Here is a 113796-nt window from a genome sequence, read left to right as displayed (position 1 = left end):
ACAGCTTCGTTGGCGCCGCCGTGAGCCGGGCCCCAGAGTGCGGCGATACCTGCAGCGATACAGGCGAACGGGTTGGCACCCGAGGAGCCTGCCAGGCGCACGGTGGAAGTCGAGGCGTTCTGTTCGTGGTCGGCGTGGAGGATAAAGATCCGGTCCATTGCCTTGGCCAGCGTCGGGCTGATCGGTTTGATCTCGCACGGCGTGTTGAACATCATGTGCAGGAAGTTTTCCGCGTACGACAGGTCGTTGCGCGGGTACATCATGGGCTGGCCCATGGAGTACTTGTACACCATCGCTGCCAGGGTCGGCATCTTGGCGACCAGGCGCACCGCAGAGATTTCGCGGTGTTGCGGGTTATTGATGTCCAGCGAGTCATGGTAGAACGCCGACAGGGCGCCAACCACGCCGCACATGACGGCCATTGGGTGAGCGTCGCGGCGGAAGCCGTTGAAGAAGGACTTCAACTGCTCGTGCACCATGGTGTGATTTTTTACCGTGCTGACGAACTGGGCCTTCTGCTCGGCATTCGGCAGTTCGCCGTTGAGCAGCAGGTAGCAGGTCTCGAGGTAATCGGATTTTTCAGCGAGCTGTTCGATCGGATAGCCGCGGTGCAGCAGGATACCCTTGTCGCCGTCGATATAAGTGATCTTCGACTCGCACGATGCGGTCGCCATGAAACCAGGGTCGAAAGTGAAGTGACCCGTGGCCCCCAACCCTCTAACGTCGATAACATCGGGACCAACGGTGCCGGTTAAAATGGGCAGCTCGACGGGGGCTGCGCCCTCGATGACCAACTGCGCTTTTTTGTCAGCCATGTGGCCTCCTATTAATGCTTGAAATCATCAGACAGACCCCCCACGCAGGGCCCGCACCACTATAGTGAGATAAATTCGAATGTCAATTTGCCTAAAGCACGGTTGTAAAGGGCTTTGGGCGTGGTTTTTCCTCGAAATTGCCGTCCGTTTACGCCTTTTATGCGCTAAAGGCAATGCGCTATTTGGGCTAGGGGCTTGCGTTGTCATTAGTAGCCTAACTGTCTATAATCGGCCCCCGACCGCCAGGGGCTTGCAAGCCCGTGTTGCTGGGGTCGTCACTCCCTGGGTGGTGGGTACCTGACCAGTACACTTACCAACAACTTTGCCCTGCTTGCTAGGGGCTCTTCAGTGTGAAAAAAGCCGTGAAAAGCCAACGACCTGTAAACCTAGACCTAAGGACCATCAAACTCCCCATTACCGGCGTTACGTCATTTCTTCATCGTGTTTCCGGCATCATCCTCTTCCTGGGCCTTGGCATCATGCTTTATGCATTGGGCAAATCCCTGGGTTCGGAGGAAGGTTTCGCCGAGGTGAAGGCATGCTTGACCAGTCCGCTGGCCAAATTCGTGGCATGGGGCCTCCTGTCCGCCTTGCTGTATCACTTGGTAGCCGGTGTGCGCCACTTGATCATGGACATGGGCATCGGTGAGACGCTGGAAGGCGGAAGACTGGGCTCGAAAATTATCATCGCCGTCTCTGTGGTGGTGATCGTGCTGGCAGGAGTTTGGATATGGTAACTAATGTCACGAACCTCTCGCGTTCGGGCCTCTATGACTGGATGGCGCAGCGCGTTTCTGCGGTCGTTCTCGCGGCTTATTTCATTTTCCTGATCGGATACCTGGTCGCGCACCCGGGCATCGAGTTTGCCCAGTGGCACGCTCTGTTCTCCAACAACGCGATGCGTATTTTCAGTCTGCTGGCACTGGTTGCCCTGGGCGCTCACGCCTGGGTCGGCATGTGGACCATTGCTACCGACTACCTGACGCCGATGGCGCTGGGCAAGTCGGCGACTGCCGTACGTTTCCTGTTCCAGGCGGTATGTGGTGTCGCGATGTTCGCGTACTTCGTCTGGGGTGTGCAGATTCTCTGGGGTATCTGATTCATGGCTAACATTCCTACGATTTCATTCGACGCCATCATTGTTGGTGGTGGCGGTGCCGGTATGCGCGCTGCGCTGCAGCTGGCTCAGGGCGGTCACAAGACTGCCGTGATCACCAAGGTCTTCCCGACCCGTTCGCACACCGTGTCGGCCCAGGGTGGCATCACCTGCGCCATCGCTTCGGCTGACCCGAACGATGATTGGCGCTGGCACATGTACGATACCGTCAAGGGTTCCGACTACATCGGTGACCAGGACGCTATCGAATACATGTGTCAGGAAGGTCCTGCTGCGGTCTTTGAACTGGACCACATGGGCCTGCCGTTCTCGCGTACCGAAACCGGCCGTATCTACCAGCGTCCATTCGGTGGCCAGTCCAAGGACTTCGGTAAAGGTGGCCAGGCCGCCCGTACCTGTGCTGCATCCGACCGTACCGGTCACGCGCTGCTGCACACCCTGTACCAGGGCAACCTGAAAGCAGGCACCACGTTCCTGAACGAGTACTACGCGGTTGACCTGGTGAAGAACCAGGAAGGCGCATTCGTTGGTGTGATCGCAATCTGCATCGAAACCGGCGAAACCCTGTACATCAAAGCCAAGGCCACCGTATTGGCCACTGGCGGTGCAGGCCGTATCTACTCCTCCACCACCAACGCCCTGATCAACACCGGTGACGGTATCGGCATGGCCCTGCGTGCAGGCGTTCCGGTCCAGGACATCGAGATGTGGCAGTTCCACCCGACCGGCATCGCCGGCGCTGGTGTACTGGTTACTGAAGGTTGCCGTGGTGAAGGCGGTTACCTGATCAACAAGCACGGTGAGCGTTTCATGGAGCGCTATGCGCCTAACGCCAAAGACCTTGCCGGTCGTGACGTTGTGGCCCGTTCCATGGTTAAAGAGATCATCGCCGGCAACGGCTGTGGCCCCAACGGCGACCACGTGATGCTCAAGCTTGACCACCTGGGTGAAGAAGTCCTGCACAGCCGTCTGCCAGGCATCTGTGAGCTGTCGAAGACCTTCGCTCACGTTGACCCTGTTGTCGCACCGGTTCCGGTTGTTCCAACCTGCCACTACATGATGGGCGGCGTTGCCACCAACATTCATGGTCAGGCAATGACTCAGGACGCCGATGGCGTCGACCAGATCATCCCAGGCCTGTTTGCTGTGGGTGAAGTGGCGTGCGTATCGGTTCACGGTGCCAACCGCCTGGGTGGTAACTCGCTGCTCGACCTGGTGGTCTTCGGTCGTGCTGCTGGCCTGCACCTGGAAAAAGCGCTGACCGACGGTATCGAATACCTCGACGCCAGCGACACCGACATCGATGTTGCCCTGAGCCGTCTGAACAAGCTCAACGAGCGCAACACCGGCGAAGACGTGGCTACCCTGCGTCGCGAGCTGCAAAGCTGCATGCAGAACTACTTCGGTGTATTCCGTACTGGCGAATACATGCAGAAGGGTATCGAGCAACTGGCTCAGCTGCGCGAGCGTATTGCCAACGTCAAGATCAACGACAAGTCCCAGGCCTTCAACACCGCGCGTATCGAAGCGCTGGAACTGCAGAACCTGCTGGAAGTCGCTGAGGCGACGGCAATTGCCGCAGAAGTACGTAAAGAGTCGCGCGGTGCTCACGCCCGTGAAGACTTCGAAGACCGTGACGACGAAAACTGGCTGTGCCACACCCTGTACTTCCCGGGCGAAAAGCGCGTTGCCAAGCGCGCCGTCAACTTCGCGCCGAAAACCGTACCGGCGTTCGAGCCAAAAGTCCGGACTTACTAAGGGGTGGTCGCTATGTTGCAAGTCGAAGTCTATCGTTACAACCCCGATACCGACTCTGCGCCGAAGATGCAGACGTTTCAGGTCGATACCGGTGGCAAAGACCTGATGGTGCTGGATGTATTGGCACTGATCAAAGAACAGGATGAAGGTTTCTCGTATCGTCGTTCTTGCCGCGAAGGTGTTTGCGGTTCCGATGGTATGAATATCAACGGTAAGAACGGCCTGGCCTGTATCACGCCGCTGTCGGCTGTGGTCAAGCGTAACAAGCTGGTCGTCCGCCCGTTGCCAGGACTGCCGGTCATTCGTGACCTGGTCGTCGATATGAGCATCTTCTACAAGCAGTACGAGAAGGTGAAGCCATTCCTGCAGAACGATACGCCGGCTCCGGCCATCGAGCGTCTGCAGTCGCCGCAAGAGCGTGAAAAGCTGGACGGTCTGTACGAGTGCATCCTGTGCGCTTGCTGCTCGACTTCCTGCCCATCGTTCTGGTGGAACCCTGACAAGTTCCTCGGTCCAGCTGCACTGCTGCAGGCCTATCGTTTCCTGGCCGACAGCCGTGACACCAAGACTCAGGAGCGTCTGGCTTCGCTGGATGACCCGTTCAGCGTATTCCGTTGCCGCGGGATCATGAACTGCGTAAACGTTTGCCCTAAAGGTCTGAACCCGACCAAGGCAATCGGTCACGTACGTAACATGTTGCTGCAAAGCGGTACCTGATTTTAAAAGTGTTGTACCCGTAGCACGCCAAGGTGCGGGCCTTTGCCCGCACCAAGGTGAAACCCGAGCGAAGGCTCAAAAAGCCTGAGCTTTACCTATGAAGATATGAGACCAGCAGGGGCTTCCGGGCTGGTACCCGGAAAATCTGTGGGATCCTTGGTGGCTTGGTTCGGTCGCTGCATTAGGACTTTTCCAGGCTTGCTGTGGCTCTCGCCGATCCGTCCCCTAACCGAGGGTGACCAAGCATGCAAGAAAGCGTGATGCAGCGCATGTGGGAAAGCGCCCACCTTTCAGGTGGTAACGCTGCATATGTGGAAGAGCTCTACGAGCTCTACCTGCACGACCCTAACGCTGTGCCAGAAGAGTGGCGCACTTACTTCCAGAAGTTGCCCGCCGAAGGCAGCACCGCTACAGATGTATCGCACTCGACAATCCGCGACCATTTCGTACTGCTGGCAAAGAACCAGCGCCGCGCCCAGCCGGTTTCCGCCGGGAGCGTGAGCAGTGAACACGAGAAGAAGCAGGTTGAAGTACTGCGACTGATCCAAGCCTACCGTATGCGTGGCCACCAAGCCGCTAAGCTCGACCCTCTGGGGTTGTGGCAACGCCCTGCGCCAGTAGACTTGTCGATCAATCACTACGGCTTGACCAATGCCGATCTTGATACGACCTTCCGTGCCGGCGACCTGTTCATCGGCAAAGAGGAAGCGAGCCTACGCGAAATCCTCGACGCTTTGCAGCAGACATATTGCCGCACCATTGGCGCCGAATTTACCCACATCGTCGACTCCGAGCAGCGCAGCTGGTTCCAGCAGCGTCTGGAGAGCGTTCGTGGGCGCCCGGCGTTCTCTGCGGATGTCCAGAGCCACCTGCTCGAGCGTGTGACTGCAGCAGAAGGTCTGGAGAAGTACCTGGGCACCAAGTACCCGGGCACCAAGCGTTTCGGTCTGGAAGGCGGCGAGAGCCTGATTCCGATGCTCGACGAGCTGATTCAGCGCTCCGGTTCCTACGGTACCAAGGAAGTTGTAATCGGTATGGCCCACCGTGGCCGTCTGAACGTGCTGGTCAACACCTTTGGCAAGAACCCGCGCGACCTGTTCGACGAGTTCGAAGGCAAGAAGAAGGTCGAACTGGGTTCCGGTGACGTTAAATACCACCAGGGCTTCTCGTCCAACGTGATGACCGCTGGCGGTGAAGTTCACCTGGCCATGGCGTTCAACCCGTCCCACCTGGAAATCGTTTCGCCTGTGGTTGAAGGTTCGGTACGCGCCCGTCAGGACCGCCGTAACGACAGCGTGGGCGATAAGGTTCTGCCAGTCTCGCTGCACGGTGACGCGGCATTCGCCGGCCAGGGCGTGGTCATGGAAACCTTCCAGATGTCGCAGACCCGTGGTTTCAAGACCGGCGGTACTGTGCATATCGTGATCAACAACCAGGTTGGTTTCACCATCAGCAATCCGCTGGACTCGCGGTCTACCGAGTACGCTACAGACGTCGCCAAGATGATTCAGGCGCCGATCCTGCACGTAAACGGCGATGATCCGGAAGCGGTGTTGTTCGTGACTCAGCTGGCTGTCGACTACCGCATGCAGTTCAAGCGTGACGTGGTTATCGACCTGGTCTGCTACCGTCGTCGCGGTCACAACGAAGCTGACGAGCCAAACGGCACTCAGCCGCTGATGTACCAGCAGATCGCCAAGCAGCGCACCACTCGCGAACTGTACGCCGAAAGCCTGATCCAGGCAGGTCGCCTCGATGTCGAGCGCGTCCAGGCCAAGGTTGATGAGTACCGCAATGCGCTGGACAACGGCCTGCACGTAGTGAAGAGCCTGGTCAAGGAGCCGAACAAAGAGCTGTTCGTCGACTGGCGTCCGTATCTGGGTCACGCCTGGACCGCGCGTCACGACACCCGCTTCGATCTGAAAACCCTGCAAGAGCTGTCGGCCAAGTTGCTGGAGCTGCCAGAAGGCTTCGTGGTTCAGCGCCAGGTGTCGAAGATCTACGAAGACCGCCAGAAGATGCAGGCCGGTGGCTTGCCGATCAACTGGGGCTATGCCGAAACCATGGCGTACGCCACTCTGGCCTTCGAAGGTCACCCGATTCGTATGACGGGTCAGGATATCGGTCGTGGCACGTTCTCGCACCGCCATGCGGTATTGCATAACCAGAAAGACGCCAGCACCTACATTCCGCTGCAGAACCTCTATAAAGGTCAGCCACGTTTCGATTTGTACGATTCGTTCCTGTCCGAGGAAGCGGTCCTGGCATTCGAGTACGGTTACTCGACCACCCAGCCAAACGCACTGGTTATCTGGGAAGCGCAGTTCGGCGACTTCGCCAACGGTGCCCAGGTGGTTGTCGACCAGTTCATCACCAGCGGCGAGCACAAGTGGGGCCGTCTGTGCGGTCTGACCATGTTGCTGCCGCACGGTTATGAAGGGCAGGGGCCTGAGCACTCCTCGGCGCGTCTGGAGCGTTACCTGCAACTGTGCGCCGAGCACAACGTTCAGGTTTGCGTACCGACCACGCCGGCTCAGATCTACCACCTGCTGCGTCGTCAAGTCATTCGTCCGCTGCGTAAGCCGCTGATCGTACTGACGCCTAAGTCGCTGCTGCGCCATAAGCTGGCCATCTCGACCCTGGAAGATCTGGCCGAAGGCTCGTTCCAGACAGTGATCCCGGAAATCGATAGCCTCGATCCGAAAAAGGTCACTCGCCTGGTCCTGTGCAGCGGCAAGGTCTACTACGATCTGCTGGAAAAACGCCGTGCCGAAGGCCGCGAAGACATCGCCATCGTGCGTATCGAGCAGTTGTATCCGTTCCCTGAAGACGACTTGGTCGAAATCCTTGCGCCGTACACCAATCTCCAAGATGTGGTGTGGTGTCAGGAAGAGCCGATGAACCAGGGCGCCTGGTACAGCAGTCAGCACCACATGCGTCGTATCCTGACCCGCCACAATAAAGAGCTGGTCCTGGAATACGCTGGTCGTGATGCTTCGGCAGCACCTGCTTGTGGTTACGCTTCGATGCACGCTGAGCAGCAGGAAAAACTGCTGCAAGATGCCTTCACTGTTTAATGCCATCGCGCACTAGAAACCGAATTTAAGGAACCACTGATAATGGCTATCGAGATCAAAGCCCCTACTTTCCCGGAATCGGTTGCCGATGGCACCGTTGCCACCTGGCACAAACAACCGGGCGAAGCGGTCAAGCGTGACGAACTGATCGTCGACATCGAGACTGACAAGGTTGTCCTGGAAGTACTGGCTACCGCCGACGGCGTACTGGGCGCTATCGTCAAGGGCGAGGGCGAAACCGTCCTGTCCGACGAAGTCCTCGGTTCGATCGAAGAAGGTGGTGTTGCTGCCGCTGCACCTGCTGCTGCCGCCGCTCCTGCTGCCGCTGCTGCACCTGTCGCCGCCGCTGGCGACGAAGACGCCATCGGCGCTCCAGCTGCTCGCAAGCTGGCCGAAGAGAACGGCATTGCCTTGAACAGCATTAAGGGCACCGGTAAAGACGGTCGCATCACCAAGGAAGACGTTGTAGCTGCTATCGAAGCGAAGAAATCCGCTCCGGCTGCCGCTCCAGCTGCCAAGCCTGCCGCTGCTGCCGCTGCGCCAGTGGTTGCTACTGGCGATCGCACTGAGAAGCGTGTACCGATGACTCGCGTACGTGCCACCGTGGCCAAGCGTCTGGTCGAAGCACAGTCGAACATGGCGATGCTGACCACCTTCAACGAAGTCGACATGACCGAAGTCATGGCCCTGCGTTCGAAGTACAAGGACCTGTTCGAGAAGACCCACAACGGCGTACGCCTGGGCTTCATGTCGTTCTTTGTCAAGGCCGCTACCGAAGCGCTGAAACGCTTCCCAGCGGTCAATGCTTCGATCGACGGTTCCGACATCGTTTACCACGGTTATGCGGATATCGGCGTTGCCGTATCCAGCGACCGTGGCCTGGTGGTACCGGTTCTGCGTAACGCCGAGCTGATGAGCCTGGCTGAAATCGAGAACGGCATCGCCACCTTCGGCAAGAAGGCACGTGACGGTAAGCTGTCGATCGACGAAATGACCGGCGGTACGTTCACCATCACCAACGGTGGTACCTTCGGTTCGATGATGTCGACCCCGATCGTCAACCCGCCGCAGGCTGCAATTCTGGGCATGCACAACATCATCCAGCGTCCTATGGCCATCAACGGTCAGGTCGTGATTCGTCCGATGATGTACCTGGCACTGTCCTACGATCACCGCCTGATCGATGGTAAAGAAGCCGTGACCTTCCTGGTGACCATCAAGAACCTGCTGGAAGACCCAGCTCGTCTGCTGCTGGACATCTGATAAACAGCTGCAAGCTGCAAGCCGCCACACGCTTCACCTAGAAGCGGTGCGTCTTGTAGCTTGCAGCTTGTCGCTTGAAGCTAAAAGGAATCTTTTATGACCCAGAAATTCGACGTGGTAGTGATTGGCGCAGGTCCTGGCGGCTACGTAGCTGCTATCAAGGCTGCGCAGCTCGGTCTGAGCACTGCCTGTATCGAGAAGTACACTGACGGCGAGGGCAAACTGGCTCTCGGCGGTACCTGCCTGAACGTGGGTTGCATTCCGTCCAAGGCGCTGCTGGACAGCTCCTGGAAGTACAAGGAAGCCAAAGAAAGCTTCAACGTCCACGGTATCTCCACCGGCGAAGTCAAAATGGACGTCGCGGCGATGGTTGGCCGCAAGGCTGGCATCGTCAAGAACCTGACCGGCGGTGTTGCCACCCTGTTCAAGGCCAACGGCGTTACTTCGATCCAGGGCCACGGTAAGCTGCTGGCTGGCAAGAAAGTCGAAGTCACCAAGGCCGATGGCACCACTGAAATCATTGAAGCCGAGAACGTGATCCTGGCGTCCGGTTCGCGTCCGATCGACATTCCACCGGCTCCGGTCGACCAGAACGTCATCGTTGACTCCACTGGTGCCCTGGAATTCCAGAGCGTACCTAAGCGTCTGGGCGTTATCGGCGCTGGTGTTATCGGTCTGGAACTGGGTTCGGTCTGGGCTCGCCTGGGTGCAGAAGTCACTGTCCTGGAAGCCCTGGACACCTTCCTGATGGCCGCTGACGCCGCCGTCTCCAAGGAAGCCCTGAAGACCCTGACCAAACAAGGTCTGGACATCAAGCTGGGCGCTCGCGTCACCGGTTCCAAGGTCAACGGCGCTGAAGTCGAAGTGACCTACACCGATGCCAATGGCGAACAGAAGATCACCTTCGACAAGCTCATCGTTGCCGTCGGTCGTCGTCCGGTGACCACTGATCTGCTGGCTGCCGACAGCGGTGTGACCATCGACGAGCGTGGCTTCATCTTCGTCGACGATCATTGCGCCACCAGCGTACCGGGCGTCTACGCCATTGGTGACGTGGTGCGTGGCATGATGCTGGCTCACAAAGCCTCGGAAGAGGGCATTATGGTTGTCGAGCGCATCAAGGGCCACAAAGCTCAGATGAACTACGACCTGATCCCATCGGTTATCTACACTCACCCGGAAATCGCGTGGGTCGGTAAAACCGAACAAACCTTGAAGGCTGAAGGCGTTGAGGTTAACGTGGGCACCTTCCCGTTCGCGGCCAGCGGCCGTGCGATGGCTGCCAACGACACCGGTGGTTTCGTCAAAGTCATCGCCGATGCCAAGACCGACCGCGTTCTGGGTGTACACGTGATTGGCCCATCGGCTGCAGAACTGGTGCAGCAGGGTGCAATCGCAATGGAATTCGGCACCAGCGCCGAGGACATCGGCATGATGGTTTTCTCCCATCCGACCCTGTCCGAAGCGCTGCATGAAGCCGCGCTGGCTGTGAATGGCGGTGCTATTCACGTTGCCAACCGTAAGAAGCGTTAAACAATAAGAAACCACGGCGGGTGGCCCGTCGTGAGTCTTGCGTGCATGACTCACCGCGGAAAGTCCGCCGGACTCGAACTCCCGGAGCATACCGGGGGCATGTGGTCACAGGTGGCGCGGCACTCCAAAAGAGCGCAGCGCCGAAGCGCAGTACCTAACGAAGACGGTAAAAAGCATGAATCTTCACGAGTATCAGGGTAAGCAGCTGTTCGCTGAATACGGCCTGCCAGTTTCCAAGGGTTTCGCAGTTGACACCCCAGAAGCTGCCGCAGAAGCCTGCGACAAGATCGGTGGCACCGAGTGGGTTGTAAAAGCCCAGGTTCACGCCGGTGGTCGCGGTAAAGCGGGCGGCGTCAAGCTGGTTCGCAGCAAAGAAGACGCCAAGGCGTTCGCTGCGCAGTGGTTGGGCAAGCGTCTGGTGACCTACCAGACTGATGCCAACGGTCAGCCAGTGACCAAGATCCTGGTTGAATCCTGCACTGACATCGCCAAAGAGCTGTACCTGGGCGCTGTAGTCGACCGTTCGAGCCGTCGTATCGTGTTCATGGCCTCCACCGAAGGTGGCGTGGACATCGAGAAAGTCGCTCACGACACTCCTGAGAAGATCATCAAGGCTACTATCGATCCGCTGGTTGGCGCTCAGCCATTCCAAGGTCGTGAACTGGCGTTCCAGCTGGGTCTGGAAGGCAAGCAAGTTGCACAGTTCGCCAAGATTTTCGTCGGCCTGGCCAAGCTGTTCAAAGAACACGACCTGGCCCTGCTGGAAGTCAACCCGCTGGTCATCAAGGCCGACGGCGACCTGCACTGCCTCGATGCGAAAATCAACATCGACGCTAACGCCATGTACCGTCAGCCTAAGCTGAAAACCTTCCACGACCCGTCGCAAGACGACCCTCGTGAAGCCCACGCTGCCAGCTTCGAGCTGAACTACGTGGCCCTGGAAGGCAACATCGGCTGCATGGTCAACGGTGCAGGCCTGGCCATGGGTACCATGGACATCGTCAACCTGCACGGCGGCAAGCCAGCCAACTTCCTCGACGTAGGTGGTGGTGCTACCAAAGAGCGCGTTACCGAAGCCTTCAAGATCATTCTGTCCGACAGCAATGTCGCGGCCGTTCTGGTCAACATCTTCGGCGGCATCGTTCGCTGCGACATGATTGCCGAAGGCATCATCGGCGCGGTGAAAGAAGTCGGCGTTAAGGTACCGGTTGTTGTTCGCCTGGAAGGTAACAACGCTGAACTGGGTGCTAAAGTACTGGCAGAAAGCGGTTTGAACATCATTGCTGCAACCAGCCTGACCGACGCTGCTCAACAAGTTGTCAAAGCTGCGGAGGGCAAGTAATGAGCGTCCTGATCAATAAAGACACCAAAGTCATCTGCCAGGGCTTCACCGGCTCGCAAGGTACTTTCCACTCCGAACAAGCCATCGCCTACGGCACCAAGATGGTTGGCGGCGTGACCCCAGGCAAAGGCGGCACCACTCACCTGGGCCTGCCAGTGTTCAACACCGTTAAGGAAGCTGTTGCAGCTACCGGTGCTGACGCTTCGGTTATCTACGTTCCGGCTCCGTTCTGCAAAGACTCGATCCTGGAAGCGGCTTTCGGCGGCATCAAGCTGATCGTTTGCATTACCGAAGGCATTCCTACCCTGGACATGCTCGATGCCAAGGTCAAGTGCGACGAGCTGGGTGTTACCCTGATCGGCCCTAACTGCCCAGGCGTTATCACCCCGGGCGAGTGCAAGATCGGCATCATGCCAGGTCACATCCACTTGCCAGGCAAGGTCGGTATCGTTTCGCGTTCCGGCACCCTGACCTACGAAGCGGTCAAGCAGACCACCGACGCCGGTTTCGGTCAGTCGACCTGCGTTGGTATCGGTGGCGACCCGATCCCAGGCTCGAACTTCATCGACATCCTGAAGCTGTTCCAGGAAGACCCGAAGACCGAAGCGATCGTGATGATCGGTGAGATCGGCGGTTCGGCTGAAGAAGAAGCGGCTGCCTACATCAAGGCTAACGTGACCAAGCCTGTGGTTTCCTACATCGCTGGTGTTACCGCTCCTGCGGGCAAGCGTATGGGTCACGCCGGTGCAATCATCTCCGGCGGCAAAGGCACTGCAGACGAGAAATTCGCTGCGCTGCAGGACGCTGGTGTGAAAACCGTGCGTTCGCTGGCAGACATCGGCAAGGCCCTGGCCGAGCTGACTGGCTGGGAAGTGAAGAAGTAAGCTTCGGCTAAACCTTCGCGCCAGACACAAAGGCCACCTTCGGGTGGCCTTTGTGCGTTCTGGCTGACGCATCTCGCAATCCAGTCGCTACCGTTCCACTGGTTGTACCAGGTAGTACCTTTTTTGCTGTCGCTTAAGCGACAAACACATGCGCCCATCGGACACCTCGTCACCCAGCGGTGCGCAGTCGGTGCAACTTGGTTACACTGTCCTCACTTTCGTGTCGGTACCCCAAAAGGGTACGGGCATGCTTTAAAGGGCTTGTCTCATCCGGACGGGCTACATTTTCCCTCACCCCAGGGGAAATCCCTCTCTAAATCCCGATTTCAGAAGTGTGGTATTTCCTTAATGAAAGTGTTGAAAGGCCAGGACATCCTGGCACTTGGTTTTATGACGTTCGCGTTGTTCGTCGGTGCGGGCAATATCATCTTCCCGCCAATCGTCGGCCTGCAGTCCGGTCCGCATGTGTGGATGGCGGCGTTGGGCTTTCTGATTACTGCAGTCGGCCTGCCGGTAATCACTGTTATCGCCCTGGCCAAGGTCGGCGGCGGTATGGACGCGCTGAGCAGCCCGATCGGTAAAGTGGCTGGCGGCTTGCTCGCGGCCGTCTGCTACCTGTCAGTTGGCCCTCTGTTCGCCACCCCACGTACTGCAACGGTATCCTTCGAGGTGGGTGTAGCGCCGCTGACTGGCGAAAGCCCAACAGCGCTGTTCATTTACAGCCTGGTGTACTTCGTGGTGGTGCTGGCGGTGTCCATGTACCCTGGCAAGCTGCTCGACACCGTGGGCCGCTTCCTGGCGCCATTGAAGATCATCGCCCTGGCAGCGCTGGGCATTGCCGCGTTCATGCTGCCCGCCGGCACCAGCGGTGACGCAGAGCCCGCTTATCAGGCATCGGCATTCTCTCAGGGCTTTATCAATGGTTACCTGACCATGGATACCTTGGGTGCACTGGTGTTCGGTATCGTGATCGTCAATGCCATTCGTTCGCGTGGGGTCGAGTCGCCAAGGCTGATCACCCGCTACGCCATCATTGCTGGCCTGATCGCTGGTGTCGGCCTGGCGCTGGTGTACATCAGCCTGTTCCGCCTAGGCGCGAGCAGCCATGAAATCGCCGCTGGGGCGACCAATGGCGCCGCAGTCCTGCATGCTTATGTACAGCACACGTTCGGCTCTCTGGGCAGCGGCTTCCTGGCCGTACTGATCGCCTTGGCGTGCCTGGTTACTGCCGTGGGACTGACCTGTGCCTGTGCTGAGTATTTCAGCCAGGTGCTGCCGTTGTCCTACCGCACCCTGGTGGTGATCCTCTGCGGTTTCTCGCTGCTGATCTCCAACCTGGGCCTGACCAAGCTGATCATGTTCTCGATCCCGGTACTGACGGCTATCTACCCGCCGTGCATCGTGGTCGTCGGCTTGAGTTTCTGCAAAGACTTGTGGAACTCCCAGGTGCGTATCCTGGCGCCAGTGATGCTGGTGTCGCTGCTGTTTGGCATGGTTGACGCCATCAAGGGCACCACCCTGGCAAGTTACCTGCCGGATGTCATGGCACACCTGCCGCTGAGCGAGCAAGGCCTGGCCTGGCTGGTACCGTCGGTAGTGACCCTGGCGCTGGCCGTGGTTTGTGACCGTATGCTGGGCAAGCCGCGCGAAGCGATGGCCTGAGAGTTGGCCTAAGGCCTGACGTCGGCCACAAGCCATAGTGCGTTGGGCAAGGCAAGTTCCGAGCCCCGTATCTGAAAGGATGCGGGGCTTTTTCGTTTCTTCAGTTAGGACGTGTCTTTTTCTTCGGCTAAGCGTCGAAAACCGGTCAATACACTTTACTGTGCACGAAACTCTTTACCGGGACCTTGCATGAGCTTTATTCAAAGCAATCTGAATCACCTGCTGGCGGCCTGCTGGTTTGTTGTCTGCTGGGGCGGCTATTCCCGTTATGCCACCTGGAAGGGGCGTGACACCGCCTGCCTGGCCAGTGTGCTGCACCTGTATCGTGAAGACTGGATGCGTCGGATGCTGATGCGTGACAACCGAATTGCCGATGCCAGCGTGATCGCCAACCTTGAACGTAACGCCTCATTCTTTGCTTCCAGTACGCTGATCATTCTGGCGGGTATTCTTACTGTGCTGGGGGCATCGGATCGCGCTGTTTCGCTGCTGGCGGATCTGCCGCTGGTTCAGCAGGCCACCCAGGGCATGTCGGAGATCAAATTGCTGTGCCTGGCCACAGTATTCGTCTATGCCTTTTTCACTTTCAGCTGGTGTATGCGTCAGTACAACTTTGCAGCGGTACTGGTGGGTTCGGCGCCGATGGTCGGTGAACGTCATGTCAGCGAGCTGGAGCGCAAGGCCTTTGCCCAACGTGCGGCACGGGTCATTTCCATGGCCGCCAACCAGTTCAACTTTGGCTTGCGTTCTTATTACTTTGGCATGGCCATGCTCAGTTGGTTTATCAGCCCTTGGTTGTTCATGCTGATGAGTGCGGGTGTGGTACTGGTGCTGTACCGGCGTGAGTTTCATTCCGATGTGCTGGATGTGATGGTATATACCCCGACCGAGGTGCCAGCGGCGGAAGCGAGCAAAGAGCCAAGCATTAACTGAATGTGTTAAACGGCTTTAGTGCAGACATAAAAAAACCCGACAATAGTCGGGTTTTTTATGCCAGTGTGCTTGCTTATTTAGCAGGCTCAGCTGGAGCGGTTTCTGGTGCTGGGGTAGCTGGAGCTGCTTCTTCAGCGGCTTTCTGCTGTGCTTCAGCACTGTCTTTGGCAGCTTCAGCGTTTTCTTTTGCGGCCTCGTTCACTTTATCCTGAGCTTCGTCCATCTTCTGCTGGGCGTTCTCGGTGTGTTGCGCTGCATCCTGAGCTTTGTCTTCGCTGGCTTTATCGCAAGCAGCGAGACCCAGGGCGGCGGCCAGCATTACGGCAAAAGCAAAAGGTTTACGCATGGGGTGTTTCTCCTTGTGGGAATAAGTTACTTGTTCCTTTGAGCTCAAGTAACGGGCAGAAGTTCCGCATACATTACAGATATATAACTGTAGGATCTACATAGACTTTTTTCTAGCCGTGTGCATTGATCGAATAACCACAAGGGCCTTAGTGATATGAGTGAGACGCCATTGATGGCCATGGCTGGGCGCTTTCTTTCTGCGCTGCGTCATTGTCAGCTACTAGAGATGCGTGTGCAGCAGGCTGATGCTCAGGGAATGACCTTGGTCCTGCCGTATTCGCAGAAAATTATCGGTAACCCGCAGACAGGTGCCATACACGGTGGCGCACTGACCACATTAATGGACACTACCTGTGGTATGGCCACGCTGTGCGCACTGGCAGAGTTCGAGGTCTGTCCGACGCTTGATCTGCGTATCGACTACATGCACTCCGCCAAAGCCGGGCTGGACATCTATGGCCACGCCTTCTGCTACCGGGTTACTCGCGATGTGATCTTCACCCGCGGCATGGCCTATCAGGATGATCCCGAGCAGCCTATTGCCCAGGTGGTGGGTACCTTCATGCGCTTGGGTAAAGGTGTGAAGGGCGGTCTGAACTTTGCCAATGCGTTAAAGGGGCCTGGCCGATGATTCCTCCAGAAGTACATCAGCAACTACGTCAGGCGCATGCGCAAGGCAACTACCAGCCGCTATTGGCGCTGATTCCGTATGCGGGATTGATTGGCATCCAGTGCACCCGCGAGGGCGATGATCTGCTGTTTTGCTTGCCGGCCAATAAAGACAATATTGGTAACCCTTTACTGCCAGCCATACATGGCGGGGTGATCGCCGGCTTCATGGAATTGTCCGCGGCGCTGTACCTGATGATTTTCAGTGAGAGCGCGACAATTCCGAAAATCATCGATTTTTCAATCGACTACCTGCGTGCCGGACATTTTCGCGATACCTACGCCCGCTGCCAGCTCTGGCGCCAGGGACGGCGGGTGACCAACGTGGCTATCACCGCCTGGCAAGGCAGCCAGGAAGAGCCGATTGCTACAGCCCGAGCACATTTCAAGATCGAAGAATTGCGCGCGCCCTTGAAATAGCCTCTGCCGCCCCCATCTGCATGACATCCCGCCGTGAAAGCAGGTCAGGGCCGTGGTGCCCGCCTGCCAAGCGACAACTGCCATCAGATTGGAGTGTTGAAGACCATGAGTGTGGAAACTCAAAAAGAAACCCTGGGCTTCCAGACCGAGGTAAAGCAGCTGCTGCACCTCATGATCCATTCCCTGTACTCGAACAAGGAGATTTTCCTTCGCGAGCTGATTTCCAACGCCTCTGACGCCGTCGACAAGCTGCGCTTCGAAGCCCTGGCCAAGCCCGAGCTGCTCGAGGGCGGGGCCGAGCTGAAGATCCGCGTCAGCTTCGACAAGGACGCCAACACCGTCACCCTCGAAGACAACGGCATCGGTATGAGCCGTGAGGATGTGATCACTCACCTGGGTACCATCGCCAAGTCCGGCACTGCCGACTTTATGAAGAACCTCAGCGGCGATCAGAAAAAAGACTCGCACTTGATCGGTCAATTCGGCGTGGGCTTCTATTCTGCCTTCATCGTTGCTGACAAGGTCGACGTATTCAGTCGTCGCGCTGGCGCACCGGTCGGCGAAGGTGTGCATTGGTCGTCCAAGGGTGAGGGCGAATTCGAAGTCGCCACCATCGACAAGGCCGAGCGCGGTACCCGTATCGTTCTGCACCTGAAAAAGGGTGAAGAAGAGTTCGCCGACGGCTGGCGCCTGCGCAACATCATCAAGAAGTACTCCGATCACATCGCTCTGCCAATCGAGCTGCCAAAACAGGTCGAAGCCGCTGAAGGCGAAGATAAGCCAGCCGAAGAGTGGGAAACGGTCAACCGTGCCAGTGCCCTGTGGACCCGTCCGCGTACCGAAATCAAGGACGAGGAATACCAGGAGTTCTACAAGCACATCGGTCACGATTTCGAGAACCCGCTGGCCTGGAGCCACAACAAGGTCGAAGGCAAGCTTGAGTACAACTCGCTGCTCTACGTACCTGCACGTGCACCGTTCGACCTGTACCAGCGTGAGGCGCCTCGCGGCCTGAAGTTGTACGTACAGCGCGTGTTCGTCATGGACCAAGCTGAGTCGTTTCTGCCACTGTACCTGCGATTCATCAAAGGCGTAGTCGACTCCAACGACCTGTCGCTGAACGTTTCGCGAGAAATTCTGCAGAAAGACCCGATCATCGACTCTATGAAGTCGGCGTTGACCAAGCGCGTTTTGGACATGCTCGAGAAGCTGGCCAAGAACGAGCCTGAGCAGTACAAGGGCTTCTGGAAGAACTTCGGTCAGGTGATGAAAGAAGGTCCGGCCGAAGACTTCGCCAACAAAGAGAAGATCGCCGGTCTGCTGCGCTTCGCCTCCACCAGTGCCGACGACGGTGAGCAGAGCGTGTCGCTGGCCGACTACCTGGCCCGTGCCAAGGAAGGTCAGGACAAGATCTACTTCCTCACCGGCGAGTCCTACGCACAGGTCAAGAACAGCCCGCACCTGGAAGTCTTCCGCAAAAAAGGCATCGAAGTACTGCTGCTGACCGACCGTATCGATGAGTGGCTGATGAGCTACCTGAGCGATTTCGACGGCAAGAGCTTTGTCGACGTCGCCCGCGGTGACTTGGACTTGGGCAAGCTGGACTCCGAAGAGGATAAGAAAGCCCAGGAAGAAGTCGCCAAGGAAAAAGAAGGCCTGGTTGAGCGCCTCAAGGCCGCCTTGGGTGAAAACGTCAGCGAAGTGCGTGTTTCGCACCGCCTGACCGATTCGCCAGCGATCCTGGCCATTGGTGAGCAGGACCTGGGTCTGCAAATGCGCCAGATCCTCGAAGCCAGCGGGCAGAAGGTGCCGGACTCCAAGCCGATCTTTGAATTCAACCCGGGCCATCCGCTGATCGAGAAGCTGGATAACGAGCAGAGCGAAGACCGTTTCGCTGACTTCTCGCATATCCTCTTCGATCAAGCCGCGCTGGCGGCGGGTGACAGCTTGAAGGACCCGGCGGCTTACGTTCGTCGCCTGAACAAGCTGCTAGTCGAATTGTCGGCTTAAGTAGAGTCAGGAAAGCCCGCTTCGGCGGGCTTTTTTCATGGTGCAAGGAGAGGACTGCATGAGCAAAGTCACAATCGAGTCGCTGGTCTATCATGTTGCCGGCAAAGCCTATGAGAGTCGTTTGGTCTATACCCAGGGCGCCTTGGGGCAGCCTGGATTGCTGATGGCGCCTAACTGGATGGGAATTGGTGAGGGGGCCGAGCGTATTGCAAAGGAGGTTGCCGCCCAAGGCTATGTCGTACTGATTGCCGATATTTATGGCCAGACCGTTCGCCCCTCCAATATGGATGAAGCGGCGGCAGCAATGATGCCCCTCAAAGAGGACCGCGTAGAGCTGCGCAAGCGCATGAAAGAAGCGTTGAACCAATTGCTCGGGCAGTCCAGGGGGGTGCTGGAGCCGGGCAAATTGGGTGCTTTCGGTTTCTGCTTCGGCGGTTGCTGCGCACTGGAACTGGCACGTGAGGATGAGCGGCTGCAGGCCGCCGTGTCTTTCCACGGGACGTTGGACTCACCGATGCCGGCGCAGGCCGGTAAGGTCAAGGCCTCGATGCTGGTGTTGCATGGTGCAGCCGACCCATTGGTGCCCAAGGAGCAGCTGCCGGCATTTGAAGCAGAAATGGATGCAGCCAAGGTCGATTGGCAAGTGATCAGCTATGGCGGTGCGGTGCATTCTTTCACTGATACCGCAGCCAATGTCCCTGGCAAGATGAAGTATGACGCGCGTACTTCCAAGCGAGCCTTCCGAGCGATGTTCAACTTACTCGATGAAGTGTTCAAAGCTTGAGAATAGGTGGGCTGCCTAGCAGCCCATCGTCGGCAATGCCGCCCCCACTGGAAGCGAGGCAGGACCTGTAGGCGCTGGCGTTGCCAGCGCTCGAAAAAGTTTCAAGGCAACTCGATCCGCTCAATTTCCCCTGGCACCGTCGGCCAATCACCCGCCGCCCAGCGTGCCCGCGCCTGATCGATCAGTACCGGATCACTGGCAACGAAATTCCAGTTCATCCGCCGCGGCCCGTCCAGTGGCGCTCCGCCGAACAGCACCAGTCGGCACTCGCGGTCAGCAAACAAACTCATTTCCTCGCCTTCGGGCAGCACGACCAGGCTATGCGGCTCGACCGCTTGATCGTTCAGGCTCACTTCACCCTCCAGCACATACAGTGCCCGCTCGGGGTGCTCGTTGGGGAGGATTAGCGTAGTCGCCGCCTGCATCTGCACCAAGGCATAGAGTGTTGGTGACAACACCGGCACCGGCGACCGCAGGCAAAAGCCATCACCGGCAATCATGCGGATGCTCACCCCCAAGCTATCGCTGACTGGCAAGCTGGCAGCCGGGTGATGACTGTAGTAACTGTCACCTTGTTCGGCGTCTTTGGGTGACGCCAGCCATACCTGTAAACCATGCAGGCGCGAGCCCTTGACGAGTAAATCCTCTGGGGTCCTTTCGACATGGGCAACCCCACGGCCAGCGGTCATCCAACTGACCTCTCCAGCTTTGACGCGCTGATCGGAGCCAAGGCTGTCTTTATGAAGCAGCTCGCCTTCGAACAGGTAGGTGAGGGTGGACAGGCCGATATGCGGGTGCTGGCGGATATTCACGCCTTTGCCAGCGACGTAGTCGGTTTCGAGCATGTGATCGAAGAACACGAAGGGGCCGACACTGCGACATTGTGCCGAAGGCAGCGGGCGCAGGATCGGTTGGCCCTCGACGGATTCTGCGCGAGGGCGGATGACCAGGGGATTGCTCACGGTGGGCTCCAGGCCGGGGATGATGGCTTTGAGCATAACCTGTTACAGATAAGGGCTGAACTGCGTTGCGCCCTGATCGGTCTACCCTGACTGAATCGCCAGAAAGGAACGCACAATGTTTGCCAGAAGTCTGGGCTGGATCCTCTTGCTGGGCTTGGCCCTGCCAAGCGTACAAGCACGGGAGTACCGCTACAGCGATGCTCATTTGCACTATGTGGATTTCTTTCAGGAGAGCGAGGGCATGGACGCGCTGCTCAAGGCGATGGACCAGGCACGTATCGATCAGTCGATGATCTCGGGTGTGGCGGTGGCGAAAAAATGGCATGAAGACGAACCCAAGCGTCCACGCTACTACGCTGGTGACGATGCGGATGCCTATTGGTACAGCGCCACCGATATCTATATCGCCGCAGCGCTGGAAAAACTTGAACCCAAACAGCGCCGCCGTTTTCACCCGTTTCTGACCGGCTTCAATCCGGTAGACAAAAATGCGGTGGCCCATATCGAGCGGATGCTCGAGCTCAATCCGGGGTTATGGCAGGGAATTGGTGAGGTCTTCACCCGCCATGACGACTTGACCGCACTGACCAGTGGCGACATCCCGCGCGCCAACAACGAGGCGATGACGCGTATTTACCACTTGGCGGCCGAGCAGGACTTGCCGGTGCTGATCCATTCCAACATTACCTCCAAGCGTGAGCGCAATCCACTGTATCTGGGGGAAATTGAAGAGCCGTTGCGCAACCATCCGCACACTCGTTTCATCTGGGCGCATGCCGGAACCAGCGTGGAAATTCATCGGCATCAGACGCAGCTGGATTTTCTGCTGCCGACGCTGTCTCGGATGCTTGAGGCGTACCCCAATCTGTACATCGACTTGTCCTGGAGCGTCTTGCAGCCTTACCTGCTGGACGAGCGCGGTGAGCCCAGGAGTGAGTGGGTCGAACTGGTCAAACGCTTCCCAGAGCGCTTTATGCTCGGTTCTGACGTGGTCGGACGCTTCGGTAGCCTGGGAGAACAACTGCACAGCTTCGATCCGTTCCTCGATGCCTTGCCAGCGGATGTGGCACAGAAGGTTGCCCAGGATAACTTTCTCGCGGTGCTGCCCAAGCAACGTTAAGCAGTTCTCCAGTTGTCATCAGCCTGTCATGCCAGCGTCATAGCCTGCCGCCATCAATCCAGATGGAGTGCACCATGTTTTTCAGTCGTTTCAGCGCTGTGTGCGGGCTTGTGCTGGTCAGTGGCCTGGCCAGTGCCGAGGTTCAGGTCACAGGACCGATCGAGTACGGGTTGTTTGAAACCCGCCACCAGAACTTCCAGCCTGGCGAGCGGGTGCTGACCCAGAGCAATCAGAGCATCCAGCACACCGACGAGATTCCGGCGCGCCTGGGCAGCAAGTTTGGCATGCGTTACCGACTGGAGGGCAAGGTTGCCGAAGACACGCCACTGACCCTGTTGTACCTCACCCCAGGGGTGCGCACGCCCGACGGCAAGCGCCACGATAAGTTTGAAGTGGTGCAGAAACTGGTGCCGGGCGCGGCACAGGATGTCATGGCCTTTGAGTTCACCGAAAATCATGAAGTGGTGCCAGGCCAATGGCATTTCATGGTTTTCCAGGGTGATCGCCTGTTGGCGGAGCAGCGCTTTACCGTGCGCTGACTCAGTACGTGCCTGCTGCCGATGGGGGCAGGCGTTTTGATATCACGCTTTCATCTAACGCATTTTTTCCGCGAGCCGATATCTTCTAGGAGAAGGGACTGCTGCATCGTTGTGCAGCGCTTTTGGAAGGAGCCGGAAGATGAGCTTGAGAAATATCAATATCGCCCCGAGGGCGGCGTTGGGTTTTGGCCTGGTGGCGTTGCTGGTGTTTGCCCTGGGTGTGTTTGCGCTGATGCAGATGACCAGCATGCGCCAACAGTCCGAGCAGGTCGACAGTAACTGGTTGCCCAGTGTCGTTGCGGTGGGGCAGATGACCCAGGACACCATGCGTATTCGCGCCTTGACCCTGCGCATGCTGATCAATCGCGACCCGCAATCGCTGCAGCAGAACAAAGCGCGCATCGAAGAGATAAAGGTCGGGCTGGGCAAGGCGCAGCAACAGTACCAGGCACTGATTGTCCTGCCTGAAGAGCAGGCGCTGTTCGATCGCTACTTGAAGATTGAACAGCAGTACCTGGGGTTGCAGGCCCAGGTTAGCCAACTGTCGCAGCAGGACCAGGTCGAGGCGGCAGTTGCCGTGGTCAATGGTGAGATGAACCAATTGGCCGACCAGCTTGCCGCCACCCTAAACGAGTTGATCGCGCTTAATAACCACCACGCCAACAACGCTACCGATCTTGCCGAAGCGGTGTATCAACGCGCCCGGGTCTGGGTGGTGTGTCTGTTGCTGGCCGCCCTGGTGATGACGGTGATTCTGGCGCTGACCCTGACCCGCAGTATCGTCCGCCCCTTGGCCCAGTCGCTGCAGGTAGCCGAAGTGGTGGCCACCGGCGACCTGACCCCGCAGATTGCGGTGCAGGGCAAGGATGAGCCGGCACGCCTGCTGGCGGCCCTCAAGCAGATGCAGCAGAGCCTGCGCGAGACGATCGGGCGGATTTCTGATTCGTCGAATCAGCTGGCCTCGGCCTCCGAGGAGCTCAGCGCAGTGACTGAAGATGCTACGCGTGGTCTGATGCAGCAAAGCCAGGAGATCGAGCAGGCGGCAACTGCGGTCAATCAGATGACCACCGCAGTGGAGGAGGTGGCGAGCAATGCGGTGGCCACTTCCGAAGCGTCCCGTGAATCAGACCGGATTGCCCGTCAGGGCCGTGAACAGGTGCGCTTGACCGTGGTCTCGATTGAGTCACTGGCGGCCGGGGTGGCGTCCAATGCTGAGGAAGTCGGGCAATTGGCGCAACAGGTGCATGGCATTACCAAAGTACTGGATGTGATCGGCTCGATTGCCGAGCAGACCAACCTGCTGGCCCTCAATGCTGCGATTGAAGCGGCCAGGGCAGGAGATGCCGGACGCGGCTTTGCTGTCGTCGCCGATGAGGTGCGGGCGCTGGCGCATCGCACCCAGCAGTCGACGCGGGAAATCGAGCAGATGATCAATGCCATCCAGCAGGGTACCGATCGGGCAGTGGAGGGTATGCAACAGAGCAACGAACGTGCCCGCAGTACCCTGGATGGGGCGCATGCGGCGGGGGCAGCGCTGGAGGAAATTGCCACGGCTATCAGCCTGATCAATGAACGCAATCTGGTGATTGCCAGTGCGTCCGAGCAGCAGGCGCAGGTGGCGCGAGAAGTGGACCGTAACCTGACCAATATTCGTGACCTGGCACTGCAGACATCGGCGGGGGCCAACCAGACCAATGCCGCGAGTCAAGCGTTGTCGCAGTTGGCGATTGACCTGAATGGCCTGGTAGGCAGGTTCTCGGTGTAGCTGTGTGGCCTGCTGTAGTCGCAGCCTGACGGCAGGTACACACAAAAACGCCCCGAACCAGTCGGGGCGTTTTCGCTGTAAGAGACTAGCCCTTACTTGCCTTCCCAGCGCTTGAGCACCAGGGTGGCGTTGGTGCCACCGAAACCGAAGCTGTTGCTCATCACGGTGTCGATCTTGGCGTTTTCCTGGGTCTTGGTCAGGATTGGCATATCGGCAACGGCGGGGTCCAGCTCGTCGATGTTGGCGGAGCCGGCAATGAAGTTGCCTTCCATCATCAGCATGCAGTAGATCGCTTCGTGAACGCCGGCAGCGCCCAACGAGTGACCGGACAGGCTCTTGGTCGAGCTGATGGCTGGCGCCTTGTCACCGAACACTTCACGAACGCCCTTGATTTCGGCAACGTCGCCCACTGGGGTCGAGGTGCCGTGGGTGTTCAGGTAGTCGATCGGTGCGTCAACGGTAGACATGGCCATCTGCATGCAGCGGATGGCGCCTTCGCCGCTTGGCGCGACCATATCGTAGCCATCGGAAGTAGCACCGTAGCCAACGATCTCGGCGTAGATTTTCGCGCCACGGGCCAGAGCGTGTTCCAGCTCTTCCACCACGACCATGCCGCCGCCACCGGCGATGACAAAGCCATCGCGGTCGTTGTCGTAAGCACGGGAGGCTTGTTCCGGGGTGTCGTTACGCTTGCTGGACAGGGCGCCCATGGCGTCGAACAGGAACGACTGGCTCCAATGTTCTTCTTCACCACCACCGGCGAAGACGATGTCCTGTTTGCCCATCTGGATCTGTTCCATCGCGGTACCGATGCAGTGTGCACTGGTGGCGCACGCCGAGGCGATGGAGTAGTTCAGGCCCTTGATCTTGAATGGCGTGGCCAGGCACGCCGAGACGGTGCTGCTCATGGTCCGGGTGACGCGATACGGACCTACGCGCTTGACGCCTTTTTCGCGCAGGATGTCCAGCGCTTCCATCTGGTTCAGGGTCGACGCGCCACCGCTGCCTGCAATCAGGCCGGTACGCGGGTTGGACACCTGTTCTTCGGTCAGGCCCGAGTCCTTGATCGCGTCGGCCATTGCCAGGTAGGCGTAGGCGGCAGCGTGGCCAACGAAACGGAAGACCTTGCGGTCGATCAGTTCTTCGAGGTTGAGGTCAATGGAGCCGGAAACCTGGCTACGCAGACCCATTTCGGCATATTCCGGGTTGAATCGGATGCCAGGGCGGCTTGCACGCAGGTTGGCGGAGACGGTCTCTTTGTCATTGCCCAGGCACGATACGATGCCCAGACCAGTGATAACGACGCGGCGCATGCGGATAACCCTTAGAAGTTGTCAGTGGAGGTGAATACGCCGACGCGAAGGCCTTCGGCGGTGTAGATCTCGCGACCGTCGACACTGACCGAGCCATCGGCGATGGCCATGTTCAGCTTGCCCTTCAGGACGCGCTTGATGTGAATGTTGTACGTGACTTTCTTGGCGGTTGGCAGGACTTGGCCGAAGAATTTCACTTCGCCCGAACCCAAGGCACGTCCACGGCCTGGGAGGCCTTGCCAGCCGAGGAAGAAGCCGACCAGTTGCCACATGGCGTCCAGGCCCAGGCAGCCCGGCATCACCGGATCACCTTCGAAGTGGCAGGCGAAGAACCACAGGTCCGGAGTGATATCCAGCTCGGCGACCAATTCACCTTTGCCGTACTTGCCACCCTCTTCGCTGATATGGGTGATGCGATCCACCATCAGCATGTTCGGGGCGGGCAGTTGCGCGTTACCTGGGCCGAACAGCTCACCGCGACTGCAGCGCAGCAGGTCTTCCCGAGTAAAGGCGTTTTGTTTGGTCATGCGAGCTCCTCAATAGTCCCCGTGCGGCAGGGGGCAAATCTTCCCGGCCGACCCAAAACGCGTGTGCTTGGGGCGGCAGCCTACACATAGACTATTGCGTTGTAGTGAAAGTCACAGCGCACGGGGCAAAGAAGTACACTTGTGCACTGAAATTTTATTTTCAGGCCTTTTAAGGGGCCTGTCCAGTTCCTAAGACTGCCGCAATTTCACATTAATCGCCAGTCGCAGCTGACTGACCGGGTAGCCAACGCTGCAGAATTTGCTGCAGGTCAGTGCGTTTGAACGGCTTGGCCAGGTAATCATTCATTCCAGCATTGAGGCAACGCTCGCGATCACCCTGCAATGCATTGGCGGTCAAGGCGATGATCGGCATGGCGGCAGCCTGTGGGAGCTGGCGGATGCGTCGGGTGGCTTCATAGCCATCGATGATCGGCAGGCGGCAGTCCATCAGGGTGACAGCAAAGCGCTGGCGGGCGACCTGGGCCACCGCCTGGGCGCCGTCCACGGCAATATGCACCTCGAATCCGAGGCTGCGCAGCATGGCTTCGATCACAGTCTGGTTCACCGGATTGTCTTCGACCAGCAAGATTCGTCGGCCTTGACCTTCTTCCTCCGGCGCGTTGTGCTGACTTGGCAGGCGGGGAACTTGCTGGAGCGAGAGCGCCAACGGCATCTCCAGGGTAAAGGTTGAGCCCTGGCCTTCGCGGCTTTCTCCGCGCAAGGTGCCGCCCATGCGCTCGGCTAGGGTGCGGGCGATCGACAGGCCCAGTCCGGTGCCGCCATAGCGGCGGGAAATCGAGCTGTCGGCCTGCTGGAAGGCGACGAACATGGTTTCCAGGCGCTCATTGTCGATGCCGATACCGGTGTCGTGCACTGCACAGGCGAACCAGATCAATTGACGGTCGAGGACTTGCCAGCGCGGCGCCACGCGCACACTGCCATGTTCGGTGAACTTCAGCGCATTTCCCACCAGATTGAGTAGCACCTGGCGGATCCGTGTCGGGTCGCCAGTGACCTGTAGTTGCTCCATGCCGGGTGGCAGCTGCAGTTGTAGGCTCAGGCCGCGCTGGGCGGCAAGGTGATGGAAGGACTGCACACAGCTGCCAATCAACTCGCCGAGGTTGAAATCAATATGTTCCAGTTCCAGGTGGGTGCGCTCGATTCGCGAGAAATCGAGAATATCGTTGATCACCTTGAGAAGATGACCGGTCGACTCACTGGCCACTGCGGTGTATTCGGTCTGTTCTTCGCTCAGGGTGGTGGTTTCGAGTAACTGCAGCATGCCCAGAACGCCGTTCATCGGTGTGCGCAGTTCGTGGCTCATCATTGCCAGGAAATCGGATTTGGCTCGGTTCGCCTGTTCAGCTTCTTCACGGGCCTGGATTAGCTGCGACATTGCTTGCTGCTGCTCATGACTGGCCTGAGCCAGGGCGCGGGCGAGGTTATTGATGTGCCGGGCCAGGTGGCCCAACTCACTGTCGTCGACTACCGGCAAGGGGGCATTGAAGTCGCCTTGCTGGATGGCTTTGACGGCATAGCCCATGTCACTGATCGGCTTGGCCAGGCTCCGGGCTAGACGGCGGGCCAGGAGAAAGGTGAAGAGCAGGGCGAACAAGGCGAGGATTCCGGCCTTGATCACGATTTCTTTCTGGCGCTCGCTGAACGCATCATTGGACATGCCGACGATAACCCGCCCCAGATAATCATCCCCGATGTTCTTCAGCGGTTGTTTGCCGTTGTGCAGAAAGTCGTTGTCCAGGCGGATTTGCTGCAGGCGGATGGGGGCCTGGAACACTTCGACCTGTTGCGCGCGGTTTTCATGTTCATCCGGCTGCTCGACGTACACCAGAATATGGTTGCTGCTGTCCTGAACTTCGAGAAAACGTACATGAGGAATACTCAAGGTCGCGCGCATCAGGCTTTCCAGGACTTCATCGTTACCGGCGATCACCCCATACTCAGAGGCGGGAGCCAGCTGATTGGCGATCAGTTGTCCCGTGTGATTGAGCTCTTGGCGCAAGTCCTGGATGCGTACAAAGGTAAAGAAGCTGATCAGCAGCAATGTCAGCAACAGCGCCGGACCCAGGCTGATGATTTGGGTGCGGGTATGGATGTCCCAGCTCAGACGACGCCTCATGGTCTGTGTTCTCCTTCGGCCAGCGTCAGGGCGGCGCGTTTGACGTCGATGGTTTCGATGCCCAGGGCACGGGCGACCTGCTGATTGCCGACGACCCTGAAATGTTCAGGGTACAGCGCGCGTGGCCACTTGCTCGGCGATTGGTCGAGCAAGCGGTCAAGCACCGCCAGCCAATCGTCCTGATTGCTCAAGGTACTGGCCAGAGCGCCAGCGCGAACAAAGCCGGCGTTGGGGCCAATCAAGGCTTTTTGCCGCCCGTAGCTGCTGAGCAGCAGGTTTTTTGCGGTCTTGGAGTTGTACAGCTGGGGGTCGTCGATGCCCAGCAGTACATCGCTGCTTTGCAGCAGGGTTTGCAAGGGGTGACTGTCGCGTAGGTCTGGCCAGGCTTCGGCAATGATCTCAAGGCCCATGGGCTTGGCCGCGCGGCGCAGTTCTTCGACCAGAAAATAACTGTGTTCGGCGTAGAGCACCCCAACCCGGCGGGCCTCGGGTAGCAGATAGCGAGTCAGGCGTAACTGACGGTCCGCAGGTGGATCGCTCCACAACAGGCTCAAATAAGCCGGGCGTAATTGCCCCAGGCGTTGTTCGGCTTGTACACGGCTGACGCGCAAGGCCAGCGCCGCAGGCCCCGCGGTTTCACTCAAGCGCCATTCCAGGCTGGCGCTGTCGAGCAGGATCAGGCGAATGGCCGGGTTGAGCCGCGAGGGGCGCTCCAATTCGGTCACTGGTATGAAGTGAACGGTGTCGCCAGGACGGCGTTCACGCAGGGCTTGGGCGAACTGCTCGACACCGGGACTGTCCTGGCTGCCAGTGAGCAGGATTTCACTGGCCGAAAGCATGCTCAATGGCCACAGGCATATCAGTAGCAGCCAGCGTCGTAACAGGCGCATCAGAATTCCAGCTCCGCACTGAAGTACAGAACCTGGCGACTGTCATAGCGATTGTCGGGGAACGTGGTTGGCTCGTCGTCCAGGCGCTGCTGAACGGTGCCCGCCAATTCAAGCTGTGTGCGATCCCAGTGCAGGCGCTTGGCCACGCGCAGGTCGAGGCGTTCGAAGCGGTACTGGTTCAGTTCATCGTCGCCATAGTAGAACAGGGCGCTGGACCAGCCTTGGCCCCAATCACGCAACCAGCCGGCTGAGCCACTGTTGTGAGCACTCAAGCGCCGATCAGCGGGGTTGCTGGCCCAGGCATCGACGTGGGCGTAGGTCAGGCGCAGGCGATCGGCGGAGCTCAAGCGCCAGTCCAGCTGCGTTTCAGTACCGCTGAAGCGCGCTTTGTTGCTGTTGCTGGCGATGTATTGGTTGTTGCGCAGCGGTTCGCTGATCATGCCGGTGATTTCGTCGTAGAACAGCTTGAGGTCAACGCTTACGTCGGCGTCGGCGAAGTAACCGTTATAGCCCAGTTCCCGCGAACGCATCCGCTCCTGTTCCAGGTCACCTGGCCCACGGGTCTTGACGAAGTACTGGGCACTGCTCTGGCCGAACGCCCCTGGGGTCAGGTTGTTGACCCGATAGCTCCAGTTGACGTTGTTCTCGAACATGTCCGGCGAACGCACTGCTTCGGAATACACCGCACGCAAACCGTGGCGAGGGGTAATCAGGTAGTTCACCGCCAGGCGTGGGGTAAGCGAACTGCCCGAGAGTCGGGCATCTTCGTACATCGCCCCGCCCTGGATAATCCAGTGCTCGGTGGCCCGCCACTCCAGGTGGCCGAACAGGCGCCAGGTGCTGTCGTTAAGGCTGCCATTGAAGAATGTCTGTGAATCGGCGCGGTCGTAACGGTAGTTGGCGCCCGTGACCAGGCGCAGGCTGTCGGACAGGCTTAAGGTGTCCTGCAGCTCCAGGTCGTAACGCGTTTCCCGGGTGCTTTGGTCGATATCGCCGCAGACCTGGTTAGAACCACCGTTGCTCCATTGTTGCTGCACCTGGCGGCCCAATGTCTGCTCTTGAGCTGTGCCAGTGGGCAGTGGCGAGAGAATATTGCGTGCCACTTGCTCGGCGTAGTTGGGGTTGAGCTGCCACAGACGGGTCAGTTCCGGGCTGAACGACAGCGCCGCATCGCAGGCGCGCCACACCTGCTGGCGATCCCAGTGCTGGGCCGAGCCTTGCAGGTAAAGACTGTGGTTGGGGCTCAGGTCGATGTTCCAGCGCAGTGAGCCGGCATAGTCCTTGGCCTTGGCGTCGGAATTGTCGCCATTGGCAGTGACACCAGAGAACACCGGTTTGTAGGTGTAGGGGCGCTGGTCACTGCCTTCTTTGGCGGCAAACTGCCAATCCAGGCTCTGGTTGCTCGCCAGGGTGTGATTGACGCTCAGGTTCACGCGGGTGAGCCGCCGACTGTCGCGGTAGTCCTGGCCTGTGCGGGTTTCATCGAAACCGTCATCCTGCATGCCGGAAAGCGACAGGCGTAGGTCGCCGCCCTCCCAACCACTGCCTTGGCTGGCGTACCAATCTTTGATGCCGCGTTGCCCGCGGGTGACTTTCAGGCGCGTGCCATGGCTGTCGGCCGGCTTGCGCGTGAGAATGTTGATCACCGCCATCAGCGCATTGGCGCCATAGCTGACGGTGTTGGGGCCGCGAAACACCTCGATGCGCTCGATGTCTTCCATGGCCAGCGGGATGTCGCTCCAATCCACCGTGGCCAGGCCTGCGCGGTACACCGAGCGCCCGTCGATCAGCACCTGCATGCGTCGGGCATCATTGACGTTGCTGCCGTGGTAATTGACCGTGGGCTGGTTGCCGGCGCCATAGCCGATCATCATCCCGGGCACCAGGCGCAGCAACTCGGGAATGTCGCGGGCACCGCTGGCGCGAATCAGTTCGCTGTCGAGCACGGTCATGCTCCCAGGCACTGCTGCTGGAGACTGTTTGAGCCGAGTGGCGGTAAGGACCTGAGGCAGCGACTGGCTGTCGACGAACAAGTCATCAGCCGTGGCGTGGCCACCCAGAAACGCAGTCATCAAGAGCAAAGGTCGGGAAGTAGGAGGGCCAAATGACACGGCGCGGCCTTGGTAGCGGGTTAAAACCGCGCATGGTAACTGAGTGGCCAGCATTTTTCAGTGTTGGGCAAGGCAATCCCTGGATCAATTCGCTGATCTGGCGCTGGCTCTGCCACCGGTGCTCCGTATAATGCGAGAGTCGCCACTTAAATTGGTTTTAACGGATTGGATATGACTGAACAGCAACCTGTTGCAGTTCTCGGAGGCGGGAGTTTCGGCACCGCCGTGGCGAACCTGCTGGCGGAAAACGGCATCAGCGTACGGCAATGGATGCGCGATCCCGAGCAGGCCGAAGCCATGCGCAACAACCGGGAAAACCCGCGTTACCTCAAAGGTGTGAAGATCCACCCGGGTGTTGAACCGGTCAATGACCTGTTGGCCACCCTTGAGGTCTGCGAGCTGATCTTCGTCGCCCTGCCTTCCAGTGCCTTGCGCAGTGTGCTGGCGCCGCATGCACAATTGCTGCGCGGCAAGATGCTGGTCAGCCTGACCAAGGGCATCGAGGCGCAAAGCTTCAAGTTGATGAGCCAGATCCTTGAAGAAATCGCCCCGCAGGCGCGCATTGGTGTGCTTTCCGGGCCGAACCTGGCCCGTGAAGTGGCTGAGCATGCGCTGACTGCCACGGTGGTTGCCAGTGAAGATGAAGCGCTGTGTCAGCGGGTACAAGAAGTCCTGCACGGGCGCACCTTCCGCGTCTACGCTAGCAGCGACCGTTTCGGTGTCGAGCTGGGCGGGGCGTTGAAAAACGTTTACGCGATCATTGCCGGTATGGCCGTGGCCCTGGGCATGGGTGAGAACACCAAGAGCATGCTGATTACCCGGGCACTGGCGGAGATGACCCGCTTTGCCGTGAGTCAGGGAGCTAACCCGATGACCTTTCTCGGCCTGGCTGGGGTCGGCGACCTGATCGTCACCTGTTCCTCGCCCAAGAGCCGCAATTATCAGGTCGGTCACGCCCTGGGGCAGGGCCTGAGCCTGGAGGAGGCAGTCAACCGCTTGGGCGAGGTGGCCGAAGGCGTCAATACGCTTAAAGTGCTCAAGGTCAAGGCTCAGGAAGTCCAGGTTTACATGCCGCTGGTCGCGGGTTTGCATGCCATTCTTTTCGAAGGCCGCACCTTGAACCAGGTAATTGAGCTGCTGATGCGCGCCGAGCCAAAAACCGATGTCGATTTCATCTCTACCAGCGGCTTCAACTGAGTACAGGAGCAAGACATGAATCAATCCCCGAACCAGGCGCAACGTGAGTCGATTATCTTGCGTGTGTTGTGGATGCTGATATTCCTGGTGGTCTGGCAACTGGCTGAGCTGCTGCTTGCTGGCTTGGTGCTGGTGCAACTGATCTACCGCCTCATCTATGGTGCGCCGAGTGCCAGCCTGATGAACTTCGGCGACAGCCTGAGCCAGTTCCTGGCCCAGATTGGACGCTTTGGCTGCTTTCACAGCGACCAGAAACCCTGGCCGTTCGCCGATTGGCCAACACCTCGCAGCCCAGAAGGCGAAGCGGCCCATAGCGTGCCAGCAGCGCCGCATCCGGTGCGTGACGAGGAGCCCAAGCTGTGAAGCTCTGGGTCTTGCGTCACGGCGAAGCCGAGCAACGTGCCCGTACCGACGCTGAGCGCGAATTGACACCTCGCGGGCGTGAGCAGGTGGTGCGCAGCGCGGCGCGGCTGCTCGGTACACCGCCGCAGGTAATCCTCGCCAGCCCGTATGTGCGTGCTCAGCAGACCGCAGGGCTTGTGCACGAAGCGTTAGGGTTCGACCGACCGGTACAGACCGTCGCCTGGTTGACGCCGGACACCGATCCCCAGAAAGTCATAGCCGAGCTGGATACGCTTGGCCTAGAGCACGTGCTGCTGGTCAGTCATCAGCCGCTGGTGGGCAACCTGGTCGGCCTGTTGCAACATGGTCACTTACGCCAGCCGGAAGCGATGACGACTGCCAGCCTGGTCGAACTCGAAGGGGACTGGCCGCTGGCCGGCTTGATGACCTTGCGCAGCCTCTCCCATCCCTGAACCAGTGGTGCTCTGAATAGGCCACTGATCGACCCGATATTTTTATTAGTTGTTGATCCCTGGCCGGCTTGTTAGCGTTCGCGACAGTCGTGGGCAAGGTGGCCCTGGGGATCCGGCAATGAGCAGTAGATATCCGCAATTGGCCTATTCGGCCGAGCTGAAACAAACCCTGGATAAAGTCCAGAACGACCAGGCGTTGGGGTTTGCCGAGTACCGTCTGCTGCAAGATAGCGCTGACGCCAAGCTTGACTACCTGCTGCGTAAGTACCAAGGTCAGTACGAGCTTCAGCAACTGCGCCAGGCGGGCATACGTATGGCTCACTTGCTGCAAAGCAGTTGCCTGGCATTGCGCAAACTCGATCTTGACGCTGAAGACAAGCGCCGCGCCCGTGAAGCCCTAGAGCAGCAACTGGCGTCTATCCAGGCGTGCCTGCGCCGTTCCATGGCCAGTTTCGGCGAGTATTGACCTGATTGCCCTTGCTGATGGCTTTTCCGAACATTGCCGCTGGCCTTCCGCTTGCCGACAATGGGCCATCACTCTCCCAGGGACCGGCGGCCATGTCGCAGCAGATTTTCTTCGCCCATGCCAACGGCTTCCCCTCCGGAACCTATGGCAAGTTTTTCGCCGCGCTGGCGCCTGACTATCAGGTCGTTCACCTGCCGCAGCATGGCCATGACCCGCGCTTTCCGGTCGATGACAACTGGCAGAACCTGGTGGATGAGCTGATTCATCACCTGCAACAACAGCCTGGTCCAGTCTGGGGAGTGGGGCATTCCCTCGGTGGCTTGCTACACCTGCATGCGGCACTGCGCTGTCCGCAGTACTACCGTGGCGTGGTCATGCTCGACTCACCGGTACTGACTCGGGTCGACCAGTGGCTGATCCGGGCGGCCAAGCGCATGGGCTTTATCGACCGTATCACGCCAGCCGGTCGTACCTTGGGGCGTCGCGCGGCGTTTGCCGACCGGGACAGTGCGCGCGCCTATTTCGCCGGCAAATCACTGTTTCGTCATTTCGATCCCGAGTGCCTGGATGCCTATCTGGAGCATGGCCTGCAACCGAGTGCCGAAGGGTTGTGCCTGCGTTTTGATCCGGCCACAGAAATCAACATCTACCGCAATCTGCCGCACACCCGTCCAGCGCCGGCCACGCACCTTGAATTGCCATTGGCCATGGTTCGCGGCAGCAGCAGTCGGGTGGTCAAGCGCCATCATGCGTTGGCGGTACGCAGCCTGCCGCGGGGCGAGTTCCACAGCTTGCCGGGTGGACACATGTTCCCGCTGGAGCGACCTACGGATACCGCGAGCCTGATCAAGGGCCTGTTCGACCGTTGGCAGCAGGTGACGGGATGAGGACGGATATGCAGGAAATCCGCCTGAACCTGGGTCACATCGAACTGGCCGCGCACCTGTTCGGCCCCGCCGACGGCATGCCGGTGATTGCCTTGCATGGTTGGCTGGACAACGCCAATAGTTTTGCCCGGCTGGCGCCGAAGTTACCGGGACTGCGTATTCTGGCGCTGGATTTGGCCGGCCATGGCCACTCCGAGCATCGTCCAGCAGGTGCCAGCTATGCCTTGTGGGACTATGCCCATGATGTGTTGCGGGTGGCCGAGCAAATGGGCTGGCAACGATTTGCGCTGCTCGGTCATTCACTGGGGGCGATCATTTCGATTGTGCTGGCCGGCGCGTTGCCCGAGCGCATCACGCGCTTGGCTTTGATCGACGGGGTTATCCCGCCCACTAGTGGCCCTCAGGATGCCGCCGAACGCATGGGCATGGCATTACAGGCGCAGCTGCGCCTGGACAATAAACGCAAAGCCGTGCATCCCACGTTTGAACAAGCGGTCGAAGCGCGGATGAAGGGCTTGGTTGCGGTTAGCCGCGAAGCTGCCGAGTTGCTTGCTCAGCGCGGCCTGATGCCAGTGCCGGGTGGCTACACGTGGCGCAGCGACAGTCGCTTGACCTTGCCGTCGCCCACGCGCTTGAGTGAAGCCCAGGCGCTGAGCTTCGTGCAGCGCATCGATTGTCCGGCGCATCTGGTGATCGCCGCCGACGGTATGCTGGTGCGCCACAGCAAGCTGCTTGAGCGGCTACCCTTTGCCCAGACACGGCTGTCGGGCGGCCATCACCTGCATGTGAATGATGAAATAGGCGCCACCCTTGTTGCAGACTGTTTCAATCGCTTCTTTAGCATTTCTTGACTTGCGGCGGGCAACTGTCGAGGCTTGGCGGGTTGAACAGGGAGACAACCATGAACCAACAAGACAATGCCACATCCTTTGATACCCTTGGCGCCACCTATCGCGTGGCGTGCCTATGACACTTAAGAATTGCGTTCGCGCTGCGTTTGCCGGGCTGGGCATGCTCGCCAGTGCGTCATTGCTGGCCGAAGGGCTGCCGGTGCCGCTTGATGCCAACGTCGTCGATGAACGCCCGGCGCAGAGCCAAGAGCGCGTCTATCCATTGGGTGGCCTGCGCAAGATTAGCAACCAGCTGCGCGTTGACGGCAAGATTGAAAGTCGTGGCCAGGTCAGTTCCATTACCTATGAGCTACCGCGCGAGCGTACGGCCAATGAAGCCTTCACCGCAGCACGCGAAGCCTTGCAGAAGGACGGTGGCTATCCATTGTTCTGGTGTCAGGCCCGCGATTGCGGTGAAAACAGCCTGTGGGCTAACGATGTGTTCAAGAACCGGCTACTGTCGGGCTCAGATGAACAGCAGGCGTTTATTTTGTTGCGCCGTTCCGCCGAGCAGAACAATACGCTGATTGCGCTGTACAGCATTACCCGCGGCAACAAGCGTGCATATCTGCATGTCGAAGAGTTTGTCGCTGACGCGCCGTTGGGCGAAATCTTGCCTACCCCGGCCACGGTGCTGCGTGAGCTGCGTGACACCGGTAAGCTCGACTACCCTGATCTGGTGGGCGAGCCATTGCCGGCCTGGGTGACCTTGCTTGGGCGCAGCCTGAACCTGGACAGCACCCTGCGCGTGAGCTTGAGCGGTGCCGAGGCTGAGGCCTGGCGTGAACAGTTGGGCAAGGCCGGGGTGCGTCTGGCGCGGCTGGAAGTGGGTGATGCAAAGACCGACGGTTTTCACGTCGAATTGATTCGTTGAACGAGATACGCATGCCCAACAATGACCGCTTGCTGGTACAGATCCTTCTTCTCGGCCTGCTCGGTGCCGGCCTTTGGGTGATGGCCCCGTTTATGTCTGCGCTGCTCTGGGGGGCAATCCTGGCCTATGCCAGTTGGCCGCTGATGCGCCTGTTGACTCGTGTGCTCGGCGGTCGCGAAACCCTGGCCGCCGGCTTGCTGACCTCACTGTGGATTCTGTTGGTGGCCTTGCCTCTGGTTTGGCTGGGCTTCAACCTCGCCGATCACATTCGCGACGCCACCGCGTTTGTGCGTGACGTTCAGGTCGACGGCCTACCGGATGCCCCCGCGTGGTTGGGCGGCGTACCGCTGGTGGGCGAGCGCCTGGTACGCGTGTGGGACACCCTCGATCAGCAGGGCGCCGCCCTGCTGGCTACGATCAAGCCCTATCTGGGCCAGGTCGGTAACTGGTTTTTGGCGCGTAGCGCGCAGATCGGCAGCGGGATGCTGGAGCTGACCCTGAGCTTGGTCTTCGTGTTCTTCTTCTACCGCGATGGTCCGCGCTTGTCGGCATTCGTCTTGCGCTTGCTGGATCGGCTGATTGGCGAGCGTGCCGAGTACTACCTGGGGCTGGTCGCCGGTACCGTACAGCGGGTGGTCAACGGCGTGATTGGTACGGCGGCGGCGCAGGCGGTACTGGCGATGATCGGTTTTTTCATTGCGGGTGTGCCGGGCGCGCTGGTGCTGGGTATTGTCACCTTCATGCTCAGCCTGATTCCCATGGGCCCGCCGCTGGCCTGGGTGCCAGCCACGGTATGGCTGGCGTGGCAGGGCGAGTACGGCATGGCGGTGTTTCTCGGGATCTGGGGCACGTTCATCATCAGTGGCGTGGACAACGTGCTCAAACCCTACCTGATCAGTCGCGGTGGTAACCTGCCGCTGGTGATCGTGTTGCTGGGGGTGTTCGGCGGTTTGCTGGCCTTCGGCTTCATTGGCCTGTTCATTGGCCCGACGCTGTTGGCGGTCGCCTATAGCTTGCTGCTGGATTGGTCCCGTAGCGAGCCGGTGGCACCGCCGCGTCCCTGACGGAACAGCGTAGGTTCAGCCTTGAGGGGCGGTGTTTTTGACCACCGCCAGCTCAGGGTGAGCCACCAGTTTGTCGATGTGCAATTCGTCGTTGTTCATCCACGTTTCGCTCAGCACCCGGTAATGCTCCATGTCGCGGCAGCGCATACGCAGGCTGTAGTCGAAATGGCCGCTGATCAACTGACAATCGAAGACTTGCGGGCAGGCGCGCATGCAGGCTTCGAAGGCCTTCTGCGCCGCGCGGCCGCTCTGGTTGGACAGGGCCACCAGGACCAACAGTGACAACCCCGGCGAAATTCGCCGCTCATCAATAATGGCACTGTAGCCGCGAATCACTCCGCGCCGTTCCAGCTTGCGCACGCGCTCAAGGCAGGGGCGGGGAGTGAGGTGTACCAGTGAAGAAAGTTTTTCATAGGTAATGCGCCCGTTGTGGCGCAGCACCTCAATAATGGCTTCGTCGATGCGGTCCAGAGCAGGCTCGGTTTGTGGGCTGTTAACCTTGGTATCCATACAGGTTCGGCTTCACTTCAAACGGTGGATGATCCTGAACATGGTACGACCTTCCTTGGTCACCGTCTGTATCACTTTCGGTCAGCTAACCCGCTTAGCTTCAAGCGCGCTTTTTCTGCGCGCTGGCCAGTGGCTGGCGTAGCAAGGCATACAGGTCCTTAGGGTCATCAAGCTGCGGAACCAGGGCAAGCTCATGGCCGATGTCCAGCGCCTTGGCGGTATCAAGTACATAGCGCAGCGCTGAATAATCTTCCAGGGCGAAACCGACCGAGTCGAACAGGGTCACTTGAGCGGCATTTTGGCGGCCAGGCGCCTGGCCGCTGACCACTTGCCAGAACTCCGTGGTCGGCGAGTCGGCGGGCATCTGCTGGATTTCACCCTCGACCCGGCTCTGCGGTTCGAATTCGACGATCACCCGGGCGCGCTCGACGATATCGCGGTGCAGTTCGGTCTTGCCAGGGCAGTCGCCACCCACGGCGTTGAGGTGCATGCCGGGCTCGATCATGTCTGGGGTGAGAATGGTGGCGAAGGTCTTGTCGGCGGTTACCGTGGTGACGATATCGGCACCGCGTACCGCCTCGGCTACCGAGCCGGCAACGGTTATCCGCAACTGTGGGAAGGCGCTGAGGTTGGCGACAAGCTTGGCGCTGGCTTTGGGGTCGAGGTCATACAGTCGGATTTCCTCGATGCCCAGCAGGGCATGAAAGGCCAGGGCCTGGAATTCGCTTTGCGAGCCGTTGCCAATCAGCGCCATGCAGCGGCTGTCCGGGCGTGCCAGATAATGGGCAGCCAGGGCTGAGGTGGCGGCAGTGCGAATTGCAGTGGTCAGGGTCATCTCACTGAGCAGCACGGGGGCGCCGGTATCGACATCGCCCAAGGCGCCGAAGGCCATGACGGTAAGCATGCCGCGTTGGGTATTTTTGGGGTGGCCGTTGACGTACTTGAAGGCGTACAAGTTGCTGTCGGAAACCGGCATCAGTTCAATCACGCCATCGGTCGAGTGATTGGCCAGACGGGGACATTTTTCGAAGTCGTGCCAGCGCAGGTAGTCTTCACGAATGTACTCGGCCATTTCCCTGATGCAGGTGCTCAGGCCTTTGCGGGCAACCAGGCGGCGCAAGTCAGTAACATCGATATAGCGGGTCATGATCAACTCCTTTGTTATGGGCTCCGAGGCACGAATCCGGGGCAGTGCAACTATTGTCGATGCGCTGGCGCTGAAATCTCGGCTGAAGCGTGCTCCCTGCTCAGCCGCTTAAGCTGAAATACGCGGTTCGGCAGCGGAATCGGCTGTATACCTTCAGTGTAAGCTGCGACTGGCGCAGGGTTCGGTCAGCTGTCGGTTGGGGCCTGAGCATGCAAGCGCTTGTACAGGGTGGTGCGACTGATGCCCAGGTCGCGGGCCAACGCCGAAACGTTGCCGTTGAGGGCTTGCAGGCGCAGCTTGAGCGTGCGCTGATCAGGCGCAAGGGGCGGCGAGGGCCGAGTTTCTTCCAGCTCAGGCAGTTCGCTGAAAAAGCTGTCCGGTAGGTGTTCAAGGGCAATGGGCTGCGGGCCGGCCAAGGCCAGGGCGACCTGCAGGGTGCTGGTGAGCTGGCGCAGGTTGCCTGGCCAGGGGTGCTGCAATAGCAGTTGCAGCACTTTGCTGCCCAACTGTGGCGGCGCTTCGGCGTCGCGGTAGCGTTGGTGGATTTGCTCAATCAGTGCCAGGCGATCGCTGCGTTCGCGCAACGGCGGCAAGCTCAGGCTGAGCCCGGCGATCCGGTAGTACAGGTCCTGGCGAAAAAGGCCCTGGCGCACCCGTTCAGGCAGATCCTGGTGCGTGGCCGAGATGACCCGAATGTCCACTGGCACCGTCTCGCCACTGCCCAGCGGCTGAATGCTGCGGGTTTGCAGAAAGCGCAGCAGACGCGCCTGGGTCGGCAGCGGCATGTCGCCAATCTCGTCGAGAAAAACGATGCCCTGATCAGCCTTGCGGATCAGGCCGGGGTTGCCTTTGTGATGGGCGCCGGTAAAGGCGCCTTTCTCATACCCAAACAGCTCCGACTCCACCAGCTCGGCCGGGATTGCTGCGCAGTTCACCGCGATCAGTGGCTGATTGCGACGGCTGCTGGCCTCGTGCAGGGCTTTGACAAAGACCTCCTTGCCAACCCCGGTTTCACCGTGGATCAACACGGGGATGTCTTTTTCCAGCAACAGCTCGGCTTGGTGCAGCGCCTTGGTGATGCGTGGGTCGCAGTCGGCTTTCGGGCGATGTGATGCACGGGGTGAGGGGCTGGGTAGAGGGTCGTGCAACAGGCACTGAAAGCGGTTGCGCCCCGTCACTTGTACGGCAAAGGCTTGCCCTGCGGCGTGCTTCAACAGCTCTGCTAGGGGCGTTTGGAACAACTGTTCCAAGGTGTTCTGCAAGGCGATTTGACCAAGCAAGCTGTCAGCCCGACGATTGGCGGCAAAGATCCGTCCACGATCATCGAATAACAGCAAACCGGCCCACTGGCTGTCGAGGTTGCTTGCGTCGGTATTGAAACTCAGTTGGCGGTACTGTCCGGCAAAGCGCGCCATGATCAGACGATTTTCCAGGCTCTGGCTCATCATCCGCACCAGACCCAGGGTCTGCGAAGCTGGCAGGTAACTGTCGCTGGACACATCCAGCACGCCGATCAGGCGTCGTTCGGCGTCGAACAGCGGTGCCGCAGCACTGGCCATGTAACGGTTGAGCTTGAGAAAATGTTCATCCTGACCGACATGCACAGCCTGTGCGCAGGCCAGGGCGGTGCCGATGGCATTGGTGCCGACGCCCCGTTCCAACCAGCGGGCCCCGACACTGAAGCCGTGTTGCTGGCGTGGGTCGATGAAGCGCCGGGTGCCCCAGGTTTCGAGGAGCTGGCCCTGATCATCGCTGAGCATGATCAGGTAACTGGAATTGCCCAGCAGGTGACTGAACTGCGGCATGACTTCATCGCGTGTAGTGCGCAGCAACGTCTGTTGGCGTTCGAGCAGTTCACAGAGCTGAGCACCGGCCAGGTCACCGAAGTCGGGTGCTGACTGATGCTCCAGGCCGTAGTCGCGACAACGCGCCCAGGAGGCCTGAATCAAGTGGGCATGGGTTGCACTGGAGGCAGCCATGAGCCTTCCCTCTGCCGTGGCAGCGTTGTTGTTTTTGTGTGATCCAGTGTTGTTCAGTCCTGTTCATTGTCAACGTCAGGGCTGTTCAGGTGTTCAGCCGTTGCTGTGCATTTCTGGTCAGGGGCGAAGCAGTACGTCCCTCGCAAGCAGGAAACATAGCGCTATGACAATGGTTTATCGATAACAGTCGGTGCTGGCACGAATCTGGCTCTTCGATAACCAACGCCTGTCCGCCAATAACAATCAGGGCCGCCCATGTCGCTTACGTTGGAGCACGTCAGCCGCACCGTCGACAACCAGCGTTGGATTGTCGATGCCAGTCTCAGTTTTGAGCCGGGATCGTTCAATGTCTTGCTGGGTCGCACGCTGTCTGGCAAAACCAGCCTGATGCGCCTGATGGCGGGTCTGGACCGTCCTGACCAGGGCCGGGTGCTGATCAATGGGCAAGATGTCACCGGTTGGCCAGTTCGTCGGCGCAGCGTGTCGATGGTCTATCAGCAGTTCATCAATTACCCGATGCTCAGTGTGTTCGAGAACATCGCGTCACCCCTGCGTCAGGCACGCGTCAGTGAGGAAGAAATTCGCCACAAGGTTCATCAAACCGCGCAGATGCTACGCATCGAGCCCTTTTTGCAGCGTTTGCCGCTGGAGCTGTCTGGAGGGCAGCAGCAACGCACGGCGATGGCTCGGGCTCTGGTCAAGGATGCCGAACTGATCTTGTTCGATGAACCTTTGGTAAACCTGGATTACAAGCTACGTGAAGAACTGCGTCAGGAGATGCGCGAGCTGTTTGCCTCGCGTCACTGCATCGCCGTGTATGCCACTACTGAACCGAACGAGGCATTGGCCTTGGGCGGCACCACCACGATTCTCCATGAAGGCACCCTTGTGCAGAGTGGGGCCACTGCTCAGGTCTATCACCAGCCGCGCACGGTGCTGGCGGCAGAGCTGTTTTCCGAGCCGCCCATCAACCTGATCCCCGGACACATCAGTGGCAATGAAGTGAGTTTTGCCGGCGCCGTGCACTTTGCCATGAATGCCGACCTGCGCCGAATCGGTGATGGTGAATACCGCTTTGGTGTGCGTCCCAGTCATATCAGCCTGGTGCCGTCGAATGACGACGACCTAGAACTGGCGGTGCTAGTGGAGCTGGCGGAAATCAGCGGTTCGGAAACCTTCCTGCATGTGCGCAATGAGCACTTTCGCATCATCTTGCATCTGCCAGGCGTGCACGAATATCACGTCGATGCGCCGATTCGAGTATTCATCCCCACCCACAAGCTGTTCGTTTTCGACAGTGTCGGGCAGTTGGTGCAGGCGCCGGGTGTGCGCGAAGCGAGGGTCGCTTGATGGCCGAGATCCGCCTGCAGCAACTGGCTCACAGCTATAGTCGCAATCCTGCCGGTGACGAGGACTATGCCTTGCGCGAGCTGGAGCATGTCTGGGCCCAGGGCGGTGCCTATGCCTTGCTCGGGCCTTCGGGCTGCGGCAAGTCGACCTTGCTCAATATCATCTCCGGCCTGCTCAGTCCTTCCCACGGCCACGTGCTGTTCGATGGCAAGGTGGTCAACGAACTGTCGCCGCAGGCGCGCAATATCGCCCAGGTGTTCCAGTTTCCGGTGGTCTACGACACCATGACGGTGTTCGATAACCTGGCCTTTCCTTTGCGTAATCAGGGCCTGAACGAGGCACGGATACGCCGTAAGGTGGACGAGATTTCCGAGGTGCTTGAACTTGGCTCGGTACTGAAAAAGAAGGCGCGCAACCTCACGGCTGATGAAAAGCAGAAAGTCTCCATGGGGCGCGGGCTGGTACGTGATGATGTCTCGGCGATCCTGTTCGACGAGCCACTGACGGTGATCGACCCGCACCTGAAGTGGAAGCTGCGGCGCAAGCTCAAGCAGATCCACGAGCAGTTCAATATCACCATGATCTATGTCACTCACGACCAGTTGGAGGCCTCGACCTTCGCTGACAAGATCGCGGTGATGTACGGCGGGCAAATCGTCCAGTTCGGTACCCCGCGGGAGCTGTTCGAGCGCCCACGGCACACCTTTGTCGGCTATTTCATCGGCAGCCCGGGGATGAACCTGATTGACGTGCAGCCACAGCCTGGCGGTGTCGGCTTTGCCGCTGTGCATCTGCCGCTGCCGGAGCAGTTGCAAGTACGCTTGGCCAGCTTACCGACTGCACGCTTGCAAGTCGGCATTCGTCCGGAGTTTATCCAAGTGCGTGAGACGCCGTTCGACGATGCCTTCACAGCCCAGGTAGTGGATATTGAAGACTTGGGGACTTACCGGATCCTGACCCTGAACCTTGATGGCGCACCACTCAAGGTGCGCCTTGGCGAAGACCGTGTGGTGCCCCGGGAGCAGGCTTGGATAAGCTTTCCGGCGCAGTGGTTGATGCTCTATGCCGACGACGTGCTGCTGGAGCTCGAGCCATGAACAAGGTGCCCAACAACAAGGCCTGGTGGCTAGTGCTGCCGGTGTTTCTGCTGGTGGCTTTCAGCGCCGTGATCCCGATGATGACCGTGGTCAATTATTCGGTGCAGGATATTTTCGACCAGTCCAGCCGCTACTTCGTCGGTGCCGACTGGTATCGCCAGGTGCTGCAGGACCCGCGTCTGCACGATTCCTTGCTGCGCCAGTTCATCTATTCGGGCTGCGTATTGCTGATCGAGATTCCGCTCGGCATTGCCATTGCTCTGACCATGCCGAGCAAAGGCCGCTGGTCGTCGTGGTGCCTGATCGTCATGGCTATTCCATTGCTGATTCCGTGGAATGTGGTTGGCACCATCTGGCAAATTTTCGGCCGCGCCGACATTGGCTTGCTCGGGGCGTCGTTGAATCAGCTAGGCATCAACTACAACTATGCGGCCAACACCATGGATGCCTGGGTCACGGTGCTGGTGATGGATGTCTGGCATTGGACCTCGCTGGTGGCGTTGCTGTGTTACTCGGGGCTCAGGGCGATCCCGGACGTCTACTACCAGGCCGCGCGTATCGACCGCGCCTCGGCCTGGGCGGTGTTTCGCCATATCCAATTGCCGAAGATGAAGAACGTACTGCTGATCGCAGTGATGCTGCGCTTCATGGACAGCTTCATGATCTATACCGAACCCTTCGTGTTGACCGGCGGAGGGCCGGGCAACGCCACCACCTTCCTCAGTCAGACCCTGACCCAAATGGCGGTAGGGCAGTTCGACCTGGGCCCGGCAGCGGCGTTCTCGCTGGTGTATTTCCTGATCATTCTGCTGGTGTCCTGGCTGTTCTACACCGCCATGACTCATGCCGACAAAGACTAGGAACGGGCCATGAACCTGCGCAAAACGCTGCCCTTGCTGCTCTATATCCTGTTTTTGCTGGTGCCGATCTATTGGTTGCTGAACATGTCGTTCAAAAGCAACAACGAAATTCTCGGCGGCCTGACTCTGTGGCCGCAGGATTTTACCTTCGCTAACTATCGGGTGATCTTCACTGACCCCAGTTGGTACAACGGCTATATCAACTCGTTGTACTACGTATGCCTGAACACGGTGATCTCCCTGTGCGTGGCGCTGCCCGCTGCTTATGCGTTCTCGCGTTACCGCTTTCTCGGCGACAAGCACTTGTTCTTCTGGCTGTTGACCAACCGTATGGCGCCACCAGCGGTGTTTCTGCTGCCATTTTTTCAGCTGTATTCGTCCATTGGCCTGTTTGACACGCACATTGCCGTGGCCCTGGCCCACTGCCTGTTCAATGTGCCGTTGGCGGTGTGGATCCTGGAGGGTTTCATGTCTGGGGTGCCAAAGGAAATCGACGAAACCGCCTACATTGATGGCTACAGTTTTCCGCGCTTTTTCCTGAAGATTTTTGTACCACTGATTGGCTCGGGCATCGGCGTTACCGCATTTTTTTGCTTCATGTTTTCCTGGGTCGAGCTGTTGCTGGCGCGCACCCTGACCTCGGTCACCGCCAAGCCCATTGCCGCCGTGATGACCCGCACAGTGTCGGCCTCGGGGATCGATTGGGGCGTGTTGGCTGCTGCTGGGGTGTTGACCATCTTGCCGGGCATGTTGGTGATCTGGTTTGTCCGTAACCATGTGGCCAAGGGCTTTGCCCTGGGCCGGGTCTGAGGAGGCACGCGATGGATTGGATGGCCTGGACCCTGCCGACAGCCGTGCTCTTTACTGGCATTGGCCTGCTACTGCTGGCTATGACCCTGTATGAATTACGCCGCCCGTGCGTCGAGCGCCGCGGCTTTCTGCCGATTGCCACCACTCGTGGCGACCGGTTGTTCATCGGGCTTCTGCTCAGCGCTTACTTGCACCTGCTGGTGATCGGCGTGAGCGACTGGAATCTGTGGGTGGCCTCGCTGCTGTCGGTGGCGTGGCTGTTGGTGGTGATGCGCTGGGGTTAGCCGAACAGAATCGGTCAGGGCCCCTGGGAACAATCAATCGGGAGATCACGATGTTCGACAACAACAAGAACCGGCGACATTTGACCCTGGCCGCCTTGCTCGTGCTCGGCAGCTTCCACGCCAGCGCCTGGGCCGACGCCTATGAAGATGCGGCGAAGAAATGGATCGGCAGCGAGTTCAAACCGTCGACCCTGACCCCGGAGCAGCAGATGGAGGAATTGAAGTGGTTCATCAAGGCCTCGGAGCCGTTTCGTGGGATGAAGATCAATGTGGTATCGGAAACCATCGCCACCCATGAATATGAGTCCAAGGTACTGGCCAAGGCGTTCAGTGAAATCACTGGGATAAAGCTGACCCATGACCTGCTTCAGGAAGGTGATGTGGTGGAAAAGCTGCAGACACAAATGCAGTCGGACAAGAACATCTATGACGGTTGGGTCAACGATTCGGACCTGATCGGCACGCACTTTCGTTATGGCAAGACGCAATCCATTACCGATCTGATGGCCAATGAGGGTAAGAACTACACCTCACCGACCCTGGACCTGAAGGACTTTATCGGCATCTCGTTTACCACTGCGCCGGACGGCAAGGTTTACCAGTTACCCGATCAGCAGTTCGCCAACCTCTATTGGTTCCGTGCCGACTGGTTCGATCGCCCGGACCTCAAAGCCAAGTTCAAGGAAAAGTATGGCTACGATCTGGGTGTGCCGGTTAACTGGTCGGCCTATGAAGACATCGCCAAGTTTTTCAGTGAAGACGTCAAGGAGATCGATGGTAAGCGTGTCTATGGTCACATGGACTACGGCAAGAAAGACCCATCCTTGGGCTGGCGTTTCACCGATGCCTGGTTCTCCATGGCCGGTGGCGGCGACAAAGGCTTACCCAACGGCTTGCCGGTGGATGAGTGGGGCATTCGTGTGGAGGACTGTCACCCGGTTGGCTCCAGTGTCACCCGCGGCGGTGACACCAACGGCCCGGCGGCGGTCTATGCGACGCAAAAGTATGTGGACTGGATGCGTGCCTATGCGCCGCCGGAAGCCCAGGGTATGACCTTCTCCGAATCGGGACCGGTGCCGTCCCAGGGCAACATCGCCCAGCAGATCTTCTGGTACACCGCCTTCACTGCAGATATGACCAAGCCAGGCTTGCCGGTGATGAATGCCGATGGCACGCCGAAATGGCGTATGGCACCGTCGCCCAAGGGACCTTACTGGGAGGAGGGCATGAAGCTGGGGTATCAGGACGCTGGATCCTGGACCTTCCTCAAATCGACCCCGGAAAAACAGCGGCTGGCGGCCTGGTTGTATGCCCAGTTCGTCACCTCGAAGACGGTTTCGCTGAAAAAGACCATTGTCGGCCTGACCCCCATCCGCGAGTCGGATATCAACTCGCAGGCCATGACCGACCTTGCGCCCAAACTCGGTGGGCTGGTGGAGTTCTACCGCAGCCCGGCGCGGGTGCAATGGACCCCGACCGGCACCAACGTGCCTGACTATCCGCGACTGGCGCAGTTGTGGTGGAGCCATATCGCCGAAGCGGCCAGTGGCGAGAAAACTCCGCAAGAGGCGCTGGATGGATTGGCGCGTGACCAGGACAGGATTCTCGAGCGCTTGGAGCGTTCCAAGGCTCAGGCTGCCTGTGCGCCGAAGTTGAACAAGGAGCGCGATGCTCAGTACTGGTTTGACCAGCCGGGTGCACCGAAGCCGAAGCTGGCCAATGAGAAGCCTAAAGGTGAGACGGTCAGCTACAGCGAGCTGCTGAAATCCTGGGAGGCGGCGCGCAAGTAACGCCAAGGGCGGCTCCCACAGTATGGTGTGGACGTGCCAGTGGGCTGCAATCAGGCATAAAAAAACGGCACCTATACAGGTGCCGTTTTTCATCGCCTCATGCCACCTTACTTGTGCAGCGTTTCGGCCGCATACAAGGTGTTTTCCAGCAGGCAGGCACGGGTCATCGGGCCAACGCCACCGGGTACCGGGGTGATCCAGCCAGCGCGGGGCAGGGCGGTCTCGTAGACTACATCGCCGACCAGCTTGCCATCTTCCTGGCGGTTGATGCCGACGTCGATGACAATCGCGCCTTGCTTGATCCACTCACCCTTGACCAGGCCAGGCTTGCCGGCGGCAACCACCACCAGGTCGGCACGGCCGACGTGGCCAGCCAGGTCCTTGGTGAAGCGGTGCGTGACGGTCACGGTGCAGCCGGCCAGCAGCAGTTCCATGGCCATCGGGCGGCCAACGATGTTTGAGGCACCGACGACCACCGCGTTCATGCCATACAGGTCCTGACCGGTGCTTTCCAGCAAGGTCATGATGCCTTTCGGCGTGCACGGGCGCAGCAGTGGGATGCGCTGGGCCAGGCGGCCGACGTTATAAGGATGGAAGCCATCGACATCCTTGTCCGGGCGAATGCGCTCAAGCAGCAGCGAAGCATCGAGGTGGGCCGGCAGCGGCAGCTGCAGCAAGATACCGTCGATGTTCGCATCATCATTAAGACGATCGATCAGATCGGTCAGGTCTTGCTGGGAGGTCTCGCTGGGCAGGTCGAAGGCCTGGGAGATAAAGCCGACTTCTTCACAATCTTTGCGCTTGTGCGAAACATAGACTTGAGAAGCGGGATCGGTGCCGACCAGGATCACTGCCAGGCCTGGAGTACGCAGGCCTTGCTGGCGACGCTCCACGACACGTTGGGCGATCTGCTGGCGCAGGCTGGCGGCGATCGCCTTGCCGTCAATAAGGTGTGCAGTCATGACGCGTGATTAACCATCGAGAGGGAATAAAAAGAGCGCGCATTCTCGCATGAAGGGGGCCGAGGGCAAAGGCGCTTGGTCCGGCTATTCCCCTAAGCCCTTAAATAAAATGAATTTTTTTCAAAAAAGAGTTGACGACCTAACCACTCGTCTATAACATTCGTCGCACTTGTCGGGCAGAGCCTAGCACTGGTTAGCAAGGTCAGGCAGAATGAGCGGATTTGGTAGCTTGTTCGGTACGGCTAAAAGTTAATTTGTAATCGTAACAGAAAGCAGATTAAATATGCGCCCGTAGCTCAGCTGGATAGAGCATCCGCCTTCTAAGCGGATGGTCGCAGGTTCGAGTCCTGCCGGGTGCGCCAATAGGCAGCTTAGGCACAAGTAAAGCGGTAAATGCAATATGGTGGGCGTAGCTCAGTTGGTAGAGCACAGGATTGTGACTCCTGTTGTCGTGGGTTCGATCCCCATCGTCCACCCCATATTCCAAAAGGCGCCCGATGAAAATCTGGCGCCTTTGCTTTAAAAGCTTCACGCGGACGTGGTGAAATTGGTAGACACACTGGATTTAGGTTCCAGCGGCGCAAGCTGTAAGAGTTCGAGTCTCTTCGTCCGCACCATATAAGCTTTCACTGCCCTTCGCTGAAGCGCGAGAAAGCCTCGAAAAAGCCGCCTAGTGCGGTTTTTTTCGTTTCTGGGATTTCATTGCTAGTCGCTCTTTGTGCGGATGAGAGGGCGGGGTGGAAACTGATACTAATTTTGTTACCAATATACGCCTCGATTCTTGGTCTGTGCGCCTTCGCGGTGGTTGTCAGTGCGATGCTCGGGCTCCTAGAATGCAGGCAGGCCTACCGTTGGCAAGGCTCTGCCATTCGGATTTCAAATCCTTCCTCTCTGGTTCGACTCCGACCTTGATCACCACGATTGCAGCCTCACACCTTAATTACGTTGCAGCGCAATTGTGCTCACTTGTACCAACGCCATGGGGCCTCATTGGGTGCTGAGCTTTGGTTGCAGACCTTTTGGGCTAACTAGATCTATGCGTTCGAATCAACTCCTGTATCTACTGTACGGCGACGAAGCATCCTATCGCCACGAGGCGAAATTCAGCATCTTGTCGGCGTTACGTCACAGGCGGGATCCGCACAGCTTCAGTATCACGGTGATGACCGACCAGCCCGCCGAGTTTGTTGGCTGGCCAGTTGATGTTGTGCCGTTGGATGCGCAAACCCTGGCGTCTTGGATTGGGCCCGGGGGCTACCGGCATCGGCGTAAAGCCTGCGCGATACAAGCGGGGGCCGAGCTTGCTGAAAAGACCATTTTCATCGATACCGATACGGTGTTTGTCGGCGATCCGGCTGAGCTGTTTCGACGAGTCGGTGATGGCCGCTTCCTGATGGATGAATTCGAAATGGTGTGGGCCGAAGCCTGTCAGCGTAGTGAGTACTTGGCGTTTGCCCGGGAATTGGCGCTGCACAATCAATCACCTGCCCCTGGGTTGCGCCTTTTTAATAGTGGTGTGTGTGGGCTGACCAAGTCGAACGCTCACCTGCTGGGGGATGTCATCAAGCTGATTGATCGCTGGGCGCACCATGGTCAACTGCTATTCACGCTCGAGCAGATCGCTGTTTCCATTGTTCTCAGCGATAAGAAAATCGTCGAGGCAAGCGATTGCATTCATCACTATTTTTCCGTCAAGCGTTTCTACCATGCAATGCTCAAGGTGTTCTTTGCGCGCCAGGGAGAAGCCTTTCGTGATGAATTGCTTCGTTTGAGCTTCCAGGTGCCGAATAGGCTTGCGCGAAACTCGCTGCGGGAGCGTCTTCGTATGAAGTGGGTGTTGAGGCGTTGTGGTGCAGCGTCCCGAAAGATTGCGAAGTTTTATTTTTTGGGGAAAAACGCTGAGCGTTGCGCCTATCTGCGGGCTTGTCGGCCGCTCTGGTGGGAGAAGGCACTGGATGAGCTTGAAATAATGGGGGCAGAATCTCGTCAGTTGAAAGTGCTCAGTTCGTTGTGGTGCTCGGATCAGGCGTTTTTAGCCTTCGCGGCCGAGCGGGGTGTGCGGGTGGTGGTGTAGCGTGTATTGCTTTGGTTGTCAGTTGCCTGTGCGCTTATGCACTGGTGGCAAGGGGGCAAAAGCTGATAGATTTCAGCTGGTTGAGGCCGTTGCTAGCGGCAAGGTAGTGAGGATAGCTCGATGATTTCCAAAGAACACCAGGCCAGCGCGCTGCAGCGATTTGCCGCAGCCAATCCGCAGCTACTCGAAGAGATTGCCGGGCTCAGTGCCCATGAGCAGCAACAGCAGCTTGAGTGGGCCTTCGAAGATGCCGCGCAAGAGCAGGGGCTAGAGCCTTGGGAATTGACCCTGCAACTGATTGCCAGCTCTGACGATGAGCTCAAGGCCATGCGTCTTGAGGTGCATCGGGAGGTGGCTCAGGCGCTGGGTATGGAGTGGCAAGAGTATTGCAATTTCAACGAGATTGATGACGCGGCGCCCTAGGCGCTGGTGTTCGTTCTCGTAGAATTTTGACAAGTATTTCTGGCTGGCTGAGGTTGCGCTCGTCACCTTGATCGAGGGTGGTGTGCAGGCCTTGGGTAGCGGGTCTTGAGCGCCGCTGGGCAAGGTTTTTGCCGGGGGCTGTAAATGAAATGGACCGGCGTACTTTCCCGTCGTCTTGAACGGGGTGACTTCTGGTCTTTGAGCCACTAGAATGCTTGCCCTTGATTCTGGAGTCGGGTATCGCCGGCTAACGTCTGTGCAACGAGGAATATCCATGCAAGTTTCTGTTGAAAATACTTCTGCTCTCGAGCGTCGCATGACCATCGCCGTCCCGGCCGAGCGCGTTGAGACCGAAGTCAACAAGCGTCTGCAACAGACTGCCCGTCGTGCCAAGGTTCCGGGCTTCCGTCCTGGTAAAGTGCCGATGAGCGTGATCCGTCAGCGCTACGAAGACGCCGCCCGTCAGGAAGCCTTCGGTGACCTGGTTCAGGCATCCTTCTACGAAGCCGTGGTTGAGCAGAAGCTGAACCCCGCTGGCGCCCCTGCCGTCGAGCCTAAGTCATTCGAAAAGGGCAAGGACCTGGAATACGTCGCCATCTTCGAAGTGTTCCCTGAGTTCACTGTTGCCGGTTTTGACTCGATCGCTGTCGAGCGCCTGAGCGCCGAAGTGGCCGATGCCGACCTGGACAACATGCTGGAAGTGCTGCGCAAGCAGAACGTTCGTTTCGAAGCCGCTGATCGCGCTGCCCAGAACGAAGACCAGTTGAACATCGATTTCGTCGGCAAGGTCGACGGTGAAGTGTTCGCCGGTGGTTCGGCCAAAGGTACTCAGCTGGTGCTGGGTTCCGGCCGCATGATCCCAGGCTTCGAAGAAGGTCTGGTAGGCGCCAAGGCGGGTGAAGAGCGCGTTCTGAACCTGTCCTTCCCAGAGGACTACCAGAACCTGGACTTGGCTGGCAAAGCCGCCGAGTTCACCGTTACCGTCAACAGCGTTTCCGAGCCTAAGCTGCCAGAGCTGAACGAAGAGTTCTTCGCCCAGTTCGGCATCAAAGAAACTGGCATCGACGGTTTCCGCACCGAAGTTCGCAAGAATATGGAGCGTGAACTGCGTCAGGCGATCAAAACCAAGGTCAAGAACCAGGTAATGGACGGCCTGCTGGCTGCCAACCCGATCGAAGTGCCAAAGGCCCTGCTGGAAAACGAAGTGAACCGCCTGCGCGTTCAAGCCGTTCAGCAGTTCGGTGGCAACATCAAGCCTGAGCAACTGCCGGCTGAGCTGTTCGAAGAGCAAGCCAAGCGTCGCGTCGTGCTGGGTCTGATCGTCGCTGAAGTGGTCAAGCAGAACGACCTGAAGCCGGATGAAGCCCGCGTTCGTGAAATGATCCAGGAAATGGCCTCGGCTTACCAAGAGCCTGAGCAGGTCGTCGCTTGGTACTACAAGAACGACCAGCAACTGAACGAAGTGCGTTCGGTTGTGCTGGAAGAACAAGTTGTGGATACTGTTCTGCAGAAAGCGACTGTGACCGACAAATCGGTCTCTTACGAAGAAGCTATCAAGCCAGCACAGGCTCCTGCCGCTGACTGATTTCCTTCTCTCGTAGGAAAACACCACAAGCCAGCCTTCGAGCTGGCTTGTGCGTATTCAAGACATGACTATTTGGGAGTGAGTGCAGGACATGTCCCGCAATTCTTATTATCAGCAGAGCTCTGACATCCAGGCCGCAGGCGGCTTGGTCCCGATGGTTATCGAGCAATCCGCTCGTGGCGAACGTGCCTATGACATCTACTCGCGCCTTCTCAAGGAGCGGGTGATCTTCCTGGTCGGCCCGGTAGAGGACTACATGGCCAACCTGATCGCGGCGCAATTGCTGTTCCTTGAAGCGGAAAACCCGGACAAGGATATCCATCTCTACATCAACTCACCGGGTGGTTCGGTGACTGCAGGCATGTCGATCTACGACACCATGCAGTTCATCAAGCCTGATGTTTCCACCACTTGCATTGGCCAGGCCTGCTCCATGGGTGCTTTCCTGCTCGCTGCCGGTGCCAAAGGCAAGCGTCACTGCCTGCCGAACTCGCGGGTAATGATTCACCAGCCTCTGGGTGGTTTCCAGGGCCAGGCGACCGATATCGAAATCCACGCCAAGGAAATCCTGTCCATCAAGTCGCGCTTGAACGAGTTGCTGGCCTACCACACCGGTCAGGAGCTGGAAACCATCAAGCGTGATACCGAACGCGACAACTTTATGAGCGCGCAACGTGCCGCCGAGTACGGCCTGATCGACTCGGTACACGACAAGCGGCAAATGGCTGTCTGATAAGGCGCCAAAGCAGGTGGTTGGGCGTTCCCGCCACCTGTGGGCTTGAAAAAGCCCACAATTGCCTTCATCTTGTGTTGCAAGCCTACCGGATTGGATCGATCGAATGACTGACACCCGTAACGGCGAGGACAACGGCAAATTGCTCTATTGCTCCTTCTGCGGCAAAAGCCAGCATGAAGTGCGCAAGCTGATTGCCGGCCCCTCGGTATTTATTTGCGACGAGTGCGTCGACCTGTGCAACGACATCATCCGTGAGGAGGTGCAAGAAGCCCAGGCCGAGAGCAGCGCGCATAAACTGCCTTCGCCGAAAGAAATCAGCACCATCCTGGACCAATATGTGATTGGTCAGGAGCGTGCGAAAAAGGTCCTGGCCGTAGCGGTGTACAACCACTACAAGCGCCTGAACCAACGCGACAAGAAGAACGACGATGTCGAACTCGGCAAGAGTAATATCCTGCTGATCGGTCCGACGGGCTCGGGTAAAACCCTGCTCGCCGAAACCCTCGCACGTCTGTTGAATGTACCGTTCACCATCGCCGATGCCACCACCCTGACCGAAGCCGGTTATGTCGGTGAAGACGTCGAGAACATCATTCAGAAGCTGCTGCAAAAGTGCGACTACGATGTGGAAAAAGCCCAGATGGGTATCGTCTACATCGACGAAATCGACAAGATTTCGCGTAAGTCCGACAACCCGTCGATCACCCGTGACGTTTCGGGTGAGGGTGTGCAACAGGCGCTGCTCAAGCTGATCGAAGGCACGGTTGCCTCGGTACCGCCGCAAGGTGGCCGCAAGCACCCGCAGCAGGAATTCCTGCAGGTCGATACGCGTAACATCCTGTTCATCTGTGGCGGTGCCTTCTCGGGCCTGGAGAAAGTCATCCAGAACCGCTCCACTCGCGGCGGCATTGGCTTTGGTGCCGAAGTGCGCAGCAAGGAGGAGGGCAAGAAGGTCGGTGAATCGCTGCGTGAGGTCGAGCCTGACGATCTGGTCAAGTTCGGTCTGATCCCGGAGTTCGTCGGTCGACTGCCGGTGCTGGCCACCCTCGACGAGCTCGACGAAGCTGCTTTGATGCAGATTCTTACCGAGCCGAAGAACGCCCTCACCAAGCAGTACGCCAAGCTGTTCGAGATGGAAGGTGTAGACCTGGAGTTCCGTAGCGACGCGCTCAAATCCGTGGCCCGCAAGGCCCTGGAGCGCAAGACCGGTGCCCGTGGCCTGCGTTCGATCCTCGAAGGCATCCTGCTCGATACCATGTATGAGATTCCTTCGCAGAAGGATGTCAGCAAGGTTGTGATCGACGAGAGCGTCATCGATGGCTCTTCGCAGCCGCTGTTGATTTACGAGAACAGCGAGCCGCAAGCCAAAGCTGCACCCGACGTCTGAGTCGCCAAACGGCTCGAAACTGCAAGGGGCCTTCGGGCCCCTTTGCTTTTCCTGTCGTAGAGCTTGTTTTTTTGCGGGGCTGCCCCCACATTAACTCCACGCTCATATTCCACCGGTTTCCGGCCACAAGGCCGCTGTAGAGGCGAAATCATGAAGACCACCCTCGACTTGCCTCTTTTGCCATTGCGCGATGTCGTCGTCTATCCGCACATGGTTATCCCACTGTTTGTGGGGCGCGAGAAGTCCATCGAAGCCCTCGAGGCCGCAATGACGGGCGAAAAGCAGATCCTCCTGCTGGCCCAGAAGAACCCCGCTGATGACGATCCAGGCGAAGACGCCCTGTACCGCGTCGGTACCATTGCCACTGTCCTGCAACTGCTGAAACTGCCCGATGGCACCGTCAAGGTCCTGGTCGAAGGTGAGCAGCGCGGTGCAGTCGAACGTTTCAACGAAGTTGACGGCCATATTCGTGCCGAGGTTTCGCTGATTGACGAGTCGCAGACCGCCGAGCGCGAGTCTGAAGTCTTCGTTCGTAGCTTGTTGTCACAATTCGAACAATACGTTCAGCTGGGCAAAAAAGTCCCGGCTGAAGTGCTGTCGTCGCTCAACAGCATCGATGAGCCAGGTCGCCTGGTCGATACTATGGCCGCGCACATGGCGCTGAAGATCGAACAGAAGCAGGAAATCCTCGAGATCCTCGACCTGGCCACCCGTGTTGAGCACGTCATGGCCCTGCTGGATGCTGAAATTGACCTGCTGCAGGTCGAAAAGCGCATCCGCGGACGGGTCAAAAAACAAATGGAGCGCAGTCAGCGCGAGTACTACCTGAATGAGCAGATGAAGGCCATTCAGAAAGAGCTCGGCGACAGCGAAGAAGGCCACAACGAAGTCGAAGAGCTGAAAAAGCGTCTCGACGCCGCTGGCCTGCCAAAAGATGCCTACGCCAAGGCTCAGGCCGAGCTGAACAAGCTCAAGCAGATGTCGCCGATGTCAGCTGAAGCCACTGTCGTGCGTTCGTACCTGGACTGGCTGGTGCAGGTGCCGTGGAAGGCCCAGAGCAAGGTGCGCCTGGACCTGGCCAAGGCTGAAGAGATTCTCGACGCCGATCATTACGGTCTGGAAGAGGTCAAGGAGCGCATCCTTGAGTACCTCGCCGTGCAAAAGCGGGTGAAGAAGATCCGTGGCCCGGTGCTGTGCCTGGTCGGTCCTCCAGGTGTGGGTAAAACTTCCCTGGCGGAATCCATCGCCAGCGCGACCAACCGCAAGTTCGTGCGCATGGCCCTGGGTGGCGTGCGTGACGAGGCTGAAATTCGTGGTCACCGGCGTACCTACATCGGTTCGATGCCGGGCCGCCTGATTCAGAAAATGACCAAGGTTGGTGTGCGCAACCCGCTGTTCCTGCTCGATGAAATCGACAAAATGGGCAGCGACATGCGTGGTGATCCGGCGTCGGCGTTGCTTGAGGTGCTCGACCCCGAGCAGAACCACAACTTCAACGATCACTATCTGGAAGTCGATTACGACCTTTCCGATGTGATGTTCCTCTGTACTTCCAACTCGATGAACATCCCGCCAGCATTGCTGGACCGTATGGAAGTCATCCGTCTGCCGGGTTACACCGAAGACGAAAAGATCAACATCGCGGTCAAGTACCTGACGCCTAAGCAGATCAAGGCCAACGGCCTGAAAAAGGGCGAACTGGAAGTTGACGTCACGGCGATTCGCGACATCATTCGCTACTACACCCGTGAAGCCGGTGTACGGGGCCTGGAGCGCCAGATCGCCAAGGTCTGCCGCAAGGTGGTCAAGGAGCATTCCGGCCTCAAGCAGGTGGCCGTCAAGGTCACGGGTGAGCAGCTGGAGCACTTCCTTGGGGTGCGCAAGTTCCGCTATGGCTTGGCTGAGCAACAGGATCAGGTCGGTCAGGTTACCGGTCTGGCCTGGACCCAGGTCGGTGGCGAGTTGCTGACCATTGAAGCCGCCGTTATTCCGGGTAAGGGTCAATTGATCAAGACCGGCTCTCTGGGCGATGTCATGGTCGAGTCGATTACCGCTGCACAGACAGTTGTCCGTAGCCGGGCGAGAAGCCTGGGTATTGCGGCCGACTTCCACGAGAAGCGCGACACCCACATCCACATGCCCGAAGGTGCGACGCCCAAGGATGGTCCAAGTGCCGGTATTGGCATGTGTACCGCCCTGGTTTCGGCCCTGACGCAAATTCCGGTACGTGCGGATGTCGCCATGACGGGTGAAATTACCTTGCGTGGACAGGTGCTGGCTATCGGTGGTTTGAAAGAAAAACTGCTGGCCGCTCACCGTGGTGGAATCAAGACGGTGATCATTCCTGAAGAGAATGTGCGCGATTTGAAGGAAATTCCTGAGAATATTAAGCAGGATCTTCAGATTAAACCGGTCAAATGGATTGACGAAGTCCTCCAAATTGCGCTGCAATACGCCCCGGAGCCCTTGCCAGATGTGGCTCCGGAGATTGTCGCCAAGGATGAAAAGCGCGACAGCGATTCCAAGGAACGAATTAGCACGCATTAGTACGTATTTGGCTGGGGGGCTTCCTTGACAGTATTTTCAGGCCCTTGTTATAAAAGCGGCACTTAAGCGTCATTAGGCCACCCAGCGCTTGTTTAGCTTTTCATTACATACTTAGATACAAACTCAATAGAGATATAAGGGGACTTAGAGTGAACAAGTCGGAACTGATTGACGCTATCGCCGCTTCTGCTGATATTTCGAAAGCTAGCGCTGGCAAAGCGCTGGACGCCGTAATTGAATCCGTCACCGGCGCCCTGAAGGCAGGTGATTCTGTGGTACTGGTAGGTTTCGGTACCTTCTCCGTTACCGATCGCCCAGCGCGCACCGGCCGTAACCCGCAAACCGGCAAGACGCTGGAAATCCCTGCTGCCAAGAAGCCAGGCTTCAAGGCTGGCAAGGCTCTGAAAGAAGCCGTCAACTAAGACCTTCCTTCAGGCTTACGCCTAACCAAGCCAGGCTCATGCCTGGCTTGGTTGCTGAATGTCGGGAAACGCTGAAACGCACCTGATGTTTGGTCGGTTACGAGAAGGCGCATCTTCGGATGCGCCTTTCTTCTATCAGGAATCTACCCACGCTCCACGGTTGGTTCATTCAGTACAACCGTTTCTGGGGGACGCATGCTGCAGAATATCAGGGACAATTCACAAGGTTGGATTGCCAAGACCATCATCGGTGTCATCGTAGCCTTGATGGCACTGACCGGCTTCGATGCCATCTTCCAGGCCACCACCAACAGCCAGGACGCTGCCAAGGTCAATGGTCAAACCATTAGCCAGAACGAGCTGAGCCAGGCGGTCGACATGCAACGTCGGCAGCTGTTGCAACAGCTGGGCAAGGATTTCGATCCGTCGCTGCTCGACGACAAAATGCTGCGCGAAGCTGCGCTCAAAGGGCTGATCGATCGCAAACTGCTGCTTCAAGGCGCGGAAGACGCCAAGTTCGCCTTCTCCGAAGCCGCGCTTGATCAACTGATCCTGCAGACGCCTGAGTTTCAGGTTGATGGCAAGTTCAGTGCCGAGCGTTTCGACCAGGTGATTCGTCAGATGGGCTACGGCCGTCTGCAATTCCGCGAAATGCTGGCTCAGGAAATGCTTATCGGTCAATTGCGCGCGGGCTTGGCCGGCAGCGGTTTTGTCACCGATGACCAGGTCAATGCTTTTGCTCGCCTGGAAAAGCAGACCCGTGATTTCGCTTCGCTGACCTTCAAGGCCGACCCGGCTGCAGTCAAGGTTACCGACGAGCAGATCAAGGCGCACTACGACCAACATGCCAAAGAGTTCATGAGCCCAGATCAGGTGGTCATTGACTACATCGAGCTGAAGAAATCTGCATTCTTCGATCAGGTCACTGTCGATGAAGGCGAGCTCAAGGCGCTGTACGAGAAAGAAATCGCCAACCTGGCCGAGCAGCGTCATGCCGCGCACATCCTCATCGAAGTCAATGACAAGGTGAACGAAGCTCAGGCCAAAGCGAAGATCGAAGAGATCCAGCAGCGTCTGGCCAAAGGTGAAGACTTTGCCACCCTGGCCAAGGAATTCTCCCAGGATCCAGGTTCGGCCAATAACGGCGGTGACCTCGGTTATGCCGGGCAGGGCGTTTATGATCCAGCCTTCGAAGAGGCGCTGTATGCGCTGAACAAGGATCAGGTCTCGGCGCCGGTACGCACTGAATACGGCTTTCACCTGATCAAGCTGTTGGATGTGCAGGCCCCTGAAGTGCCAACGTTCGCCAGCCTCAAGGACAAGCTGACCCGTGAGCTGAAAACCCAGCAGGTTGAACAGCGCTTTGTCGAAGTGACCAAGCAGCTCGAAGATGCTGCGTTCGAAGCGTCCGATCTGGCACAACCTGCCCAGGAGCTGGGCCTGAAGGTGCAGTCCGCTCCGGCGTTCGGCCGTGAGGGTGGCGAAGGCATCACCGCCAACCGCGCCGTGGTCCAGGCCGCTTTTAGCACTGAGGTGCTGGAAGAGGGTGCCAACAGCACTGCCATCGAACTGGATCCGGAAACCATCGTGGTCCTGCGTGTCAAAGAGCACCGCAAGCCTGAGCAACTGGGCTTGGAACTGGTCTCCGAGAGCATCCGCAAGCACCTGGCTCAAGAGCAGGCCACTGCCGCTGTGAAAGCCAAGGCTGATGCCCTGATCGTTGGTTTGCGTGACGGCAGCATCGCTGTTGACGCTGGCCACGAAGGTCAGAGCTGGAAGGTCCAGGAAGCGGTCTCGCGCAGCCAGGAGGGCATCGATCCGGTCGAGCTGCAGGCGGTGTTCCGCATGAGCAAGCCTGAAGCCAAGGATAAGCCGGTCTACAGCAGCGTTGCGCTCAATGATGGCAGCCTGGTTGTGCTGCGTCTGAATGGCGTTAACGAAGGTGCTGCGGCCACCGAAGAAGAGAAAGCGACCTATCGCCGCTTCCTCGCTTCGCGTGCCGGTCAGCAGGACTTTGCCGCTTACCGCAAACAGCTGGAAGCCAAAGCGGACATCACTCGCTACTGAGTGATCCCCGCTTGAAACAGAAAAGGCCGCATAAGCGGCCTTTTCTGTTTGTGACATCCAGTGTAGCCAGTGAGCTGTCGTCAGACTGCGGCGACCCATCAATTAGCGCTCACAGTGGTGCAGGCTTCTACGCCTTTGCTGGTGCCAGGAAAGCAGCTTCCAGCAGTTGTCGGGTATAGGTATGTTGCGGTGCGGCAAAGATATCCGCCGCAGCCCCTTGCTCCACTACCTTGCCTTGTTTAACCACCATTAACTGATGACTCAAGGCTTTGACCACCGCCAGGTCATGGCTGATGAACAGGTAGGTCAGGTTGTACTTGCTCTGCAGGGAGCGCAACAGCTCGACCACTTGCCGCTGCACCGTGCGGTCCAGGGCCGACGTCGGTTCGTCCAGGAGGATCAACGCCGGTTTGAGTACCAGTGCGCGGGCGATGGCGATGCGCTGGCGCTGGCCTCCGGAAAACTCATGGGGGTAGCGGTGCCGGGCCTGGGGATCCAGGCCTACTTCCTGTAGGGCGGCAATGATTGCCTGTTCTTGCTCAGCCGCTGTCCCCATGCGATGAATGCGCAGGCCTTCGCCAACGATGTCGCTGACACACATGCGGGGGCTGAGGCTGCCAAACGGATCCTGGAAGACCACCTGCATCTGCCGTCGCAACGGGCGTACCTGCTGTTGATTCAAACCTTCAAGTGCAGTGCCCTGAAAGCGAATGGCGCCCCGGCTGCCGAGCAGGCGCAGGATAGCCAAGCCGAGGGTGGATTTACCCGAGCCACTTTCACCGACGATGCCCAGGGTCTGCCCCTGGGGTAGGCTGAAATTGATGCCGTCGACCGCCTTGACGTGATCGACGGTGCGCCGCAGCAAACCCTTCTTGATCGGGAACCAGACACGCAGGTCTTCAACCTCGAGCATCGGTTGGCCTGCCGGGTTATCGGCCGGGCCGCCGCTAGGCTCGGCACCCAGGAGCATCTGTGTATAGGGGTGTTGCGGACTGTGGAACAACGTCGCGCAGTCAGCCTGTTCAACGATGCAGCCGCGCTGCATCACGCATACCCGATGAGCGACGCGCTTGACCAGATTCAGGTCGTGGCTGATTAGCAGCAGGGCCATGCCCAGCCGTGCCTGCAGCGACTTGAGCAATTCAAGGATCTTCAACTGGACGGTGACGTCCAAGGCTGTAGTCGGTTCGTCGGCAATCAGCAGCTCCGGCTCGTTGGCCAGGGCCATGGCAATCATTACTCGCTGCCGCTGGCCGCCTGAGAGCTCGTGTGGCAGGGCTTTAAGGCGCTTGTGTGGCTCGGGGATGCCTACCAGGTCAAGCAGCTCCAGCGTGCGTGCAGTGGCCTCCTTGCCGCGCAGGCCTTTATGCAGCAACAGGATCTCGTTGATCTGCTTTTCAATGTTGTGCAGGGGGTTGAGCGAGGTCATCGGTTCTTGAAAGATCATAGCGATGCGGTTGCCACGAATACCGCGCAGCTGCTTTTCATCCAGGGTCAGCATGTCGCGCCCTTGGTAGCGAATGGTCCCGGACGGATGGCGGGCCAGCGGGTAGGGCAAAAGGCGCAATATCGAATGGGCGGTCACCGACTTGCCTGAACCGCTCTCGCCGACCAGGGCCAGGGTTTCGCCGCGGCGAATGTCGAAGCTGATGCCTTCGACCACACGCTGCACCTGGTCACCGGAGATAAACTCGACGGCCAGGTCGCGCACTTCGATCAAGGTTTCGTCGCTCATGTTATTTCCTCGGGTCGAAGGCATCGCGGGCGGATTCACCAATAAACACCAGCAGGCTGAGCATCAACGCTAGTACGGCGAAGGCGCTGATGCCCAGCCATGGCGCCTGTAGGTTGGACTTGCCTTGCGCCACCAGCTCGCCCAGCGATGGCGCGCCGGGCGGCAAGCCGAAGCCGAGGAAATCCAGAGCGGTCAAGGTGCCAATGGCACCGGTGAGGATGAACGGCATGAAGGTCATGGTCGAGATCATCGCGTTGGGCAGGATGTGCCGGAACATGATAGGCCCGTCCTGCATACCCAGGGCACGAGCCGCGCGGACGTACTCCAAGTTGCGCCCGCGCAGAAATTCGGCGCGCACCACATCCACCAGGCTCATCCAGGAGAACAGCAGCATGATCCCCAGCAGCCACCAGAAGTTGGGCTGAACGAAACTGGCGAGGATGATCAGCAGGTACAACACCGGCAGGCCCGACCAGATCTCCAGAAAACGTTGTCCGGCCAGGTCCACCCAGCCGCCATAGAAACCCTGCAGGGCGCCGGCCAGCACGCCGATGATCGAGCTGAGAATGGTCAGGGTCAGGGCGAACAGCACTGAGATGCGAAAACCGTAAATGACTCGAGCGAGTACGTCACGGCCCTGGTCGTCGGTGCCCAGCCAGTTCTGCATCGAGGGCGGTGCAGGCGCGGGGACTTTGAGGTCATAGTTGATGCTCTGGTAACTGAACGGGATCGGCGCCCACAGCACCCAGCTGTCTTTGGCGGCCAGCAGTTCACGGATGTAGGGGCTCTTGTAGTTGGCTTCCAAGGGAAATTCGCCGCCGAAGGTGGTTTCCGGGTAACGCTTGAGGGCCGGGAAATACCATTCGCCGTCGTAACGTACCGCCAGGGGTTTATCGTTGGCGATCAGTTCGGCGCCCAGGCTCAGGCCGAACAGGATCAGGAACAGCCATAGCGACCACCAGCCACGACGATTGGCCTTGAAGCGCTCGAAGCGCCGACGGTTGAGCGGGGACAGGTTCATTTCAGTGCTCCCTGCTGCCGAAATCAATACGTGGGTCGACCAGGGTGTAGGTCAGGTCGCCAATCAGTTTCACCACCAGGCCCAGCAGGGTGAAGATGAACAGGGTGCCGAAGACCACCGGATAGTCGCGATTGATCGCCGCCTCGAAACTCATCAGGCCGAGGCCGTCGAGGGAGAAGATCACCTCGATCAACAGCGAGCCGGTGAAGAAAATACCGATGAAGGCGGAAGGAAAACCGGCGATGACCAACAGCATGGCGTTGCGAAACACGTGGCCGTACAGCACCCGGTTCGGGCTCAGGCCCTTGGCTTTGGCGGTGACCACGTACTGCTTGTTGATTTCATCGAGAAAGCTGTTCTTGGTCAGCAGGGTCATGGTCGCGAAGTTGCCGATCACCAAGGCTGTGACGGGCAGGACCAGGTGCCAGAAGTAGTCGAGAATCTTCCCTGTAGTGCTGAGTTCATCGAAGTTGTTCGAGGTCAGGCCGCGCAACGGGAACCAATCGAGGTAGCTGCCGCCAGCGAACAGCACGATCAGCAAAATGGCGAACAGGAACGCTGGGATCGCGTAGCCGATGATGATCGCCGAGCTGGTCCAGACATCAAAATGGCTGCCGTGACGGGTGGCCTTGGCGATCCCCAGGGGAATCGATACCAGGTACATGATCAGCGTGCTCCACAGCCCCAAGGAGATCGACACCGGCATCTTCTCGACGATCAGGTCGATGACCTTGGCATCGCGAAAGAAACTGTCGCCAAAATCCAGGTGAGCGTAATTCTTGATCATGATCCACAGGCGTTCCGGCGCCGACTTGTCGAAGCCGTACATCTTTTCGATTTCCTTGATCAGGGCCGGATCCAGCCCTTGCGCGCCACGGTAGTTGGAGCCCGCTACCGAGACCTCGGCACCACCACCGGCGATACGGCTGGTGGCGCCTTCGAAGCCTTCGAGCTTGGCGATCATCTGCTCGACCGGGCCGCCGGGAGCGGCCTGGATGATGATGAAGTTGATGACCAGGATGCCAAGCAAGGTTGGAATGATCAGCAGCAAGCGGCGAACGATATAGGCCAGCATACTAGTGCGCCTCTTCGGACGGCGTGGTGTCCGGCGTCAGTGGCACTGCCGGCTCGACATCCGGCTTGATCCACCAGGTATTGATGCCAATGTCGTACTTTGGCGACACCTTGGGGTGACCTATGTGGTTCCAGTAGGCGACCCGCCAGGTCTTGATGTGCCAGTTGGGGATCAGGTAGTAGCCCCACTGCAGAACGCGGTCCAGGGCGCGACAGTGTTCGATCAGGCTCTGGCGCGAGTCAGCGTTGATCAGGTCTTCGACCAGGCCGTCGATGGCAGGGTCTTTCAGGCCGATAAAGTTGCGGCTGCCGGGGTTGTCGGCGGCGGCACTCTGCCAGAACTCGCGTTGCTCGTTGCCTGGTGAGTTGGATTGCGGGAAACCACCGACAATCATGTCAAAATCTCGTGAGCGCAGGCGGTTGATGTACTGCGAGACATCGACGCGGCGGATCACCAGATCAATGCCCAGATCAGAGAGATTGCGCTTGAACGGCAGCAACACGCGCTCAAACTCGGTCTGGGCGACGAGGAACTCGATAGATACCGGCTTGCCCTGCGCATCGACCATCTTGTCGTCGACAATACGCCAGCCGGCGTCCTGCAGCAGTTTGTAGGCCTTGCGTTGCTGCTCGCGGAGCATGCCGCTGCCGTCGGTGACAGGGTTGCTGAAGGCTTGAGTGAAAACCTGCTCGGGAATTTTGCCGCGCAGTGGTTCGAGAATCTTCAGTTCGGCTTCATCCGGCAGCCCGCGGGCGGCCATTTCGGAGTTCTCGAAGTAACTGCGGGTGCGGGTATAAGCACCGTTGAACAGCTGCTTGTTGGTCCATTCGAAGTCCAACAGAAGGCTCAGCGCCTCCCGAACACGGACATCCTCGAACACCGGGCGGCGAATGTTGTAGACAAATCCTTGCATGCCGGTTGGGTTGCCATTGGGCAGTTCTTCGAGGATCAGGCGTTTTTGCCGCACGGCAGGCACATCGTAAGCGGTGGCCCAGCTTTTGGCTGCAGTTTCCAGGCGGTAGTCGAACTGACCGGCCTTCAGGGCTTCGAGGGCAACCGAGTTGTCGCGGTAGTAGTCGGTGGTCATGACATCGAAGTTGTAGAAGCCACGATTGACGGCAAGGTCTTTGCCCCAGTAATCCTTGACCCTTTCATAGCGGATCGAGCGTCCAGCCTTGACCTCTGCAACCTGATAAGGGCCGCTGCCCAGCGGAACTTCCAGATTGCCCTTGGTGAAATCGCGACCTTCCCACCAATGCTTGGGCAGCACCGGCAGTTGGCCAAGGATCAGTGGCAATTCGCGGTTGTTGTTGTGCTTGAACTTGAACAGCACGCGTTGCGGATCTTCGGCGATGACCTCGGCGACGTCGGCGTAATAACCACGAAACAGCGGCGCACCCTGTTTGATCAAGGTATTGAAGGTGAACACCACGTCTTCGGCATGAATCGGGTGGCCATCGTGAAAGCGCGCTTCAGGGCGCAGGTAGAAGCGTACCCAGCTGTTGTCCGGGGCCTTCTCGATTTTACCAGCGACCAGGCCGTACTCGGTGAAGGGTTCGTCCAGGCTCTGGGTCATCAAGGTGTCGTAGATCAGGCCGATATCGTCGGCCGGTACACCCTTGTTGATGTACGGATTGAGGCTGTCGAAACCACCGAAACCAGCCTGGCGAAAGGTGCCGCCTTTGGGCGCATCCGGATTGACGTAATCGAAGTGCTTGAAGTTCGCCGGGTATTTGGGCGCTTCGTCATACAGGGTCAGAGCGTGTTGCGGGGCGGCCAGTGCCTGGGCACTCAGACAGGTCAGCAGCAGGGCGCAGGCCTTCAGGCGCAGGCGGGGCAGTGACATCATTGGGCGGTCTCCGAAGGCTTTATCCACCAGCTGTTGAGCCCCAGGGTGTAGGGCGGCGTGGTGACGAAGGCGAACCGGTTGCGGTAGGCCAGGCGGTGATTGTCCAGGTACCAGTTGGGAATCATGTAGTACTGCCACAGTAGCGTCCGGTCCAGGGCGCGTGCCGCAGCCACTTGTTCATCACGGCTTTGGGCGGCGAGCAGGGTGTCGAGCAGGTGATCGATCACCGGATCTTTCACGCCAGCATAGTTCTTGCTGCCTTTGGTCGAGGCCTGGCTTGAGTGAAAGTACAACCATTGTTCAAGGCCGGGGCTGAGGGTCTGGTTCAGGGTCATCAGAATCATGTCGAAGTCGAACTGGTCCAGGCGTTGTTTGTACTGGGCCCGGTCCACAGTGCGCAAGCGCGCGTCGATACCAATGCTGGCAAGATTCTCGACATAAGGTTGCAGGATCCGCTCAAGGTTCGGGTTGACCAGCAGCAGTTCGAGTTTGAGTGGCTGGCCTTTGCTGTTGAGCAGACGCTGGCCATTGAGCCTCCATCCTGCCTCGGCCAGCAGGTTGAGGGCCTGGCGCAAGGTCTGACGGTTGATGCCACGGCCGTCGGTGTGACTGACCGTGTAGGGTTCGGTGAACATCGCCGCCGGCAATTGCTCACGGAAAGGTGCGAGCAATAGCCACTCTTTGCCCACCGGCAGGCCACTGGCGGCGAATTCGCTGTTTGGGTAATAGCTGCTGGCGCGGCGGTAGGCGCTGCTGAACAATGCCCGGTTGGTCCACTCAAAATCCAGCATCAGGCCCAGGGCCTGACGGACTCTGGCATCGCTGAAGGTCGCACGGCGACTGTTCATGAACAGGCCCTGGGTCTGAGTCGGGATCTTGTGCGGGATCTGTGCCTTGATCACTTCGCCGCGGCGTACTGCCGGGAAGTTGTAACCGTTGGCCCAGTTCTTGGCCTGGTGTTCGATGTAGATATCGAACTCACCGGCTTTGAACGCTTCGAAGGCCACAGCACTGTCGCGGTAGAACTCGTACTCGACCCGGGCGAAGTTGTATTTGCCGCGGTTGACTGCCAGGTCCTTGCCCCAGTAATTCTTGACCCGCTCGAACACCAGACGGCGTCCTGGCTGGACCTGGCTGATACGGTAGGGGCCGCTGCCCAGTGGCGGTTCAAAGGTGGTGGCCTTGAAGTCGCGACCTTTCCAGTAGTGCGCCGGCAGCACCGGCATTTCGCCCAGGCGCAGGATCAGTAAGGGATTACCGGCACGCTTGAACACGAAGCGAATACGCCGCGGGTTGAGGATATCGACCCGCTTCACTTCCTGCAGGTTGGTGCGGTAGATCGGGTGGCCTTCCTTGAGCAGGGTGCGATAGGAAAATGCCACATCGCTGGCGGTAATCGGGTGGCCGTCATGGAAGCGTGCTTCCGGGCGCAAGTTGAACACCACCCAGCTGCGGTCTTCGCTGTACTCCACGGACGCGGCGATCAACCCATAGCTCGATGTCGGTTCATCGCCCGAGGGGTCGTACTGGCCGGTGCCGACCATCAACGGCTCATTGAGCTCGGTGACCCCATACTGGAGGAAATTGGGCGTGGTGACCGGGCTTGAGCCCTTGAATGTATACGGGTTGAGGGTGTCGAACGTGCCAAATGCCATGGCACGCAAGGTGCCGCCCTTGGGCGCTTGCGGATTGACCCAGTCGAAATGGGTGAATTTGGCTGAATACTTGAGCGTGCCGAACTGGGCGTAACCGTGGCTTTCGCTGATTGTAGCGCCCGCAGGAAAGCTCAAGACCAGGCTGAATGACAGCAACAGGAGGGGACGTATCAAGTCGGCGATCCGATCCAGGCGGCTTGGGCTTTATTCCAGCTACAGTAACAGCTTGTATCGGCTGGAAAAAGAGGGCCGCCCGGGCGGTGAGGCAGGCTCCGGCTTATCGTGCGGAGCCTGTTGCTTAGTGCGGGAGGTAAACGGTCAGGGTCTGGCCTGGCTTGAGGGCGTGGCCGCTACGAGGATTCCAGCGTTTGAGGTGCTGCATCTCAACGTTGAAGCGCTTGGCTACTGCGTACAGGGAGTCGCCTTTGCGTACCTTGTACTGAGTGGATTTTTTCTGTGCTTTGCCGACGGGTTGAGCGCTTTGCATGACCAGCGTTTGGCCGGCCTTGAGGCTATGACCTGACAGCTTGTTCCAGCGCTGCAGGTCTTTGACACTGACCCTGTTGGCTTTGGCGATACTGCCCAGATTGTCGCCACGCTTGACCCGATAGCGGCTGCTGCGAGTGGTCGTAGTGCGTGGTGCGGCCTCGGCCAGTGCCGCTTCGAATACGGCTTTTTTCGGCTGCAGCGACAGCAGTTCATCCGGCTTCATGTTCGACAGGCTGGCAGTCAGTAGCTGCGCCTTGGCGGTCGGCACCAGCAGTTGCTGCGGGCCATCAACTGTCATGCGCTTCTTGAACGCCGGGTTGAGCTGCAACATCTCGTCTTCATCAATCTCGGCCAGCGCTGCTACACGTGACAGGTCCAGGCGATCCTTGATGGCGACGGCTTCGAAATAGGGTTCGTTGGCGATCGGGTTGAGGTTTATGCCGTACGCTTGCGGCGTCATGACCACCTGCGACAGGGCCAGGAGCTTGGGCACATAGTTACGGGTTTCCTGCGGCAGCGGCAGGTTCCAGTAGTCGGTCGGCAAACCTAGCCGTTCGTTGCGTTCGATCGCCCGGCTGACCGTGCCTTCGCCGGCGTTATAGGCAGCCAACGCCAGCAGCCAGTCGCCATTGAACATGTCGTGCAGGCGCGACAGGTAGTTGAGGGCGGCGTTGGTCGAGGCGGTAATGTCACGCCGACCGTCGTAGAAGCTGGTCTGGCGCAGGTTGAAGTGACGGCCGGTGGACGGGATGAACTGCCACAACCCCACGGCATGGGCCCGGGAGTAGGCCATCGGATTGTAGGCGCTTTCGATTGCCGGCAGCAGCGCCAGCTCCAGCGGCATGTTGCGCTCTTCAAGGCGCTCGACGATGTAATGGATATACAGGCTGCCACGGTCGCTGGCATTTTCCAGGAACGAGGGGTTGCTGGCGAACCACAGGCGTTGCTGTTCAATGCGTGGGTTGACCGCCATGTCGTCTTGCAGGGCAAAGCCCTGGCGCATGCGCTCCCAGACATCCTGGGGCTCCTGCTCGGCTTGTTTGACCGGGACGATCAGCGGCTTTTGCTTCATCCGCGCCTGGTAGTTGTGCGCGCGAACGCTCTCGGATTCGTCGAGCTGACGGGTGCTCTGGCAGCCCACCAAGGTGGCGGCCAGGGCCAGCGCACTGGCTTGGACCAGGCGCGTCAGGGCGACGGAATTGAAGGTTCTGCGGCTATTCGACGACATTGGCTGGGACAAAGTTCCGGGCAAAAATGTCGGGCGATTCTAGAAAGCAGCCCCCCTGCGGTCAACCTTTGAGAACTTCCCGGTCCTAGCAGAGGCTGTTTAGAACGTGTCCTTCCAAGCCCGCAACCCAGCAAAAACAGTACTTGACGTAGGGTTTATCAGGGTATTCCGTTCGTCTAGTTTTTCTTTAACGGATGTTTCGGCGGTACGTAAAAACGGGTTGGTGAGTTTTTCCAGTGCCAAGGTTGATGGCAATGTGATGCGATCGTGTTCGCGAAGGCGGCTAACGTCGTCGAAGCGTTGGGCAATGGCCCGGTTTTCTGGCTCCACGGCTTTGGCAAAACGCAAGTTGCTCAGGGTGTATTCATGGGTGCAGTACACCAGGGTTTGAGGCGGCAAGCTGGCCAGGCGCTCGAGTGAATGGTGCATCTGCTCTGGCGTACCCTCGAACAGACGACCGCAGCCGGCGGCGAACAGGGTGTCGCCACAGAACAGCAGCGGGGTGGCGTTTTGCCCGCAATAATAAGCAATGTGCCCCAAGGTATGTCCGGGTACGGCAAGGATCTGGAAATCCAGGCCGAGGACGCACACGCTGGCGTTGTCGTCCAGGGCCAGGTCGCGGCCGGGGATCCGCTCGTTGGCCGGGCCGCATACTCGCGCACCGGTGGCGGCCTTGAGCTGTTCGACACCGCCAACATGGTCGTGATGATGGTGGGTAACCAGAATGTCGCTCAGTTGCCAGCCTGGATGGCCCTTGAGCCACGCTAGCACCGGAGCTGCGTCACCCGGGTCGACCACTGCACAGCGCTGGCTGGCAGAATCTTGTAACAACCAGATGTAGTTGTCGCTGAAAGCGGGTAGGGCGTCGATCTGTATCATGGTGCGATTCGCCAAACGTGGGACATAGGTGCATCTTAGTAGCTATGCACGCTGTCGAGAACCTTCAAGGGAGACTGCAATGACCGATCAAGCCTTTGCCCAGGCCGATCCGCAGTGGCTTGAGCTGATCAGCCTGGCCCGCGATTGGTTCGCTGGCCCCCTGGGGCAGTTAATGCTTCATGAGGAACAACGCCTGCTCGAAGAAGAGTTGGGGCGTTATTTCGGGGGTTACCTGGTGCACTACGGCCCCTGTGCCGAGCCGCCACCCAAAGCCCCACAAGTTCAGCGCAACGTGCGTTTAGGCGCGCCGCTGCCGGGCGTTGAGATTGTCTGCGAAGAACAGGCCTGGCCACTGAGCGAACATGCTGCCGATGTGGTTGTGTTGCAACACGGCCTGGACTTCAGCCTGTCGCCCCACGGTCTGCTGCGCGAAGCGGCCAGCAGCGTACGGCCAGGTGGCCACCTGGTGATCATCGGTATCAATCCGTGGAGCAGTTGGGGAGTGCGCCGGGTGTTCGCCCACGATGCCTTGCGCAAGGCCCGTTGCATATCACCGTCACGGGTGGGTGACTGGCTCAACCTGCTGGGCTTTGCGCTGGAGAAACGCCGCTTCGGGTGCTATCGTCCGCCGCTCGCGTCCCCGGCCTGGCAACAGCGTCTGGCTGGCTGGGAGCGGGTGGCCGGTGGCTGGCAAGGCGCAGGCGGTGGCGTCTACCTGCTGGTGGCGCGCAAAATGGTGGTTGGCTTGCGACCACTGCGCCTGGAACGCCGTGAGCCGATGGGCAAACTGCTGCCTTTGCCGATGGCCAAGATCAACCGCCGCCATTCCGAACCTTAAGTGCCGGGCCTGCAAGGTGCGGCACGCAATCATTGATGAAAAGGCTGTAAATGAGCGATAGCGTCGAGATCTTTACCGATGGTGCCTGCAAGGGCAATCCTGGCCCGGGCGGCTGGGGTGTGCTGATGGTCTGCAAGGGCGTCGAAAAGGAACTGTGGGGCGGCGAGCCTGAGACCACCAACAACCGCATGGAGCTGATGGCAGCGATCAAAGGCCTCGAAGCGCTCAAGCGCGAGTGCGAAGTGCTGTTGGTAACTGACTCCCAGTACGTGATGAAGGGCATCAACGAATGGATGGTCAACTGGAAAAAGCGAGGCTGGAAAACGGCTGCCAAGGAGCCGGTCAAGAACGCTGACCTCTGGCAGTTGCTCGATGAGCAGGTCGGCCGTCACAAGGTGACGTGGCAGTGGGTGCGCGGGCACATCGGTCATCACGGTAATGAGCGCGCCGACCAACTGGCCAACCGCGGCGTCGACGAAGTGCGCGGCCTGCGCTGAGCAGCGCAGCCGCCACTCGGCCTTCAGCTGAGGTAGAATGGCGGGCTAACCAGACAAGCTGTACGCGACAGGAGACCACCGGCGTGGAGATTCAGAGCAACAGGTCGGTCGTCCTGGACACCGAAACCACCGGTATGCCGGTCACCGACGGCCACCGGGTTATCGAAATCGGTTGTGTCGAACTGATGGGGCGGCGCCTGACCGGGCGACACTTTCACGTCTATCTGCAGCCTGATCGCGAGAGTGACGAAGGTGCTATCGGCGTTCACGGTATCACCGACGGCTTCCTGATCGACAAGCCGCGGTTCGCTGAAGTCGCCGATGAGTTCTTCGACTTCATTCAGGGCGCGCAGCTGATTATCCATAACGCGGCGTTCGACGTTGGCTTCATCAATAACGAATTTGCCCTGATCGGCCAGCACGAACGCGCCGATATCTCCCAGCACTGCACCATCCTCGATACCCTGATGATGGCCCGTTCGCGCCACCCGGGGCAGCGCAACAGCCTTGATGCGTTGTGCAAACGCTACGGTATCGACAACTCTGGTCGTGAATTGCACGGCGCGTTGCTCGACTCGGAGTTGCTGGCCGATGTCTACCTGAGCATGACCGGTGGCCAGACCAGCTTGTCGCTGGCCGGGCAGGGGGGCGAGGGCGAGGAAGACAGCGAATCGCGTCGCGGCAGCGAAATCCGCCGTATCACCGGGCGGCAACCGGGGCGCATCATCCACGCCACTGAGCAAGAGCTGGAAGCGCACCTGGCACGCCTGGAAGCGGTGGCCAAATCGACCGGTGGCCCGGCATTGTGGCAGCAGTTGTCCGAAGCCAACTAAAGCAGATTGCCGCGCAAGGGGGCGGGCGAGCTTCTACCCTGAAATGACCGACCCGTCATTTGCAGCAGGCGCCCCTCATGTACAAGGACCTCAAGTTCCCTGTCCTGATCGTTCACCGTGATATCAAGGCCGATACCGTCGCTGGCGAGCGGGTGCGCGGTATTGCCCAGGAACTGGCGCAAGACGGTTTCAGCATTGTTCCGGCGGTCGATTATGCTGAAGGTCGCCTGGTTGCCTCGACCCATCACGGCATGGCCGCCATGCTGATTGCGGCCCAAGGCACGGCCGACAATAGCCACTGGTTGCAGAACATGGTCGAGCTGATTCGCTTGGCGCGGTTGCGTGCACCACACCTGCCGATCTTCGCCTTGGGCGAACAGCTGACCCTGGAAAACGCTTCTGCCGATGTCATCAGCGAGCTGAACCAGCTGCGCGGAATTCTCTATCTGTTTGAAGACACTGTGCCGTTTCTGGCCCGGCAAGTGGCGCGGGCGGCACATAATTACCTCGATGGATTGTTGCCGCCATTTTTCAAAGCGCTGGTGCAGCACACCGCGCAGTCCAACTATTCCTGGCACACGCCAGGACACGGCGGTGGTGTGGCGTATCGCAAGAGTCCGGTGGGCTTGGCGTTTCATCAGTTCTTTGGCGAAAACACGTTGCGTTCAGACCTCTCGGTCTCAGTGCCTGAACTGGGTTCGTTGCTGGATCACACCGGCCCTCTGGCGGCGGCCGAAGCCCGGGCGGCGAAGAACTTCGGCGCCGATCACACTTTTTTTGTCATCAACGGCACGTCCACGGCCAATAAAATCGTCTGGCATTCAATGGTCGGCCGCGATGACCTGGTGCTGGTGGATCGCAACTGCCATAAGTCGGTGGTGCACGCCATCATTATGACCGGTGCAATCCCTTTGTACCTGTGCCCGGAGCGCAATGAGCTGGGTATCATCGGGCCAATTCCGCTGAGCGAGTTCAGCGCTGAATCAATCCGCGCCAAGATCGAGGCAAATCCCTTGGCCCAAGGGCGGGCGCCCAAGGTCAAAATGGCGGTAGTCACCAATTCCACCTATGACGGCCTGTGCTACAACGCAGAGCTGATCAAGCAGGTATTGGGCAGTAGTGTCGAAGTGCTGCATTTCGATGAGGCCTGGTACGCCTATGCACCCTTTCATCCGTTCTTCGCTGGACGCTATGCCATGGGCACTTCCCGCAGTGTCGACAGCCCGCTGGTGTTCAGCACCCATTCGACTCACAAATTGTTAGCCGCCTTCAGTCAGGCCTCGATGATCCATGTGCAGGATGGCGGTGCGCGCCAGCTGGACCGTGATCGCTTCAATGAAGCGTTCATGATGCACATCTCCACATCGCCGCAGTACAGCATTCTGGCCTCGCTGGATGTGGCCTCGACGATGATGGAGGGGCCAACCGGGCGGTCGCTGATGCAGGAAATGTTCGAGGAAGCCTTGAGCTTTCGCCGGGCTATGGCCAATTTGCGCGAGCATATGGCTGCCGATGACTGGTGGTTCAGTATCTGGCAGCCACCGCAGGTCGAGGCAATCCAGCAAGTACGTACTGCCGACTGGTTACTCGAGCCGCAGGCGCAATGGCACGGCTTTGGCGCTGTCAGCGATGACTATGTGCTGCTCGATCCGATCAAGGTCACCTTGGTTACCCCTGGGCTTAATGCGGGTGGCGCGTTGAGCGCACACGGTATCCCGGCGGCGGTGGTCAGCAAGTTTCTCTGGGAGCGTGGCTTGGTGGTGGAGAAGACTGGGCTCTATACCTTCCTGGTGCTGTTCTCCATGGGCATCACCAAGGGCAAGTGGAGCACCTTGCTCACTGAGCTACTGGAGTTCAAACGTAACTATGACGCCAACGCCGACTTGCTCGAGTGCCTACCCAGTGTTGCCCGACTCGATCCTGTGCGCTATCAGGACTTGGGATTGCGCGATCTGTGCGACCAGTTGCACACCTGCTACCGCAGCAATGCCGTCGCCAAACAGCTCAAGCGACTGTTCGCCTGTTTACCGCAAGTGGTGATGAAGCCCGCCGATGCCTATGACCGAATGGTGCGTGGCGAGGTGGAAGCTGTGCCGATCGAACAACTGCTCGGACGTACCTGTGCGGTGATGCTGGTGCCGTACCCGCCTGGCATTCCATTGGTCATGCCGGGCGAACGCTTTACCGAAGCAACCCGTTCGATCATCGACTACCTGACCTTTGCCGCCGCGTTTGACCGCGGCTTTCCCGGTTTTGTCGCCGATGTGCATGGCCTGCAGCATGAGAGTGGGGCCCAGGGGCGGGTCTATACCGTCGATTGCATCAAGGAATACGAATGATCTCGACACCGCTGCGGGCCAGCTCGAAGCGGTTGTCACCCAAGTGATTGACCTTGTCACCGATCGCCAGCTTATAAGTGGTGATCGGCAGGGATGTGGCACTACCGTCGGCCTCAAGGGTGGCTTCCTGAAACTCATGAACGGGGTAGATGCGACCTTCTGCGTCCCGTGCATGAAACTGTCCGACCAGTACTGCTGTCATTTACCGTGCAACCTCTAAAAGTTTTCTGTCAGGCATAGACCACTGATTTGCCGGGTAAGTTTTGCGGGCGTGGAAAAAAACTTCAGCTGTGCGATAGATCATCTATACCTACAGCTTCCTTTGTCCAACATGTCAGGAAATCACCATGAGTCAGGTGTATTCGGTAGCTGTCGTTGTCGGCAGCCTGCGCAAGGAATCCTTCAACCGCAAGGTCGCTCTGGCGCTTGCGCAGCTCGCGCCCGCGAACCTCAAATTGACGATAGTCGAGATTGGCGATCTGCCACTGTACAACGAAGACATTGATGTTGACCCGCCGGCAGCGTACACGGCTTTCCGTGAGCAGATCCGCGGCAGTCACGCGGTGCTGTTCGTTACCCCGGAGTACAACCGCTCGGTGCCAGGTGTATTGAAAAACGCCATTGACGTAGGCTCAAGGCCGTACGGGCAGAGTGCCTGGAGCGGCAAACCGGGCGCGGTGATCAGCGTTTCGCCGGGGGCTGTGGGCGGTTTTGGTGCCAACCACCACCTGCGCCAGTCGCTGGTGTTTCTTGATGTGCCGTGCATGCAGCAGCCAGAAGCCTATATCGGTGGTGCGGCGAGCCTGTTCGATGACAGCGGCACGCTGGCAGAGAAAACTCGGCCATTTTTACAGACCTTCATTGATAAATATGCAGTGTGGGTCGAGCGCCATCAGAAGTGATGCGCTAGCCCTATCGCCGACTGCCACAGGGGTGGCGATAGGGCTCTGCAGTTTTTACACCGACTGCGGCATCTCTCCGCGCGCCAAGCGCTTGTTGATATCGGCAATCACCTCTGGCAGCTCGTTGATGGTGTCGATCAGGTAGTGCGGGCGCGAGCCTTCGAACAGCGCGTGGATGCGTTTGCGCTCGCTGTCGAGGGTGTCCGAGGCCAGGGCGCGGTAGCCTTCGTAGGTCAACCCCAGCGCATTGCCCGAACACACCAGTGCCACCGTCCACATGCCAGCGCGGCGACCTTCAAGGATGCCTGGCACGGTATCGTCGACCTTGACACAGGCCGCCACATCATCGATGCCCAGGGCAATCACGTTGGCCAGCGCCTGAGCCGGCCACGGGCGACCGTTAGGGGTTTCATCGGTGGCTACCACGTGGTCGGCAACATAGCCATTCTGCGCGGCCAGCTCTACGACCTTGTCCATCACCACTTTTGGGTAGCCGGAGCAGGAACCGATTTTCAGGCCGTCCTTGCGCAGGCCCGTCAGGGTGTCCAGGGCGCCGGGGATCAGTGCCGAATGCACGGCAATTTTTTCGATCTGCAAGGGCATGAAGCGTTCATAGATCGCGGTCACGTCGTCGTCAGTCGGGGCGCGACCAAACACCTTGCGGTAGCGCTCGGCAATCTGCGGCTGGTCACACAGCGTACGGATATGGTCCCACTTGCCCATGCCCATTGGGCCACGCGCTTCTTCGATGGAGACTTCGACATCGAACTCGGCGAAGGCTTCGACGAAGATCTGGGTAGGGGCGAAAGAGCCGAAGTCGACCACAGTGCCGGCCCAGTCGAGGATAGCCGCTTGCAGGTGCGTTGGGTTGCTGTAGTTCATGTGTAGATTCCTAGAAAGAGTGTCAGCGCGTTAAATATCCAGTACTTCCATTTCCCGCAGCACCTGGGCCACAGCATTCACCGCTGCTTGCATGCCATCCGGGCCGACCACGCCGATGCAGCCGACGCGGAAGGTTTCGACTTGGGTGAGTTTGCCGGGGTAGAGGATGAAACCCTTGGCCTTGACCCGCTCATAGAAATCCTTGAACTGGTAGCGCGGATTGTTCGGCGCATGGAAGGTAACGATGATCGGGGCCTGGATTTCGGCTGGCAGAAAACTATGCAGACCGATTGCCGCCATGCCCTCAAGCAGGACCTTGCAATTGCTCGCATAGCGTTGGTGGCGAGCAGGCAGACCGCCTTCTTCGTTGTACTGCAACAATGCTTCGTGCAGCGCTGCGACAACATGAGTGGGCGGGGTGAAGCGCCATTGGCCGGTTTTGGCCATGTAGGCATGTTGATCCTGCAGGTCCATGGCCAGCGACGGTGAGTTGCCTTCGGCCGCAGCCAGAGAGGCTTTGTTGGCGAAAACGAAGCCCATGCCAGGCACGCCTTCCAGGCATTTGCCAGAGGCAGCGATCAGGGCATCGAAAGGTACTTCGCGTGCGTCGATTGGCAGTGCGCCGAATGAGCTCATGGCATCAATGATCAGGCGCTTTCCATGCCCGGCAATAACCGCTGCGATCTCGGCCAGCGGGTTAAGAATGCCAGTGCTGGTTTCGCAGTGAATCAGCGCAACATGGGTAATGCTCGGGTCAGCGCTGAGCAGGCGGTTAACGTCTTCAGCGGTGGTTGGTTGGTCTTCTGCGGTTTCAAAGGTGCTGTAAGCGCGCCCCAGCACCTTGCAGATTTTCGCCAGGCGTTGACCGTAAGCACCATTGATCAGCACCAGGACCTTGCCATCGCGCGGCACCAGGGTGCCAATTGCCGCTTCCACGGCGAAGGTTCCGCTGCCTTGTAGTGGCACACAGTGGTGGCTGTCGGCGCCGTTGACAATGGCCAGCAGTTGCTCGCACAGGCTGGCGGTCAGTTGATTAAAGTCGCGGTCCCAGGAACCCCAGTCCACCATCATCGCTTGGCGGGTACGGGACGAGGTGGTCAGGGGGCCAGGGGTCAGCAGAATCGGGGCGTTACTCATTCCGGTGGTCCTCACAAGCGGTGGGCTGAATCTACGGGGCCTAAGTTGCAATTCTGTGCGTCATCAATCAAATTGTTTGTTGTTATGCCAGCCATCAGTCAGGCCGATAGATATGAATTTGTTCCAGCTTCGCGCATTTGATGCCGTGGCCCGTGAGGGCAGCTTTACCCGTGCGGCAGCGCGGCTCTTTATCAGCCAGCCGGCCGTCACCGGGCACATCAAAGCCTTGGAAGAGCACTATCAGATCACCTTGCTGCGGCGCACGGCTCGGCGGGTCGAGTTGACAGAGGAGGGCACGCGTCTGGCTGCGATCACCCGAGCTATGTTTGGCCTGGCCGAGGAAGCCCAGGCTATGCTTGAGGCTAACCGGCAACTGCTCACGGGGCGCCTGGAGGTGGCCGCCGACGGGCCGCACCGGGTCATGCCGATGCTTGCCCAGTTGCGCGCACGTTACCCCGGCATCACCGTCAATCTACGGTTAGGCAATGCCCAGGAAACCCTGGCTGCGCTGCTGAGCGAGCATGCTGACGTGGCGGTCTTGACCGAGGTCGAACCGCGCAAAGGGTTGCACCTGCAAAGCCTGGGCGAATCACGGATCTGTGCATTGTTACCGGCAGGTCACCCTTGGGCACTTGAGGTACAACAGTTGCCGATCAGCGAGCTGAACCGGCAGATCATGGTGCTGCGCGAGCCCAGCTCCATCACCCGGCGCACCTTCGACCAGGCCTGTGTGCAAGCCAAGGTTCAACCTCGGGTATTGCTGGAGCTGGACAGTCGCGAGGCGGTGACCGAAGCGGTCGCTGCCGAGCTTGGCATTGGTATCGTTTCGTCAGTGGAAATCAGCCATGATCCGCGAGTGGTGGCGCGGCCGATTGTCGGTCCCGGCTTGGTCAACCAGCACATGATTGGCTGCCTGGAACGTCGCCGTGAACTGCGTTTGATTCAGGCGTTCCTGAGCCTGGCGCCGACGCTATGAAGTGGTGCTGGCATTTTCTGTTGCGGCCCCTAAGATGGCCGTCAAACAAGACGGCTAAGGCGAAGTACAGCTGATGGCGGGTAAAGACACCATCTCCATGCAACTGGTACGCGAAGCGCTGCTGCAAAGCTGTGCGCCCGGAGTGCCGAGTGCGGCGTTGCTCAGTCGCATCGGTATTGATCCAGGTATGCTTGAACAGGCCGATGCGCGGGTACCCGCCAGTGCCTATGCACAACTCTGGCGTTTGCTGGCACGGCGCTGCAATGACGAATTCTTCGGCATGGATCCGCGTGGTTTACGTCCTGGCAGCTTGGCTTTTCTGTGCCGGGCGGCAATGGCCCAGCCGACTCTGGCTACCGGATTGGACGCGGCCTTGACCTTCCTGTCATTGATGCTCGAAGACTTGCAACCGGCTTTGGTGCGCCAGCAGAGTCTTGCCGAGATCGTCATCGGCGAACCACGCGAGCAGCCGCGGCGTGCCTTTACCTATTTCACTTTCTGGATGATCGTCCATGGTGTGACTTGCTGGCTGGCAGGGCGCAGGATTCCGATCCTGGCCATCGAACTGCGCTGCAATGAGCCGCCTTTCTGCGACGATTACCGGGTGATGTTCTCGGAAAACCTCCAGTTCAATCGCCCGCGCTCGCGGATGATCATCGCCGCGGACTGCCTCGATCTGCCACTGCGGCGCAGCGAGGAAGAATTGCAGCGTTTTCTCGCCGAGGCGCCCGGCAATATTTTGGTCAAATATCGCGATCCAGCCAGCCTGGCCCGTCGTATCCGCCAGGGTCTGCGCCAGATGGATCCTGGCCTCTGGCCTGACGCCGACAGCCTGGCGCGCCACCTTTGCCTGTCTGCTTCGACCCTGCGCCGTCGTCTGGCAGAGGAAGGACAGACCTATCAGGGGCTCAAGGACAGTGTGCGACGGGAACTGGCGATTACCTGGCTGGCCGAGGTCGAGTTGGGGTTTGCCCAGATCGCCGAACGTCTTGGATTCGCTGACAGCAGTTCGTTCTACAAGGCTTTTCGCAAATGGTTTGGTTGCAACCCAGGGCATTATCGAACGGTGATTCTGCAAGGACAGGGACAAGGCTGAGAGCGAATACTTCCTGCTGCATTTCCTGATATGGAAAGGGGAAGTTTGACGGCTTCAACCCAACACAGGTAAGGCCGCCATGACGCTGAATTCACCCAGCGCTGCGTCACCCGTCGACGCCCAAAAACTCGCCAATGTAGCCGATGATTTCATTAAGGAGCGTTTGCCTGCCTGGCTGACCAGGGCCTCACCGGAGCAGATTAATACCTTACGCGACTGCTTTCAGGCCCACAGCGTGAGTCAGGAGCAACTGCATCAGGCGAGTGCCGGAATCATTTCCCCGGACGACTATGCGGTCAACCGGCTTGAGCCCTTGTTGCAGGTCCTTGGTGTACCGCAAACGCTTCGCGAGCTCTATTGGCGAGAGGTACGGCGCTCGTTTCGAGTACCACCGGGAGAGGTGTTGCCAGAAGACACTATCCGTTTCTTTCACGCGCCTGCCTTGCAGCGATTGATGCAGAACTTTGAACCCGATGCGAGCTTTTATCTGGGCTCGGGCCTGAGTACTTCGGACAGCGATCCTGAGCCGGCAACCAATCAGGCTGACCTGGTGAGCGATCAGACCGCTGTCATCCCGTTGTTCTGTCGCGAACAGGATATAGGTCAGGACTACCAGGTTCATCTTGGGCAGCACTTTGATGAGCGCATGCAGGCGACCTTGGCGCAGGACAAGCGCAAAGGGCTGGCTTTATCAGCGCAGATCGCTGCAATGAAGGGCGAAATTACGCAAGCGGATCTGCTGATGTTAGGGCAGTTGGTGGCTGACTCGGCGTGGCCCCATACGCCGGGACCCCATTGGCGGGTTTTGCTGTTTAAGTTGTTGGGCTATGAAGTTGATGGTGCACTAGCCCTTGAGCATCTTGACGCGGATGGGGGCGTCCAGCGAGTGGTGTTGTATTTGCCGGACGCTCCTGAACGTTCGCTGCAGTGCTTCGACGCCTGGTCGCAATTGAACGAGCACTTGGCGATCGACCTGCGCAAACCCGATGTTGATGCGTACTTGCGCCGAAGTGTCGCCCTCAAGCATTTACCAGGCTTACTTACCACCTTAGGCAAAAGACTCGCCGATACTTCTCCAGATCTGGAGCCTACCGGGGAAGTGTGTGCCAGCGATATTTTTGATGACTTGGCTGCTCGCCAGGTTGAACGTATCAAGGATGATGCCCGCAAAATTCTGGTGCCGACAGCGGATGCCGATCACGCAGCCTCCGAGCGACGTATTGAACAGATGAAAGACGTTGGTCTGGTTATGCTCAACGTGGCGGGCCTGTTCGTTCCGGTGGTGGGAACCCTGCTGATGGCACAGACGGTTGTACAAATCCTTTCACAGACCTACGAAGGTGTCCGTGATTGGTCTCGGGGGCATCAACATGAGGCCCTCGAACACCTGATGGGAGTCGCCGAAACCTTGGCGGTTGGGGCCGTTGTCGGGGCAGGGGGGCAAGCCATTGCACGAGGGTTCAGTCGCAGTAATTTCGTAGACGGTCTGGTACCTGTAACGACGGACGCTGGCACCAGGCGCTTGTGGTCTGAGGACATCGGCGCCTATACGGCGCAAGACGTGCCCGAGCGCACACAGTTGCTGGACAACGGTTTACACACCGATGGTCAGCGCTATTGGTGGCGGCACGACAACATCTACTACGAAGTTCGTCAGCGGCATGGGCGTTGGCAACTGCTGCACCCGCAGCGGCAAGAGGTCTACAGCCCGCTGCTGCAGTTCAATGGCGAGCGCAGCTGGCGTCTTAGCTTCGAGCGTCCCTTTGAGTGGCAAGGCAGTGCATTGTTGTTGAGTCGCCTGTGGCCCGAAGCAGCCAATCTTGAGGTGCAGCGGATTGAGCAGATCCTGCAGGTCGCCGATGTCGATGATGATCATCTGCGCGGTCTGTTATTGGAGAACCGGCCGCTGCCGGTGAGTCTGCGCGACACTCTGGAGCGCTTCAGCGTTGATGCGCGAATCTATACCTTTTTTTCCGAATTGGCTCAGCCCTCGACTGAGATCAGCGATCATGAATTCCACGCTTGGTGCCTGGCAGAAATTGATATTGCGGGCTTGAGCGCAGCTGAGCAACGAACCGACTTGCTCTTTCAGGCCGACCGATTGCGTGAAGGGCTGTTCGAACATTTTAGCCGTCAGTATTTGCCTGCTGATGATTTGCTGGCTTTAGTCCAACGGGACTTCCCCAGGCTACCGGATGCCTATGCATTGCACCTGCTGCAACAGGCATCCGATGCTGACCGGTTACGTATGGTTGAGGAGCAGCGCATTCCATTGGCGCTAGCGGAACAAGCGCGTGAGCTACGTCGCCACGCCAGGTTGATCCGTGTGCGGGAAGGATTATTTCTGCCAAGCAGTTACCAGTCCGACTCAGTCGACCTTGCGTTCAACCTGCTGCGCAACCGTGCCAATTGGCCGAGCGGCATCAACCTTGAATTGCGCGAAGGCTCTGACAGTGGTCGTCGACTGGCGGTGCTGATTCCGCAGAATGAAGATGCCAGTGTGATGGTGTGGCGGGCAGGACGTTTTTGGCTGTATGACAGCCATGGGCACGAGTTGGACCTCGACGTTGCCGACCCGGCCGGTTTGCCACAGGTGCTGCTTGCTGTACTGCCAGATGCCGAGCGTCAACGTCTGGGCTGGAATGGCGCTAAGGCTAGCGAACAGGTACGCCGCGATTTGCAAGCGTGGCTGCCAACCCGTCGCCAGCAACTTGAACGGTTACTGGGCTGGCGTGAGATCAAGCCCTGGTTTAATCCCGGCCAACGCTTGGCTGATGGCCGGGTTGGTTACCTGCTCAGCGGGCGCGGCCGAGGACGTAATCAAGGCGAAAGCATTTTACGGGCCCGGATTCGCGCCCTCTATATTGGCTTCAGCGAAAATGAGGTGGAGAACTACCTCGATATGCTGTTGCACACACCTGGTTCTGCCTTCGACAATCTGCTGATCCAGGAGCATGAGTTTACGTTGCTGGACAACGCTTTGGTGGCGTGGGAGAGCGGCGCTGCACAACCGTTCAGGCATCGAGCGCGCCGGGCTGTTGCAGAAGAGTTGCGGCGTTGCTGGCGGTTGCAGGGCGGACCTCTGAACAATTACCTGGGGCCAGGACAGGGTATGCGTTTGAGTCTGATCGGTGCAGCGATTCAGGAGTTGCCAGAGTTATCGGTCCGGGTTGATTTCAGCCATGTCAGCGATCTGGTCCTGGTCAATTTACAGTTGCAGCGTCTCCCGGTGAGCTTCCTGCGAAGCTTCAGGCGGGTTCGCTGGCTGAATCTAGGCAGTAATCAACTTACACAACTTCCCGATGGCATTGAGTGGCTCACCGAGCTACGTAGCCTGCGGTTGAATGACAACCGCATTCGAATGACGGAGCCTGCCGTCAATGTACTGGTCAATCTGCCTCAACTGCGAACGCTGAACCTGAATGGTAACCCGCTAGGATCGATCAGCCTGCAATTTTGCCGGCCCTCGCGCTTGAATGAACTGGTTCTGCGTAACTGCAACCTACAAACAATGCCTTCGGGGTTGCTCTGGTGCAGTGTGCTTGAGCACGCAGATTTACGTAACAACCAGATTGCGGTTGTCCCGGAAGAGATCCTGCAGGCGCCGCGCTCATTTCGACGTGTACTGGCGCTAGAAGGTAATGCGCTCTCTGCTGTGACAGTACAGCGTTTGCATGCGCCTGATCTGCGGATACTTCGTCCCGCTGTACCGGACCTGGACGGCAGCCGGGGTACTTGGACCCGACACGCCGAGCCGCAGGTACAAAGGCAACGGCGCATCACTTGGGACCGTTTGCGGGCCGAGCCTGAAAGTCGCGATTTTTTCCAGCTGATCAGCGAGCTGTCCGCCACCAGTGATTTTCATCAAGCCCATGAGGACCTGGAGCGGCGGGTATGGGAAATGTTTGAGGCTGCGCAGAACAACAGCGCGCTGCGCGAGGAACTGTTCAGTTTAGCTGCCAGCCCGCGTACCTGTGTGGACAGTGTCACCTCCAATTTCAGTGCACTGGAAGTTCGGCATTTCGCTGCCCGCGCGTTGCAGTATAGCGCTCCTGGTCAGGCTCAAGCGGCGCGGCTGGATTTGGCTAGGCGTTTGTTTCGCCTGGATCGGGTCGAGCAGATTGCCCGTGAGGATATCAATGCGCGCATAGCTGCCGGGCGTGGGGTTGACGAAATAGAGGTCAGTCTGGCTTACCGCACCGGCTTGGCGCGAGAACTTCAGTTGCCGGGACAACCTGGGACGATGCAGTTTCAACTGATCGCCGGAGTCAGCGAAGCACAGCTCACCGATGCGGCGCACGCCGTTCGTGAGGCTGAAAGCAGTGATGCCTTGGCGCAATACATCAGCCAACGGGATTTCTGGCTGGAGGCCTTGCGCAGTGAATATGCTGATCGCTTCAGTGCGCTCGAGCAACCATTCTGGGATCGACTCGACACTCTGGACAGCAGGCAGGACGTCCGAGAAGGCGACTACCTTGAGCAGGCCAACCAATTGAACGCGGAGCGAGACGAAGCACTGAAGGCGTTGGCGCTGCAGCTCACACGTGAAGCGCTGGCCGCTGACCGGGAGGGCGAAGCAGGCCGTTGAACCTGGTTTTGGGTTCCGGCCAAACCAGTCATCCAGTTTGACAGCTTTGGCCATTGTCCCAAGGGCTATCCGGCGCGACTATCGTCAGATTCATGGTGCTACTCCAACAATAAGAACCAGGAGTCTGACGATGCGTGATTATTCCGACGCCGCGAGCAGTTTTGACTATCTGCGGGTGGCCAGCGCGGACCTGCATGGTGACCTCAATGCACTCAATGCCTGTATCGAGTGCTGCGATCGCCATGTAGGCAGCGACAAGATCGCTTTGAACTGGGAGGGCCGTGATGGTGCGCACGCCCAATACAGTTTCGAGCAACTGCAACAACTGGCCGCACGTTTTGCCAATGTTCTGCGGGCCCAAGGGGTGGGGCCTGGGGATCGCGTTGCCGGCCTTTTGCCACGGGTTCCCGAACTGCTGATCACGGTGCTGGCCAGCTGGCGATTGGGCGCGGTATACCAGCCGCTATTTACCGCTTTTGGACCTAAAGCCATTGAGCACCGCTTGCATCAGTCTGCTGCGCGGGTAGTGGTCACCGATCGTGGCAATCGCCGCAAGCTTGATGACGTGGACGACTGCCCGGCGGTTATCTGTATCCGTCCTGAGGACGGTGATGATGTGGACTTCCATCAGGCCATGGCCATCGCCAGCGATCTGTGTGAGCCGCTGCTGCTCAGTGGCGATGCGCCGTTTCTGATGATGTTCACTTCGGGTACCACCGGGCCGGCCAAGCCGCTGTTGGTGCCGCTACGGGCAATTGTCGCCTTTCAGGGCTATATGCGTGACGCCATTGATCTGCGCGACGATGACAATTTCTGGAACCTGGCGGACCCAGGGTGGGCCTACGGCCTGTACTACGCCGTCACTGGGCCGCTGGCGCTGGGTCATGCCACAACCTTCTACGATGGGCCGTTCAGCGTCGAAAGTACCTGCCGGGTCATCAACAAATATGCCATTAGCAATCTGGCGGGCTCCCCGACTGCCTACCGCTTGCTGATCGCCGCCGGGGAAGACTTCTCCAAACCCATCAAAGGCCTACTACGGGTGGTCAGCAGTGCCGGTGAACCCCTCAATCCGGAAGTGATCCGCTGGTTCGCCGACGAACTGGGTGTGACGATTCATGATCACTACGGACAGACCGAGCTGGGCATGGTGTTGTGTAACCACCACGGCCTTGAGCATCCAGTGCACCTGGGTTCGGCGGGTTTTGCCATTCCCGGACACCGAATTGTCGTGCTCGATGATCACCATTGCGAACTGTTGGCCGGGCAGCCAGGCATTCTTGCGGTGGATCGCGAGCAGTCGCCGCTGTGCTGGTTTGGCGGCTATCACGGCGTGCCGACCAAATCCATCGTCGGTAAGTACTACTTGAGCGGCGATACCGTTGAGTTGAATGCCGATGGCAGTATCAGTTTTGTCGGTCGCAGCGACGATGTGATTACCACTTCGGGTTATCGGGTTGGTCCTTTCGATGTGGAGAGCGCGCTTATCGAGCACCCTGTGGTGATCGAAGCGGCCGTGGTGGGCAAACCGGATCCAGAGCGTACTGAGTTGATCAAGGCCTTCGTGGTGTTGGCTAACGGTCACGAGGCCAATGAAGCGCTGGCCGAGGCCTTGCGCCAGCATGTACGCCAGCGCCTGTATGCCCACGCCTACCCGCGAGAAATCGAATTTGTCAGTGAGCTGCCCAAGACACCAAGCGGCAAGCTGCAGCGTTTTATCCTGCGCAACCAGGAAATTGCCAAACAACAAGCCGCACTGGCCTCGACCGCCAGCGCCTGAGGAAGATCATCATGCAGATTGCCAACAAGAATTTCATCGTCAGCGGCGCAGCCTCGGGGCTGGGCGCGGCGACTGCCGAAATGCTAATCGAGGCCGGTGCCCAGGTCATGCTGGTCGACCTGAACGCCGAAGCCGTGCAGGCCAAAGCGCAAGCACTGGGCAGCAAGGCGCGCTTTGCCGTCGCTGACATCAGCCAGGAAGCTGCGGCGAAGGCCGCCGTCGATGCAGCGGTTGCTGCATTTGGCAGCCTTCATGGCCTAATCAATTGCGCGGGCATCGTCGGTGCCGAGAAGGTCCTGGGTAAAAACGGCCCGCATGCTCTGGACAGTTTCTCTCGGGTCATCAACGTCAACCTGATCGGCAGTTTCAACCTGTTGCGTCTGGCCGCCGCCGCCATGGCTGAGGGCCAGGCAAGTGACGCAGGAGAGCGTGGGATCATCATCAATACCGCCTCGATTGCTGCCTATGACGGTCAGATTGGTCAAGCTGCCTACGCAGCCTCCAAAGGCGCCATCGCCAGCCTGACCTTGCCAGCAGCCCGTGAGCTGGCACGCTTCGGCATTCGGGTGATGACTATTGCCCCCGGCATCTTTGAAACACCGATGATGGCCGGCATGACCCAGGAAGTGCGCGACTCGCTTGCCGCTGGCGTGCCATTCCCTCCACGTCTGGGCCGCCCGCAAGAATATGCCGCGCTGGCACGGCACATCATCGAAAACAGCATGCTCAATGGTGAGGTGATCCGTCTCGACGGTGCCTTGCGTATGGCCGCCAAGTAATTGCAGGAGTACCTATCATGACCCTCGCCAATGACCCGATTGTAATCGTCAGTGCCGTGCGCACGCCCATGGGTGGCCTGCAGGGCGACCTGAAGAGCCTGACCGCCCCACAACTGGGCGCTGCGGCCATTCGGGCTGCCGTGGAACGCGCTGGCGTTTCCGCTGACAGCGTCGAGCAAGTGCTGTTTGGCTGCGTACTGCCTGCCGGTTTGGGCCAGGCCCCGGCGCGCCAGGCCGCCTTGGCGGCCGGCTTGAGCAAGTCGACCACCTGCACCACCTTGAACAAGATGTGTGGTTCGGGCATGCAGGCCGCCATCATGGCCCATGACCTGCTGCTGGCTGGCAGCGCCGATGTGGTGGTGGCTGGTGGCATGGAAAGCATGTCCAATGCCCCCTACCTGCTAGACAAGGCCCGTAGCGGTTATCGTATGGGGCACGGCAAGATCATCGACCACATGTTCTTCGACGGCCTTGAGGATGCTTATGACAAAGGACGTTTGATGGGCACCTTCGCCGAGGACTGTGCCCAAGCCAATGGTTTCAGCCGCCAGCAACAGGACGACTTCGCCATCGCCTCGCTAACCCGCGCGCAACAGGCGATCAGCGCCGGTAGTTTTGCCAGCGAGATCGTCCCGGTGGAGGTCAGCGAAGGCAAGACCCAGCGTCTGATCAGTGACGACGAACAACCCCCCAAGGCGCGCCTGGACAAGATCCCTCAGCTCAAACCAGCCTTCCGTGATGGCGGTACGGTCACTGCGGCCAACTCCAGTTCGATTTCCGATGGCGCCGCAGCCTTGGTGTTGATGCGCCGCTCCCAGGCCGAAAAGGAGGGGCTCAAACCGCTGGCTGTCATTCATGGCCATGCCGCCTTTGCCGATACCCCGGCGCTGTTCCCGACCGCCCCGATTGGTGCTATCGACAAGCTGATCAAGCGCACCGGCTGGAACCTCGGCGACGTTGATCTGTTCGAGATCAACGAAGCCTTTGCCGTAGTCACCCTGGCGACGATGAAACACTTGGACCTGCCCCATGACAAGGTCAACATTCACGGCGGTGCCTGTGCCCTGGGCCATCCGATTGGCGCATCGGGTGCACGAATCCTGGTTACCCTGTTGGCGGCTTTACGCCAGAAGGGCCTGAGCCGCGGCATCGCGGCCATCTGCATCGGCGGTGGTGAAGCAACCGCCATAGCCGTCGAGTGTCTGTATTGAGGTGCACCATGCTAGTCAATGACGAACAACAGCAAGTCAGTGATGCAGTCCGCCAGTTCGCTCAAGAGCGCTTGCGCCCATTTGCCGAACAGTGGGACCGCGAACATCGCTTTCCCAAGGAAGCCATCGCAGAGATGGCTGAACTCGGTCTGTTTGGCATGCTGGTGCCGGAGCAGTGGGGCGGCAGTGATACTGGCTACGTTGCCTATGCCATGGCCCTGGAAGAGATCGCCGCCGGTGATGGCGCGTGCTCGACGATCATGAGCGTGCACAACTCAGTGGGCTGCGTACCGATCCTCAAGTTTGGCAATGATGCACAGAAGCAGCAGTTTCTTACCCCGCTTGCCAGCGGGCAGATGCTCGGTGCTTTTGCCCTGACAGAGCCCCAGGCTGGCTCCGATGCCAGTAGCTTGAAGACCCGTGCGCGTCGTGATGGCGACCACTATGTGCTCAATGGCTGCAAGCAGTTCATCACGTCTGGGCAAAATGCCGGGGTGGTGATTGTTTTCGCTGTCACTGATCCGAGTGCCGGCAAGCGCGGTATCAGCGCCTTTATCGTTCCGACCGATTCTCCCGGTTATGAGGTTGCCCGGGTCGAGGACAAACTCGGCCAGCATGCCTCCGATACCTGCCAGATCGTCTTTGACGACGTACGCGTGCCGCTGGCCAACCGCTTGGGCGAAGAAGGTGAAGGCTACAAGATCGCCCTGGCCAACCTCGAAGGTGGTCGAATCGGTATCGCTTCGCAGTCGGTAGGAATGGCGCGCGCCGCCTTTGAGGTGGCCCGGGACTACGCTCGCGAGCGGCAAAGCTTTGGCAAATCCTTGATCGAGCACCAAGCTGTGGCCTTTCGCCTGGCTGACATGGCAACCCGGGTGGCGGTTGCTCGGCAAATGGTCCAGCATGCCGCCGCGTTGCGTGATGCTGGGCGTCCCGCGTTGGTCGAAGCTTCGATGGCTAAACTTTTCGCCTCGGAAATGGCCGAAAAGGTCTGTTCGGATGCCTTGCAGACCTTGGGCGGTTATGGCTATCTGAGTGACTTTCCGCTGGAGCGGATCTACCGCGATGTGCGGGTTTGTCAGATCTATGAAGGCACCAGCGATATTCAGCGCATGGTCATTGCGCGCAATCTTTAAGCGGAGCAGCTTGCATGTCATTTGAAACCATTCTGTTGGACATCCACGGCAAGGTTGGCTTGATCACTCTCAACCGCCCGCAGGCGCTCAATGCGCTCAATGCGCAGATTGTCGGCGAGATCAATCAAGCGCTGGATCAGCTTGAATCGAACCCTAACATTGGTTGCGTGGTGCTCACCGGCTCCGCCAAGGCCTTTGCCGCCGGCGCCGATATCAAGGAAATGGCTGATCTGCGTTACCCGCAGATCTATGTCGACGACCTGTTCAGCGATGCTGACCGCATTGCCAATCGGCGCAAACCGATCATCGCTGCCGTATCGGGCTTTGCCCTGGGCGGCGGTTGCGAGTTGGCGATGATGTGCGATTTCATTCTCGCCGCCGATAATGCCAAGTTCGGTCAACCGGAAATCAATCTTGGCGTGCTCCCAGGCATGGGCGGTACTCAACGACTGACCCGCGCCGTCGGCAAGGCCAAGGCGATGGAGCTGTGCCTGAGCGGCCGTCTGATGGGCGCCGAGGAAGCTGAACGTGCTGGTCTGGTTGCTCGTGTGGTACCGCAGGCGGAGCTATTGGAAGAAGCCTTGAAGGTGGCTGCAACCATCGCCAGCAAGTCGATTCCGATGAGCATGATGGTCAAGGAAAGTGTCAATCGCGCCTTTGAAGTCAATCTGGCTGAAGGTGTACGCTTCGAACGTCGTATGTTCCATGCCGCCTTTGCCACCGAAGACCAGAAGGAAGGCATGGCTGCGTTTATTGCCAAGCGAGAAGCGCAGTTCAAGGACTGTTGAGCGGGAGGGGCGTTGCAACGCCCCTATCGCTGTTACAGGTTGAAGAAGTATTTTGCCGCGGCAGCTGCTGTGATTGGGGCACGATAGACGTCGACAGCCTTGCCTTGGGCATCGATCATGCTCGCTCCAGCGGCAAGACGTTGATCCACCGTCTTCAAATGTCCGGCGATGAACGCCTCGCGCGGGGCGTTTATGGCGCGATAATGGAAGTGCGCATACCACAGCGCCGTATCCTGATGGCTGATTTCGTATTCGTCGAGGAAGTCATCCGCCCGACCTTTTACCTTGGCCAAGAGTCGGCGTGGACCAATAGCGCGGACCTGAATCTGGCCATGATCGATCAGGTATTGAACTTCACCCATTCTCGGGTTTTGCCGTAGTGCCGTCTGGGTCCGCAGCTCCAGTGCCTGAGATGTGAGGGTTTGAGCAAGTTCATCGAGCGCCTTCATGGTCAGCGCGCTATCGTCAGATACGGTCGCTTCATCCGTCTGGTTGTCGCCGGTCAGGTGCTGTTCAATGGCCTCGCGTTCGGCTTCCAGAAGCATCTTATGATGCTCAAGCAACTCTTCGATTTCGACGGGTAGATAGCTGGTTGAAGCGTTTGATTGTAGGTGGTGGAGCGTCTTGCGGGCGTTGGTCATGTGTGCACGACTGCTGCGCAGCAAATGCTTTAGTGATTGGGTCGTGCGCTTTTCCGGCTCTGGCGCCGCGATGGTGGATATTTCAACCCAGTCGTCCTGTTCTCGCCGATAGGTGCGTGCGGCGGTTTTGTTATCCGGGCCCGGGATGTCGACCAGTGTGTCGTCACCGGCTCGGGGTTCTGCTAGCAGCAGGCCGTATTCGGTGGTTTCGATCAGTCCAGGTACCTGGCTACGAAGTTGTTGGACTGTACTGGCTGCAGGGTAGTCGGGGAGCTCGGCAAGGTCTTGGCGCACACCCTCGGCAATGTATTCGACATCGGCCCGTAGCTTAGCCAGTTCCTGCAAGGGGGCGGAGTCGTCGAGGAGTGCTTTGAGGTTATCCAGTTGGCGAATACAAGCACTCATCTGGTCATTGATGCTACGCAGCAGGCGCACCTTCAGTTCAATCCCTGGCGCCTCGAGATCGGTCAGGTGCACCCGTTGAGCAATGCCCAGCTCAAGGTTCTTCCAGCTGCGGTCGAGCCAGTAAGTAGGTTGATCGTCCAGTGAATGGAGCAGCGTCAAGCGATTGAAGTAGTTTTCCAGCCGAAGATAACGCCAACTCAGGTAAGTTGAGGGTTGCTCGCGGTTGGCCTGTACCCAGTCATTGAGTTGGGTGATTTTTGCTTGTTGGCGACTGGCGAGGCGGTTGAGTTGCTGTCGGGCGTCAGTTAGCACGTCATCACCAGCGATCACCTCATCGAGCATTGGTGACATGGCGTCCAGAAGGTGACTGATAGTGCGGTTATCGGCGTCGGGGAATTGTTCCTGCTGCGTATGTCGCTTGGGCAGGGCAAGCAGTTGCGCACGCAGCGGGCGAAAAAGCCTGGTCAGTGCGTTAAAGTTTGATTGCTCGCAGCGTACGAGTTCGTATAGCGCAGTTGCTCTCACCACTTTGTAGCTGGGAATGGGGTCGTGTTCGTTGACTTGCTCCAGTGTGTGCAGGTAGTCACGCCAGAACCGGGTATAGCCTTGGGTTTTTTCCAGGCAGCTGCGTTGCAGTCGTTCATCTGTGGCGGTCGCGGCTATCTCAAGTACCCGATCGCGTGTGGCTTTGTGGATTTTGATGTGCTCGGTGTCATTCGCCAGCTTGGTTTTGAGCGCGCGGCGTGCTTGTTGTCGCTCCAGTTTCTGTTCCTGTACCCGTTTGCTCAAGGGCATACCACCGCGCAGTCGCAGTGCCAGGTCGAGCCGCCAGCGACCGACTTCATCACGTATCAGCCAAGGGCCGGGCGCATCTGATGCAGAGGTTGCGACGATACGTGGTTGCTCGCGTTGTGGGTCAATGCTGATCCGGTACACCTGATTGTCCAGGTGGGCCCAGAGTTGGTTGTCGTACAGGTAGAGACCGCGTAGCGGGCCGTTTGGCACCGGGCTGCCCAGTTGTGACAGGGAAATATTGGCTTGTAGTTTTACCAGGGCCTGATGTTGCTCTGCATCAAGTACGTGATCAGGACGAGCCCAGGCGAATTCCAGTGTGTTGGCGATGGCAGGATCAGGTTTGAGCGGGATCAATGCTTGACCGGGAGGCAGAGCCGGTAGGGGTTCTACATTCTGCCGGTCCAGGCGCAAGCCCTGATAAGCATGGGAGAACAACAACACGGCAACATTGACCAGTAAGTTGATCAAGGCAATTCGACGGCCTGCCGGATCCTGCTGGACATCGGTATTAACGAAATCAGCCAAGGCAACACTCATCTGGACCAGCCAGGCAGCTCTGGCCAAGGCGCCACCGGCCAGTGGCAAGAGGGTGTTGAACAGCAGCCAGCCAAGTGTCTCCCAGCGCTTCCAGCGCGTTGCTGCGGTACTGCGCGACTGTGCCTGGAAATGCCGGATCGTTTCTTCGACACAGGCTTGGTAGAGACTTGAACCTATGTTTGCTACAGGCGTTTGCAGCGACAGGCTGGCCGGTGCAGGAGTACTGGAAGGGACTGCAAAATCGTCTTCTACGGAGCGATAGAGGTGGGGTTCAAAGAAACCCCCGTTGGCATAGATCCGTCGCGTGGCCTCGGGTAGGCGCTCAAGCAGGTCGTCCTGCAAATCGCCCGGGTTGCTGATCGCCTCGAGCAGGGCCAGGCGGTCAGAAAACTCCAGCAAAGGCTGCGGATACAGGGGGCGATAAAGCACACACGGGCCAGAGGTCATCCATTGGGTCTCAATCAACCAGCAGTTGTGTAGCGCGTCGGGTGTTGCTCCAGCCTCGCTGATCAGGCCCAGTGGGCGGAGCACCCAGTTGCGAGGCTCGGGCTCGGGTTGCGCGTGGAAGACCTGAGCGATGCCGCTGATGGCGTCGTCGCTCAAGCTGTTGTCACGCATGTGCAGCTCCAGCGCGAACGCCGGTATTTGCGTGCGCAGTTGTGCATCGAACAATTGTTGGCGCAATTGCCGCTGGTCAGCGTCATCGAGCATGTTGTGGATGAGCATCTGCGGATAAGCGCTGCCGATATCCAGCTTGCTGACCAACTGGCGCATGTAGCCCTCGTCCATCCAATTCGGCAGGGCATGTCCTGTCGCTGACATCAACTCAATTCGGCCGGGGGCGAGCAGGCCAAGGTTGCCGATGGCCAATTGGGCCAGGGAGAAGCGCACTGGATGAACCGTGCCCTCGGTGATCAGCGAGTCCTGGCTGGGAATTGCCACCGCAACGACCTGGTAGTTGATAACCACTACGTCGCGAACGTCCAGTGTGTTGCCAGGGTGATCGATACTGACCTGACGGGCCAACTGCTGGTAGCTGAAAGTCTCAGCGTCGTCGATGCCATCAAGCCAGAATTGACCGTCGGCATCTTCATAGCTTTGGGCAACATCGAGGAGCATCGCGCCGTAGCGGCGTATGAGTGGCCCTTTGCTGCTACTTAGCCAATTGGGAAGGTGCTTGGCAAGTTGCGTGCGACGGTCCTGTTCCGCCGCGTTGCACAGGCCGATCATTGACGTCATGCGGTCCAGCTCCATGCTCATCAAGGGGGCGCTGTACTCGGATGAATATTGCTGCATCAATGCGCCGATGACTTGCAATTGCTGATCCAATACACCGCGCGCCTGGGTTTCGAAACAGTTGCTGGTGATGTGCGTCAGTTGCAGCTGTGGGCGTGATGCGTTCAACGTCGGCCATAGCCGGCCAAGCCCGGCGAATAGTGCCTGTCGTGACGCAATGGGGAGCAGTTCGCCGGTGGTTGAGTAGACTAGGGTGATAGTGTGAGAAGCGCTGTTTTCAACCCTTTCAAGCAGCAACGCGCTAGCAAGGTCGAGATCAAGATAGGCGCTTACCGAGGTGTCGAGTATCAGGTGTTGTACATTCAGGTTGTTAGCGTTTGGCCACAGGCCTCGGTCGTGCGCGGTGGGGTAGGTGTAGACAAGTTGGGCCGCAGCGGCGTCGGCTTGACTGAGTACCCCAGCGTCAAAGCCGGCGTCGATGGCAGACTTGAATTGTTGTTTGAGATAGCTGGCATACCATTGCCACGGCGATTGCCCCGAACGGTCTGCCGAACTCCAGAAATCGACCAGGGAACGTTGATAGCTTTGCAACAGAAATGGCCCCGTTTCATTGATTAACTGCTCAACGGCATGCAGGTCGATGTTGACTGCCCCTTGCGGGTTAATGTCCTCATTAAGACTGAGAAAGTCTTCTTCAGGTGTAAGATTGAGCGTTGCACGACGGCAAAAACGCTCCGCAAGAACTTTGAACAGCCGTCTGCCGTAAGCGCGTTGCGGGGTGCTGTCAGTGCTGACCAAATATAGCGAGAGAGGGTCGTGATCACTGATCTGGCGTTCGAGCCATTGTTCCACCAATAGACGGGCGCACACTTCGTACAGGGTCGGGCGTAGAACAAAGTGATTGGCAACGGCGCAATCAAGATCGGTATTGAGGGAGAGGCGTTCTTGCAGGTTCATGGACATTGGCGCTCCACAGGTGAGTGAAAGCCTCATGAAACCGTTTTTGCCAGTGCAGGCGGCGCTAGCGGGATAACACCTGTTTGGCAGGTATGTGCCACGTCGCGCACTGAGCATTGGCAGGTCTGTGGGGCCGATTGGCGGATTCCAGGCCGTTTCGCGCTATTGCACTGTCATTTTTGTTGCCCAGTACGACGTGGCGCCTTAGACTCCCGCCCCTCGTAAATAGAGTGCCGAAGGGTGCTTGAAGAATTCCGCTGTCGGCGAGCTGTCGGTGACGGCAATCCAATCGCTTAAATGCACGTTATTTTCATAGAGAAATCGATGACCAAGGAAAAGTTGCTGGCCATGCCGGCCGATGACTACATGAACGCCGAGCAACTGGCGTTCTTCACCGAGTTGCTGCAGTCGATGAAAGTCGAGACCCAGGAGCGCATCGAACAGAACCGCGTGGCCATCGAGAGCCTGGACAGCCCAGCTGACCCAGCAGATGCCGCCTCCGTCGAGGAAGAACGCACCTGGTTGGTAAACGCTATTGATCGCGACCAGCGTTTGTTACCCCAACTGGAAATGGGCCTGGAGCGTATCAAAGATGAAAGCTTCGGCTGGTGTGATGACAGCGGTGAGCCGATTGGCCTCAAGCGCCTGCTGATCAGCCCGACCACCAAGTACTGCATCGAAGCTCAGGAGCGTCACGAGCAGATCGACAAACACCAACGTCAGGCCTGACAGGCGGTGTCTTCAAAGCCCCACGGAGTGATCCTCGGGGCTTTGGTGTTTCTGCCTGGCACCAGGTGCTTGCCTGTGGGTGCCACAAACCCCGCGCTAGTGTGGGGTTTATTACTTTTGATGCAACACAGCTATACAGGCAATAGCTTTTTTCGTTGCCGACGCGGGCGTATGATGGCTATATCGTTAGGTTGCTAATTAAATTCCGGAGGGAATGATGAATAGCCAAGTCGATGTCGCTGTGATGATTGGTAGTGCTGTACCTGTGTCGTTGCAGACAGTCGGCCAGCGTGTGTGCTGGGTGGTACTGGTTAACGGTGAGCGGCGTGGAACTGCATTTGCCAGCCGCGACGAGGCTGTGGAATGCCAGCTCGCTTGGCAGGATCAGTTGCATGCTTAGCAACTTTCCAGTGCTCGTGCCAGCTCGCAAGCATCGATGTGCCGACGACGGAATCCTTTCACCTGGCCGGTAGCGTGATCGGTGATATGGAAGAAGTTGATCCCGGCGGGCACCACGATGTATCGGACGCTGTACACATGCGCGGTTACGTTTTTATTATTGAAGTAAGAAATGTTGCCTGCCTCTCGACGGATTTCGGTATTTTCGTGCATATTCCTTCCCTGTGATATGTAGATGAGATCCGGGCACCCGTTCTGCCGAGGGGCCTGGAAATATCTATCGCATTTTCTTGGCAGTTTTGATGTCAGAAAGTACGTTTCCATTGACGGAAATCTGCCGAACGCCTGCGGTGAGGGTCTTGGCTGGCCTGCAGGGTCGATGATTCCTGCACGCTGCGGCGTTCGCCCGCACAGACGCGTTGTGCATTTACTCATTAGTCTTTCAGACTTCGACATTGAAGTGGCGTTGCCTTGATGGAGCTCTGCAGCACCTGCGGTGACGTCGTGTAATCGGTTTGAGGAATCTTTCATTGGCAGTCAGTAATCTGGATATGCACGCCTTGTTCGTGCTCGGCGATCTTCGGGCCAAATTGGTCAAACAGTTTCAATCGCGTTTTGTCTATGTCACCGAGCAAAACGCGGAAGGCCTGTACATGGCCGAAATCGACACTGAAACAGCGTTGGTTGTCGATGACAAACAGCGACTGGAGCTTAAGGTCGGTGATCATTTCCGCGCGGCGGTGTTGCCCAGTCGCGAAGGTGGCAAGCTCGAAGTTCGTTTCCGCGATATCAAACTAACCGTCTATGGTCTGGGCGATTATGCGTTTGTGTCATCAGCGGAAGGCGAGGGTATCGTCTTTCGTGAAGGGCAGAGCGTGGTGCTGATTTTCGCCGCTCACGAACAACTGCAAGAAGGCCTGGGCAAAACCCTCAAGGCCGTGACTCGCAAAGTTGCGAAATGGCAGAAGGGTGAACTCACTACGTTTAAGGCCAGCGAGTGAGTGAGTTGACTGGAGAGCTACTGGGGCGCGCCGATTTTCATGCGTGGCATCAGGCTCAAGCTCGTGAACAGGCCGAGCAATGGCTTGCTCAGCGTGCCCACTTGCAGTCGAGATGGTACAACTGGGTGGCCACCCAGCTGTATCAGTTGAGCCCGCCTGAGTATGCGACCATGGTTCGCCGCGAACTACAGGCGTTGAGCGAATAGGTCTTAGTGGCCGCGATCGCGCCCACTGCTGACTTCTTCTGGTACTTCGTCACCGGCCATACGTTTGCGAAACAGCGCTGCGCGCGCTAGCAACAAGGTTGTCACCGGCACAGTGATTGCCATCAGGATCGGGATTAGCCAAGCATGCAGCACGGGCCCTTGCTTGAGTACTGAAAAGTACAGGATCGAGGCCAGAGCAACGCACCAGGTTCCCAGCGTCGAGGCCAGGGCGGGCGGGTGCATGCGCTGAAAGAACGTTCTCAGCCGGACCAGGCCCAGGGCGCCGCTCAAGGCGAACAGGCTGCTCAGTAACAACAGCAGTGCAACCAGCACTTCGATCCAGAATGGCAGTTCGTTCAAGTTGGTCATTCGATCACCTCGCCACGCAGCAGAAACTTGGCCAAGGCAAATGAGCCGACAAAGCCGAACAGTGCAATCAACAGCGCCCCTTCGAAGTAGGTGTCACTGGCGTAGCGAATGCCCAGCACCAGCATCATCAACATCGCCAGAATGTACAGGTAGTCCAGCGCCAGAACCCGGTCCTGGGCCGAAGGGCCGCGAAACAGCCGAAACAGAGTCAGGGCCATGGCCAGGGCAAAGATGAACAGGCTGGCGAGAATGGCGTTGGCGAGCAGGCCAGTCATTGGAAAATCTCCATCAGCGGGCGTTCATAGGTCTGTTTGAAATGCTCAATGAAGTGGGCTTCATCATCCAGGTCGAATACATGCAACAGCAGGACACTTCGATCCAATGCCAATTCCGACCAGATGGTGCCTGGGATCACGGTGGTGATCATCGACAGGGCGGCCAGGCCATGAGCGTCATGCAGGTCAAGAGGAACATGCACGAATCGAGAACGCGGCGCTCGGTGCTTGGCCGTCCAGACGCCACGTGCCACTTGAAGGTTGGAACCCAGCACATCTATGCCTACCCGCAGGATCAGGCGCAGGATGGTCCAAGGGTGGCTAATGTGCGCCGATAAGGGCCGCAGCGGCGCCATCAGCAGCGGCGCGAGCACACCCAGCAACACACCGAGAAGCAGGTTGCCCGGGCTCACTGAGAGGTTCAGTAACAACCACAGCAGGCACAACGATATCGACAGTACTGGCGTGGGAAACAGGCGTTTCATGGTAGCACCTGTGCACTGGCGGTTTGACTGGTAGGGCCCGGAACGGGACGCGTGGCGAGTACCGCACTGACGTATTGCTCAGGGTCCTGGAGACCGGCCGCGGTGTCATGGGCATAGCGCAGCAGGGGCTCAGCACGCACGCTCAAGAGGATACACAGCCCGAGCAAGGCAACGATGGGAATACATTCGTAACGGCGCAGCAGTGGCGAGGGGCGCTCCTGAGGCGTCCAAAAACGCTGGATGCCGACCCGGGCAAAGGCAATCATCGAGGCTAAGCCAGACAGTACTAGCAGTGCTACCAGTGCCCAGCCTTGAATCGACAGGGGGTGCTCAGCAGTGACGCCCAGACCCTGAGGGTTGAACAGCGCACTGATCAGACTGATCTTGCCAATGAAGCCTGAGAGTGGTGGCAGGCCGATGATCAATAACGCGCAGGCGATAAAGCTCAGGCCGAGGAACGCCATGGTCCAAGGGATTACCTGGCCGATGACGGCCTTCTGTTCGTCATCGAGGTTGATGCCTTTGGGTGGATGCAGCGATTCGAGCGGCGAGGGGTGGCAATCATCGTCATCCATGGGCAGCTCGTTGGCTGAGCGCGAGCGTTCAATCAGTTCTGCCAGCAAGAACAAGGCACACAGGGCCAGCGTCGAGCTGACCAGGTAAAACAATGCGCCGGCAGTCAGGGCAACCTGGCCAAAGCCGATGGCTGCCATGAGCGTGCCTGCCGAGACCAGGATGCTCAGGCTGGCCATGCGCTCCAGACGCTGGGCGGCGAGGATAGACACCGCCGCGCAACCGAGGGTTGCCAAGCCACCATAGACCAGCCAGTCGCCACCAAAGAGCGACGAGGCGCCGGCTTGGCCGGAAAACAGCAAGGTCCACAAGCGCAGTACGGTATAGGTCCCGACTTTGGTCATGATCGCAAACAGGGCGGCAACGGGGGCGCTGGCGGCTGAATAGGCCGGCACCAGCCAGAAGTTCAAGGGCCAGATCCCTGCCTTGGCCAGGAATGCGGTAGCCAGGATCGCGGCACCGGCGTGCAGCAGGCCGCGGTCAGCCTCGGGTACCAGCGGGATTTTCACCGCCAGGTCGGCCATGTTCAAGGTGCCGGTCACGCCATAGAGCATTGCTGCACCGATCAGAAACAACGATGAGGCGAACAGGTTGATGGCAATGTAGTGCAAGCCGGACTTGACCCGTGCCCGGCCAGAACCGTGCAGGAGTAGGCCATAGGAGGCCGCTAGCAACACCTCGAAGAACACAAAAAGGTTGAACAAGTCAGCGGTCAGAAAGGCCCCGTAAAGGCCCATCAGCTGGATTTGAAACAGAGCATGGAAGCTGGCCCCGGCGCCGTCCCAGCGGGCCATGGCGAAGAGCAAGGCGCTGACCCCGACGATCCCGGTCAGCACCAGCATCAGTGCAGACAGGCGATCCACTACCAAGGCAATGCCGAACGGCGCCGGCCAATTGCCTGGCAGGTACACACCGATTGAGGCGGCCTGACCCTGGGCCTGTACCCACAGAAGCAAGGTGATTGAGATTGCCAGGCCAGCGAGACTGGAGACCAGGTTCAAGCGGGCTTTCAGGGGTCTGCGTTTTTCGCCCAGAAGCAGCATCAATGCTGCAGTGAACAAGGGCAGCAGAATCGGGGCGATTATCAGTTGGTTCATCACGCTCATTCGTTGGGCTCCCGGCCATCGACGTGGTCGGTACCGGTCAACCCACGCGATGCCAGCAGCACCACCAGAAACAGCGCGGTCATGGCAAAGCTGATAACGATAGCGGTGAGTACCAGAGCCTGGGGCAAGGGGTCGGTATAGTTGAGCAAGTCTTGGGGCACCCCGTCCTTGATGATTGGCTCCTTACCGATGAACAGGCTCCCCATGCTGAAAATGAACAGGTTGACCCCATAGGACAGCAGGCAAAGGCCCATCACTACCTGAAAGGTGCGGGGGCGCAGGATCAACCACACCCCGGAAGCGGCGAGAACGCCAATAGCAATTGCGATGACTTCTTCCATCACGCGGCTCCTGTCGGACTGGCTTTGGGTTGATTGGCCGGCCGGTGTCCGCGTACCGACTGGTGAGCCAGGGCGGTGAGAATCAACAGAGTCGAACCGACCACCACGGTGAAGATGCCAATATCGAAAAACAGCGCGCTGGCGATATGGATATCACCCAGCAACGGCAGGTGCAGGTGAGCGGTATGCGTGGTCAGGAACGGATAGCCGAGGAACATTGCACCTGCGCCAGTAAGGGTGGCACAGAGCAGGCCGGTGCCCATCCAGCGCAAGGGTCGCAGGCTCATTTGCGCCTCCACCCATTGGGTGCCGGCGACCATGTATTGGAGAATAAACGCCACCGACATCACCAGGCCGGCGACAAAACCGCCGCCAGGCTGGTTGTGTCCGCGCATGAACAGGTACATCGACACCACCAGGGCAATCGGCAGCAGCAGGCGTACCAATACTGCCGGAACCATCATGAACCCCAGCGCCGTGTCGGCAGCTTGACGTGGGTTGACCAGGTCGGTGACAACGTCGGGGGCCAACAGTCGCTGTTGAGCGGGCAGTTGCATGCTTTCGCGAGGTGGGCGGAAACGGCGCAGCAGGGCAAATACCGCCAGTGCCACCGCGACCAGCACCGTCACTTCACCCAAGGTGTCGAAACCGCGGAAGTCCACGAGCATGACATTGACCACGTTGCTACCGCCGCCTTCGGGCAGCGCGCGACTGAGGTAGAACGTAGAAATATCGTTCGGGGTCGGACGGGTCAGCATCGAATAGGACAGCACGGCCATGCCGCCACCGACCAAGAGCGCCAGAATCAGGTCGCGCAGGCGTCGCAGACGAGCCTGTTCCTGGCGCCCAGGCAAGGGCGAAACCCCTTCGATACGCCGGGGTAGCCAGCGCAACCCGAGCAGGATCAGCACCGTGGTAACCACCTCGACCGCCAGTTGGGTCAGAGCCAGGTCCGGGGCCGAGAACCAGACAAAGGTAATGCACGTCATCAAGCCGCAGACACTGACCATGGTCAGTGCCGCTAAACGGTGGTATTTGGCTTGCCAGGCGGCGCCAAGGGCACAGGCAATGGCGATCAGCCAAAGTGTCACGAACACGCCGGAACCCGGAATTTTCGGGCGATCGCCCCAGCTCAAGCCGCTTTCCAGCATCGGCAGTAAACCTGCCAGAAACGCCACCAGTACCAACATGAACAGCTGCTTTTGCAAGCGACGGGTAGTCAGTGTCCGCTCAAAGCGCCGGGCCATGCGCATCAGTACTACCTGGCCATGTTCGAACAGGCGCTTGCCATTGAATCGTTCAATCAGCGGTGGATTAGGGAAGCGGCCCAGCTTCAGTTGGTTGCGCAGCAGCAGGTAGAGCAGAATGCCAGCACACATGGCGATCAGGCTCATGATCAGCGGCGCGTTCCAGCCATGCCAGATGGCCAGGCTGTATTGCGGTAGAGTGCCGCCCACTACCGGCAGTGCGGCGGCAGCCAGCAGCGGCCCAACCGACTGCGCGGGAAACATACCCACCACCAGGCAAGTGAGTACCAGCAACTCGACCGGTGCGCGCATCCAGCGAGGGGGTTCGTGCGGGGTATGGGGTAGGTCAGTGGCCGGTGGGCCAAAGAACACGTCGACGGTGAAGCGCAAGGCATAAGCCACGCTGAAGGTGCCCGCCAAAGTAGCAATCACCGGCAGGGCGGTTTCAATCCAGGCGCTGGAACTGATGAAGACGGTCTCGGCGAAGAACATTTCCTTGGACAGGAAACCGTTCAGCAATGGCACCCCGGCCATGGAGGCGCTGGCCACCATGGCCAGAGTCGCCGTGAAGGGTATCAACCGGAACAGACCGCTAAGACGGCGGATATCACGGGTACCACTTTCATGGTCGATGATGCCGGCGGCCATGAATAATGAGGCTTTGAACGTGGCATGGTTGAGGATGTGGAACACCGCCGCGACGGCCGCCAGAGGGCTGTTCAGGCCTAGCAACAGGGTGATCAGCCCCAGATGGCTGATGGTTGAATAGGCCAGCAGGCCTTTGAGATCGTTCTGGAACATCGCCGCAAAGGCGCCTAGTACCAGGGTACAAGCCCCGGCGCCGCCGACAATCCAAAACCACTCTTCACTGCCGGACAGTACCGGCCAGAGACGTGCGAGGAGAAATACCCCGGCCTTGACCATGGTTGCCGAGTGCAGATACGCCGAGACGGGTGTCGGCGCTGCCATGGCATGGGGAAGCCAGAAGTGGAAGGGGAACTGTGCGCTCTTGGTCAGGGCGCCGAGCAAAATCAAAGGCAATAGGATCGGGTATAGAGCGTGATTGCGAATCAGCTCGCCGGCAGCAAGGACCTTGTCCAGGTCGTAGCTGCCGACCACATGGCCGAGCAGCAGTACCCCCGCCAGCAGGCATAATCCGCCCGCACCGGTGACCATCAGCGCCATGTAGGCACCGCGCCGTGCATCGGCACGGTGGTGCCAATAACCGATCAGCAGGAACGAGAATACACTGGTCAGTTCCCAGAAGAACACAATCTGGATCAGGTTGCCGGAAATCACCAGGCCGAGCATTGCGCCCATAAACGCCAGGAAAAAGGCAAAGAACCGCGGCACAGGGTCCTGTGGCGACATGTAATAGCGTGCGTAGAGCGACACCAGGGTACCGATGCCCAAGACCAGCAGGGAGAACAGCCAGGCGAAGCCGTCCATGCGCAGGACCAGATTCAGACCCAGGCTTGGCAGCCAGAGAAACTCTTCACGGATTACCCCGCCATCGACGATTTGCGGGTACAGCAAGGCGACCTGGACGGTGCCGACCAGGGCCACGAGCCCAGCAAGCAATGACTCGCTGTTGCGTGCGTTGTGCGGCAAGACAGCCGCCAGGCAGCTGCCGATAAACGGCAGAAGCAGTAGCACTATCAAGGACATAGATTTCTAATCTGCAGAAGTTTGTAAGGGATCATACGTGGCGCACCGTCGATCACCAACACAGAAGCTGTGGCAGAATTCTACAAACGCGATGTATCAAACGATTTTTTTATAACAGTTTTTTACAAAGAATAGACTGGATTTGCTCTCTAGAGCTCTGGTTCTCTTCCTTGAGCAGGCGCCTGGAGTACTTCAGAAGAGACTTCCCGGCGCTTGATCTTCAGCTCGCTGACGATGACCGCAATCACAATGAACAAACCGCCTAACAAGGCAATGGCGGGCAAACGCTCCCCCGCGACCCGGCCAACGACGCCGGCCCAGACTGGCTCGCCGGCATAGATCAGCGTTGCGCGGGTAGGCGAAACCGTTTTCTGTGCCCAGTTCATCGCCATTTGAATCACCGCACTCATCGCGCCCAGGCCCAGCGCGCTAAGCAGCAATAGCCAAGAAAAGTCTGGCACAGGCTCCTGAGTTGGCACCACCATCAAGAATGACAGCGCCGACGCGGTTGCCAACTGCACCACGGTCACCCGCCGCACATCGACTTTGCCGGCGTAGCGGCTGATCAGGATGATTTCCGCCGCAATTGCTACAGCACTGACCAAGGTGGCGATTTCACCGGCGCTGAACTGCAGCGAACCACCTTCCGGACCCGCCAGGAGCATCAAGCCCACAAAGGCCAAGCCGATTCCCAGGCTTGGCATCAGGCCCGGGCGCCGCCCCAGCACCAACCACTGCAGCAGTGGCACAAAGGGCACGTATAAAGCGGTGATGAATGCAGACTGGCTGCTGCTGATGGTTTGTAAGCCATAGGTTTGCAAGCCATAGCCGAGCATGATTGATACGCCGATCAGTACCCCTGCTTTCAGTTCAGTGACCGTCAACCCCGCCAACGCGCGAGCTGACACCAGGCCGACAAACAGGGTAGCGGCAGCAAAGCGCAGCCCAACGAAGAACATTGGCCCGCTGACGGTCATGACGTTATGCACTAACAGGAAGGTGCCCCCCCATAGCATGGTGATAAACACCAGTACCAGTTCGGCCTTGCTCAGCCGGAAGGAAACAGTAGGGCGTTCTGCAGTGTTGAATGAGGTCATGGCCTTGCACACGGAAGAGGAGCGACGCACAATTGCGGCGATGTGGGCAGTATACTGCGCAAACCCAACAAGTGAGCAATATAGTGCACAAAGATTCCACTCAGCGCGCTTCAGTGCTGCAACATGTCAGTCAGAATATTCGCCGCCTGCGTCATGCAGCGGCGCTTAGCCAGAGCGCTTTGGCGGAAAAATCGGGGGTTAGCCGACGTATGCTGGTGGCCATCGAAGCGGGCGAGAAGAATGTAAGCCTGACTACACTTGACCGTATTGCCGAGGCGTTGGACGCCGCCTTTACCGACTTGATCCAAGCCCCGGACAACCGCGATCCCAGTCGTATCAACGAACTGGCCTGGACGGGAATTCACCCAGGCAGCAGCGCCGTATTGCTCGCCAGTTCGGTTGCCAGTCGCGAAGTCGAATTGTGGGAGTGGCGCCTGGAGCCAGGGGAGGTGTACCAATGCGAAGCAGATGCCGATGGTTGGAGTGAACAGCTGTATGTGTTCGAAGGGTGCCTAACGCTGGTTATCGAAGACCAGCAGCATCGGCTGCAGGTCGGCGACTTTTTCAGCTATGCCAGTAATCGCATGCATATTTATCGCAATGATGGTGAGGTGGCGACGCGGTTTGTGCGCAATGTGGTGATTTGAGCGAAGACATCGCGGGGTAACCCCGCGAGCAGTAGTGACAAGCAGGCCCGGTGAGATTAGAGGTTTTTGCCGGCCAGGTAGTCCTCGGTAGAAACAACTGTGGCATAGGCAAATGCCAGGGCTGCCATATAGGCGGTATGGACTTGAGCTGCAGGAACGCTGACGCCGTTAAATTCCAGGTCGCGGGTGGCGCAGGCATCGTGGATCACGCTGACTTTATAGCCCATGTCTGCGGCGGCACGGGTGAAGCCATCGATGCACATATGGCTCATGCTGCCAACTACCGTCACCGCTCCGATGTCATGCGCGTCCAGCACAGCTTTGAGTTCAGTGTTCAGGAACGAGTTGACTTTGTGCTTGAGCACCACCGGTTCATTTGGCAGGGGGGAGACTTTGGGGTGGATAAGCGCGCCTTCGGAATCAGGGGTGAAAAAAGGCGCGTCATTGGACTCGAACTCATGGCGTACATGCACTACCAGCTCACCCTTGGCTCGGCTTGCCTCAAGAATCCGGGCAGCTTGATCGGCTGCCTGTTCTGCACCATCCAGAGTCCACTTGCCCCCTGGGAAGTAGTCGTTCTGAATGTCGATGATGATCAGCGCGTGTTTGCTCATTTTCAAATGCCTCTTGTACAGAGTGGTTGTGGTGTGGTGATAGTTATAGGCTTGAGTGATGCGCTTGCGCATTGGCGCGAACGACAAATTGGCGGGAAAAACTGACAATGGCCAAAGACTGCGGCACGCTGGAAATCGGTTTGCTGGTCTATCCCGGTGCGCAGCAGGCGGCGGTGCATGGGTTGACCGATCTGTTCGCCATTGCCAATCGCTTGCGCCACGAACTGGGGGCTCTGGAGCGGCCAGTGCTACGTATCAGTCATTGGGGTGAAGACCAGGCCGGGCAACTTGCAGTGCTCTATGACAGTCATCCCGAGGCTCATCATCAGCTCCGGGTAGTGATCATTCCGCCGAGCCTGACTCAGGCGCCATCCCCCGAGTTGCTTGAGCGATATCGAGAAGCGCTGCGTCGATGGCATCGTGATGGGGCATTGTTGGTGTCAGTGTGTGTCGGGGTATTTTTCATTGCCGCCAGCGGCCTGCTTGATGGCCGCCCAGCCACGACTCATTGGAACTTCGCCCAATCCCTGGTCGAGCGCTTTCCAGCGGTCAAAGTCGAAGCCAATCTGGCGCTGCTCGATGACGGCGATATTATGACTTCGGCTGGGTTGATGGCCTGGACTGACTTGGGTCTGAAACTGATTGAACGTTACCTGGGCGAGACCCTGGCCGCCGAGACTGCGCGCTTTCTCGCGGTAGATCGCAGCAGCGCCAGCGCGCGGCCGGGGAGTACCTTCGAGCCACGCCTGGATCATGGCGATGAGGCCGTGCTCAAGGTTCAGCACTGGCTGCAAAGCACTGGGGCGCGGGATGTGAGCCTGAAAATCATGGCTGATTGTGCAGGCTTGGAGTCGCGTACTTTCTTGCGTCGTTTCCGCAGTGCCACCGGCCTCAAGCCTACGGAATACTGCCAGCAGGTACGGGTCGGTCGCGCCTGCCGGATGCTCGAGTTCACCAACCGCAGCATCGACCAGATTGCCTGGGGTGTGGGCTACCAGGACCCGGGCGCCTTTCGCAAAGTCTTCCTCAAGCTGACCGGGCTTGCGCCCAGTGACTATCGACGTCGAGTGATCGAAAGCATCGGCTGATCCTGAATATCCGGGCCGGGTTCCAGCAACTGCGGACCTGGACCCCGTTCACTCAACTGGTCATCACAGTTGCGTAACGGACAACTCTGCAACGACATGCAGCCGCAACCTATACAGCCATCGAGCTGGTCGCGCAGTGCCAGCATTTTGTCGATGCGTTGGGTCAGGTCCTGGCGCCACTGTTCGGACAGCCGTTGCCAGTCCGCGATACTTGGCGCGCGGCCCACGGGTAATGTCTGCAGCGCGGTGTGAATGCTCGCCAGGGGGATGCCCAGGCGCTGGGCCATCTTGATCACCGCAACCCTGCGCAAGGTTTCGCGCGGGTAGCGACGTTGATTGCCACCGCTGCGGGTGCTGTGAATCAGTCCTTTGCTCTCATAGAAGTGCAGAGCGGTGACCGCAACACCGCTGCGGGCAGCCAACTGGCCGACGGTCATGACCTTCTCTGCGGTGCAAGGTTGCGGCATGCTGTAAAGTCTCTTGACCTCTAGTTAACTTAAGGTTTTACCCTGCCTGCCGTTGCATCGCAAGTTCAATGGTAGGGAGAGAATGCCCATGACGGCTATAGCGCGTAGTTTGTGCTTTACCCAGATGATCGAATTCGAGGTGATACCCGCACGTCAGTACGCCTTAGCCCAGGCGTTGGCCGAGCGCAGCGAAGTGCTGGCTTCGCAACATGTCGGGCTGGTGAGCGCGAGCATCCAGGCCAGTGATGACGGCTGTCGTGTTCTGCAATACCTGCAGTGGCAATCGCGCCAGGCCTGGGAGGAGGCTGCCAGTAGTTTTGCTCAGGAACCCTTTCTGCAACTGATTCGGCAATACGAGGCCAAAGGCGTTAACTTTGCTGCGTTTCAAACCTTGAGCAACCTGCTGCGCAGCACCACTGATGGGCTGCATTGTCAGTTGCCGTCGGCTCAGGAGTACCAGGGCGAATGGTGCGGGTAGTGATCGAGACGAGCACCGATGACCATCTCGCTGATCCAGGCGCTGAGGATCGAGCTGTAGGCTTTCTGGCTGCGGTCGCTGGATAGCGCATGGTCGGCGCCATCGACGATTCGATGGGTCAGCGAATGCGTACTGACGAACGCCGAACGGTAGCTCATCAGGGTGCTGTGCGGGACATAGTCGTCCTGTTCGGATTCGACCAACAGCACATCTCCGGCGAACTCTGCACACGCCCCGAGGGCACGATTATCGGTGGGGCCCAGCGGTCGCCGGCGGTAATCAGTCAGGCGCTGGCGATCCAGGCCCTGTTTGGGCATGCTCCACTCATCGTCCCAGTACAATGCCGGTACCCGTAAAGCCAGCCATTTGACCGGTCGTAGGCCGGTTAACAGGGTTGCCAAATAACCGCCATAACTGCTTCCAATAACGGCAATGGCGCTGGTGTCGACGGCAGGGTGGCAGACCAATCGATCATAGGCAGCAACCAAGTCAGCCAGATTTTGTTCGCGAGTGACACTCAGGCGCTGGCTCTCGGTTTTTTCGTGACCGCGCAAGTCGAAAGTCATGCACACACAGCCCAGGCCAGTGATTTGTTTGGCTCGCGCCAGGTCGCGCTGCTGACTGCCTCCCCAACCGTGCACGAACAGAATCCCCGGCACCTTGTCACCGGGGCTGACAATGGTGGCGGCAATAGTTTCGTCATCGACATGGATCTCAATGGGTTCACTATGGATGGTCATAGTCGCGCAACCGTGCGTATTTGCAGATTCTTCCGAGTTCACTGTCTTCCCCCTGATAGAAAAGGGTCGCATCGGCGGGCAGCTCGGGCGCGTCGAAGGCTTCATGGGTGGAGGCGCGTATGCGGGTTAACGCGGGGTCTGCAGCAAATGCCTGTAACGCCAGGATTTCTGCGCTGCTGGCACCGCCGATACGCCAGGATTGTTCGAGGACACCGCTGCGGATTTTGCCCTGGCTGTTCAGGCCTTGAGCCACATCGTAGTTGCGTCGTGAAGCAAAGAACCCGGGGAAATTCTGTAGCGCCGCCTGTTCATAGGTCCTGGCCTGGGTGATTGCTAGGCGCAGAGAGTCTTCAAGATGCAGTTGCAACAAGGTGTCGTAGTCGCCGCGGACCAAGACCAGGTCCGAACCGCCATAGATTTCTTCGCCTGCATGGTCGTGGGTCAATTGCTGGGTGCCGTAGTAGCTGCAGAGAATGCCGGCCACCAACGCCTGACCGACACTGAAGGTCTGCACGTCGGTCAGGTTCTCTTCCAGCGTCAGGCCCCACAGGGCCAACTCCTTTTCGTTCAGGCCACTCAGCGCTTGCTCGACTTCCTTCATCGTTGTCACCACGGTTTGACCCCGCCCGGCGGTCGCGCGTACCGGTTTGATCCGTACAGGACCGTCACGCAGCAAAAGGGCCGCGGCGCTGCCAGCGTCTTGCACGCTAAACACCGTGTAGCCGCGCAGCAGGGCATCACTGGCTTGACGGGCAAAGTCATCAGTCCAGCCAAGGGGGTAGCGAGCATTGGCTGGCAAGGGGTGGGATATCGCCTTGGTGGCCATATAGGGCCGGGTGACAACACCGCCGAGCAGGTCCTGGGCTGAGGTGATGCCCATCTCGTGGTAGTGCGGGTGCTGGATCAGGGTTTCGGTGGGCAGGTAATAGAAATTGTCGTACTGCGTCGGTGCTTGAGTAGGGGTGACCACCTGTGTGTCGAGCAATTGCGCCAGACGTTCGGCAAGCTTGAGGTGCACACAGTGTTCGTGTTCGGGCGTGTGCTCGCGCGTGTCGAGCAATACCACGCCTTGCTTGCGGTCAGACGAGCGGGGCATGAGGATTCTCTCGTGCAAAGACTGTAGTGTTGTGAAGGTTTAGCTGCCTAGAAGTTCACTCCGGGCGATCAAGGACGGCGTAAATGTCAAACTAGCCGCCAGTACATTCAACGCCTCGTTACAGTCGCAACGCTTCTGGGCGGTTGCCGGGGACTCAAGCCTGTTCCATTATCAGCGCCAATAACAATGGATGCCGTGGGAGTCAGCATGAACACTCAGTCTTCAGCGCAGGGAGCGGTGAGCACCCGCCTGGCAGCCGTTCGCCAGGTGATGAGCCGGGAAAGGGTCTACGCCTTGTTGGTGCCGTCGGCGGATCCCCATCTTTCCGAATATTTGCCTGGCTACTGGCAGGGACGACAGTGGTTATCTGGCTTCCAGGGTTCGGTTGGTACGTTGATCGTGACGGCCGACTTTGCCGGCCTGTGGGCCGATAGCCGTTACTGGGAACAGGCTGAGAAAGAACTCGCCGGTAGTGGTATCGACTTGATTAAGCTGCAGCCAGGCAAGCTAGGGCCTTTGGATTGGCTGGCTGAGCAGACGCCAGAAGGGGCAGCGGTAGCGGTTGATGGGGCGGTCATGGCAGAGGCCTCGGCGCGCCAGTTAGACGAGCGCCTGCAAAGCCGAAATGCACGCTTGCTGACCACTCTGGATCTGCTTGACGAGGTGTGGGCGGATCGACCGTGCTTGCCGGACAATCCGGTGTACCCACATCTGCCGCCCGAAGCGACGGTGACGCTTGGCGAGAAGCTCGCCCGATTGCGTCAGGCGATGCGCGACCGTCGCGCCGATTGGCACTTCATTGCCACTCTTGACGATATTGCCTGGTTGTTCAACTTGCGAGGCAGCGATGTTTCCTACAATCCGGTATTTGTTGCCTTCGCGTTGGTCAGCCAGGATCAAGCAATCCTGTTTGTCGCCCCGAGCAAGCTGAATGCGCAGTTGCGCCAGGTGCTTGAAGTTGAGGGTGTGCACGTGCGCGACTATACCGAGATCCGGGCGTCCTTGGCCGCAGTGCCGGCAGGCTGCAGCCTGCTGATCGATCCGGCACGGGTCACCCGTGGCTTAATTGCCCATTTGCCCAGTGAGGTACGCTTGGTCGAAGGCCTCAATCCCACGACGCTGGCCAAGTCACAGAAAAGCCCAGAGGACCTGGCGCACATCCGCAATGCCATGGAGCAGGATGGGGCGGCACTGTGCGAATTTTTTGCCTGGTTGGAGGTTGCGCTGGGGCGTGAGACGGTCACCGAATTGACCATCGACGAGCGGCTCAGCGCCACGCGCGCCCGTCGTCCGGGGTTCGTTTCGTTGAGTTTTTCAACCATCGCCGCGTTCAACGCCAACGGCGCCATGCCGCATTACCGCGCAACCGAGGCGTCGTATGCGCGCATCGAGGGCGATGGCCTGCTGCTGATCGACTCGGGTGGCCAGTACCTGGGAGGAACCACCGACATCACGCGGATGATCCCCGTGGGTACGCCGAGCCTTGCGCAGAAGCAGGATTGTACGCGGGTGCTCAAGGGCGTGATCGCCTTGTCGCGTGCGCGTTTTCCGCGGGGGATTCTGTCCCCGTTGCTGGACGCTATCGCACGGGCGCCAATCTGGGCGGATCAGGTTGATTACGGTCATGGCACTGGCCACGGTGTGGGCTACTTCATGAATGTTCATGAGGGCCCACAGGTCATTGCTTACCAGGCTGCAGCAGCACCGCAGACGGCAATGCAGGCAGGGATGATTACCTCCATTGAGCCAGGTACTTACCGGCCAGGGCAGTGGGGGGTGCGAATCGAGAACCTGGTGTTCAATCGTGAGGTGGGGCGCAGCGAGTTTGGCGACTTCCTGGAATTCGAAACCCTGACCTTGTGCCCGATTGATACGCGCTGCTTGCTACCACAGTTGCTGAGCGAGCAAGAGCGCAACTGGCTCAATGATTACCATCAACAGGTGCGAGAGCGTCTGGCGCCCTTGCTCGGTGGCGCGGCATTGCAATGGCTGCAGGAGCGCACGGCAGCGATTTGATCGCGAGGACGTATGCCTGAACACAAAGGGCAGCTATCAAGCTGCCCTTTGTGTTGAATATTCTTTATTTGCAGATCACGATCATGCTGCGGCTGGTGTATCCGGCCGGATTGAGCCCAAACAGGTAGTCACCGGATTCGGCATCGTCATCGCCCGAGCGGGCGATCACCTTGTAACCTTTTGCGCCGCAAGCGGTAGTCGCTTTGCTATTGCATTGGTCCCAGGATGACGAGAGACCGGAGCAGTTGATGTGCAGTCCCCGCTTGCCGTGCTTGACTTGAGTTTTTGCAGTCGCCGCGCACCCGGCAATGGCCAACATGGCCAGGATGAGCAAAATACTTTTCATTCCCGTCCTTAATACGTGCCGGATCTTTCGTCCGGGTCAATGTCTGTTGCGTCTTCGTGATGCTCCGTTGCGTCCCTGTCTTGTCAATTAGATAGCGTTAAGGTTGACGTTCAATGACAGCTTAAAGATCGTCGATGCGCGGCACAATGACCAGTTTGGGTTTAAATGCAAATATTTCTCAAATCAGTCGGCAGCGACCAAGGCTGGGCTTTCCTTGCGCATTGACAGCGTTGCGCCCACCGAAGCGGTAATGATGGCAGCGATGGCCAGCCATTGCATCACGCTCAGCACTTCGCCGAGAAACAGCAATCCCGAGAGTGCACCAAAGGCAGGTTCGATACTCATCAGTGTGCCGAATGTTCTTGCTGGCATGCGTGTGAGTGCAACCATTTCCAGGCTGTAGGGCAGTGCTGTGGAGAGTATTGCCACGCCTAAAGCGATGGGCAGGAGCGCTGGCGTCAGCAAAGCACTGCCTGCGTGAGCAATGCCAATAGGGGCGACGAAGAGTGCGGCGATCATCACGCCCAATGCCGCAGTTTGAATGCCGTTCTCGGCACCTGCCTTTTGCCCATAAAGAATGTACAGCGCCCAACACACGCCAGCGCCCAGTGCATAGCTGGCGCCGACCAGGTCGATTCCGCCGCCACTTTGGCCAATGGGAATCAGCAGCAGCAATCCGACCACCGCGAGAGCGATCCAGAGGAAATCCACTGCGCGCCGGGAAGCGTACAGGGCCACGGCCAGAGGGCCGGTGAACTCCAGCGCTACGGCAATCCCCAATGGCACAGTGCGTAACGACATATAGAAGAGGAAATTCATCCCGCCCAAGGCCATGCCATAGATAATGACTGTGCGCAGTGTGCTGGCGCTGAGGCGGGCGCGCCACGGGCGCAATAGCAGCAGCATGATCACACTGGCAAAGATCAGGCGCAGGGTGGTAGTGCCTTGTGCGCCAACTACAGGGAACATGCTCTTAGCCAGTGAGGCGCCGGACTGTATCGAGGCCATGGCAATCAGCAGTAGGCCGATGGGAAATAACGTGGCGGCCAAGCTACGGGGTTGAGCGTTCATTGTTGAAGACTATTCCTTATATAGGTAGGGCGCGCAATATCGGCGATGGTGGCTTATGATGCGCAAAGCCTGCGAGCTGAGCAATATAGTGCGCATTTTCTTTTATATAGGTTTTTCCAAATTAAAGCTTGACGCTCGATTCAAACGCTCTATAATTCGCCCCACTTCCGGCGCAGTCGGAACGGAAAACTCCTTGAGATTCAACGAGTTAGATGTTCCAGGTAGTGCCGGAGGGGCTTCGATCGCAAGATCGGTAGCGGTGAAAAAGGTGGTTGACAGCGGATTGAAACGCTGTAGAATTCGCCTCCCGCTGACGAGAGATCGCAGCGAGTTAAGCGGTTGAAGTTGAAAGAGAAATTCTGAAAAACTTCAAAATAAACGCTTGACAGACTCTGAGGAAAGCGTAGAATGCGCGCCTCGGTTGAAGCGAAAGGCTTCAACCACCGCTCTTTAACAATCGAATCAAGCAATTCGTGTGGGTGCTTGTGGCTCAGACTGATAGTCAGAAAGATTATCAGCATCACAAGTGGCTGCACGAGAAGTCGAAAGGCTTCGAATTAGTCATTTGAGATTGCTGAGCCAAGTTTAGGGTTTTCTCAAAACCCAAGCAGTATTGAACTGAAGAGTTTGATCATGGCTCAGATTGAACGCTGGCGGCAGGCCTAACACATGCAAGTCGAGCGGATGACGGGAGCTTGCTCCTTGATTCAGCGGCGGACGGGTGAGTAATACCTAGGAATCTGCCTGGTAGTGGGGGACAACGTTTCGAAAGGAACGCTAATACCGCATACGTCCTACGGGAGAAAGCAGGGGACCTTCGGGCCTTGCGCTATCAGATGAGCCTAGGTCGGATTAGCTAGTTGGTGAGGTAATGGCTCACCAAGGCGACGATCCGTAACTGGTCTGAGAGGATGATCAGTCACACTGGAACTGAGACACGGTCCAGACTCCTACGGGAGGCAGCAGTGGGGAATATTGGACAATGGGCGAAAGCCTGATCCAGCCATGCCGCGTGTGTGAAGAAGGTCTTCGGATTGTAAAGCACTTTAAGTTGGGAGGAAGGGCATTAACCTAATACGTTAGTGTTTTGACGTTACCGACAGAATAAGCACCGGCTAACTCTGTGCCAGCAGCCGCGGTAATACAGAGGGTGCAAGCGTTAATCGGAATTACTGGGCGTAAAGCGCGCGTAGGTGGTTCGTTAAGTTGGATGTGAAATCCCCGGGCTCAACCTGGGAACTGCATCCAAAACTGGCGAGCTAGAGTAGGGCAGAGGGTGGTGGAATTTCCTGTGTAGCGGTGAAATGCGTAGATATAGGAAGGAACACCAGTGGCGAAGGCGACCACCTGGGCTCATACTGACACTGAGGTGCGAAAGCGTGGGGAGCAAACAGGATTAGATACCCTGGTAGTCCACGCCGTAAACGATGTCAACTAGCCGTTGGAATCCTTGAGATTTTAGTGGCGCAGCTAACGCATTAAGTTGACCGCCTGGGGAGTACGGCCGCAAGGTTAAAACTCAAATGAATTGACGGGGGCCCGCACAAGCGGTGGAGCATGTGGTTTAATTCGAAGCAACGCGAAGAACCTTACCAGGCCTTGACATCCAATGAACTTTCCAGAGATGGATTGGTGCCTTCGGGAACATTGAGACAGGTGCTGCATGGCTGTCGTCAGCTCGTGTCGTGAGATGTTGGGTTAAGTCCCGTAACGAGCGCAACCCTTGTCCTTAGTTACCAGCACGTAATGGTGGGCACTCTAAGGAGACTGCCGGTGACAAACCGGAGGAAGGTGGGGATGACGTCAAGTCATCATGGCCCTTACGGCCTGGGCTACACACGTGCTACAATGGTCGGTACAGAGGGTTGCCAAGCCGCGAGGTGGAGCTAATCTCACAAAACCGATCGTAGTCCGGATCGCAGTCTGCAACTCGACTGCGTGAAGTCGGAATCGCTAGTAATCGCGAATCAGAATGTCGCGGTGAATACGTTCCCGGGCCTTGTACACACCGCCCGTCACACCATGGGAGTGGGTTGCACCAGAAGTAGCTAGTCTAACCTTCGGGAGGACGGTTACCACGGTGTGATTCATGACTGGGGTGAAGTCGTAACAAGGTAGCCGTAGGGGAACCTGCGGCTGGATCACCTCCTTAATCGACGACATCAGCTGTTTCATAAGCTCCCACACGAATTGCTTGATTCATTGAAGAAGACGATATCGGTAACAGCTCTTAACTGGGTCTGTAGCTCAGTTGGTTAGAGCGCACCCCTGATAAGGGTGAGGTCGGCAGTTCGAATCTGCCCAGACCCACCAGTTTCTTGTTGGGGCCATAGCTCAGCTGGGAGAGCGCCTGCCTTGCACGCAGGAGGTCAGCGGTTCGATCCCGCTTGGCTCCACCACCCCCTTGTTACCGTGTCAAAGCTTAGAAATGAATATTCGGATCGAATATTGATTTCTGAACTTTTTCAGAATCGTTCTTTAAAAATTTGGGTATGTGATAGAAAGATAGACTGAATGGCACTTTCACTGGTGTT

General features: G+C 58.5%; 98 protein-coding genes, 5 tRNA genes and 1 rRNA gene (1 of these 104 only partly in view). 67 read left to right on the top strand and 37 right to left on the bottom strand.

What is annotated here, in order from left to right; translation table 11 throughout:
• Nucleotides 1–815, bottom strand: the 5' portion of a protein-coding gene (gene gltA, locus ACQRAX_RS02640; protein ID WP_412038337.1) for a citrate synthase. 475 nt of this gene lie to the left of the window's left edge; 815 of the gene's 1290 nt are visible here — the first part of the coding sequence; it begins with the start codon at nt 813–815; the stop codon falls past the left edge of the window.
• Nucleotides 816–1165: 350 nt separating this feature from the next.
• On the opposite strand from gltA, the gene sdhC reads away from it, so the two are divergent.
• The 11 genes from sdhC to ACQRAX_RS02585 all read left to right on the top strand — a co-directional run bounded on the left by sdhC (nt 1166) and on the right by ACQRAX_RS02585 (nt 15101).
• Nucleotides 1166–1552: a succinate dehydrogenase, cytochrome b556 subunit gene (gene sdhC / locus ACQRAX_RS02635; RefSeq protein ID WP_174446946.1), complete on the top strand. Its 387-nt coding sequence runs from the start codon at nt 1166–1168 to the stop codon at nt 1550–1552.
• A complete protein-coding gene (gene sdhD / locus ACQRAX_RS02630) occupies nt 1546–1914 on the top strand; it encodes a succinate dehydrogenase, hydrophobic membrane anchor protein (protein WP_028945358.1) in 369 nt (122 codons plus the stop codon). The genes sdhC and sdhD overlap by 7 nt, the downstream gene beginning before the upstream one ends.
• 3 nt (nt 1915–1917) lie before the next feature.
• Nucleotides 1918–3690 (top strand): succinate dehydrogenase flavoprotein subunit, encoded by a 1773-nt coding sequence (gene sdhA / locus ACQRAX_RS02625; protein ID WP_045188782.1) that lies wholly within the window; start codon nt 1918–1920, stop codon nt 3688–3690.
• 12 nt (nt 3691–3702) lie between these two features.
• Complete coding sequence (locus ACQRAX_RS02620) at nt 3703–4407, top strand: succinate dehydrogenase iron-sulfur subunit (protein WP_412038338.1); 705 nt, start codon at nt 3703–3705, stop codon at nt 4405–4407.
• Between the two features lie 245 nt (nt 4408–4652).
• Nucleotides 4653–7484, top strand: a complete 2832-nt coding sequence (locus tag ACQRAX_RS02615; protein ID WP_412038339.1) for a 2-oxoglutarate dehydrogenase E1 component — start codon at nt 4653–4655, stop codon at nt 7482–7484.
• 42 nt (nt 7485–7526) lie between these two features.
• Nucleotides 7527–8747, top strand: coding sequence for a 2-oxoglutarate dehydrogenase complex dihydrolipoyllysine-residue succinyltransferase (gene odhB, locus ACQRAX_RS02610; protein WP_412038340.1), 1221 nt, complete (start codon nt 7527–7529; stop codon nt 8745–8747).
• A gap of 96 nt (nt 8748–8843) precedes the next feature.
• Nucleotides 8844–10280: a dihydrolipoyl dehydrogenase gene (gene lpdA, locus ACQRAX_RS02605; protein WP_412038341.1), complete on the top strand. Its 1437-nt coding sequence runs from the start codon at nt 8844–8846 to the stop codon at nt 10278–10280.
• Between the two features lie 175 nt (nt 10281–10455).
• Nucleotides 10456–11622: an ADP-forming succinate--CoA ligase subunit beta gene (gene sucC, locus ACQRAX_RS02600; protein ID WP_043863134.1), complete on the top strand. Its 1167-nt coding sequence runs from the start codon at nt 10456–10458 to the stop codon at nt 11620–11622.
• The gene (gene sucD, locus ACQRAX_RS02595; protein WP_038613108.1) at nt 11622–12506 is read left to right on the top strand and encodes a succinate--CoA ligase subunit alpha; all 885 of its coding nucleotides are present in this window, start codon (nt 11622–11624) and stop codon (nt 12504–12506) included. Before sucC ends, sucD begins: the two co-directional genes overlap by 1 nt.
• Nucleotides 12507–12854: 348 nt before the next feature.
• Nucleotides 12855–14168 (top strand): branched-chain amino acid transport system II carrier protein, encoded by a 1314-nt coding sequence (gene brnQ, locus ACQRAX_RS02590; protein ID WP_412038342.1) that lies wholly within the window; start codon nt 12855–12857, stop codon nt 14166–14168.
• 189 nt (nt 14169–14357) lie between these two features.
• On the top strand, nt 14358–15101 hold the full coding sequence (locus tag ACQRAX_RS02585) for a DUF599 domain-containing protein (RefSeq protein ID WP_412038343.1): 744 nt from the start codon (nt 14358–14360) through the stop codon (nt 15099–15101).
• Nucleotides 15102–15174: 73 nt separating this feature from the next.
• On the opposite strand, the gene ACQRAX_RS02580 is transcribed toward ACQRAX_RS02585, so the two are convergent.
• The gene (locus tag ACQRAX_RS02580) at nt 15175–15447 is read right to left on the bottom strand and encodes a hypothetical protein (RefSeq protein ID WP_045188752.1); all 273 of its coding nucleotides are present in this window, start codon (nt 15445–15447) and stop codon (nt 15175–15177) included.
• Between the two features lie 156 nt (nt 15448–15603).
• Here ACQRAX_RS02580 and ACQRAX_RS02575 point away from each other — a divergent pair, with 156 nt between their 5' ends.
• From ACQRAX_RS02575 to ACQRAX_RS02560, 4 genes are all read left to right on the top strand, one after another.
• A complete protein-coding gene (locus ACQRAX_RS02575; protein ID WP_412038344.1) occupies nt 15604–16080 on the top strand; it encodes a PaaI family thioesterase in 477 nt (158 codons plus the stop codon).
• On the top strand, nt 16077–16538 hold the full coding sequence (locus ACQRAX_RS02570; RefSeq protein ID WP_412038345.1) for a PaaI family thioesterase: 462 nt from the start codon (nt 16077–16079) through the stop codon (nt 16536–16538). The genes ACQRAX_RS02575 and ACQRAX_RS02570 overlap by 4 nt, the downstream gene beginning before the upstream one ends.
• A 105-nt stretch (nt 16539–16643) precedes the next feature.
• The gene (gene htpG, locus ACQRAX_RS02565) at nt 16644–18548 is read left to right on the top strand and encodes a molecular chaperone HtpG (protein WP_412038346.1); all 1905 of its coding nucleotides are present in this window, start codon (nt 16644–16646) and stop codon (nt 18546–18548) included.
• Nucleotides 18549–18606: 58 nt separating this feature from the next.
• Nucleotides 18607–19332 carry a dienelactone hydrolase family protein gene (locus ACQRAX_RS02560; protein WP_412038347.1) on the top strand — a complete coding sequence of 242 codons (726 nt, stop codon included), beginning with the start codon at nt 18607–18609 and terminating at the stop codon, nt 19330–19332.
• 101 nt (nt 19333–19433) lie between these two features.
• Here ACQRAX_RS02560 and ACQRAX_RS02555 read toward each other — a convergent pair whose 3' ends face one another.
• Nucleotides 19434–20294 carry a pirin family protein gene (locus ACQRAX_RS02555; protein WP_412038348.1) on the bottom strand — a complete coding sequence of 287 codons (861 nt, stop codon included), beginning with the start codon at nt 20292–20294 and terminating at the stop codon, nt 19434–19436.
• Nucleotides 20295–20409: 115 nt separating this feature from the next.
• On the opposite strand from ACQRAX_RS02555, the gene ACQRAX_RS02550 reads away from it, so the two are divergent.
• From ACQRAX_RS02550 to ACQRAX_RS02540, 3 genes are all read left to right on the top strand, one after another.
• Nucleotides 20410–21414: an amidohydrolase family protein gene (locus ACQRAX_RS02550; RefSeq protein ID WP_412038349.1), complete on the top strand. Its 1005-nt coding sequence runs from the start codon at nt 20410–20412 to the stop codon at nt 21412–21414.
• A 74-nt stretch (nt 21415–21488) separates the two neighbouring features.
• Complete coding sequence (locus ACQRAX_RS02545) at nt 21489–21953, top strand: DUF3859 domain-containing protein (RefSeq protein ID WP_412038350.1); 465 nt, start codon at nt 21489–21491, stop codon at nt 21951–21953.
• Nucleotides 21954–22092: 139 nt separating this feature from the next.
• Complete coding sequence (locus ACQRAX_RS02540; protein ID WP_427867723.1) at nt 22093–23718, top strand: methyl-accepting chemotaxis protein; 1626 nt, start codon at nt 22093–22095, stop codon at nt 23716–23718.
• A 92-nt stretch (nt 23719–23810) separates the two neighbouring features.
• On the opposite strand, the gene fabB is transcribed toward ACQRAX_RS02540, so the two are convergent.
• The 5 genes from fabB to ACQRAX_RS02515 all read right to left on the bottom strand — a co-directional run bounded on the left by fabB (nt 23811) and on the right by ACQRAX_RS02515 (nt 30657).
• Entirely contained in the window at nt 23811–25031 is a 1221-nt protein-coding gene (gene fabB, locus ACQRAX_RS02535; RefSeq protein ID WP_412038351.1) for a beta-ketoacyl-ACP synthase I, read from the bottom strand.
• An 11-nt stretch (nt 25032–25042) separates the two neighbouring features.
• Complete coding sequence (gene fabA / locus ACQRAX_RS02530) at nt 25043–25558, bottom strand: 3-hydroxyacyl-[acyl-carrier-protein] dehydratase FabA (protein WP_011060067.1); 516 nt, start codon at nt 25556–25558, stop codon at nt 25043–25045.
• A gap of 211 nt (nt 25559–25769) precedes the next feature.
• Entirely contained in the window at nt 25770–27695 is a 1926-nt protein-coding gene (locus tag ACQRAX_RS02525) for a response regulator (protein ID WP_412038352.1), read from the bottom strand.
• Entirely contained in the window at nt 27692–28585 is an 894-nt protein-coding gene (locus ACQRAX_RS02520) for an ABC transporter substrate-binding protein (RefSeq protein WP_412038353.1), read from the bottom strand. Before ACQRAX_RS02520 ends, ACQRAX_RS02525 begins: the two co-directional genes overlap by 4 nt.
• Entirely contained in the window at nt 28585–30657 is a 2073-nt protein-coding gene (locus tag ACQRAX_RS02515) for a TonB-dependent receptor plug domain-containing protein (RefSeq protein ID WP_412038354.1), read from the bottom strand. Before ACQRAX_RS02515 ends, ACQRAX_RS02520 begins: the two co-directional genes overlap by 1 nt.
• Nucleotides 30658–30867: 210 nt before the next feature.
• Between ACQRAX_RS02515 and ACQRAX_RS02510 the strand changes: the two genes are divergently transcribed.
• The 8 genes from ACQRAX_RS02510 (at nt 30868) to ACQRAX_RS02475 (ending at nt 36889) form a co-directional block, all read left to right on the top strand.
• A complete protein-coding gene (locus ACQRAX_RS02510; RefSeq protein ID WP_412038355.1) occupies nt 30868–31893 on the top strand; it encodes an NAD(P)H-dependent glycerol-3-phosphate dehydrogenase in 1026 nt (341 codons plus the stop codon).
• Nucleotides 31894–31908: 15 nt separating this feature from the next.
• Nucleotides 31909–32256, top strand: coding sequence for a DUF4389 domain-containing protein (locus tag ACQRAX_RS02505; RefSeq protein ID WP_412038356.1), 348 nt, complete (start codon nt 31909–31911; stop codon nt 32254–32256).
• The gene (sixA, locus tag ACQRAX_RS02500; RefSeq protein ID WP_412038357.1) at nt 32253–32708 is read left to right on the top strand and encodes a phosphohistidine phosphatase SixA; all 456 of its coding nucleotides are present in this window, start codon (nt 32253–32255) and stop codon (nt 32706–32708) included. Before ACQRAX_RS02505 ends, sixA begins: the two co-directional genes overlap by 4 nt.
• A 118-nt stretch (nt 32709–32826) precedes the next feature.
• Nucleotides 32827–33174, top strand: a complete 348-nt coding sequence (locus ACQRAX_RS02495; protein ID WP_412038358.1) for a hypothetical protein — start codon at nt 32827–32829, stop codon at nt 33172–33174.
• A 92-nt stretch (nt 33175–33266) separates the two neighbouring features.
• Entirely contained in the window at nt 33267–34061 is a 795-nt protein-coding gene (locus ACQRAX_RS02490) for an alpha/beta fold hydrolase (RefSeq protein WP_412038359.1), read from the top strand.
• Nucleotides 34058–34912, top strand: a complete 855-nt coding sequence (locus ACQRAX_RS02485) for an alpha/beta hydrolase (RefSeq protein WP_412038360.1) — start codon at nt 34058–34060, stop codon at nt 34910–34912. Before ACQRAX_RS02490 ends, ACQRAX_RS02485 begins: the two co-directional genes overlap by 4 nt.
• A gap of 160 nt (nt 34913–35072) precedes the next feature.
• Nucleotides 35073–35825 (top strand): DUF4892 domain-containing protein, encoded by a 753-nt coding sequence (locus ACQRAX_RS02480; protein WP_412038442.1) that lies wholly within the window; start codon nt 35073–35075, stop codon nt 35823–35825.
• 11 nt (nt 35826–35836) lie between these two features.
• Nucleotides 35837–36889: an AI-2E family transporter gene (locus tag ACQRAX_RS02475; protein ID WP_412038361.1), complete on the top strand. Its 1053-nt coding sequence runs from the start codon at nt 35837–35839 to the stop codon at nt 36887–36889.
• A gap of 15 nt (nt 36890–36904) precedes the next feature.
• On the opposite strand, the gene ACQRAX_RS02470 is transcribed toward ACQRAX_RS02475, so the two are convergent.
• The 3 genes from ACQRAX_RS02470 to ACQRAX_RS02460 all read right to left on the bottom strand — a co-directional run bounded on the left by ACQRAX_RS02470 (nt 36905) and on the right by ACQRAX_RS02460 (nt 40525).
• The gene (locus tag ACQRAX_RS02470; protein WP_412038362.1) at nt 36905–37399 is read right to left on the bottom strand and encodes an Lrp/AsnC family transcriptional regulator; all 495 of its coding nucleotides are present in this window, start codon (nt 37397–37399) and stop codon (nt 36905–36907) included.
• A 100-nt stretch (nt 37400–37499) separates the two neighbouring features.
• On the bottom strand, nt 37500–38546 hold the full coding sequence (locus ACQRAX_RS02465) for an ornithine cyclodeaminase (protein ID WP_412038363.1): 1047 nt from the start codon (nt 38544–38546) through the stop codon (nt 37500–37502).
• Nucleotides 38547–38731: 185 nt separating this feature from the next.
• Nucleotides 38732–40525 (bottom strand): sigma-54-dependent Fis family transcriptional regulator, encoded by a 1794-nt coding sequence (locus tag ACQRAX_RS02460; RefSeq protein WP_412038364.1) that lies wholly within the window; start codon nt 40523–40525, stop codon nt 38732–38734.
• A 255-nt stretch (nt 40526–40780) separates the two neighbouring features.
• Between ACQRAX_RS02460 and ACQRAX_RS02455 the strand changes: the two genes are divergently transcribed.
• From ACQRAX_RS02455 to ACQRAX_RS02430, 6 genes are read left to right on the top strand one after another with little or no spacing between them, the layout of a single operon-like run.
• Nucleotides 40781–41875 carry an ABC transporter ATP-binding protein gene (locus ACQRAX_RS02455; RefSeq protein WP_412038365.1) on the top strand — a complete coding sequence of 365 codons (1095 nt, stop codon included), beginning with the start codon at nt 40781–40783 and terminating at the stop codon, nt 41873–41875.
• Nucleotides 41875–42972, top strand: coding sequence for an ABC transporter ATP-binding protein (locus tag ACQRAX_RS02450; protein ID WP_412038366.1), 1098 nt, complete (start codon nt 41875–41877; stop codon nt 42970–42972). Before ACQRAX_RS02455 ends, ACQRAX_RS02450 begins: the two co-directional genes overlap by 1 nt.
• Nucleotides 42969–43832, top strand: coding sequence for a carbohydrate ABC transporter permease (locus ACQRAX_RS02445; protein ID WP_412038367.1), 864 nt, complete (start codon nt 42969–42971; stop codon nt 43830–43832). The genes ACQRAX_RS02450 and ACQRAX_RS02445 overlap by 4 nt, the downstream gene beginning before the upstream one ends.
• A 9-nt stretch (nt 43833–43841) precedes the next feature.
• Nucleotides 43842–44642, top strand: coding sequence for a carbohydrate ABC transporter permease (locus ACQRAX_RS02440; protein WP_412038368.1), 801 nt, complete (start codon nt 43842–43844; stop codon nt 44640–44642).
• A gap of 11 nt (nt 44643–44653) precedes the next feature.
• The gene (locus ACQRAX_RS02435; RefSeq protein WP_412038369.1) at nt 44654–44926 is read left to right on the top strand and encodes a DUF2160 domain-containing protein; all 273 of its coding nucleotides are present in this window, start codon (nt 44654–44656) and stop codon (nt 44924–44926) included.
• Nucleotides 44927–44976: 50 nt separating this feature from the next.
• Nucleotides 44977–46716 carry a carbohydrate ABC transporter substrate-binding protein gene (locus ACQRAX_RS02430; RefSeq protein ID WP_412038370.1) on the top strand — a complete coding sequence of 580 codons (1740 nt, stop codon included), beginning with the start codon at nt 44977–44979 and terminating at the stop codon, nt 46714–46716.
• A 107-nt stretch (nt 46717–46823) separates the two neighbouring features.
• On the opposite strand, the gene folD is transcribed toward ACQRAX_RS02430, so the two are convergent.
• Nucleotides 46824–47678 carry a bifunctional methylenetetrahydrofolate dehydrogenase/methenyltetrahydrofolate cyclohydrolase FolD gene (gene folD, locus ACQRAX_RS02425; RefSeq protein ID WP_412038371.1) on the bottom strand — a complete coding sequence of 285 codons (855 nt, stop codon included), beginning with the start codon at nt 47676–47678 and terminating at the stop codon, nt 46824–46826.
• 285 nt (nt 47679–47963) lie between these two features.
• On the opposite strand from folD, the gene ACQRAX_RS02420 reads away from it, so the two are divergent.
• The 11 genes from ACQRAX_RS02420 to ACQRAX_RS02370 all read left to right on the top strand — a co-directional run bounded on the left by ACQRAX_RS02420 (nt 47964) and on the right by ACQRAX_RS02370 (nt 58919).
• Nucleotides 47964–48040: transfer RNA gene (locus ACQRAX_RS02420), tRNA-Arg, on the top strand.
• A 41-nt stretch (nt 48041–48081) separates the two neighbouring features.
• A tRNA-His gene (locus ACQRAX_RS02415) sits at nt 48082–48157 on the top strand.
• Between the two features lie 53 nt (nt 48158–48210).
• Nucleotides 48211–48295 (top strand) — tRNA-Leu (locus tag ACQRAX_RS02410).
• 419 nt (nt 48296–48714) lie between these two features.
• Nucleotides 48715–49752 (top strand): hypothetical protein, encoded by a 1038-nt coding sequence (locus ACQRAX_RS02405; protein WP_412038372.1) that lies wholly within the window; start codon nt 48715–48717, stop codon nt 49750–49752.
• Nucleotides 49753–49872: 120 nt separating this feature from the next.
• Entirely contained in the window at nt 49873–50175 is a 303-nt protein-coding gene (locus tag ACQRAX_RS02400) for a DUF6388 family protein (protein WP_412038373.1), read from the top strand.
• A gap of 274 nt (nt 50176–50449) precedes the next feature.
• On the top strand, nt 50450–51760 hold the full coding sequence (gene tig / locus ACQRAX_RS02395; protein ID WP_412038374.1) for a trigger factor: 1311 nt from the start codon (nt 50450–50452) through the stop codon (nt 51758–51760).
• 91 nt (nt 51761–51851) lie between these two features.
• The gene (clpP, locus tag ACQRAX_RS02390) at nt 51852–52493 is read left to right on the top strand and encodes an ATP-dependent Clp endopeptidase proteolytic subunit ClpP (RefSeq protein ID WP_045188693.1); all 642 of its coding nucleotides are present in this window, start codon (nt 51852–51854) and stop codon (nt 52491–52493) included.
• Nucleotides 52494–52599: 106 nt separating this feature from the next.
• Nucleotides 52600–53883 (top strand): ATP-dependent Clp protease ATP-binding subunit ClpX, encoded by a 1284-nt coding sequence (gene clpX / locus ACQRAX_RS02385; protein ID WP_412038375.1) that lies wholly within the window; start codon nt 52600–52602, stop codon nt 53881–53883.
• 150 nt (nt 53884–54033) lie between these two features.
• Complete coding sequence (lon, locus tag ACQRAX_RS02380) at nt 54034–56430, top strand: endopeptidase La (RefSeq protein WP_412038376.1); 2397 nt, start codon at nt 54034–54036, stop codon at nt 56428–56430.
• Between the two features lie 149 nt (nt 56431–56579).
• Nucleotides 56580–56852 (top strand): HU family DNA-binding protein, encoded by a 273-nt coding sequence (locus ACQRAX_RS02375; RefSeq protein ID WP_010224366.1) that lies wholly within the window; start codon nt 56580–56582, stop codon nt 56850–56852.
• Nucleotides 56853–57047: 195 nt separating this feature from the next.
• Entirely contained in the window at nt 57048–58919 is a 1872-nt protein-coding gene (locus tag ACQRAX_RS02370) for a SurA N-terminal domain-containing protein (RefSeq protein WP_412038377.1), read from the top strand.
• Between the two features lie 127 nt (nt 58920–59046).
• On the opposite strand, the gene ACQRAX_RS02365 is transcribed toward ACQRAX_RS02370, so the two are convergent.
• The 7 genes from ACQRAX_RS02365 to gloB form a co-directional block, all read right to left on the bottom strand.
• Nucleotides 59047–60654: an ABC transporter ATP-binding protein gene (locus tag ACQRAX_RS02365; protein WP_412038378.1), complete on the bottom strand. Its 1608-nt coding sequence runs from the start codon at nt 60652–60654 to the stop codon at nt 59047–59049.
• Between the two features lies 1 nt (nt 60655).
• Nucleotides 60656–61675, bottom strand: a complete 1020-nt coding sequence (locus ACQRAX_RS02360) for an ABC transporter permease (RefSeq protein ID WP_412038379.1) — start codon at nt 61673–61675, stop codon at nt 60656–60658.
• A gap of 1 nt (nt 61676) precedes the next feature.
• On the bottom strand, nt 61677–62750 hold the full coding sequence (locus tag ACQRAX_RS02355; protein WP_412038380.1) for a microcin C ABC transporter permease YejB: 1074 nt from the start codon (nt 62748–62750) through the stop codon (nt 61677–61679).
• Between the two features lies 1 nt (nt 62751).
• Nucleotides 62752–64599, bottom strand: coding sequence for an extracellular solute-binding protein (locus tag ACQRAX_RS02350; RefSeq protein ID WP_412038381.1), 1848 nt, complete (start codon nt 64597–64599; stop codon nt 62752–62754).
• Nucleotides 64596–66425 (bottom strand): extracellular solute-binding protein, encoded by a 1830-nt coding sequence (locus tag ACQRAX_RS02345; protein WP_412038443.1) that lies wholly within the window; start codon nt 66423–66425, stop codon nt 64596–64598. Before ACQRAX_RS02345 ends, ACQRAX_RS02350 begins: the two co-directional genes overlap by 4 nt.
• A gap of 127 nt (nt 66426–66552) precedes the next feature.
• Entirely contained in the window at nt 66553–67971 is a 1419-nt protein-coding gene (locus ACQRAX_RS02340; RefSeq protein ID WP_412038382.1) for a lytic transglycosylase domain-containing protein, read from the bottom strand.
• 99 nt (nt 67972–68070) lie between these two features.
• Nucleotides 68071–68850: a hydroxyacylglutathione hydrolase gene (gene gloB, locus ACQRAX_RS02335; protein WP_412038383.1), complete on the bottom strand. Its 780-nt coding sequence runs from the start codon at nt 68848–68850 to the stop codon at nt 68071–68073.
• Nucleotides 68851–68929: 79 nt separating this feature from the next.
• Here gloB and ACQRAX_RS02330 point away from each other — a divergent pair, with 79 nt between their 5' ends.
• From ACQRAX_RS02330 to ACQRAX_RS02315, 4 genes are all read left to right on the top strand, one after another.
• The gene (locus ACQRAX_RS02330) at nt 68930–69688 is read left to right on the top strand and encodes a class I SAM-dependent methyltransferase (RefSeq protein ID WP_412038384.1); all 759 of its coding nucleotides are present in this window, start codon (nt 68930–68932) and stop codon (nt 69686–69688) included.
• A gap of 50 nt (nt 69689–69738) precedes the next feature.
• Nucleotides 69739–70185: a ribonuclease HI gene (rnhA, locus tag ACQRAX_RS02325; RefSeq protein WP_412038385.1), complete on the top strand. Its 447-nt coding sequence runs from the start codon at nt 69739–69741 to the stop codon at nt 70183–70185.
• Nucleotides 70186–70268: 83 nt separating this feature from the next.
• Nucleotides 70269–71018: a DNA polymerase III subunit epsilon gene (gene dnaQ / locus ACQRAX_RS02320; RefSeq protein WP_412038386.1), complete on the top strand. Its 750-nt coding sequence runs from the start codon at nt 70269–70271 to the stop codon at nt 71016–71018.
• A gap of 77 nt (nt 71019–71095) precedes the next feature.
• On the top strand, nt 71096–73357 hold the full coding sequence (locus ACQRAX_RS02315) for an Orn/Lys/Arg decarboxylase N-terminal domain-containing protein (RefSeq protein ID WP_412038387.1): 2262 nt from the start codon (nt 71096–71098) through the stop codon (nt 73355–73357).
• Here ACQRAX_RS02315 and ACQRAX_RS02310 read toward each other — a convergent pair.
• The gene (locus tag ACQRAX_RS02310; protein ID WP_412038388.1) at nt 73341–73559 is read right to left on the bottom strand and encodes a hypothetical protein; all 219 of its coding nucleotides are present in this window, start codon (nt 73557–73559) and stop codon (nt 73341–73343) included. The genes ACQRAX_RS02315 and ACQRAX_RS02310 overlap by 17 nt on opposite strands.
• 145 nt (nt 73560–73704) lie before the next feature.
• Here ACQRAX_RS02310 and ACQRAX_RS02305 point away from each other — a divergent pair, with 145 nt between their 5' ends.
• Nucleotides 73705–74259 carry an NADPH-dependent FMN reductase gene (locus tag ACQRAX_RS02305; RefSeq protein ID WP_412038389.1) on the top strand — a complete coding sequence of 185 codons (555 nt, stop codon included), beginning with the start codon at nt 73705–73707 and terminating at the stop codon, nt 74257–74259.
• A gap of 54 nt (nt 74260–74313) precedes the next feature.
• Here ACQRAX_RS02305 and phnX read toward each other — a convergent pair whose 3' ends face one another.
• Both phnX and ACQRAX_RS02295 read right to left on the bottom strand, forming a co-directional pair.
• Nucleotides 74314–75141 carry a phosphonoacetaldehyde hydrolase gene (phnX, locus tag ACQRAX_RS02300; protein ID WP_412038390.1) on the bottom strand — a complete coding sequence of 276 codons (828 nt, stop codon included), beginning with the start codon at nt 75139–75141 and terminating at the stop codon, nt 74314–74316.
• Nucleotides 75142–75171: 30 nt separating this feature from the next.
• Entirely contained in the window at nt 75172–76278 is a 1107-nt protein-coding gene (locus ACQRAX_RS02295) for a 2-aminoethylphosphonate--pyruvate transaminase (protein WP_412038391.1), read from the bottom strand.
• A 112-nt stretch (nt 76279–76390) separates the two neighbouring features.
• Between ACQRAX_RS02295 and ACQRAX_RS02290 the strand changes: the two genes are divergently transcribed.
• From ACQRAX_RS02290 to ACQRAX_RS02255, 8 genes are all read left to right on the top strand, one after another.
• Entirely contained in the window at nt 76391–77254 is an 864-nt protein-coding gene (locus tag ACQRAX_RS02290) for a LysR substrate-binding domain-containing protein (protein ID WP_412038392.1), read from the top strand.
• A 73-nt stretch (nt 77255–77327) separates the two neighbouring features.
• Nucleotides 77328–78350 (top strand): AraC family transcriptional regulator, encoded by a 1023-nt coding sequence (locus ACQRAX_RS02285; RefSeq protein ID WP_412038393.1) that lies wholly within the window; start codon nt 77328–77330, stop codon nt 78348–78350.
• Nucleotides 78351–78429: 79 nt separating this feature from the next.
• Complete coding sequence (locus ACQRAX_RS02280) at nt 78430–82938, top strand: NEL-type E3 ubiquitin ligase domain-containing protein (RefSeq protein WP_412038394.1); 4509 nt, start codon at nt 78430–78432, stop codon at nt 82936–82938.
• Nucleotides 82939–83068: 130 nt separating this feature from the next.
• On the top strand, nt 83069–84718 hold the full coding sequence (locus ACQRAX_RS02275) for an AMP-binding protein (RefSeq protein ID WP_412038395.1): 1650 nt from the start codon (nt 83069–83071) through the stop codon (nt 84716–84718).
• A gap of 11 nt (nt 84719–84729) precedes the next feature.
• Complete coding sequence (locus tag ACQRAX_RS02270; RefSeq protein ID WP_412038396.1) at nt 84730–85497, top strand: SDR family NAD(P)-dependent oxidoreductase; 768 nt, start codon at nt 84730–84732, stop codon at nt 85495–85497.
• Nucleotides 85498–85514: 17 nt separating this feature from the next.
• Nucleotides 85515–86708, top strand: coding sequence for an acetyl-CoA C-acyltransferase (locus ACQRAX_RS02265; protein WP_412038397.1), 1194 nt, complete (start codon nt 85515–85517; stop codon nt 86706–86708).
• 8 nt (nt 86709–86716) lie between these two features.
• Nucleotides 86717–87844, top strand: a complete 1128-nt coding sequence (locus tag ACQRAX_RS02260; protein WP_412038398.1) for an acyl-CoA dehydrogenase — start codon at nt 86717–86719, stop codon at nt 87842–87844.
• A 14-nt stretch (nt 87845–87858) separates the two neighbouring features.
• Entirely contained in the window at nt 87859–88632 is a 774-nt protein-coding gene (locus ACQRAX_RS02255) for an enoyl-CoA hydratase (RefSeq protein ID WP_412038399.1), read from the top strand.
• A 32-nt stretch (nt 88633–88664) separates the two neighbouring features.
• On the opposite strand, the gene ACQRAX_RS02250 is transcribed toward ACQRAX_RS02255, so the two are convergent.
• The gene (locus tag ACQRAX_RS02250; RefSeq protein ID WP_412038400.1) at nt 88665–93203 is read right to left on the bottom strand and encodes a hypothetical protein; all 4539 of its coding nucleotides are present in this window, start codon (nt 93201–93203) and stop codon (nt 88665–88667) included.
• A gap of 324 nt (nt 93204–93527) precedes the next feature.
• Between ACQRAX_RS02250 and ACQRAX_RS02245 the strand changes: the two genes are divergently transcribed.
• Together ACQRAX_RS02245 and ACQRAX_RS02240 are read left to right on the top strand one after the other, a co-directional pair.
• On the top strand, nt 93528–93932 hold the full coding sequence (locus tag ACQRAX_RS02245) for a TraR/DksA family transcriptional regulator (protein WP_412038401.1): 405 nt from the start codon (nt 93528–93530) through the stop codon (nt 93930–93932).
• Between the two features lie 217 nt (nt 93933–94149).
• Nucleotides 94150–94332, top strand: coding sequence for a hypothetical protein (locus ACQRAX_RS02240; protein WP_412038402.1), 183 nt, complete (start codon nt 94150–94152; stop codon nt 94330–94332).
• Here ACQRAX_RS02240 and ACQRAX_RS02235 read toward each other — a convergent pair.
• Nucleotides 94329–94544 (bottom strand): hypothetical protein, encoded by a 216-nt coding sequence (locus tag ACQRAX_RS02235; protein ID WP_412038403.1) that lies wholly within the window; start codon nt 94542–94544, stop codon nt 94329–94331. The two genes, ACQRAX_RS02240 and ACQRAX_RS02235, sit on opposite strands and share 4 nt — an antisense overlap.
• A 317-nt stretch (nt 94545–94861) precedes the next feature.
• Between ACQRAX_RS02235 and ACQRAX_RS02230 the strand changes: the two genes are divergently transcribed.
• Nucleotides 94862–95332, top strand: coding sequence for a hypothetical protein (locus tag ACQRAX_RS02230; RefSeq protein ID WP_412038404.1), 471 nt, complete (start codon nt 94862–94864; stop codon nt 95330–95332).
• Nucleotides 95329–95538 carry a hypothetical protein gene (locus ACQRAX_RS02225; RefSeq protein ID WP_412038405.1) on the top strand — a complete coding sequence of 70 codons (210 nt, stop codon included), beginning with the start codon at nt 95329–95331 and terminating at the stop codon, nt 95536–95538. Before ACQRAX_RS02230 ends, ACQRAX_RS02225 begins: the two co-directional genes overlap by 4 nt.
• 3 nt (nt 95539–95541) lie before the next feature.
• Here the strand turns inward: ACQRAX_RS02225 and ACQRAX_RS02220 are convergent, their stop codons facing one another.
• The 7 genes from ACQRAX_RS02220 to ACQRAX_RS02190 all read right to left on the bottom strand — a co-directional run bounded on the left by ACQRAX_RS02220 (nt 95542) and on the right by ACQRAX_RS02190 (nt 102699).
• The gene (locus tag ACQRAX_RS02220) at nt 95542–95907 is read right to left on the bottom strand and encodes a Na+/H+ antiporter subunit G (RefSeq protein WP_412038406.1); all 366 of its coding nucleotides are present in this window, start codon (nt 95905–95907) and stop codon (nt 95542–95544) included.
• The gene (locus ACQRAX_RS02215; RefSeq protein ID WP_038612978.1) at nt 95904–96182 is read right to left on the bottom strand and encodes a K+/H+ antiporter subunit F; all 279 of its coding nucleotides are present in this window, start codon (nt 96180–96182) and stop codon (nt 95904–95906) included. Before ACQRAX_RS02215 ends, ACQRAX_RS02220 begins: the two co-directional genes overlap by 4 nt.
• Nucleotides 96179–96667, bottom strand: coding sequence for a Na+/H+ antiporter subunit E (locus tag ACQRAX_RS02210; RefSeq protein ID WP_412038407.1), 489 nt, complete (start codon nt 96665–96667; stop codon nt 96179–96181). Before ACQRAX_RS02210 ends, ACQRAX_RS02215 begins: the two co-directional genes overlap by 4 nt.
• On the bottom strand, nt 96664–98346 hold the full coding sequence (locus tag ACQRAX_RS02205; RefSeq protein WP_412038408.1) for a monovalent cation/H+ antiporter subunit D: 1683 nt from the start codon (nt 98344–98346) through the stop codon (nt 96664–96666). Before ACQRAX_RS02205 ends, ACQRAX_RS02210 begins: the two co-directional genes overlap by 4 nt.
• Entirely contained in the window at nt 98343–98687 is a 345-nt protein-coding gene (locus ACQRAX_RS02200; protein ID WP_010224297.1) for a Na+/H+ antiporter subunit C, read from the bottom strand. The genes ACQRAX_RS02205 and ACQRAX_RS02200 overlap by 4 nt, the downstream gene beginning before the upstream one ends.
• Nucleotides 98687–101602 (bottom strand): monovalent cation/H+ antiporter subunit A, encoded by a 2916-nt coding sequence (locus ACQRAX_RS02195; protein ID WP_412038409.1) that lies wholly within the window; start codon nt 101600–101602, stop codon nt 98687–98689. The genes ACQRAX_RS02200 and ACQRAX_RS02195 overlap by 1 nt, the downstream gene beginning before the upstream one ends.
• A 149-nt stretch (nt 101603–101751) precedes the next feature.
• Nucleotides 101752–102699: a DMT family transporter gene (locus ACQRAX_RS02190; RefSeq protein ID WP_412038410.1), complete on the bottom strand. Its 948-nt coding sequence runs from the start codon at nt 102697–102699 to the stop codon at nt 101752–101754.
• An 83-nt stretch (nt 102700–102782) separates the two neighbouring features.
• Here ACQRAX_RS02190 and ACQRAX_RS02185 point away from each other — a divergent pair, with 83 nt between their 5' ends.
• The gene (locus tag ACQRAX_RS02185) at nt 102783–103346 is read left to right on the top strand and encodes a helix-turn-helix domain-containing protein (protein ID WP_412038411.1); all 564 of its coding nucleotides are present in this window, start codon (nt 102783–102785) and stop codon (nt 103344–103346) included.
• Nucleotides 103347–103402: 56 nt separating this feature from the next.
• Here ACQRAX_RS02185 and ACQRAX_RS02180 read toward each other — a convergent pair whose 3' ends face one another.
• Nucleotides 103403–103960 (bottom strand): cysteine hydrolase family protein, encoded by a 558-nt coding sequence (locus tag ACQRAX_RS02180; protein WP_412038412.1) that lies wholly within the window; start codon nt 103958–103960, stop codon nt 103403–103405.
• 107 nt (nt 103961–104067) lie between these two features.
• Between ACQRAX_RS02180 and ACQRAX_RS02175 the strand changes: the two genes are divergently transcribed.
• Nucleotides 104068–105048, top strand: coding sequence for a GlxA family transcriptional regulator (locus ACQRAX_RS02175; protein ID WP_412038413.1), 981 nt, complete (start codon nt 104068–104070; stop codon nt 105046–105048).
• On the opposite strand, the gene soxR is transcribed toward ACQRAX_RS02175, so the two are convergent.
• Nucleotides 105015–105515, bottom strand: a complete 501-nt coding sequence (soxR, locus tag ACQRAX_RS02170) for a redox-sensitive transcriptional activator SoxR (protein ID WP_412038414.1) — start codon at nt 105513–105515, stop codon at nt 105015–105017. The genes ACQRAX_RS02175 and soxR overlap by 34 nt on opposite strands.
• 88 nt (nt 105516–105603) lie before the next feature.
• Between soxR and ACQRAX_RS02165 the strand changes: the two genes are divergently transcribed.
• Complete coding sequence (locus tag ACQRAX_RS02165) at nt 105604–105993, top strand: antibiotic biosynthesis monooxygenase (protein WP_412038415.1); 390 nt, start codon at nt 105604–105606, stop codon at nt 105991–105993.
• Here the strand turns inward: ACQRAX_RS02165 and ACQRAX_RS02160 are convergent.
• Both ACQRAX_RS02160 and ACQRAX_RS02155 read right to left on the bottom strand, forming a co-directional pair.
• Entirely contained in the window at nt 105963–106733 is a 771-nt protein-coding gene (locus ACQRAX_RS02160; RefSeq protein ID WP_412038416.1) for an alpha/beta hydrolase family protein, read from the bottom strand. The two genes, ACQRAX_RS02165 and ACQRAX_RS02160, sit on opposite strands and share 31 nt — an antisense overlap.
• The gene (locus ACQRAX_RS02155; protein WP_412038417.1) at nt 106720–107829 is read right to left on the bottom strand and encodes a DUF3182 family protein; all 1110 of its coding nucleotides are present in this window, start codon (nt 107827–107829) and stop codon (nt 106720–106722) included. The genes ACQRAX_RS02160 and ACQRAX_RS02155 overlap by 14 nt, the downstream gene beginning before the upstream one ends.
• A gap of 207 nt (nt 107830–108036) precedes the next feature.
• On the opposite strand from ACQRAX_RS02155, the gene ACQRAX_RS02150 reads away from it, so the two are divergent.
• The gene (locus ACQRAX_RS02150; RefSeq protein WP_412038418.1) at nt 108037–109845 is read left to right on the top strand and encodes an aminopeptidase P family protein; all 1809 of its coding nucleotides are present in this window, start codon (nt 108037–108039) and stop codon (nt 109843–109845) included.
• A gap of 64 nt (nt 109846–109909) precedes the next feature.
• Here ACQRAX_RS02150 and ACQRAX_RS02145 read toward each other — a convergent pair whose 3' ends face one another.
• Nucleotides 109910–110191, bottom strand: coding sequence for a hypothetical protein (locus tag ACQRAX_RS02145; RefSeq protein WP_412038419.1), 282 nt, complete (start codon nt 110189–110191; stop codon nt 109910–109912).
• 183 nt (nt 110192–110374) lie between these two features.
• Complete coding sequence (gene rhtA / locus ACQRAX_RS02140) at nt 110375–111262, bottom strand: threonine/homoserine exporter RhtA (RefSeq protein WP_412038420.1); 888 nt, start codon at nt 111260–111262, stop codon at nt 110375–110377.
• A gap of 615 nt (nt 111263–111877) precedes the next feature.
• Here rhtA and ACQRAX_RS02135 point away from each other — a divergent pair.
• From ACQRAX_RS02135 to ACQRAX_RS02125, 3 genes are all read left to right on the top strand, one after another.
• Nucleotides 111878–113414, top strand: a 16S ribosomal RNA gene (locus ACQRAX_RS02135).
• 84 nt (nt 113415–113498) lie between these two features.
• Nucleotides 113499–113575 (top strand) — tRNA-Ile (locus ACQRAX_RS02130).
• Nucleotides 113576–113585: 10 nt separating this feature from the next.
• Nucleotides 113586–113661, top strand: a tRNA-Ala gene (locus ACQRAX_RS02125).
• Nucleotides 113662–113796: the final 135 nt, after the last annotated feature.

Source organism: Pseudomonas sp. UM16 (genome assembly GCF_050312595.1).
Classification (GTDB): Bacteria; Pseudomonadota; Gammaproteobacteria; order Pseudomonadales; family Pseudomonadaceae; genus Aquipseudomonas.
The sequence above is the reverse complement of the archived record's forward strand: the minus strand, read 5'-3'. Positions and strand labels throughout refer to the sequence as shown.

Bases quoted from the DNA above. Each gene is read 5' to 3' on its own strand.
- ACQRAX_RS02190 (WP_412038410.1), bottom strand. From the start codon at position 102,699: ATGACCTCATTCAACACTGCAGAACGCCCTACTGTTTCCTTCCGGCTG.
- ACQRAX_RS02430 (WP_412038370.1), top strand. From the start codon at position 44,977: ATGTTCGACAACAACAAGAACCGGCGACATTTGACCCTGGCCGCCTTG.
- ACQRAX_RS02265 (WP_412038397.1), top strand. From the start codon at position 85,515: ATGACCCTCGCCAATGACCCGATTGTAATCGTCAGTGCCGTGCGCACG.
- ACQRAX_RS02405 (WP_412038372.1), top strand. From the start codon at position 48,715: ATGCGTTCGAATCAACTCCTGTATCTACTGTACGGCGACGAAGCATCC.
- ACQRAX_RS02480 (WP_412038442.1), top strand. From the start codon at position 35,073: ATGCTCGCCAGTGCGTCATTGCTGGCCGAAGGGCTGCCGGTGCCGCTT.
- sucC (WP_043863134.1), top strand. From the start codon at position 10,456: ATGAATCTTCACGAGTATCAGGGTAAGCAGCTGTTCGCTGAATACGGC.
- lpdA (WP_412038341.1), top strand. From the start codon at position 8,844: ATGACCCAGAAATTCGACGTGGTAGTGATTGGCGCAGGTCCTGGCGGC.
- ACQRAX_RS02465 (WP_412038363.1), bottom strand. From the start codon at position 38,546: ATGACCCGCTATATCGATGTTACTGACTTGCGCCGCCTGGTTGCCCGC.
- ACQRAX_RS02545 (WP_412038350.1), top strand. From the start codon at position 21,489: ATGTTTTTCAGTCGTTTCAGCGCTGTGTGCGGGCTTGTGCTGGTCAGT.
- lon (WP_412038376.1), top strand. From the start codon at position 54,034: ATGAAGACCACCCTCGACTTGCCTCTTTTGCCATTGCGCGATGTCGTC.
- sdhD (WP_028945358.1), top strand. From the start codon at position 1,546: ATGGTAACTAATGTCACGAACCTCTCGCGTTCGGGCCTCTATGACTGG.
- ACQRAX_RS02280 (WP_412038394.1), top strand. From the start codon at position 78,430: ATGACGCTGAATTCACCCAGCGCTGCGTCACCCGTCGACGCCCAAAAA.
- ACQRAX_RS02490 (WP_412038359.1), top strand. From the start codon at position 33,267: ATGTCGCAGCAGATTTTCTTCGCCCATGCCAACGGCTTCCCCTCCGGA.
- ACQRAX_RS02475 (WP_412038361.1), top strand. From the start codon at position 35,837: ATGCCCAACAATGACCGCTTGCTGGTACAGATCCTTCTTCTCGGCCTG.
- ACQRAX_RS02250 (WP_412038400.1), bottom strand. From the start codon at position 93,203: ATGAACCTGCAAGAACGCCTCTCCCTCAATACCGATCTTGATTGCGCC.
- tig (WP_412038374.1), top strand. From the start codon at position 50,450: ATGCAAGTTTCTGTTGAAAATACTTCTGCTCTCGAGCGTCGCATGACC.
- ACQRAX_RS02295 (WP_412038391.1), bottom strand. From the start codon at position 76,278: ATGAGTAACGCCCCGATTCTGCTGACCCCTGGCCCCCTGACCACCTCG.
- ACQRAX_RS02215 (WP_038612978.1), bottom strand. From the start codon at position 96,182: ATGACTGGCCTGCTCGCCAACGCCATTCTCGCCAGCCTGTTCATCTTT.
- ACQRAX_RS02165 (WP_412038415.1), top strand. From the start codon at position 105,604: ATGACGGCTATAGCGCGTAGTTTGTGCTTTACCCAGATGATCGAATTC.
- ACQRAX_RS02360 (WP_412038379.1), bottom strand. From the start codon at position 61,675: ATGAACCTGTCCCCGCTCAACCGTCGGCGCTTCGAGCGCTTCAAGGCC.
- ACQRAX_RS02400 (WP_412038373.1), top strand. From the start codon at position 49,873: ATGATTTCCAAAGAACACCAGGCCAGCGCGCTGCAGCGATTTGCCGCA.
- ACQRAX_RS02305 (WP_412038389.1), top strand. From the start codon at position 73,705: ATGAGTCAGGTGTATTCGGTAGCTGTCGTTGTCGGCAGCCTGCGCAAG.
- folD (WP_412038371.1), bottom strand. From the start codon at position 47,678: ATGACTGCACACCTTATTGACGGCAAGGCGATCGCCGCCAGCCTGCGC.
- ACQRAX_RS02460 (WP_412038364.1), bottom strand. From the start codon at position 40,525: ATGGCTGCCTCCAGTGCAACCCATGCCCACTTGATTCAGGCCTCCTGG.
- rnhA (WP_412038385.1), top strand. From the start codon at position 69,739: ATGAGCGATAGCGTCGAGATCTTTACCGATGGTGCCTGCAAGGGCAAT.
- fabA (WP_011060067.1), bottom strand. From the start codon at position 25,558: ATGACCAAACAAAACGCCTTTACTCGGGAAGACCTGCTGCGCTGCAGT.
- ACQRAX_RS02505 (WP_412038356.1), top strand. From the start codon at position 31,909: ATGAATCAATCCCCGAACCAGGCGCAACGTGAGTCGATTATCTTGCGT.
- ACQRAX_RS02560 (WP_412038347.1), top strand. From the start codon at position 18,607: ATGAGCAAAGTCACAATCGAGTCGCTGGTCTATCATGTTGCCGGCAAA.
- soxR (WP_412038414.1), bottom strand. From the start codon at position 105,515: ATGCCGCAACCTTGCACCGCAGAGAAGGTCATGACCGTCGGCCAGTTG.
- ACQRAX_RS02175 (WP_412038413.1), top strand. From the start codon at position 104,068: ATGGCCAAAGACTGCGGCACGCTGGAAATCGGTTTGCTGGTCTATCCC.
- ACQRAX_RS02260 (WP_412038398.1), top strand. From the start codon at position 86,717: ATGCTAGTCAATGACGAACAACAGCAAGTCAGTGATGCAGTCCGCCAG.
- ACQRAX_RS02330 (WP_412038384.1), top strand. From the start codon at position 68,930: ATGACCGATCAAGCCTTTGCCCAGGCCGATCCGCAGTGGCTTGAGCTG.
- sdhA (WP_045188782.1), top strand. From the start codon at position 1,918: ATGGCTAACATTCCTACGATTTCATTCGACGCCATCATTGTTGGTGGT.
- ACQRAX_RS02370 (WP_412038377.1), top strand. From the start codon at position 57,048: ATGCTGCAGAATATCAGGGACAATTCACAAGGTTGGATTGCCAAGACC.
- ACQRAX_RS02510 (WP_412038355.1), top strand. From the start codon at position 30,868: ATGACTGAACAGCAACCTGTTGCAGTTCTCGGAGGCGGGAGTTTCGGC.
- ACQRAX_RS02235 (WP_412038403.1), bottom strand. From the start codon at position 94,544: ATGCACGAAAATACCGAAATCCGTCGAGAGGCAGGCAACATTTCTTAC.
- ACQRAX_RS02355 (WP_412038380.1), bottom strand. From the start codon at position 62,750: ATGCTGGCCTATATCGTTCGCCGCTTGCTGCTGATCATTCCAACCTTG.
- ACQRAX_RS02275 (WP_412038395.1), top strand. From the start codon at position 83,069: ATGCGTGATTATTCCGACGCCGCGAGCAGTTTTGACTATCTGCGGGTG.
- ACQRAX_RS02285 (WP_412038393.1), top strand. From the start codon at position 77,328: ATGGCGGGTAAAGACACCATCTCCATGCAACTGGTACGCGAAGCGCTG.
- ACQRAX_RS02620 (WP_412038338.1), top strand. From the start codon at position 3,703: ATGTTGCAAGTCGAAGTCTATCGTTACAACCCCGATACCGACTCTGCG.
- gloB (WP_412038383.1), bottom strand. From the start codon at position 68,850: ATGATACAGATCGACGCCCTACCCGCTTTCAGCGACAACTACATCTGG.
- sucD (WP_038613108.1), top strand. From the start codon at position 11,622: ATGAGCGTCCTGATCAATAAAGACACCAAAGTCATCTGCCAGGGCTTC.
- ACQRAX_RS02550 (WP_412038349.1), top strand. From the start codon at position 20,410: ATGTTTGCCAGAAGTCTGGGCTGGATCCTCTTGCTGGGCTTGGCCCTG.
- ACQRAX_RS02575 (WP_412038344.1), top strand. From the start codon at position 15,604: ATGAGTGAGACGCCATTGATGGCCATGGCTGGGCGCTTTCTTTCTGCG.
- ACQRAX_RS02240 (WP_412038402.1), top strand. From the start codon at position 94,150: ATGAATAGCCAAGTCGATGTCGCTGTGATGATTGGTAGTGCTGTACCT.
- odhB (WP_412038340.1), top strand. From the start codon at position 7,527: ATGGCTATCGAGATCAAAGCCCCTACTTTCCCGGAATCGGTTGCCGAT.
- clpP (WP_045188693.1), top strand. From the start codon at position 51,852: ATGTCCCGCAATTCTTATTATCAGCAGAGCTCTGACATCCAGGCCGCA.
- ACQRAX_RS02540 (WP_427867723.1), top strand. From the start codon at position 22,093: ATGAGCTTGAGAAATATCAATATCGCCCCGAGGGCGGCGTTGGGTTTT.
- ACQRAX_RS02470 (WP_412038362.1), bottom strand. From the start codon at position 37,399: ATGGATACCAAGGTTAACAGCCCACAAACCGAGCCTGCTCTGGACCGC.
- fabB (WP_412038351.1), bottom strand. From the start codon at position 25,031: ATGCGCCGCGTCGTTATCACTGGTCTGGGCATCGTATCGTGCCTGGGC.
- ACQRAX_RS02195 (WP_412038409.1), bottom strand. From the start codon at position 101,602: ATGTCCTTGATAGTGCTACTGCTTCTGCCGTTTATCGGCAGCTGCCTG.
- ACQRAX_RS02290 (WP_412038392.1), top strand. From the start codon at position 76,391: ATGAATTTGTTCCAGCTTCGCGCATTTGATGCCGTGGCCCGTGAGGGC.
- ACQRAX_RS02200 (WP_010224297.1), bottom strand. From the start codon at position 98,687: ATGGAAGAAGTCATCGCAATTGCTATTGGCGTTCTCGCCGCTTCCGGG.
- ACQRAX_RS02585 (WP_412038343.1), top strand. From the start codon at position 14,358: ATGAGCTTTATTCAAAGCAATCTGAATCACCTGCTGGCGGCCTGCTGG.
- ACQRAX_RS02255 (WP_412038399.1), top strand. From the start codon at position 87,859: ATGTCATTTGAAACCATTCTGTTGGACATCCACGGCAAGGTTGGCTTG.
- ACQRAX_RS02350 (WP_412038381.1), bottom strand. From the start codon at position 64,599: ATGATGTCACTGCCCCGCCTGCGCCTGAAGGCCTGCGCCCTGCTGCTG.
- htpG (WP_412038346.1), top strand. From the start codon at position 16,644: ATGAGTGTGGAAACTCAAAAAGAAACCCTGGGCTTCCAGACCGAGGTA.
- ACQRAX_RS02520 (WP_412038353.1), bottom strand. From the start codon at position 28,585: ATGCGCCTGTTACGACGCTGGCTGCTACTGATATGCCTGTGGCCATTG.
- ACQRAX_RS02315 (WP_412038387.1), top strand. From the start codon at position 71,096: ATGTACAAGGACCTCAAGTTCCCTGTCCTGATCGTTCACCGTGATATC.
- ACQRAX_RS02210 (WP_412038407.1), bottom strand. From the start codon at position 96,667: ATGAAACGCCTGTTTCCCACGCCAGTACTGTCGATATCGTTGTGCCTG.
- ACQRAX_RS02270 (WP_412038396.1), top strand. From the start codon at position 84,730: ATGCAGATTGCCAACAAGAATTTCATCGTCAGCGGCGCAGCCTCGGGG.
- ACQRAX_RS02340 (WP_412038382.1), bottom strand. From the start codon at position 67,971: ATGTCGTCGAATAGCCGCAGAACCTTCAATTCCGTCGCCCTGACGCGC.
- ACQRAX_RS02580 (WP_045188752.1), bottom strand. From the start codon at position 15,447: ATGCGTAAACCTTTTGCTTTTGCCGTAATGCTGGCCGCCGCCCTGGGT.
- ACQRAX_RS02245 (WP_412038401.1), top strand. From the start codon at position 93,528: ATGACCAAGGAAAAGTTGCTGGCCATGCCGGCCGATGACTACATGAAC.
- clpX (WP_412038375.1), top strand. From the start codon at position 52,600: ATGACTGACACCCGTAACGGCGAGGACAACGGCAAATTGCTCTATTGC.
- ACQRAX_RS02310 (WP_412038388.1), bottom strand. From the start codon at position 73,559: ATGACAGCAGTACTGGTCGGACAGTTTCATGCACGGGACGCAGAAGGT.
- phnX (WP_412038390.1), bottom strand. From the start codon at position 75,141: ATGAACTACAGCAACCCAACGCACCTGCAAGCGGCTATCCTCGACTGG.
- ACQRAX_RS02615 (WP_412038339.1), top strand. From the start codon at position 4,653: ATGCAAGAAAGCGTGATGCAGCGCATGTGGGAAAGCGCCCACCTTTCA.
- ACQRAX_RS02495 (WP_412038358.1), top strand. From the start codon at position 32,827: ATGAGCAGTAGATATCCGCAATTGGCCTATTCGGCCGAGCTGAAACAA.
- ACQRAX_RS02440 (WP_412038368.1), top strand. From the start codon at position 43,842: ATGAACCTGCGCAAAACGCTGCCCTTGCTGCTCTATATCCTGTTTTTG.
- ACQRAX_RS02525 (WP_412038352.1), bottom strand. From the start codon at position 27,695: ATGAGGCGTCGTCTGAGCTGGGACATCCATACCCGCACCCAAATCATC.
- ACQRAX_RS02150 (WP_412038418.1), top strand. From the start codon at position 108,037: ATGAACACTCAGTCTTCAGCGCAGGGAGCGGTGAGCACCCGCCTGGCA.
- ACQRAX_RS02450 (WP_412038366.1), top strand. From the start codon at position 41,875: ATGGCCGAGATCCGCCTGCAGCAACTGGCTCACAGCTATAGTCGCAAT.
- ACQRAX_RS02145 (WP_412038419.1), bottom strand. From the start codon at position 110,191: ATGAAAAGTATTTTGCTCATCCTGGCCATGTTGGCCATTGCCGGGTGC.
- ACQRAX_RS02155 (WP_412038417.1), bottom strand. From the start codon at position 107,829: ATGCCCCGCTCGTCTGACCGCAAGCAAGGCGTGGTATTGCTCGACACG.
- ACQRAX_RS02455 (WP_412038365.1), top strand. From the start codon at position 40,781: ATGTCGCTTACGTTGGAGCACGTCAGCCGCACCGTCGACAACCAGCGT.
- ACQRAX_RS02570 (WP_412038345.1), top strand. From the start codon at position 16,077: ATGATTCCTCCAGAAGTACATCAGCAACTACGTCAGGCGCATGCGCAA.
- ACQRAX_RS02205 (WP_412038408.1), bottom strand. From the start codon at position 98,346: ATGAGCGTGATGAACCAACTGATAATCGCCCCGATTCTGCTGCCCTTG.
- ACQRAX_RS02180 (WP_412038412.1), bottom strand. From the start codon at position 103,960: ATGAGCAAACACGCGCTGATCATCATCGACATTCAGAACGACTACTTC.
- ACQRAX_RS02445 (WP_412038367.1), top strand. From the start codon at position 42,969: ATGAACAAGGTGCCCAACAACAAGGCCTGGTGGCTAGTGCTGCCGGTG.
- rhtA (WP_412038420.1), bottom strand. From the start codon at position 111,262: ATGAACGCTCAACCCCGTAGCTTGGCCGCCACGTTATTTCCCATCGGC.
- ACQRAX_RS02220 (WP_412038406.1), bottom strand. From the start codon at position 95,907: ATGACCAACTTGAACGAACTGCCATTCTGGATCGAAGTGCTGGTTGCA.
- ACQRAX_RS02485 (WP_412038360.1), top strand. From the start codon at position 34,058: ATGAGGACGGATATGCAGGAAATCCGCCTGAACCTGGGTCACATCGAA.
- brnQ (WP_412038342.1), top strand. From the start codon at position 12,855: ATGAAAGTGTTGAAAGGCCAGGACATCCTGGCACTTGGTTTTATGACG.
- ACQRAX_RS02160 (WP_412038416.1), bottom strand. From the start codon at position 106,733: ATGACCATCCATAGTGAACCCATTGAGATCCATGTCGATGACGAAACT.
- ACQRAX_RS02365 (WP_412038378.1), bottom strand. From the start codon at position 60,654: ATGAGCGACGAAACCTTGATCGAAGTGCGCGACCTGGCCGTCGAGTTT.
- ACQRAX_RS02435 (WP_412038369.1), top strand. From the start codon at position 44,654: ATGGATTGGATGGCCTGGACCCTGCCGACAGCCGTGCTCTTTACTGGC.
- ACQRAX_RS02515 (WP_412038354.1), bottom strand. From the start codon at position 30,657: ATGACTGCGTTTCTGGGTGGCCACGCCACGGCTGATGACTTGTTCGTC.